Raw genomic sequence first — 113,849 nt, forward strand, 5'->3', positions numbered from 1 at the left:
TTTTTGCAGCCCTGTCCCGAGCACCCCAATTGTGCCGCCCCCGGCCTGCAACGCTGCCCGATGAGCGGCACCATCGATACCCAGTGCCAGGCCGCTAGTAATGGTAAAACCCGTCTGCGCCAAGTAGCGGGAAAATGCTCGGGCAGTGTCGAGCGCGGGCGGTGAAGCACGCCTGCTGCCCACAATTGCCAACTGTGGCCTTTCCAGTAATGCGGGGTCGCCAGCGACGAAAAGCAACGGCGGCGGGTCGTCGGTTTCGGCCAGCAGAGCAGGGTAGCCAGGGCTGTCCCACATCAGTAAATGCTGGCCCGGGCGCTCTAACCAGGCCATTGCAGCCAGCGCACCGTCACGCACTTCGGCGCTTCTTCGGGCTTCGATGCTGGCTTGCGGAATGCCCAGTGCGCGCCAGGCTGCGGCCGGCGCACTCAGCGCCGAAGAAGCGCTGCCAAAAGCTTTCAGCAGGCTGTGAAAGCGGCGTAACCCTGTGTCCGGCAGGCGGTGCAGGCGCAACCTCGCCTCCAGTTCGGCAGGCGCGCAAGGCGACGAATGGTGGGTCAACATGAGGATCATCCTTGATCGAAACGGGGCCATCGACGTGGCACAACCTGTGGATAACTGTGTTGATAACGCTTTGACAACCTGTCCATCAAATGGGTGATAAGCCGTCCGTTTAAACCCTAGCCGAGCTTTGCCAGGTGCCGAATCCCCCGATTACCTTTATTATGTGTGCTCAGTTTTCAACCGAACGCACAGTGACTGCCCGACCTTATGGCCATCTTGAACATTCTCGAATTCCCGGACCCGCGCCTGCGCACCCTCGCCAAACCGGTGACGGTGTTCGACGACGCCCTGAGCCAGCTGATCGACGACATGTTTGAAACCATGTATGAAGCGCCTGGCATCGGCCTGGCTGCGACCCAGGTCAACGTCCACAAGCAAGTGGTGGTGATGGACTTGAGCGAAGACCGCAGCGAGCCGCGGGTCTTCATCAACCCCGTCGTCGAAGAACTGACCCACGACATGGGCCAGTACCAGGAAGGTTGCCTGTCGGTGCCTGGCTTCTACGAAAACGTCGACCGCCCCCTGCGGGTGCGCGTCAAAGCCCAGGACCGCGACGGCAAGCCGTTCGAGCTCGAAGCCGAAGGCCTGCTGGCCGTGTGCGTGCAGCACGAGTTCGATCACCTCAACGGCAAGCTGTTCGTCGACTACCTGTCCACGCTCAAACGCGACCGGATCAAGAAGAAGCTGGAAAAGCAGCACCGCCAGCAAGCCTGATCCCCACCTTCCAGAAGGCTTGCTCCGGCAAGCCTTTTTCTTTTTTGCAGCGAGAACTCCATGCGCATCGTCTTCGCAGGCACTCCAGAGTTTGCCGCCGAACACCTCAAGGCACTGCTCGACAGCCCCTATGAGATCGTGGCCGTCTACACCCAGCCGGACCGCCCAGCCGGGCGTGGCCAGAAGCTCATGCCGAGCGCGGTCAAAGCACTGGCCGTGGCCCACGACATCCCGGTGCTGCAGCCGCCAACCCTGCGCAATGCCGATGCCCAGGCGGAACTCGCCGCGCTCAAGCCCGACCTGATGGTGGTGGTCGCCTACGGCCTGATCCTGCCCCAGGCCGTGCTGGATATTCCGCGCCTTGGTTGCATCAACAGCCACGCCTCCCTGCTGCCACGCTGGCGCGGTGCGGCGCCGATCCAGCGCGCCGTGGAAGCCGGCGATGCTGAGAGCGGCGTGACCGTGATGCGCATGGAAGCGGGCCTGGACACCGGCCCGATGCTGCTCAAAGTGGTCACCCCGATCAGCGCCGAAGACACCGGCGGCACGCTGCATGACCGCCTCGCCGAAATGGGCCCGCCTGCGGTGATTAAAGCCATTGCTGGCCTTGCCGACGGCTCGCTGCAGGGTGAAGCCCAGGATGACGCCCTGGCCACCTATGCCCACAAGCTGAACAAAGACGAAGCACGCATTGACTGGAGCCGCCCGGCCGTGGAGCTGGAGCGCCTGGTGCGTGCTTTCAACCCGTGGCCGGTGTGCCACAGCACCCTGGACGGCGAAAGCGTGAAGGTGCTGGCTGCCACGTTGTCCACAGGCGACGGCGCCCCTGGCGAGATCCTGTCTGCCAGCAAGGACGGCCTGGTAGTCGCCTGCGGTGACCAGGCACTGAGCCTGACCCGCCTGCAACTGCCCGGCGGCAAGGCGCTGAACTTCAGCGACCTGTTCAACAGCCGCCGCGAGAAATTCGCCAACGGCAAGGTGCTCGGCCAATGAACCCTCGCCTGGCCGCCGCCCGTGCCTTGGCCGCTGTGCTCAGCGGCAAGGCTTCGCTGAACAGCTCGTTGCCGGCACAACTGGACAAGGTCGACGAGCGCGACCGGGGCCTGACCCAAGACCTGGCCTTCGGCACCGCCCGCTGGCAGCCGCGCCTCGACCTGCTCGCTGCGCAGTTGCTGCAGAAGCCGTTCAAAGCTGCCGATGCCGATGTGCAGGCCTTGATGCTGGTCGGCCTGTACCAGCTGTTCTACACGCGCATTCCGGCGCACGCCGCCATCGGCGAAACCGTGGGTTGCGCCGACAAGCTGAAAAAGCCGTGGGCCAAAGGCCTGCTCAACGCCGTGCTGCGCCGCGCGCAGCGTGAGGGCGAAGCGCTGCTCGCGGGCATGGAGCGCGACCCGGTGGTGCGCACTGCCCACCCGCGCTGGCTGCAGAAATCGCTGAAGGCCTTCTGGCCCGAGCAATGGGAAGCCATCTGCGCCGCCAACAACGCCCACCCGCCGATGATTTTGCGGGTCAACCGCCGCCACCATAGCCGCGATGCCTACCTGGCCTTGCTGGCTGAGGCCGGCGTGGGCGCCAGCGCCTGCCAGTACAGCCGTGACGGCATCGTGCTGAATGAGCCCTGCGATGTGCGCAGCCTGCCTGGCTTTGCCGAAGGCTGGGTAAGCGTGCAGGACGAAGCCGCCCAGCTGTCCGCCGACCTGCTCGAACTGGCCCCCGGCCAACGCGTGCTCGACGCCTGCTGCGCCCCGGGCGGCAAGACTTGCCACTTGCTCGAAGCCGAAGCTGGCCTGGCGCAGGTGGTGGCCATCGACCTGGAAGCCAAGCGCCTGACCCGCGTGCGCGAGAACCTCGATCGCCTGCAACTGGACGCCGAGCTGATCGCCTGCGATGCCCGCGACACCGCCAGTTGGTGGGACGGCAAAACGTTCCAGCGCATCCTGCTCGACGCCCCGTGCTCGGCCACCGGCGTAATCCGCCGCCACCCGGACATCAAGCTGACCCGTCAGGCCGACGACATTCCGGCCCTGGCCACGTTGCAAGGCGAGCTGCTCGATGCCCTGTGGCCGACCCTGGAAGTGGGCGGCATGCTGCTTTACGCCACCTGCTCGAGCTTGCCGACCGAGAACACCGAGGTGATCGACGCCTTCCTCGCCCGCACCCCGGGCGCCCGTGAGTTGGACCTGGCCACCGAGGCCGGCCTGCGCCAGCCACATGGCCGCCAGTTGCTGGCCCAGGAAGGCGGCCACGACGGGTTCTACTATGCCAAGCTGATCAAGATCGCCGCGTCACGCGGATAAGCACAACGGTTAGGGAGTAGCGGATGAAGATCATCATCCTCGGCGCGGGGCAGGTGGGCGGTACGCTGGCAGAACACCTGGCCAGCGAGGCCAACGACATTACCGTGGTCGACACCGACGGCGAGCGCCTGCGCGACCTCGGCGACCGCCTGGACATCCGCACGGTGCAAGGCCGCGGCTCGCTGCCGACTGTGCTGCGCCAGGCCGGCGCCGACGACGCCGACATGCTGGTGGCGGTGACCAACAGCGACGAGACCAACATGGTGGCCTGCCAGGTCGCCTACTCGTTGTTCCACACCCCGACCAAGATCGCCCGGGTACGGGAATCGGCCTACCTCACCCGCGAAGAGCTGTTCCACAACGACCACATTCCGGTCGACGTGCTGATCAGTCCCGAGCAGGTGGTAACCAACTACATCAAGCGCCTGATCGAGCACCCGGGTTCACTGCAGGTAATCGACTTCGCCGAAGGCAAGGCGCAACTGGTGGCGGTCAAGGCGTACTACGGCGGCCCGCTGGTGGGCCAGCAGTTGCGCCAGATCCGTGCGCACATGCCCAACGTCGACACCCGTGTGGCGGCGATCTTCCGCCGTGACCGGCCGATCACCCCACGCGGCGACACCGTGATCGAGGCCGATGACGAAGTGTTCTTCATCGCGGCGAAAAAAGATATCCGCGCCGTGATGGGCGAGCTGCGACGCATCGACGAGACCAACAAGCGCGTGGTCATCGCCGGTGGCGGGCAGATTGGCGAGCGCTTGGCCGAGGCCATCGAAAGCCGCTATCAGGTGAAGATCATCGAGATGAACCCGGCCCGCTGCCGTCACCTCTCCGATAGCCTTGAAAGCACCGTGGTGCTGCAGGGCAGTGCGTCGGACAAGGACCTGATGCTCGAAGAGAACATCGCCGACGCCGACATCTTCCTGGCCCTGACCAACGACGACGAGGCCAACATCATGTCGTCGCTGCTGGCCAAGCGCCTGGGTGCGCGCAAGGTGATGACCATCATCAACAACCCGGCCTATGTGGACCTGGTGCAGGGCGGCGAGATTGACATCGCCATCAGCCCGCAGTTGGCCACCATCGGCACCTTGCTGGCCCACGTGCGGCGTGGCGATATCGTCAGCGTGCACTCCCTGCGCCGCGGCGCGGCCGAGGCCATCGAAGCCGTGGCGCATGGCGATTCGAAGTCGAGCAAAGTGGTCGGCAAGGCCATCGAAGACATCGCCCTGCCGCCAGGCACCACCATCGGCGCGATCATTCGTGACGAGGAGGTGATGATTGCCCACGACGACACGGTGATCGAATCGGGTGACCATGTGATTCTGTTCGTTGTGGATAAAAAGCATATTCGGGATGTGGAAAAGCTGTTCCACGTCGGCTTGAGTTTCTTCTAGGAGAAGAGGGCATGCGCGAATCGCTGGAGAAGATGCTGGCCAAGGGTGTGGATAACCCGCTGTTGAGGTTCGGCCTTGGCAAGGCCTGGCTGGACGAGGGCAATGGCGCTGAGGCGGCGGTGCACCTGGCGCGTTGCGTGGAACAGGACCCGAAGTATTCGGCGGCGTGGAAGTTGCTGGGTAAGGCGTATCAGTTGCAGGGGGATTTGGCGGCGGCGCGCAAGGCCTGGGAGGACGGGATCGTGGCGGCGCAGGCCCATGGGGATAAGCAGGCCGAGAAAGAGATGGCGGTGTTCCTGAAGAAACTCAACAAAACTTCAAGCTGACGCCGCCCCTGTGGGAGCGGGCTTGCCCGCGAACACCGGCAAAGCCGGTGCCATGTTCCGCGGTGCCTTCTTCGCGGGCAAGCCCGCTCCCACAGGGAAATGGTGAAAGACTCAATACCAGCGCGCTTCGCCAGCCGGGCGCTTCTTGAAGCGCTTCATGCTCCACATGTACTGGCTCGGATACTCGCGCACATACCGCTCGACCACCTGGCTCATGGCCGCCGCCGACTCGGTCACATCCGTGCTGTACATCGCCTCCGGCGCCGCTTCCAGAATCACCCGGAACCCAGACCCATCCGGCAGCCGCAACGCATGCAGGAACACACCCACCGCCTTGCCACCGGCCAGCATGTTCGGCACGAACTTGCTGGTCAGCGCCTGCGTGCCCAGGAACGGCACGAACACACCCGCCGACTCAGCAGGTTCCGGGTCGGCAGGAATGCCCACCTGGCCCCCGCGGCGCACTTCCTTGATCACGCTGAGGATGCCTTCCTTGGTCGAAGGCGCCACACGGTTACCCATCTGCACCCGCTGTTCACGCAACAAATCATCCACAGCTTTGAGCTTTGGCGGGCGGTAGAAGATGATCGGTTTGCACTGGTTGCAATAGAAGTGGTTCAACACTTCCCAGTTACCCAGGTGGCTGGTGATGCCCACCACGCCCTTGCCCGAGGCCAGGGCCTGCTCCAGCACTTCCAGGCCGTGCACTTCCTTGACCAGTTCCAGCGAACGCTGCGGTGGCCAGATCCAGGCACAAGCGCTTTCGACAAAGGATTTGCCGATGTCTCTCAGCGCGCGGCCGACCAGTTGCTCACGTTCGGCCGGGTCCATCTCCGGGAAACACTTGGCGAGGTTGATACGCACCACGTTGCGCGACCCGTTCGGGACCTTCCACATCAGCCAGCCGATACCGGCGCCGACGCGCTGCACAGCGCCCCAGGGCAACTTGGCGAACAGTCGAAGCACCCCGACCATCAGGGCGCCCTTGAACTTTTCCACAGGCGAATTCCTTATTTCAGCAAGGCGCGCATTGTACCCCGTCAGCGCGCCAAGGCGGCGTAGCGATCACAATCGGTGGTGTGGTCCATGACCATACCGGTGGCCTGCATGAAGGCATAACAGATGGTTGGGCCGACAAACGTGAAGCCGGCTTTTTGCAGGGCCTTGCTCATTGCCTTCGCTTCATCGGTAACGGCAGGCATTTCGCTTCGGTCCTTGAAATGGTTGACCTTGGGCGTGCCGCCCACAAACGACCAGAGCCACTCGGCTGGGTTATCCACAGCCAGCCAGGCCTGGGCGTTGCGCCGGGCGGCCTTGAGCTTGAGGCGGTTGCGGATGATGCCGGCGTCGAGCATCAGTGCTTCGATCCGTTCATCGCTCATCTGCGCCAACTTCACCGGGTCGAAGCCATGCATCACCTCGCGATAACGCTCGCGTTTACGTAAAACCGTGATCCATGACAGCCCCGCCTGGAACCCTTCGAGCAAAAGCATCTCGAACAGCAACGCCGGATCACGCTGCGGTGTTCCCCATTCCTGGTCGTGGTAGGCCTGGTACAACGGATCGTCGGTACACCAAAAGCAGCGTGGCATAAGGCTCCAATGAGTAGAGGGCGAGGCGAATCAGGTTATACTCCCGCTCTTTACATCCGCATCCCCAGATACAGGTGAATTTCGTGAGCCAGCCTACGCCAGCCGTGCGTACCTTCCAAGACCTGATCCTCGCCCTGCAGAACTACTGGGCAGCTCAAGGTTGTGTGGTGCTTCAGCCCTACGATATGGAAGTAGGCGCCGGCACTTTCCATACCGCCACGTTCCTGCGCGCCGTCGGCCCAGAGACCTGGAACGCCGCCTACGTGCAGCCTAGCCGTCGCCCTGCCGACGGGCGGTATGGCGAAAACCCAAACCGCCTGCAGCACTACTACCAGTTCCAGGTGGTGCTCAAGCCGAACCCGGCCAACTTCCAGGAGCTGTACCTCGGCTCGCTGAAAGCCATTGGCCTGGATCCGCTGGTCCACGATATCCGTTTCGTCGAAGACAACTGGGAATCGCCAACCCTCGGCGCCTGGGGCCTGGGCTGGGAAATCTGGCTCAACGGCATGGAGGTGACCCAGTTCACCTACTTCCAGCAAGTGGGCGGCATCGAGTGCTACCCGGTCACCGGTGAAATCACCTACGGCCTCGAACGCCTGGCCATGTACATCCAGGGTGTCGATTCGGTCTACGACCTGGTATGGGCCGATGGCCCGTTCGGCAAGGTTACCTACGGCGACGTGTTCCACCAGAACGAAGTCGAGCAGTCGACCTACAACTTCGAACACGCCAACGTCGAGAAACTGTTCGAGCTGTTCGACTTCTACGAAAGCGAAGCCAACCGCCTGATCAAGCTGGACCTGCCGCTGCCGACCTACGAAATGGTCCTGAAGGCTTCGCACACCTTCAACCTGCTCGACGCCCGCCGCGCCATCTCGGTGACCGAGCGCCAGCGTTACATCCTGCGCGTACGTACCCTGGCCCGGGACGTGGCGCAAAGCTATCTGCAAGCCCGCGCACGCCTGGGCTTCCCGATGGCCACCCCTGAATTGCGTGACGAAGTGTTGGCTAAGCTGGAGGCTGCACAATGAGTGCTCAAGATTTCCTGGTAGAACTGGGCACCGAAGAGCTGCCACCCAAGGCCCTCGCCAGCCTGGGCGACGCCTTCCTGGCCGGTATCGAGAAAGGCCTGCAGGCCGCTGGCCTGAACTACGCCAGCAAATCGGTATACGCCGCGCCGCGCCGCCTGGCCGTACTGATCCGCCAACTCGACGTGCAGCAGCCTGACCGCAGCATCAACATCGACGGCCCGCCCCTGCAGGCTGCTTTCAAAGACGGCGAGCCGACCCAAGCGGCCCTGGGCTTTGCCAAGAAGTGCGGTGTAGAGCTGTCGGAAATCGACCAGAGCGGCGCCAAGCTGCGTTTCTCCCAGCACATCCCGGGCAAGGCCACTACCAGCCTGCTGCCGACCATCGTCGAAGACTCGCTCAACGACCTGCCGATCCCCAAGCGCATGCGCTGGGGCGCCAGCCGCGAAGAGTTCGTGCGCCCAACCCAGTGGCTGGTGATGCTGCTTGGCGACCAGGTCGTCGACTGCACCATCCTCGCCCAGCAGGCCGGCCGTGAGTCTCGTGGCCACCGCTTCCACCACCCGGAAAACGTGGTTATCACCACCCCGGCCAACTACGTCGAAGACCTGCGCAAAGCCTACGTGCTGGCCGACTTCGCCGAGCGCCGCGAGCTGATTGCCAGGCGCACTGCCGAACTGGCCCTGCAGCAGGAAGGCAGCGCCATCGTGCCGCCGGCGCTGCTGGACGAAGTGACCGCGCTGGTCGAGTGGCCAGTGCCGCTGGTGTGCTCGTTCGAGGAGCGTTTCCTCGACGTGCCGCAAGAAGCCCTGATCACCACCATGCAGGACAACCAGAAGTACTTCTGCCTGCTGGACAGCGAAGGCAAGCTGCTGCCGCGCTTCATCACCGTGGCCAACGTCGAAAGCCGTGACCCGAAGCAGATCATCGAAGGCAACGAAAAGGTCGTGCGCCCACGCCTGACCGATGCCGAGTTCTTCTTCAAGCAAGACAAGAAGCAGCCGCTGGAAACCTTCAACGAGCGCCTCAAGAACGTGGTGTTCCAGGCTCAACTGGGCACCGTGTACGACAAGGCCGAGCGTGTTTCCAAGCTGGCCGCGTTCATTGCCCCGCTGATTGGCGGCGACGCCCAGCGCGCCGCGCGTGCCGGCCTGCTGTCCAAATGCGACCTGGCCACCGAGATGGTTGGCGAGTTCCCTGAGATGCAGGGCGTTGCCGGTTACTACTACGCGCTCAACGATGGCGAGCCGCAAGACGTCGCCCTGGCCCTGAACGAGCAGTACATGCCGCGCGGTGCTGGCGCCGAGCTGCCAGAGACCGTCACCGGTGCTGCCGTGGCGATCGCTGACAAGCTCGACACCCTGGTCGGTATCTTCGGCATCGGCATGCTGCCAACCGGCAGCAAAGACCCGTACGCACTGCGCCGCGCTGCGCTGGGCGTGCTGCGCATCCTGATCGAGAAGCAGCTGGACCTGGACCTGACCGGTGCGGCCGAGTTCGCGGTCAAGCAGTTCGGTGCCAAGGTCAAGGCTGCCGGCCTGGCTGAGCAAGTGCTGGAGTTCATCTTCGATCGCTTGCGTGCACGCTACGAAGACGAAGGTATCGACGTGGCCACCTACCTGTCGGTACGTGCCCTGAAGCCGGGTTCTGCCCTGGACTTCGACCAGCGTGTGCAGGCCGTGCAGGCGTTCCGCAAACTGCCGGAAGCCGAAGCCCTGGCCGCGGTGAACAAGCGCGTGTCGAACCTGCTGAGCAAGGCCGAAGGCGCCATCGCCGAACAGGTCGAGCCGAAGTACTTCGACAACGCCAACGAGTTCTCCCTGTACTCGGCCATTCAGCAGGCCGACCAGGCCGTGCAACCGATGGCCGCTGCGCGTCAGTACAGCGAGTCGCTGGCCCGCCTGGCAGCCCTGCGTGACCCGGTCGACGCCTTCTTCGAGGCGGTGATGGTCAACGCCGAGGACGCCAAGGTCCGCGCCAACCGTTATGCCCTGCTCAGCCGCCTGCGCGGTCTGTTCCTGGGTGTGGCCGACATCTCGCTGCTGGGGTAAGCCTTGAAACTGCTGATTCTCGATCGAGACGGGGTGATCAACTATGACTCCGACGCTTACATCAAGTCGCTGGAGGAGTGGATCCCCATCCCCGGCTCGGTCGAGGCCATCGCGCAGTTGAGCAAAGCGGGCTGGACGGTGGCCGTGGCCACCAACCAGTCCGGCATTGCCCGCGGCTATTACCCGGTGCAAACCCTCGAGGCCATGCACGCGCGCCTGCGTGCGTTGGTGGCCGAGCAGGGCGGCGAAGTGGGCCATATCGTCTATTGCCCACATGGCCCGGATGAAGGCTGCGATTGCCGCAAGCCTAAGCCGGGCATGCTGCGGGCAATTGCCGAGCACTACCAGGCCGACCTTGGCGGCGTGTGGTTTGTCGGCGACAGCCAAGGTGACCTTCAGGCCGCCCTGGCCGTCGGTGCACAACCCGTGTTGGTGAAAACCGGCAAGGGCGAGCGGACCCTGGAAAAAGGTGTCCCTGAAACTACACTGATTTTCGACGATCTGGCAGCTATCGCCAGAGAACTAATTTAAACAGTGCGCCTTAGGGCGCATTTTCTCAGGCGGGCACGCCCCGCAACGGTACATGCCACTATGTCGATCCTGCAGGCGATCAGAATCTTTCTTTTTTACCTGCTGCTGGGCACCAGCTCGTTGCTGTGGTGCTCCCTGAGCTTTTTTGTCGCGCCATTCTTGTCGTTCCCCAAGCGTTACACGTTCATCAACGTGTACTGGTGCCGTTGCGCGTTATTTTTGACCCGCACCATCCTTGGCATCGATTACAAGATCACCGGCGCCGAGAATGTGCCGAATGAGCCGTGTGTGATCCTGTCCAACCATCAGAGCACCTGGGAGACCTTCTTCCTTTCCCAGTACTTCTCGCCGCTCAGCCAAGTGCTCAAGCGCGAGCTGCTGTACGTGCCGTTCTTCGGCTGGGCCATGGCCATGCTGCGGCCCATCGCGATCAACCGCGACAACCCTAAAGAAGCCCTGCGTCAGGTCGCCAGCCAAGGTGATGAACTGCTCAAGCAGGGTGTGTGGGTGCTGATCTTCCCAGAGGGGACCCGCGTGCCGTTTGGCACCGTCGGCAAGTTCTCCCGTGGCGGTACTGCGCTGGCGGTCAATGCCGGCCTGCCGGTGCTGCCCATTGCGCACAACGCGGGCAAGTTCTGGCCTAAGGCTGGCTGGGGCAAGCGTGCGGGCACCATTGAGGTGGTGATCGGTGAGCCGATGTACGCCAACGGCACCGGCCCTCGTGCAATTGCCGAGCTCAATGACCGCGCCGCCGCCTGGAACGAGGCCACGCAAAGGGCCCTGGGTTCGCTGCCACCCGCGGCTGAAAAGCCACAGGAGCAGACTGCTTGAGTTTCTGTGGATAACTTGTGAGCAGTTTTTCTGCGATCTGTTCTATGTATGCAGTAAGTGATTGAATTAGCTGTTTATTTCTTCACATGACAGATTTGCGAAAAACGTGCATAAGTTTTTTCGCGGCATAAAAAAACCGGCTTTTAAAGCCGGTTTTTTTAAGGGTGAACCTGAGGTATGTCAGACCTTGTCGATGTCCACGTCCTTGGTTTCTTTCAGGCAGAAAATCCCCACCACCAGGCTGATGCCGGTCACCAGCACCGGGTACCACAGCCCGTAGAAGATATCCCCGGTATACACCACCAGCGCGAACGACACCGTCGGCAGGAAGCCACCAAACCAGCCGTTGCCGATATGGTAGGGCAGGGACATCGAGGTATAGCGGATACGGGTCGGGAACAGCTCGACCATCACCGCCGCCAGTGGGCCATAGGTCATGGTCGCGATCAGGATCATCGCCACGATCAGCACCACCACCATCACCTCGTTGACCTGCCCCGGATCAGCCTTGGCTGGGTACCCCGCCTGCTCGATCGCCGAGCGCATGGCGGCGTCGTCGAAACCATTGATGGTCTTGTCGCCAATGTTGACCACCACCTCGCTGCCAGCCACGCTCACCGAGCTGTACGGCAGGCCCTGCTTGACCAGGAACGTCTTGACCTTGTCGCAGGGGCTGTCGAAGCGCGCCTTGCCAACCGGGTCGAACTGGAAGGTGCAGCCCTGCGGGTCGGCGGTCACGACGATCGGTGCCTGTCGGCTGGCGGCGTCGATCTGCGGGTTGGCGTAATGGCTGAGCGCCTTGAACAGCGGGAAGTACAGCACCGTCGCCAGCAGCAGGCCGAGCATCAGAATCGGCTTACGCCCGATACGGTCCGACAGCCAACCGAAGAACACGAAGAACGGCGCGCCGATCACCACACTGATGATCAGCAGCGTGTTGGCCTGGGCGGGGTCCATCTTGAGCATCTGGGTCATGAAGAACAGCACGTAGAACTGCGCGGTGTAGAACGTCACCGCCTGGCCAGCATTGATGCTGAACAGGGCAGTGAGCACCACCTTGAGGTTCGGCCAGGAGGTGAACGACTCGCGGATCGGCGATTTGCTGATCTTGCCCTGGGCCTTCATTTTCACGAAGGCAGGCGACTCATGCATGCTCATGCGAATCCAGGTGGAAATCGCCAGCAGGAAAATCGACAGCAGGAACGGCAGGCGCCAGCCCCAGGTTTCGAACTGGTCACCACTGATGTAACGGCTGCCCAGTACGACCAGCAACGACAGCAGCAGGCCCAGGGTGGCGGTGGACTGAATGAAACCGGTATGGAAGCCGCGTTTACCCGGCGGGGCATGCTCGGCCACGTAGGTGGCCGCGCCACCGTACTCGCCCCCAAGCGCCAGGCCCTGCAGCATGCGCAGGATTACCAGGATGATCGGTGCCGCAATACCAATGCTGGCATAGGTGGGCAGCAGGCCGACGGCAAAGGTCGACAGGCCCATCAGCACGATGGTCACCAGGAAGGTGTACTTGCGCCCGATCATGTCGCCCAGCCGGCCAAACACCAGCGCACCGAAGGGGCGAACCAGGAAGCCGGCGGCGAAGGCCATCAAGGCAAAGATGAAGGCCGTGGTGTCGTTGACCCCAGCAAAGAACTGCTTGCTGATGACCGCCGCCAGCGCGCCATAGAGAAAAAAGTCATACCACTCGAAAACCGTCCCGAGGGATGACGCGAAAATGATCTTTCTTTCTTCACGACGGCTGGCGCTGCTGGCCGTCGCACCCTGCTCTTGGATGTAATCCGACATCGTTGCTGTCCTCGGCCCACAGGCCACAGTGATTATTCTTTTTGTTCCACTGTCGGCAGCCTCCGACCGCGAGCTGCCGGTGTTGCACGCACCCGGGTCAGGGCGTCGGTATTGCGTCTTCGTTTAGGTAGGTCTGGGTCGCAGCTCCTTTGAGAATAAGTTGCGCCGCCTTTTCGGCGATCATCAGCGTGGGTGAACAGGTATTGCCGGAGGTGATCTGCGGCATGATCGAGGCATCCGCCACCCGCAAGCCGGGGATGCCATGCACCCGCAGCTGGTTATCCACAACATCCTCTGGGCCACTCCCCATGCGGCAGGTGCCCACGGGATGGAAGATGGTGGTGCCAATCTTGCCAGCGGCCTCGAACAACTCGTCTTCGCTTTGCAGGGCAGGGCCCGGCAGGTATTCCTGGGGGTCGAAGGCCGCGAGGGCAGGGGCCTGGACGATGCGCCGCGTCATGCGGATGGCGTCTGCGGCGACCCGCAAGTCCTGTGGGTCACTGAGGTAGTTGGGGTCGATCAGTGGCGCGCTGTGCATATCGGCGGCGCGGATGTCGATGCGCCCGCGGCTGAGCGGGCGCAGGTTGCACACCGAAGCGGTGAAGGCCGGGAAGCGGTGCAATGGTTCGCCGAACCGCTCCAGCGACAAGGGCTGCACGTGGTACTGCAAGTTGGCCGTGGCATGTTCGGGGCTGGAGCGCACGAACGCCCCCAACTGGCTAGGCGCCATGGCCAGCGGGCCGCTGCGGTCATAGAGATAACGCAGGCCCATGCCCATCTTGCCCCACAGGCTGTTGGCCATCTGGTTCAGGGTACGGGTGTTGCGGATCTGGTAGATCAGGCGCAATTGCAGGTGGTCCTGCAGGTTGCCGCCGACACCGGGCATGTCATGCCGCACGCCAATGCCCAAGTCTTCGAGCAGCTTGCGCGGGCCGATGCCAGACCGTTGCAGGATCCCCGGCGAGCCTACGGCGCCGGCGCACAGAATGATCTCGCGACGGGCAGCGAACTCGTGCCAGGCACCTTCCCAGCGGGCTTTTACCGCACGGGCACGGGTGTTGTTGAGCAGTACCTGATCGACTTCTACACCGGTCAGCACCGTCAGGTTGGGCCGGCTGAGCACGGGCCGAAGAAACGCCTTTGACGCGTTCCAGCGCACGCCACTGCGCTGGTTGACCTGAAAGTATCCACAGCCCTGGTTGTCCCCGGTGTTGAAGTCGTCGACCTTGGCGATGCCACTTTGCTCGGCCGCCTCGCGGAACGCATCGAGGATCGGCCAGCTGTAACGCTGGCGCTCGACCCGCCATTCGCCGGCGGCGCCATGGTGCTCGCTGTCACCGGCAAAATGGTTTTCACTGGCCTTGAACAGTGGCAGTACGTCCTTCCAGGCCCAGCCTGGGTTGCCTTGCTCGGCCCAGTGGTCATAGTCAGCCGCCTGGCCGCGCATGTAGATCATGCCGTTGATCGATGAACAACCGCCCAGCACCTTGCCCCGTGGATAACCCAGGCTGCGACCACCCAGGCCGCTTTGTGCTTCGGTCTTGAAGCACCAGTCAGTGCGGGGGTTGCCGATGCAGTAGAGGTAGCCGACGGGGATGTGGATCCAGGGATAGTTGTCACGGCCACCCGCTTCCAGCAGCAGCACGCGGCAGGAAGGGTCGGCGGACAATCGATTGGCCAGCAGGCACCCGGCTGGACCGGCGCCCACGACCACGTAGTCGAAGACAGAATCGGCTGATGGCATGTGCAACCTCGCGCCTGATTATTGTTCTTGTCCCGAACCATCTTATTGATTAATTTCGCTGTGGAAACACGAGATTTCGCGCAGCCGCTGTGCGTTTTAGCACAGTGACATGTCTGCTTTGGCCATCGCCGGCCAGAGTGAACAGCCCAAAAGGATCAGCATGTTCGACTGGAACGATCTGCGGTTTTTCCTCGAGTTGCAGCGCAGCGGCCGTTTGCTCACTGCCGCCAAACGCCTCAATACCACCCACAGCACCGTCGCCCGGCATATCGAGAGCATCGAGAAAAGCCTGGGCACGCCACTGTTCGTGCAGCATGCCCAAGGCTACGACTTGACCCCGTCCGGGCAGGCCCTGCTCAAGCACGCCGAAGCCATGGAAAACGTCGCCTTGCTGGCGCAGGAAGAAATCACCCAAGCCATCACCCCGCTGGGCAAGATCCGCCTGGGGGTGACCGAAGGCATTGGCATCATGTTCTTCACCCCGCGCATGAACGCGCTGTTCGAGCGCTACCCAGGCCTTGAGGTGGAACTGGTGGCGGTGCCGCGCTTCGTCAGCATCCTCAACCGCGAGGCGGAAATCAGCATCCACCTGGAGCGGCCCAACGCCGACCTGCTGATCACCCGCAAGCTCACCGACTACCGCCTGGCGCTCTACGCCAGCCAAGCGTACCTCGACCGCGCACCGCCGCTGCGCAACCGCGAAGACCTGGCTCGGCACAGCTGGATCGGCTACGTCGATGACCTGCTGTTCAGCCAAGAGCTGCTGTTTCTCAACAGTTTCTGCCGCGCGCCCAACGTGGCGTTTCGCAGCACCAGCGTGATCGCCCAGCAACACGCGGCGCGCGCGGGCCTTGGCATTGCCGTGCTGCCCAACTTCATGGCGCGCCATGACCCGACGCTGGTCCGGGTGCTGCCCAGCGAAACCATCCAGCGCAGCTATTGGATCTGCACCCGTCGCGAACTGCACAAGTCGGTGCGCCTGCGGGTAGTGTGGGACTACCTGCTGGCGCTGTGTGCCGCCGAACAGGGCGAGCTGCTAGCCCAGTAGCGCCTTGCCGGCCAACAGCAGGGCGGCCGCCCAACCGGCCACGGCAAACATCTGCTGCAAGCGCGGCCCGGCGAGTTTGGCTGCCAATGGCCGCGCCAGCAGCAAACCGACCACCGCACCGAGCGCAAACGGTGCGCCGACCTGCCAGTGCATCACCCCCGCCAAGCTGGCGCTGACCACGCTCCCCGTGGACACCAGCGCAATCACCGCCAGCGAGGTCGAAACGATGCTGGCCATGCGCAAATTGGTGTAGCGGTTCAAGGCGGGGATGATCACAAACCCACCGCCCACGCCCAGCAACCCCGACAGCAACCCCGACAGCGCGCCGGTAAAGGCCAGGGCGCGTGCGCAGGGCAACGTCCAGCGTAAACGGCCCTGCAGCGGGTTGAGCACGCAGGGTTCGATGTAGCGATGAGCATCGTTGGCTTCACCGCGCAGCTCCCTGGCCGCCTTGCGCCAAATGCGCAGGCAGGCGTAGACCAGCACGCCGGCGAATACCAATGCCAGCGGCGTGTTGGGCACACGGTGCGCCAGCATGAGGCCGAAGGGCGCGACCGCGATGCCGATCAGGGCGATGAACAACGCCGCTCGGTAGCGCACCAACCCCTGACGCAAACCCAGCACTGCCCCCACGGCGGCAGCAAGGCCCACCGCCAACAGGCCGACTGGCGCCGCCTCGGCCATCGACAGGCCAAGGCCAAACACCAGCAATGGCACCGCAAGAATACCGCCGCCCGCGCCGGTCAAGGCCAGCACGGCACCGATGACCGCCCCCAAGCCTGCGCCCAACAGTTGGTGTTCGATCACTGTTTGGCCTCAGCTACCAATGGCTGCGGCCGCGCCAACCATTCACGCCCCTTGAGCATGCCTTTCCAGTACAACGGCGGCAGTACCCGCGCCTTCAGCAACCAGGCCAGGCGCGTCGGCCGTCGGCCATCGAGCAACCAGCGTGGGAAGCTCGGCGCCACTTTGCCGCCGTAGGTGAACTCGGCCAGCACGATCTTGCCGCGCTCGACAGTCAGCGGGCACGAGCCATAACCGTCGTACATGGCGAGGGTAGGGAGCCTGCCCAACGCCACCAGCACGTTATTGGCCACTACCGGCGCCTGCTTGCGCGCTGCCGCAGCAGTCTTGGCATTACTGGTGTTGGCCACGTCGCCCAGGGCATGGATATTGGTGAACTTTCGATGGCGCAAGGTCTGCGGGTCGACGTCGACCCAGCCCGCGCTGTCTGCTAACGGGCTCTCGCGAATGAAGTCTGGCGCCACCTGCGGCGGCACCACGTGCAGCATGTCGAAGGCCTCGATTCGGGTTTCAGTGCTGCCGTCGGCCAAGGTACGCACGAACGTCGCGCGCTTGCCGGGGCCATCCACCGCCACCAGTCGATGGGCGTAGTTAAGGTCCACGGCGTACTTGTCGATGTAAGCCATCAGTGCGGGCACGTAGTCGGCCACGCCAAACAGCACGGCACCGGCGTTGAAGAAACTGGCTTTCACATCCCCCAAATGCCCGTGGCGCAGCCAGTGGTCGCAAGACAGGTACAGCGCTTTCTGTGGCGCACCAGCGCACTTGATCGGCATCGGCGGTTGGGTGAACACGGCGCGGCCCTGCTTGAGCTGCTGCACCAGTTGCCAGGTGTACGAGGCCAGGTCGTAGCGGTAGTTGGAGGTCACGCCGTTACGGCCCAGTGTCTCGCTCAGGCCGTCGATGGCCTGCCAATCGAGTTTCAGGCCTGGGCAAACCACCAACTGTTCATAGCTGATAGCGCGGCCATCTTCGAGTACGACCAACTGGCCCAAGGGGTCGAAGCCCTGCACGCGCGCCTTGATCCAATGCACGCCACGGGGAAGGGTCGAGGCCATGGTGCGCGCCGTGTCTGGCGCCTTGAACACGCCGGCACCGACCAGGGTCCAGCCGGGCTGGTAGTAATGCACGTCGGCGGGGTCGATCAGGGCGATATCCAGTGACGGATCACGGCTGATCAGGCTGGACGCGGTGGCGATACCGGCAGCACCGGCACCGACGATCACCACTTTGTGGTGGTCGGTATTGAGCGTTTTGGCAGGGTGGAGCAAGGCAGGCATGGCGGTATTTCCTGGAAATCTCGTTATGGGTAAAAGCGGTTAAAGCGTGTTCAAAGGAATCTTCAGGTAGCTCACGCCATTGGCCTCGGGCTCAGGGAAGTGGCCGCTGCGCATATTGACCTGCACCGATGGCAGGATCAGCACGGGCATGTCGAGGGTCTTGTCGCGGGCTTCGCGCATGGCCACGAAGCTGTCTTCGTCGATGCCGTGGTGAATGTGGATGTTGCTGCCACGTTGCTCGGCAACAGTCGTGACGTATTGCATGTCGCGCCCGCCCGGCAGGTAGTCGTGGCACATGAACAACCGGGTCTGGTCGGGGAAGGCCAGCAGGCGGCGGATCGAGCGATACAGGGTGCGGGCATCGGCGCCGGGGAAGTCGCAACGGGCCGTGCCATAGTCGGGCATGAACAGCGTGTCACCGACGAACACCGCCGTTTCACCGCCATCGACCACCACATAACTCATGCAGGCGGGGGTGTGCCCCGGCGTGTGCAAAGCACGGGCATGCAAGTTGCCGATACGGAAACCTTCCTCATCCTCCAGCAGGACATCGAACTGGCTGCCATCCCGGGCAAAGCCGGGTTCGGCATTGAACAGCGCGCCAAACACTTTTTGCACCTGGGTGATCTGCGCACCGATGGCGGTGCTGCCGCCGAGCTTATCCTTCAGATAGGCCGCGGCCGACAGGTGGTCTGCATGCACATGGGTTTCCAGTACCCACTGCACCTCGGCATCGAGCGCCTGCACCCGGGTGATCAACCGGTCTGCCGAGGCGGTGCAGGTGCGCCCCGACTTGGGGTCGTAATCCAAAACGCTGTCGATCAACGCGCATTTGCGCGTCTCGCCGTCCATGAGCAGGTAGCTGATGGTCGAGGTCGCCTCGTCGAAGAAGGCTTCCACGTGAAGGTTGTTACCGATGATCATCACGTTCTCCAAAGTTTCCTACGCCCCCTATAGAGGCGTAGGCAGTGACCGGAGGTTTATCAAGATGCATGCCAGGGTTTTTCACAGGCCTTGGCCAATGAATACGGGCCGGGCTGGCGCTTGCCTGGCAACATGGCAGCCACGTTGGCAGTCGACTGTCAGTCAATGGCAGTGTTTGGCAGTCCTTGCTACCCTCCGCCGGGTTATCACATCGGTGCCGTCATGCCTGAGCCTCATCACATCATCCTAGCGTTGGTTTCCTACCTCGAACACGATGCCCTGCCCACCATCGTGTTGGACACGGACTACAACATTCTCGCGGCCAACGCGGCCTACCGCCGCCAGTTCGGCCGAGACCAGCAGGCGCCGCTGGGTGAAAAATGCCACAAGGTCTCGCATCACTATGCCGTGCCGTGCGACCAGGCCGGCGAGCATTGCCCCATGCGCAAGGCATGGGACAGCAAGGTGCCGGAACGTGTGCTGCACATTCATCACACGCCACGCGGCCCTGAGCATGTGGACGTCGAGCTGCGGCCAATCCTGGATGAGCAGGGCAGGGTGGTCGCCTTTGTCGAGCGCCTCACCACCATCACGCTCGCCGCGGCGCAACCTCAGCAGCAGGGCTTGGTAGGGCGGGCGCCAGCGTTCAAGGCAGCATTGGCCAGCCTGCAGCGCGCGGCGCCCGCGCAAATCCCAGTGTTGCTCCAGGGCGAATCGGGTACCGGCAAGGAGCTGTTCGCCCGCGCCCTGCACATGGGCAGCCCGCGCGCAAACGGGCCGTTGGTCGTGGTCGACTGCACCGGCTTGACCGAGTCGCTGTTCGAGAGCGAGCTGTTCGGCTACGAGAAAGGAGCATTCACCGGCGCCAACCAACGCAAGATTGGCCTGGCCGAAGCCGCACATGGCGGCACGTTGTTCCTCGACGAAATTGGCGAAGTACCGATGGCCATGCAGGTCAAGCTGCTGCGCCTGATCGAGTCCGGCAGCTTCCGCCCGGTGGGCAGCCTGCGGACCGTGCACTCGGATTTCCGTTTGGTCTCGGCCACGCACAAGCCGCTCAAGAAAATGGTCGCCGAAGGTACGTTCCGTGAGGATCTGTATTACCGCATCAGTGGCTTTCCTATACGGCTGCCTGCCCTGCGTGAGCGCGTGGAGGACCTGCCATTGCTGGTCGAGAGCCTGCTCCAGCGTATGGCTGGGCAGCCCGCGCCCAGGTTGGCCGATGACGCATTGAAGCACCTCGGGCTGCATCCGTTCCCGGGCAATATCCGCGAGTTGCGTAACATCCTTGAACGGGCACGGCTGTTTGCCGATGACGGGCTGATCCGTCCCGAGCACCTGCCTGACGACATCGGCCCACCGATTGCAGCCGGCGTGACCAGGGGCCGAGGCCAAAGCGACCTGAGTGAGCTGGCGCAGGCGCTGGAGCAGTTTCAGGGCCCACGCAGTGAGCTGGCGCGCCACCTGGGCATGAGTGAGCGCACCCTCTATCGACGCCTGAAGGCACTGGGCCTGGGCACGTAGGCAGTCTAGGCCTTGCCCACCTTTACCTGACCTTTACCTCAAGCCAAGGAGTAGCTTGGCAAAACCGCTGTCTGATCCGTTAACCGCACCAGGCGAACAGAACTTGCGCCGGGCATTAACATGCAGAGGATCAGCAACACATGAAAAAAACCCTGACCGTGCTGTGCGCCGCGCTGATGTTCAGCGCGCCGCTGGCCAGCTTTGCTCAACCGGGCCCACCCCAGGGGCATGACAACGGCCCCTCCCATCAGGGCAACACACCGCATGGCAACGGCCAGCACGGTAAACAGCCGCAGGGTCGGCCGGGTAACGGCCATGCGCCAGCCCCTTACCAAAACCCGAACTTCCGTCCACAGCCGGGTATGCCGATACCCCATCAACAATGGCAACGCGGGCATGCCGTTGACCCCCATTACCGCGGCGACCGCTACTGGGTAACCGACTGGCGTGCACGTCACCTCTATGCGCCACCGCGTGACCACCGTTGGTTGGCTGTGAATGGCGACTACGTGCTGGTGGCGATTGCCAGTGGGGTGATCGTGAACATTCTCAGCGGCTACTGACCCACCGTATCGCACGCATAAAAAAGCCCGCTTTCGCGGGCTTTTTCATGTCGTTCAACCTACACCTGATCAGAAGTCCAGGTTCGATACCGACAGCGCGTTGCTTTCGATGAACTCGCGGCGAGGTTCCACTGCGTCGCCCATCAAGGTGTTGAAGATCTGATCGGCAGCGATCGCGTCTTCGATGGTGACCTTGAGCATGCGGCGCACGGTTGGGTCCATGGTGGTTTCCCACAGCTGGTCCGGGTTCATCTCACCCAGCCCTTTGTATCGCTGGATGGTGTGGCGCTTGGTGCTTTCGTTCATCAGCCAGTCCAGGCCTTCCTTGAACTCGACGATTGCCTTGCGGCGCTCGCCACGCTGCACATAAGCACCTTCGCCCAGCAGGCTGGCCAGCTTGGAACCGATGTTGACCACGGTACGGTAGTCGTTGCTGCCGAAGAAATCGCGGTTGAAGGTGATGTAGCTGGCCAGGCCGTGCGAGGTGATTTCCACTTCCGGCAGCCAGACATTGCGCTCCTTGTCTTCGCGCAGGCTGGCTTGATACGCCAGGCCCGACTTCTGGGTGCTGCTCAGACGCTCCTGGAACTTGGCCAGCCAGGCCTGCATCACAGCGTGGTCACCCAGTTGCTCCAGGGTAACTTCCGGCAGGTAGATGAAGTGCTCTGTCAGCTCCTGTGGGTACAGGCGCGACAAACGCTTGAGGGTCTTCATCACGCCACGGAACTCGTTTACCAGGCTTTCCAGCTGAACGCCGGAAACCGCTGGCGCCGACTCGTCCAGGTGCAGGCTGGCATCTTCCAGGGCCGATTGGGTCATGTATTCTTCCATGGCCTCGTCGTCTTTGATGTACTGCTCCTGCTTGCCTTTCTTCACCTTGTACAGCGGTGGCTGGGCAATGTAGATGTAGCCACGCTCGACCAGCTCTGGCAGCTGACGGAAGAAGAATGTCAGCAGCAGGGTACGGATGTGCGAACCGTCAACGTCAGCATCGGTCATGATGATGATGTTGTGATAACGCAGTTTGTCGATGTTGTACTCTTCGCGACCGATACCACAGCCCAGTGCGGTGATCAGCGTACCGACCTCCTGGGACGAGATCATCTTGTCGAAGCGAGCCTTCTCGACGTTGAGGATCTTACCCTTCAACGGCAGGATCGCCTGAGTGCGACGGTTACGACCTTGCTTGGCCGAACCACCGGCGGAGTCACCCTCCACCAGGTACAGTTCGGAAAGGGCAGGGTCCTTCTCCTGGCAGTCGGCCAACTTGCCTGGCAAGCCCGCGATGTCCAGTGCACCTTTGCGGCGAGTCATTTCACGCGCCTTGCGCGCGGCTTCGCGGGCACGGGCGGCGTCGATCATCTTGCCGACAACAGCTTTGGCTTCGTTCGGGTTCTCGAGCAGGAAGTCCGAGAAGTACTTGTTCATCTCCTGTTCCACGGCGGTTTTCACCTCCGAGGAAACCAGCTTGTCTTTGGTCTGGGAGCTGAACTTGGGGTCAGGGACCTTGACCGAGATGATCGCGGTCAGGCCTTCACGGGCGTCATCGCCCGTGGTCGCCACCTTGTTCTTCTTGGCCAGGCCTTCCTGCTCGATGTAGCTGTTCAGGCTGCGGGTCAGCGAAGAACGGAAACCCACCAAGTGAGTACCGCCATCGCGCTGCGGAATGTTGTTGGTGAAGCACAGCAGGTTTTCGTTGAAGCTGTCGTTCCACTGCAGGGCAACTTCAACACCCACACCATCGTCACGCTGGACGTTGAAGTGGAACACCTGGTTGTTCACCGGCGTCTTGTTGGTGTTCAGGTACTCGACGAACGCACGCAGGCCGCCTTCGTATTTGAAGAACTCTTCCTTACCGCTGCGTTCATCCTTGAGCAGAATGCCGACGCCCGAGTTGAGGAACGACAGTTCACGGATCCGCTTGGCCAGGATGTCCCAGCTGAAGTGGATGTTCTTGAACGTCTCAGCCGAAGGCTTGAAATGGATGTGGGTACCGGTCGTTTCGCTGTCACCTACAATCGCCATCGGCGCTTGAGGGACACCATGAACGTAGGTTTGCTCCCAGATCTTGCCGCTGCGACGCACAGTCAGCACCAGCTTCTCGGACAGGGCGTTAACCACGGAAACACCCACACCGTGCAGGCCGCCCGAAACTTTGTACGAGTTGTCGTCGAACTTACCGCCGGCGTGCAGCACGGTCATGATGACCTCGGCTGCGGATACGCCTTCTTCTTTATGCACGTCAACCGGAATGCCGCGACCGTTGTCGCGCACGCTGATGGATTCATCCGTGTGGATGATGACGGTGATGTCATCGCAATGACCGGCGAGGGCTTCGTCGATCGAGTTGTCGACCACTTCGAAGACCATGTGGTGCAGGCCGCTACCATCATCGGTGTCGCCAATGTACATGCCGGGACGCTTGCGTACGGCATCCAAACCTTTCAGCACTTTAATGCTGGAGGAGTCGTACGTTTGATTTTCGCTCATGCCTTCACTCCCGATGGTCGTGGGTCTGGGTGATACGGCCCTGTTCCACGTGGAACAAAGCAACTGGCGTTTCCGTCTGCCAGCCTTCCCTCAGTAATTCGTGATCTACACAGGTGATGAACACCTGGCAGCGTAATTCTTCTAGCAAGCGGCACAATGCGCGGCGGTGTTGCTCGTCCAGTTCTGACGGCAAGTCATCCACGAGATAAATACAGTGACCGCGGCGAGCCTGGCTGACGAGGTGCCCTTGGGCAATGCGTAGCGCACACACCACAAGTTTCTGCTGCCCTCGCGACAGAATGTCGGCTGCGTTATTGGCAGCCAAACGAAGACGCAGATCAGCACGCTGCGGACCGGCCTGGGTGTGGCCCATTTGCTGGTCACGAAGAAGAGAGGAGGCGAGTACTTCGTTGAGTTCCCGGTCCTTGTCCCAGCCTCGGTAATAGCTCAGGGTCAACCCGTCAAGCTCGACCAGTTCGCTCAGGGTTCGCTCGAAGACGGGCTTCAAGGCCTTGATGTAGTTGCGACGGTATTCATCTATTTCCGCGCTGGCCAGGCACAATTCCCGGTCCCAGGCGGCTTGCGAAGCTGGGTCAAGTGTACCATGCCGCAACCACGAGTTCCGCTGCCGGAGCGCCTTCTGCAGACGTTGCCAGGCAGGCAGAAAACGAGGTTCCACGTGGAACACTCCCCAATCCAGGAATTGGCGGCGAATTTTCGGGGCGCCTTCCAACAGCCTGAAACTGTCCGGGTTAATCAGCTGCAGGGGTAGCAGCTCGGCCAACTGCGCCGCGCTTTTGGCATTCTGCCCGTCGATACGGATGGTGAAATCACCTTGCCGCTCACGAGATACGCCCAGGTTGCTGGTGCCCCCCGACGTCAACTCAACCTCGCCAAACACGGTGCAAGCTGGCTGCTCGTACTGGATGACCGGGTTCAGGCGCGTGCTGCGGAACGAGCGCGCCAGTCCCAGCAGGTGCACAGCTTCGAGCACACTGGTTTTGCCGCTGCCGTTAGCACCGTAGAGGATGTTGATGCGGGGGGAGGGTGAGAGGGTCACCGGGTGCAGGTTGCGCACCGCGGTGACCATGATACGTCGAAGGGACATTCAGTCTGCTACAGGTTACAGACGCATCGGCATGACAACGTAGGAAGAGTCATCATTGCCAGCCTCCTGCAGCAGCGCACTGCTGTTGGAGTCGGACAGAATCAGACGCACCTGCTCGGTCGTCATCACGCCCAGCACGTCCAGCAAGTAGCTGACGTTGAAGCCGATCTCCAGCGCGCTGCCGTTGTAGTCGACGCTGATCTCTTCTTCCGCTTCTTCCTGCTCAGGGTTGTTGGCCTGAATCTTCAGCTGGCCAGCGGCCAGTTGCAGGCGAATGCCGCGGTACTTTTCGTTGGACAGGATCGCGGTACGGCTGAATGCCTCACGCAGCGCCTGACGATCACCGACCACCAGCTTGTCGCCACCCTTAGGCAGTACACGCTCGTAGTCCGGGAACTTGCCGTCCACCAGCTTGGAGGTGAAGGTGAACTCGCCGGTGGTTGCGCGAATATGGTGTTGCCCCAGGACGATGCTGACCATGCCTTCCGGATCAGTCAGCAGGCGCGCGAGCTCCAGGATACCTTTGCGCGGCACGATCACCTGGTGGCGATCATCCTGCTCGATGGGCGCGCTCATGGAGCACAGCGCCAGGCGGTGGCCATCGGTAGAGACGGCGCGCAGGGTGTTACGCGACACCTCCAGCAACATGCCGTTGAGGTAATAGCGCACATCCTGCTGAGCCATGGCAAAGCTGGTGCGCTCGATCAGGCGGCGCAGCTTGCTCTGTTCCAGGTTGCAGGTCAGCGAGCCTGGGCCTTCTTCCACCGTCGGGAAGTCATTGGCGGGCAGGGTCGACAGGGTGAAGCGGCTGCGGCCGGCCTTGACCAACAGTTTTTGCTCGTCGACTTTGATATCGATCAGGACGTCGTTTGGCAGGCTTTTGCAGATGTCCATCAGCTTACGGGCCGGGACAGTGATTTCGCCAGGCTCGGCTGGCTCTTCCAGTTGCACGCGGCCTACCAGTTCGACTTCCAGGTCGGTACCGGTCAACGACAGCTGCTGGCCTTGCACAACCAGCAATACGTTAGACAGGACCGGCAAGGTCTGACGGCGCTCGACGACACCGGCGACCAGTTGCAGGGGTTTCAACAGGGCTTCGCGTTGAATGGTGAAATGCATGGTCTAGTCCCTTGCCTTCAATTAGCTGCGCAGACGGCCATCAGGTCGTCAGCGTCCGCAGCAGGTTCTTGTAGTCCTCGCGGATGTCCGCGTCGGATTCCTTCAGTTCGTTGATTTTGCGGCAGGCATGCAGCACGGTCGTGTGGTCGCGACCACCAAACATGTCGCCGATCTCCGGCAGACTGTGGTTGGTCAGCTCCTTCGACAGGGCCATGGCTACCTGGCGCGGGCGCGCGACAGAACGCGAGCGACGCTTGGACAACAGATCGGAGATCTTGATCTTGTAGTACTCGGCCACTGTGCGCTGAATGTTATCCACACTGACCAGCTTGTCTTGCAGCGCCAGCAAGTCTTTGAGCGATTCGCGAATCAGTTCGATGGTGATGTCGCGGCCCATGAAGTGCGAGTGAGCGATCACCCGCTTCAGGGCACCTTCCAGTTCGCGGACGTTAGAGCGGATGCGCTGGGCAATAAAGAAGGCAGCGTCATGCGGCAGCTCGACTTTGGCCTGGTCGGCCTTCTTCATCAGAATCGCGACACGCGTTTCCAGCTCGGGAGGCTCTACCGCAACGGTCAGGCCCCAGCCGAAGCGGGATTTCAGACGTTCTTCCAGGCCTTCGATTTCCTTCGGGTAGCGGTCGGAGGTGAGGATCACCTGCTGGCCGCCCTCGAGCAGGGCGTTGAAGGTGTGGAAAAACTCTTCCTGGGAACGCTCTTTGCGGGCGAAGAACTGGATGTCGTCGATCAGCAACGCATCGACCGAGCGGTAGAAGCGCTTGAATTCGTTGATGGCATTGAGCTGCAGCGCCTTGACCATGTCCGCGACGAAACGCTCCGAATGCAAGTAGACCACCTTGGCATTCGGATTTTTCTTCAGCAGGTGGTTACCCACAGCATGCATCAAGTGGGTTTTACCCAAGCCCACACCCCCATAAAGGAAGAGCGGGTTGTAGCCATGCTTCGGGTTGTCGGCGACCTGCCAGGCAGCGGCCCGCGCCAGCTGGTTCGACTTACCTTCGACGAAGGTGTCGAAAGTGAACGTGCGGTTCAGGTAACTGGTGTGCTTGAGGGCACCTTCAACCTGAACAGTGCGCTGTTCGGTGCGGGTGTTGGTAGCCGGTGCCGGCGCAGGCTCGGCCATGGCATCAAAGCTGTCACGCGACGAAGGCTCGGCAACCTCATTGACCTGCGCAGCTTCCACAGGCGCAGCGGCAGGCTCTACCGACATCGCAGCAGGCGCGGCTTTTTGTACCTGGGTCTGCGCCAGCGAAGCGGCCACAGCGGCACTGACCGGCGCATTGGGCGCGGCCCGCGGCGCCGAGCTGCGACGGCTGCCTATTAATAAGGAAAGGGCAGGCGCAATGCCGCTGCCGTTCTCACCCAACAGCTCGAGCAGACGACCCAGGTACTTTTCATTGACCCAATCGAGAACGAAACGGTTAGGCGCATAGACGCGCAACTCGTCGCCTTCGGCTTCGACCTGTAGCGGACGGATCCAGGTGTTGAATTGCTGGGCAGGCAGTTCATCGCGCAGAAGCTCCACGCACTGCTGCCAAAGTTCCACTGACACGGATATCCCCTGAGTTTGAAAGCCGGATGAGGCAAAAACAAACCGCCATTGTACCGGTCGAGCGATCAGTTATCCACATGTGGATACGTTAGGAGCCATGACAAAACAGCCATTTATCGACCAAAAAGGCTTTATTGCGCTGTGCATAAGCTCTGTGGATAACCGCACCTAAGGGCTATGCACAACCCTGGGTTGAGATCTGTGGATAATTCACCTGTGGATAATGAGCACTTTAATCCACAGCTTCTGCGCATGCGGAGCACAAGCGCAGCACCGGATACCGACAGGGTTTCAAAACTCTGTACAGCCCGCGATTTCTGGGCTGTAGAACGTTATCCACAGAAAGTTATCCACTTAAGATTTATAAGTTCTTTAAGAAAGCTTTTTAAATGTCTCTTCTTTTTTTTCATGTTATCCCCCGATGTGCGTTCACGCTAAGGCCGTGTCTGGGCAGCGTCTGATCGACCGAGCCCGTCACGCCTTCTATAAGGAATGACTGGTTGGAAATTGACCTATTGGCTTGCTTTCTCTAGAATCGCCGGTCTCTTAAAAAGGGGGCCATCCCGGCCGTCGTCGACAAACCCAGGTAACACGCCATGAAACGTACTTTCCAACCAAGCACCATCAAGCGCGCGCGCACTCACGGTTTCCGTGCTCGTATGGCTACCAAGAACGGCCGCGCTGTTCTGTCGCGTCGTCGTGCCAAAGGCCGTAAGCGTCTGGCCATTTGATTTTTCGGCACAGGTGGTGAGTCAGGACTTCAGTCGGGAAAAGCGACTGCTTACACCCCGACATTTCAAAGCGGTCTTCGACTCCCCAACCGGCAAGGTTCCAGGGAAAAACCTGCTGATCCTTGCTCGCGAGAACGGCCTCGATCATCCGCGCCTTGGCCTGGTGATCGGCAAGAAGAGCGTCAAGCTCGCCGTTCAACGCAATCGCCTCAAGCGCTTGATGCGCGATTCCTTTCGTCTGAACCAGCAGATACTCGCTGGCCTGGACATCGTGATCGTCGCGCGCAAGGGATTGGGTGAGGTAGAAAACCCGGAATTGCATCAACACTTTGGCAAGCTCTGGAAACGCCTGGCGCGCAGCCGGCCTTCTCCAGCGGTTAGCGCCGATTCCGCAGGGGTAGACAGCCAAGATGCGTAAACTGGCACTCGTTCCGATCCAGTTTTACCGTTATGCCATCAGTCCTCTGATGGCCAGTCACTGTCGTTTCTTCCCCAGCTGCTCCTGTTACGCTTACGAAGCCATCGAAAACCATGGCTTATGGCGTGGTGGGTGGCTGGCCGTTCGTCGCCTGGGGCGTTGTCATCCGTGGAACGACGGCGGTTTCGATCCCGTTCCACCCGCTCCTTCCTCCCGAACTTCTTCGATAGCCGAGTAATCATGGATATTAAACGCACGATCCTGATCGCCGCGCTGGCAGTCGTGTCCTACGTCATGGTCCTGAAGTGGAACGATGACTACGGCCAAGCTGCCCTGCCGACTCAGAATACTGCTGCCAGCACTGTTGCTCCGGGCTTGCCCGATGGCGTGCCGGCCGGTAACAACGGTGCCAGCGCCGATGTACCGAGCGCCAACGCCGAATCGAGCCCTGCCGAACTGGCACCGGTCGCACTCAGCAAGGATCTGGTCCGCGTCAAGACCGATGTTCTGGAACTGGCTATCGACCCGGTGGGTGGTGACATCGTCCAGCTGAACCTGCCGAAGTACCCACGCCGTCAGGACCACCCGAACATTCCGTTCCAGCTGTTCGACAACGGTGGCGAGCGTGTTTACCTGGCCCAGAGCGGCCTGACCGGCGCCAATGGCCCGGACGCCCGTTCCACGGGTCGCCCGCTGTACGCGGCTGAACAGCGCAACTACCAGCTGGCCGATGGCCAGGAACAACTGGTGGTGGACCTGAAGTTCAGCGACAACGGTGTGAACTACATCAAGCGCTTCAGCTTCAAGCGCGGTGAGTACGACCTGACCGTCAGCTACCTGATCGACAACCAGAGCAGCCAGGCTTGGAGCGGCAACATGTTTGCCCAGCTCAAGCGTGACGCCAGTGGCGATCCGTCTTCGAGCACGGCCACCGGCACCGCTACCTACCTGGGCGCCGCCCTGTGGACAGCTGCCGAGCCGTACAAGAAAGTGTCGATGAAAGACATCGACAAAGGTAGTTTGAAAGAAAATGTGTCCGGCGGCTGGGTCGCCTGGCTGCAGCACTACTTCGTCACTGCCTGGATCCCGGCCAAGTCGGACAACAACGTTGTCCAGACCCGCAAGGACAGCCAAGGCAACTACATCATCGGCTACACCGGCCCAGCCATCAGCGTTCCTGCTGGCGGCAAGGTCGAAACCAGCGCCATGCTGTACGCCGGTCCGAAGATCCAGTCCAAGCTCAAAGAGTTGTCCCCAGGCCTGGAACTGACCGTCGACTACGGCTTCCTGTGGTTCATTGCCCAGCCGATCTTCTGGCTGCTGCAACATATCCACAGCCTGCTGGGTAACTGGGGCTGGTCGATCATCGTCCTGACCATGCTGATCAAAGGCCTGTTCTTCCCGCTGTCGGCTGCCAGCTACCGCTCGATGGCGCGCATGCGTGCCGTGGCGCCGAAGCTCGCTGCGCTGAAGGAACGCTTCGGTGATGATCGCCAGAAGATGTCCCAGGCGATGATGGAGCTGTACAAGAAAGAGAAGATCAACCCGCTGGGTGGCTGCCTGCCGATCCTGGTTCAGATGCCGGTATTCCTGGCCCTGTACTGGGTACTGCTGGAAAGCGTAGAAATGCGCCAGGCCCCATGGATGCTGTGGATCACTGACCTGTCGATCAAGGATCCGTTCTTCATCCTGCCGATCATCATGGGCGCCACCATGTTCATTCAGCAGCGTCTGAACCCGACGCCGCCGGATCCGATGCAGGCCAAGGTAATGAAAATGATGCCAATCATCTTCACCTTCTTCTTCCTGTGGTTCCCGGCTGGCCTGGTGCTGTACTGGGTTGTGAACAACTGCCTGTCGATTTCGCAGCAGTGGTACATCACCCGCCGTATCGAAGCAGCGACTAAAAAAGCTGCTGCTTGACGGGCTGCTAGTCTGTGAATAAAAACGCCCCCTAGTGGGGCGTTTTTGCTATCTGTCGTTTTTGTCGTAGAGGCTTTCGAGCATGAACACTGTGCGTGAGACCATCGCTGCCATCGCTACCGCCCAAGGCCGCGGTGGCGTGGGCATTGTCCGCTTGTCTGGCCCTCTGGCGGCCAAGGCAGGCCAGCTCATCACCGGCCGCACCCTAACGCCTCGCCATGCGCATTACGGGCCCTTCCGTGATGACCAGGGCCTGGTCCTGGACGAAGGCATCGCGTTGTACTTCCCGGGGCCGAACTCGTTCACCGGTGAGGATGTGCTCGAGCTGCAGGGGCATGGTGGGCCGGTGGTCCTCGACATGCTGCTGCAACGCTGTGTACAACTTGGTTGCCGCCTGGCCCGGCCCGGTGAGTTCAGCGAGCGTGCGTTTCTCAACGACAAGCTCGACCTGGCGCAAGCCGAGGCGATCGCCGACCTTATCGAGGCCAGCTCCAGCCAGGCCGCGCGCAATGCCTTGCGTTCGCTACAAGGTGAGTTCTCTAAGCGTGTGCACAGCCTTACCGAGGCGCTGATCGCCTTGCGGATCTATGTCGAAGCGGCGATCGACTTCCCTGAGGAGGAGATCGACTTCCTCGCCGATGGCCACGTGCTGTCGATGCTGGACGCGGTGCGTGGCGAGTTGTCCACAGTGCAACGCGAAGCCGGGCAGGGCGCTTTGCTGCGTGATGGCATGACCGTAGTGATTGCCGGCCGTCCGAATGCGGGTAAATCCAGCCTGCTGAATCGGCTGGCTGGCCGCGAAGCCGCCATCGTTACCGACATCGCCGGCACCACCCGCGACATCCTGCGTGAACATATCCACATCGATGGCATGCCGTTGCATGTGGTCGACACTGCAGGCCTGCGTGATACCGATGACCATGTGGAAAAGATCGGCGTCGAGCGGGCGCTCAAGGCCATTGGCGAAGCGGATCGTGTCTTGCTGGTGGTGGATTCCACAGCCCCGGAAGCCGCAGACCCATTTGCCCTCTGGCCTGAGTTCCTCGATCAGCGGCCGGACCCAGGCAAAGTCACCCTGATCCGCAACAAGGCTGACCTCAGTGGTGAGGCCGTGGGCCTGGAACAGTGTGACGACGGCCATGTGACCATCACCCTCAGCGCCAAGGACGACGACAGTGGCTTGCAGTTGCTGCGCGACCACCTCAAGGCCTGCATGGGTTATGAACAGACCGCCGAGAGCGGTTTCAGCGCCCGCCGGCGCCACCTCGATGCCCTGCGCCAGGCCAGTGATCACCTGGAGCATGGCCGCGCTCAATTGACCCTGGCGGGGGCCGGAGAGCTGCTGGCCGAGGACTTGCGACAGGCTCAGCAGGCCCTGGGAGAGATCACAGGGGCGTTCAGCTCGGATGACCTGTTGGGGCGCATCTTCTCCAGTTTCTGCATCGGTAAGTAATCCACAGGCCTTCAAAGGCACTCGCAACACCAGGCCGCTCCTCCGGGAGCGGCTTTTTTTTGGGTGTTTGCCGGTGGAGTTTTTACGCCCTTGAGATCGAGCGCCGCCCGCGCGGCGCTTCGCAGCGCAAGGCTGCTCCTACATTTTTATCGGGCCAGTCAATCCTGAGACTGAGGCGCGCGGCCCCTTGGTGCCTAGCTCAATATCGTGTGGAACAAACAAGGCGGTCGCGCGCGCTGGGACAGGCGTTACTGGCCCGAAACCGATGTAGGAGCAGCCTTGTGCTGCGAAGCGCCGCGCGGGCGGCGCTCGATTTACGCCGTCCCTCATAACCCAAGACAAGCACCTGGCTGCTTTCACCCTATCTCGCGGCAAGCAATCGCACCTCTCACCCCAACTTGCTGAACAACCTTTTCGGCCCACCGACCCGCTGGGACGGTCTGTGGATTGCCGAACGGCTACGGCAATCCGGTTTTTTCATCAAAAGGTACAAAAAAGGCCCAGCTGTACCCTGTGGAAAACCCTCCATCAGCTCTCTTGATAACCCCCTCTTTTTCTTGAGGAAAAAACCGCTTGTGCATAAGTAGCACTTTAATCCACAGGCTAAAGGACGTTATCCAGAGGCTTTATGGCACTTGGATAACAGGGTTTAATTTCTCTGTACACAGCGCCACATAAGGGATCTAGAACCTTATCCACAGAAAGGTGTGTGCATAAGAATAAACATAAAAACAAAGCTTTTTTAAATCTCTCTTCGTTGTTTTTGTTATCTGCCACTCATCCACAGCCTGATCAAATTTTGCGCAAGCGGTTCCTTTGCAAGGGGGTAAGTCCCTATACTTGTCCGCTTACCTTCTCTATTCGCAAAAACAGGCACGAGGTGCGTGGTGGATTTCCCTTCCCGTTTTGAAGTGATCGTCATCGGCGGCGGCCATGCCGGTACCGAGGCTGCGCTTGCGTCTGCACGCATGGGTGTGAAAACCCTGCTGCTGACCCATAACGTGGAAACCCTCGGTCACATGAGCTGCAACCCCGCGATTGGCGGTATTGGCAAAAGCCATCTGGTCAAAGAGATCGATGCGCTCGGCGGTGCCATGGCATTGGCCACCGACAAGAGCGGCATCCAGTTCCGCGTTTTGAACAACCGCAAAGGCCCGGCCGTACGCGCCACCCGAGCGCAAGCTGACCGCGCCATTTACAAGGCTGTGGTTCGCGAAATCCTGGAAAACCAGCCAAACCTGTGGATATTCCAGCAGTCCTGCGACGACCTGATCGTCGAACAGGACCAAGTCAAAGGCGTGGTGACCCAGATGGGCCTGCGCTTCTTCGCCGACTCCGTGGTGCTGACGACCGGGACCTTCCTCGGTGGCCTTATCCACATCGGTTTGCAAAACCATTCCGGCGGTCGCGCCGGCGATCCGCCTTCGATTGCCCTGGCGCACCGCATGCGTGAACTGCCGCTGCGCGTTGGCCGTTTGAAAACCGGTACCCCGCCGCGCATCGATGGCCGGTCGGTAGACTTCTCGGTCATGACCGAGCAACCGGGCGATACGCCGATCCCGGTCATGTCGTTCATGGGCAACGCGCAGATGCATCCGCGCCAGGTGAGCTGCTGGATTACCCACACCAACGCCCGCACCCACGAAATCATCGCGTCGAACCTCGACCGTTCGCCGATGTACTCGGGTGTGATCGAAGGTGTTGGCCCGCGCTACTGCCCATCGATCGAAGACAAGATTCACCGTTTTGCCGACAAGGAAAGCCACCAGGTATTCATCGAGCCGGAAGGCCTGAACACCCATGAGCTGTACCCCAACGGCATCTCGACGTCGCTGCCGTTCGACGTGCAGCTGGAGCTGGTGCGCTCGATTCGCGGCATGGAAAACGCCCACATCGTGCGCCCGGGCTACGCTATCGAGTACGACTACTTCGACCCGCGTGACCTGAAGTACAGCCTCGAGACCAAAGTCATCGGCGGCCTGTTCTTCGCTGGCCAGATCAACGGCACCACCGGTTACGAAGAAGCCGGTGCACAAGGCCTGTTGGCCGGTACCAACGCTGCGCTGCGTGCGCAAGGCCGCGAAAGCTGGTGCCCGCGGCGCGACGAGGCGTACATCGGCGTACTGGTCGACGACCTGATCACCCTGGGTACCCAGGAGCCGTACCGCATGTTCACCTCGCGTGCCGAGTACCGGCTGATCCTGCGCGAAGACAACGCCGACCTGCGCCTGACCGAAAAAGGCCGCGAACTGGGCCTGATCGATGACCAGCGTTGGGCCGCGTTCTGCGCCAAGCGTGATGGCATCGAGCGTGAGGAACAGCGCCTGAAGTCGACTTGGGTTCGCCCGAATACGCCGCAGGGCCAGGCAGTTGTGGATAAGTTCGGCACGCCGCTGAGTCACGAATACAGCCTGCTCAACCTGTTGGCGCGGCCGGAAATCGACTACGCCGGCCTGATCGAGGCCACCGGTGGTGATGAAATTGATCCACAGGTTGCCGAGCAGGTCGAGATCAAGACCAAGTACGCGGGCTACATCGACCGCCAGCAGGACGAAATCGCTCGGCTGCGCGCCAGCGAAGACACCCGCCTGCCTGTGGATATCGACTACACCACGATTTCTGGCCTGTCGAAGGAAATCCAGGGCAAGCTTGGCCAGACCCGTCCCGAGACGTTGGGCCAGGCTTCGCGTATTCCTGGTGTGACACCAGCGGCCATTTCGCTGCTGCTGATTCATCTGAAAAAACGCGGCGCAGGCCGCGAATTGGAGCAAAGCGCTTGAGTTCCCTGGTCACCCCGCAACACGCCGAAGAATTGTCCACAGGCGCGCGCCAGCTCGGCATCGAGCTGAGCGCGCAGCAGCACGAGATGCTGCTGGGCTACCTGGCCCTGTTGATCAAATGGAACAAGGCCTACAACCTGACTGCCGTGCGCGATCCGGACGAGATGGTTTCGCGGCATCTGCTCGATAGCCTCAGCGTCATGTCGTTTATCCACAGCGAGCGCGATAACTGGCTGGATGTCGGCAGTGGGGGTGGCATGCCAGGCATACCCTTGGCTATCCTGCACCCGCACAAGCAAGTGACGGTTCTGGACAGCAATGGCAAGAAGACCCGCTTCCTGACCCAAGTCAAAATGGAACTCAAGCTGGACAACCTGCAGGTTATCCACAGCCGGGTCGAGGAGTTCAAACCGGCGCAACCGTTCAGCGGAATCATCTCTCGTGCCTTCAGCAGCATGGAGAACTTCACCAACTGGACCCGCCATCTGGGCGACACCGGGACGCAATGGCTTGCAATGAAGGGGCTGCATCCTGCCGATGAACTGGTAGCATTGCCCGCAGACTTCACAGTGGAAAGCGAGCAGGCCCTGACCGTTCCGGGTTGCCAGGGCCAGCGCCATCTGCTGATACTGCGCCGCAAGGCATGACTGGGAACACGCGCATCAATGGCTAAGGTATTCGCAATCGCGAACCAGAAAGGTGGTGTGGGCAAGACCACCACCTGTATCAATCTCGCCGCTTCGCTGGCCGCGACCAAACGTCGTGTGCTGCTGATCGACCTCGATCCGCAAGGCAACGCCACCATGGGCAGCGGTGTCGACAAGCACGAGCTCGAGCACTCGGTATACGACCTGCTGATCGGGGAATGCGACCTGGCTCAGGCCATGCATTACTCCGAGCACGGTGGTTTCCAGCTGTTGCCGGCCAACCGTGACCTGACCGCCGCCGAAGTGGTGCTGCTGGAAATGCAGGTCAAGGAAAGCCGCCTGCGCAACGCCCTGGCGCCGATCCGCGAGAACTACGACTTCATTCTCATCGACTGTCCGCCGTCGTTGTCGATGCTGACGCTGAACGCGTTGGTGGCCTCCGATGGCGTCATTATCCCCATGCAGTGCGAGTACTACGCACTGGAAGGTCTCAGTGACCTTGTGGATAACATCAAGCGCATCGCCGCCCGGTTGAACCCGGAGCTGAAGATCGAAGGCCTGTTGCGGACCATGTTCGACCCGCGCCTGAGCCTGAACAACGATGTTTCGGCCCAGCTCAAGGAACACTTCGGCGAGCAGCTGTACGACACGGTCATCCCGCGCAACATTCGCCTGGCCGAGGCCCCAAGCTTTGGCATGCCGGCCCTGGCCTACGACAAGCAATCGCGTGGCGCGCTGGCTTATCTGGCCCTGGCTGGGGAACTGGTACGCCGTCAGCGCCGTCCATCCCGCACTGCACAAACAACTTAAGGAATCCGTATGGCCGTTAAGAAACGGGGTCTCGGACGTGGGTTGGATGCACTGCTCAGTGGTCCTTCCGTCAGCGCGCTCGAAGAGCAGGCTGTCAAGATCGACCAGAAAGAACTGCAACACCTGCCGGTCGAGCTGATTCAACGTGGCAAGTACCAGCCGCGTCGCGACATGGACCCGGTGGCGCTGGAAGAACTCGCGCACTCGATTCGCACCCATGGCGTGATGCAGCCGATCGTGGTTCGCCCGATTGCCGACAACCGCTACGAGATCATCGCCGGTGAGCGCCGTTGGCGCGCCACCCAGCAGGCTGGCCTGGACACCGTGCCGGCCATGGTCCGCGAAGTGCCGGACGAAACGGCCATCGCCATGGCGCTGATCGAAAACATCCAGCGCGAAGACCTCAACCCCCTGGAAGAGGCCCTCGCGCTGCAGCGCCTGCAGCAGGAGTTCGAACTGACCCAGCAGCAGGTAGCGGATGCCGTGGGCAAGTCGCGGGTTACCGTGGCCAACCTGCTGCGCCTGATCACCCTGCCTGAAGCGATCAAGACCATGCTCGCCCATGGTGACCTGGAGATGGGTCATGCGCGCGCTTTGCTCGGTCTTGAAGAGCATCGTCAGGAAGAGGGGGCGCGTCATGTTGTCGCACGTGGCCTCACCGTGCGCCAAACTGAGGCACTGGTGCGTCAGTGGCTCAGCGACAAGCCTGATCCGGTCGAACCGAGCAAACCTGATCCGGATATCGCACGCCTTGAACAGCGGCTCGCAGAGCGCCTGGGCTCTGCCGTACAGATCCGTCATGGCAACAAGGGCAAGGGCCAGTTGGTTATTCGCTATAACTCGCTTGACGAGTTGCAAGGCGTCCTTGCTCACATCCGCTGAAACAATTCCTGTTGTAGCGCGCAGTCGGAAATCACTACGAAGAGTTGAATAGGGGTTAATCCACCCCTATACTCTGCGCGCATTTTGTCGGCACAAATTATGCCAAGTCATAGCTGACTTGTTGGTCGACTTCCGAGGAGCAGTTGTGATGGAAATACGCACGCCAAACCGCTTGCCTTTCCATCGCTGGGCGGTTTTTCCGGTACTGCTGACTCAATGTGTTGTACTGCTGTTGGCAACGTTGGTGTTGTGGCAGTGGAAAGGGGCGGTCAGTGGATATTCAGGTCTCTGCGGAGGTTTGATTGCCTGGCTACCCAATGTGTATTTCGCCTGGAAGGCATTTCGCTTCAGCGGAGCCCGGGCAGCGCAGGCCATCGTCAAGTCGTTCTACGCTGGCGAGGCAGGCAAAATGATTTTGACGGCAGTGCTGTTTGCACTGACCTTCGCAGGAGTGAAGCCATTGGCGCCGTTAGCAGTATTCGGCGTCTTCCTGCTGACCCTAATGGTCAGCTGGTTCGCGCCACTGCTAATGAATAAAAGACTTTCGAGACCTTAGGGCGTTTGAGGCAACCATGGCAGCAGAAACCGCTTCGGGCTATATCCAGCACCACTTGCAGAACCTGACCTACGGTCAACTACCAGACGGCAGCTGGGGCTTCGCCCATTCGGCTGCAGAAGCCAAGGCAATGGGCTTCTGGGCGTTCCACCTGGACACCCTGGGCTGGTCCGTTGCGCTGGGTCTGATCTTCCTGTTCATCTTCCGCATGGCGGCGAAGAAGGCGACCTCCGGCCAACCTGGCGGTCTGCAGAACTTCGTCGAAGTGATGGTCGACTTCGTCAACGGCAGCGTGAAGGACTCCTTCCACGGCCGTAGCCCGGTGATCGCACCGCTGGCGCTGACCATCTTCGTCTGGGTATTCCTGATGAACGCCGTCGACCTGGTACCGGTCGACTGGATTCCTCAGCTGGCCATCCTGATCTCCGGTGATCCGCACATTCCGTTCCGCGCTGTGTCGACCACCGACCCGAACGCGACCCTGGCCATGGCCTTCAGCGTATTCGCCCTGATCATCTTCTACAGCATCAAGGTCAAGGGCCTGGGCGGCTTCATCGGTGAGCTGACCCTGCACCCGTTCGGCAGCAAGAACATCTTTGTTCAGATCCTGCTGATCCCGGTGAACTTCCTGCTCGAATTCGTCACCCTGATCGCCAAGCCGATCTCGCTGGCCCTGCGTCTGTTCGGCAACATGTACGCCGGTGAGCTGGTGTTCATCCTGATCGCCGTCATGTTCGGCTCCGGCCTGCTCTGGCTGAGCGGCCTGGGTGTGGTGCTGCAATGGGCGTGGGCTGTGTTCCACATCCTGATCATCACCCTGCAAGCTTTCATCTTCATGATGCTGACCATCGTCTACCTGTCGATGGCGCACGAAGATAACCATTAAGACCGCCTGGCGTGTCTGATAGCCTTCCTCGCCGGTACGGGGGGAGGGCTTAAAAAGTCCGCAAGGGCAGCTGTACTCACGATTTGTTTTACCGCTTCAAACTAAAAACCTAACCAATACGACGTAAAAGTCGGGAGGAAAGATGGAAACTGTAGTTGGTCTGACCGCTATCGCTGTTGCTCTGCTGATCGGCCTGGGTGCTCTGGGTACCGCCATTGGTTTCGGCCTGCTGGGCGGCAAATTCCTGGAAGGCGCTGCTCGTCAACCAGAAATGGTTCCGATGCTGCAGGTTAAAATGTTCATCGTTGCCGGTCTGCTCGACGCCGTAACCATGATCGGTGTTGGTATCGCTCTGTTCTTCACCTTCGCGAATCCGTTCGTTGGTCAGATCGCCGGCTAATCACTCGTCACCACGAGTTGATTTGCTGTATGAATTAAGACCGAGCGAGGTGTTGGCGTGAACATTAATGCAACCCTGATTGGCCAATCCGTTGCTTTCCTGATTTTTGTACTCTTCTGCATGAAGTACGTATGGCCTCCGGTCATCACTGCTCTGCAAGAGCGCCAAAAGAAGATTGCCGATGGCTTGGACGCTGCCAACCGCGCAGCTCGCGACCTGGAGCTGGCCCAAGAGAAAGCGGGTCAGCAACTGCGTGAAGCTAAAGCACAGGCAGCCGAAATCATTGAGCAAAGCAAGAAACGCGCTGCTCAGCTTGTCGAGGAAGCCCGTGAACAGGCCCGCGTCGAAGCTGACCGTGTGAAGGCTCAGGCTCTGGCCGAGATCGAACAGGAACTGAACAGCGCTAAAGACGCCCTGCGTGCCCAAGTGGGTGCTCTGGCCGTTGGCGGTGCTGAAAAGATCCTTGGCGCCACAATCGATCAAAACGCGCATGCGGAGCTGGTTAACAAACTGGCCGCTGAAATTTAAGCGAGGGCGATCATGGCAGAACTGACCACGTTGGCCCGACCTTACGCTAAGGCTGCCTTTGAGCATGCCCAGGCCCATCAGCAACTGGCCAATTGGTCAGCCATGCTCGGCCTGGCTGCTGCGGTGTCGCAAGACGACACCATGCAGCGCCTGCTCAAGGCCCCGCGACTGACGAGCGCAGAAAAGGCCGCCACGTTCATTGACGTGTGCGGTGACAAGTTCAATGCACAGGCACAGAATTTCATTCATGTTGCCGCGGAAAACGACCGTCTCCTGCTTCTGCCGGAGATTGCCGCTCTGTTCGACCTGTACAAGGCCGAGCAAGAGAAATCCGTGGACGTGGAAGTCACCAGTGCCTTCGCGTTGAACCAAGAACAGCAAGACAAACTCGCCAAGGTTCTCAGTGCACGGTTAGGCCAGGAAGTGCGCCTGCACGCGTCGGAGGATGCCAGCCTGATTGGCGGCGTCGTCATCCGCGCTGGTGACCTGGTAATCGATGGCTCTGTTCGCGGCAAAATCGCGAAACTGGCCGAAGCATTGAAATCTTGAGTTTGAAGGGGCAGCAGAGCAATGCAGCAACTCAATCCTTCCGAAATTAGTGAAATCATCAAGGGCCGCATCGACAACCTCGATGTGAGCTCCCAAGCCCGTAACGAAGGTACCGTCGTTTCGGTTTCCGACGGTATCGTGCGGATCCACGGTCTGGCCGACGTCATGTACGGCGAAATGATCGAGTTCCCTGGCGGCGTCTACGGCATGGCACTGAACCTGGAGCAAGACTCCGTAGGTGCAGTGATCCTGGGTGCATACGACACCCTCGCCGAAGGCATGAGCGCCAAGTGCACCGGCCGCATCCTGGAAGTTCCGGTTGGTAAGGAACTGCTGGGTCGCGTCGTCGACGCACTGGGCAACCCGATCGACGGCAAAGGCCCGCTGGGCAACACCGAGACCGACGCGGTCGAGAAAGTTGCTCCAGGCGTGATCTGGCGTAAGTCGGTAGACCAGCCTGTACAGACTGGCTACAAGTCCGTTGACGCCATGATCCCTGTCGGCCGTGGCCAGCGTGAGCTGATCATCGGTGACCGTCAGATCGGCAAGACCGCCATGGCCATCGACGCCATCATCAACCAGAAAGACTCCGGTATTTTCTGTGTGTATGTTGCTGTCGGCCAGAAGCGTTCCACCGTTGCCAACATCGTTCGCAAGCTGGAAGAAAACGACGCACTGAAGAACACCATCGTGGTGGTTGCCAGTGCTTCGGAATCCGCCGCACTGCAATTCCTGGCGCCATACGCCGGTTGCACCATGGGCGAGTTCTTCCGTGACCGCGGTGAAGACGCACTGATCGTTTACGATGACCTGTCCAAGCAGGCCGTTGCCTACCGTCAGATCTCCCTGCTGCTGCGCCGTCCACCAGGACGTGAAGCGTACCCAGGCGACGTGTTCTATCTCCACTCCCGTCTGCTGGAGCGTGCATCGCGCGTTTCGGAAGAGTACGTCGAGAAGTTCACCAACGGTGCTGTGACTGGCAAAACCGGTTCCCTGACCGCGCTGCCGATCATCGAAACCCAGGCTGGCGACGTTTCCGCGTTCGTTCCGACCAACGTGATCTCGATCACCGACGGTCAGATCTTCCTGGAATCGGCCATGTTCAACTCGGGCATCCGCCCTGCAGTGAACGCCGGTGTTTCGGTATCCCGCGTAGGTGGTGCCGCTCAGACCAAGATCATCAAGAAGCTGTCCGGTGGTATTCGTACCGCTCTGGCTCAGTACCGTGAACTGGCTGCATTCGCCCAGTTCGCTTCCGATCTGGACGAAGCGACCCGCAAGCAGCTGGAGCATGGTCAGCGCGTTACCGAGCTGATGAAGCAGAAGCAGTACGCGCCAATGTCCATCGCGGACATGGCCCTGTCGCTGTACGCCGCTGAGCGTGGTTTCCTGACTGACGTAGAAGTCTCCAAGATCGGTAGCTTCGAGCAAGCACTGATCGCCTTCTTCAACCGTGATCACGCTGAACTGATGGCGAAGATCAACGTGAAGGGTGACTTCAACGACGAAATCGACGCTGGCCTGAAAGCCGGTATCGAGAAGTTCAAGGCCACCCAGACCTGGTAAGCCGCAGCGGGGGCCCAGGCCCCCGCTTGCTAACCTGATAGGTGATACATGGCAGGCGCAAAAGAGATTCGCAGTAAGATTGCGAGCATCAAAAGCACGCAAAAAATTACCAGCGCCATGGAGAAAGTGGCGGTCAGCAAAATGCGCAAGGCACAAATGCGCATGGCTGCTAGCCGTCCTTACGCGGAGCGTATCCGCCAGGTGATCGGTCATCTGGCCAACGCCAACCCGGAATACCGCCACCCTTTCATGATCGAGCGCCCTGTTAAGCGCACCGGTTATATCGTGGTGAGCAGTGACCGTGGTCTGTGCGGTGGCTTGAACACCAACCTGTTCAAGGCCCTGGTCAAGGACATGAACGCAAACCGCGAACAGGGCGTGGAAATCGACCTGTGCGTGATCGGCAGCAAGGGTGCGACTTTCTTCCGCATCTTTGGCGGCAACGTCGTAGCCGCGATCAGCCACCTGGGCGAAGAGCCATCGATCAACGATCTGATCGGCTCCGTCAAAGTGATGCTGGACGCCTACCTGGACGGCCGTATCGATCGCCTCTCCGTGGTTTCGAACAAGTTCATCAATACCATGACCCAGAAGCCAACGGTCGAGCAATTGGTACCGTTGGTGGCAACCCCGGATCAGGATCTCAAGCATCACTGGGATTACCTGTACGAACCCGACGCAAAAGAGCTGCTGGACGGCTTGATGGTGCGTTATGTGGAGTCGCAGGTATACCAGGCGGTGGTCGAGAACAACGCTGCTGAACAAGCGGCCCGGATGATCGCCATGAAGAACGCCACAGACAACGCCGGTGATTTGATCAAAGAGCTTCAGTTGATCTACAACAAGGCGCGTCAGGCTGCGATCACCCAGGAGATCTCGGAAATCGTCGGCGGCGCTGCCGCGGTTTAACGGTTCACATATTCAGAGGATCCAGCTATGAGTAGCGGACGTATCGTTCAAATCATCGGCGCCGTCATCGACGTGGAATTCCCACGTGACGTCGTGCCGAGTGTATACAACGCGCTGAAAGTACAAGGCGCGGAAACCACCCTCGAAGTTCAGCAGCAGCTGGGCGACGGCGTGGTTCGTACTATTGCGATGGGCTCGACCGAAGGCTTGAAGCGCGGTCTGGATGTCGTCGACACCGGCGCTGCCATTTCCGTTCCTGTTGGTAAGGCCACCCTGGGCCGTATCATGGACGTACTGGGCAACCCGATCGACGAAGCCGGCCCGATCGGTGAAGAAGAGCGTCGCGGTATCCACCAGCCAGCGCCTTCGTTCGCTGACCAGGCAGGCGGCAACGACCTGCTGGAAACCGGCATCAAGGTTATCGACCTGGTTTGCCCGTTCGCCAAGGGTGGTAAAGTTGGTCTGTTCGGTGGTGCCGGTGTCGGCAAGACCGTAAACATGATGGAACTGATCCGTAACATCGCCATGGAACACAGCGGTTACTCCGTGTTCGCTGGTGTGGGTGAGCGTACTCGTGAGGGTAACGACTTCTACCACGAGATGAAGGACTCCAACGTTCTCGACAAAGTAGCGCTGGTCTACGGTCAGATGAACGAGCCACCAGGAAACCGTCTGCGCGTAGCGCTGACCGGCCTGACCATGGCTGAGAAGTTCCGTGACGAAGGTAACGACGTTCTGCTGTTCGTCGACAACATCTATCGTTACACCCTGGCCGGTACTGAAGTATCCGCACTGCTGGGCCGTATGCCTTCGGCAGTAGGTTACCAGCCGACCCTGGCTGAAGAGATGGGCGTTCTGCAAGAGCGCATCACCTCCACCAAGGAAGGTTCGATCACCTCCGTTCAGGCCGTATACGTACCTGCGGACGACTTGACCGACCCGTCGCCAGCGACCACCTTCGCCCACTTGGACGCCACCGTCGTTCTGTCCCGTGACATCGCCTCCCTGGGTATCTACCCAGCGGTCGACCCACTGGACTCGACTTCGCGTCAGCTGGACCCGAACGTGATCGGCAACGAGCACTACGACACCGCGCGTGGCGTTCAGTATGTTCTGCAGCGCTACAAAGAGCTGAAAGACATCATCGCCATCCTGGGTATGGACGAACTGTCCGAGACCGACAAGCAACTGGTAGCCCGCGCTCGTAAGATCCAGCGCTTCCTGTCGCAGCCGTTCTTCGTGGCCGAAGTCTTCACCGGTTCGCCAGGCAAGTACGTTTCCCTGAAAGACACCATCGCTGGCTTCAGCGGCATCCTCAAAGGTGACTACGACCACCTGCCAGAACAAGCGTTCTACATGGTCGGCAGCATCGACGAAGCGATCGAGAAAGCCAAGAAACTGTAATTCCTGCGCCCCGCAAGGGGCGCTATCAGGTTGAGGCAAGCAGATGGCTATGACAGTCCATTGCGATATCGTCAGCGCGGAAGGAGAGATTTTCTCCGGTCTGGTCGAGATGGTGGTTGCGCACGGTAACCTGGGTGATCTTGGTATCGCTCCGGGCCACGCGCCGCTGATCACCAATCTGAAGCCAGGTCCGATCACGCTGACCAAGCAGGGTGGCGCCCAAGAGGTGTTTTACATCTCTGGTGGTTTCCTCGAGGTTCAGCCGAACATGGTCAAGGTGCTTGCCGATACCGTGCAACGTGCTGCAGACCTGGATGAAGCTCAGGCTCAGGAAGCCCTCAAGGCTGCCGAGAACGCCCTGAATCTGAAAGGCGCGGACTTCGACTACGGCGCCGCCGCCGCACGTCTGGCCGAGGCCGCAGCTCAGCTGCGTACCGTCCAGCAAATGCGCAAAGGCAAGTAATCGGCCCTGGGCTGATCACTTCTGTTGCGATTGAGTAAAAGGGTAGCCTCGGCTACCCTTTTTCTTTTTCCGAATTTCTCCCCCCGGTCATTTCACTGACCGCCCAGGATTGGTAGCCAGTAATGTCACTCGATATCGTTATTCTCGCCGCCGGCCAAGGTACCCGCATGCGCTCGGCGCTGCCCAAGGTGCTGCACCCGGTTGCCGGCAACTCCATGCTTGGCCATGTTATACACAGCGCGCGTCAACTCCAGCCGCAAGGTATCCACGTGGTCATTGGCCATGGTGCCGAGCAGGTGCGTGAGCGCCTGGCAGCTGACGATCTGAACTTTGTCATGCAAGACAAGCAGCTGGGTACAGGCCATGCCCTGGCCCAGGCGCTGCCAGCATTGACCGCTGACACCGTACTGGTGCTGTACGGTGATGTGCCGTTGATCGAAGTGGAGACCTTGCAGCGCCTGTTGGCCAAGGCCAATGATCAACAGCTGGGCTTGCTCACGGTCACCCTCGAAGACCCGACCGGCTATGGCCGCATCGTGCGTGACGAGCAAGGTAAGGTGACGGCCATCGTTGAGCACAAGGATGCCAGCGACGCGCAGAAAGCGATCAAGGAAGGCAACACCGGCATTCTGGCCCTGCCTGCGGCGCGCCTGGCGGACTGGATGAGCCGCTTGTCGAATAACAATGCCCAAGGCGAGTACTACCTGACCGACGTCATCGCCATGGCGGTGTCCGATGGCCTGGTGGTTGCCACCGAGCAACCCGAAGACCCGATGGAAGTGCAGGGCGCCAACGATCGTCGCCAGCTGTCCGAGCTCGAGCGCCACTATCAGCTGCGCGCAGGCCGCCGCCTGATGGCCCAGGGCGTCACCCTGCGTGACCCGGCGCGGTTCGATGTACGGGGTGAAGTGACCGTTGGTCGCGATGTGCTGATCGACATCAACGTGATCCTCGAAGGCCAGGTGGTCATCGAAGATGGCGTAGAGATCGGCCCCAACTGCGTGATCAAGAACAGCACCCTGCGCAAGGGTGTGGTGGTCAAGGCAAACAGCCACATCGAAGGTGCGGTGATGGGTGAGGGCAGCGATGCCGGCCCGTTCGCTCGCCTGCGCCCAGGCAGTGTGCTGGATGCCAAGGCCCATGTGGGTAACTTCGTCGAGCTGAAAAACGCTCACTTGGGCGAAGGCGCCAAGGCAGGCCACCTGAGCTACCTGGGCGACGCCGAAATCGGCGCGCGCACCAACATCGGCGCTGGCACCATCACCTGCAACTATGATGGCGCCAACAAGTTCAAGACCGTGATGGGTGAGGACGTGTTCATCGGTTCGAACAACTCACTGGTGGCGCCTGTGGAAATCAAGGCCGGCGCGACCACGGCAGCCGGTTCGACTATCACGCAGACCGTCGAAGCCGCCGACCTGGCTGTGGGCCGCGCGCGCCAGCGAAACATCTCGGGCTGGAAGCGGCCGGAGAAGATCAAGAAGAGCTGAGTTATACACAGCTGTTCGATCGAAAGCCGACTTATGTGAATAAGTCGGCTTTTTTTTGCGGCGTGAGTTTGCGCTCCTACAGGGGACGAAACTATCCACAGCGCAGCAACTGCTTGACGAAACGAGCGTCTTAGGTTTTGATTGCAACCATTATCTTTCGAAACGAAACTTAAGCGCTCATGTCGAAACGTAACACGCCTCAACGCCGCCACAACATCCTGGCCATGCTCAGTGAGCAAGGGGAGGTGAGTGTGGATGCATTGGCCAAGCGCTTCGAAACCTCGGAAGTGACCATTCGCAAAGACCTCGCCGCCCTGGAAACCAACGGCCTGTTGCTACGCCGCTATGGCGGTGCGGTACCGGTGCCGCAAGAGCTGCTCGGTGAGCCGGCCCAGCCCGTGTCTGCCTACAAGAAGGCCATTGCCCGCGCGGCGGTAGGGCGTATCCGCGAACATGCGCGGATCATCATCGACAGTGGCAGCACCACTGCCGCGATGATTCCCGAGCTGGGCCGACAGCCTGGCCTGGTGGTGATGACCAATTCCTTGAACGTGGCCCGCGCCATCAGCGATCTCGAGCATGAGCCTGTATTGCTGATGACCGGTGGTACTTGGGACCCGCACTCCGAGTCGTTCCAGGGGCAGGTTGCCGAGCAGGTGCTGCGCTCCTACGATTTCGATCAGCTGTTCATCGGTGCCGATGGCATCGACCTCAACCGGGGCACCACCACCTTCAATGAGCTGCTGGGCCTGAGCCGAGTCATGGCCGAGGTCGCCCGTGAGGTGATCGTGATGGTCGAGTCCGACAAGGTGGGGCGCAAAATCCCCAACCTTGAGCTGCCGTGGGGCAGCGTGAATACCCTCATTACTGACGAACGCCTGCCCGCAGCGGCACGCGAACAAATTCAAGCCCGCGGCATCAACCTGATTTGCGCCGCGATCAGCCAGGAGCAATGAACATGTGTGGAATCGTTGGTGCCGTAGCCGAACGTAATATCACCGCCATCCTGATCGAAGGCCTCAAGCGCCTTGAGTACCGCGGGTACGACAGTGCCGGCCTGGCGGTCTACAGCCAGCAAGGTGGGCTGGAGCGTCGCCGCCGGATTGGCAAGGTCAGCGAACTGGAAGCTGCCGTGGCCGCCGAGCCGCTCGTCGGCCAGCTGGGGATCGCACACACGCGTTGGGCTACCCACGGCGCGCCAACCGAAGGCAATGCCCACCCACACTTCTCGGGCAGTGAATTGGCGGTCGTGCACAACGGCATCATCGAGAACCACGAAGAACTGCGTGAAGAGCTCAAAGGCCTCGGCTACGTGTTCACCTCGCAGACCGATACCGAAGTCATCGTCCACCTGATCCACCACACGCTCAAGACCGTTGCAGACCTGACCGACGCGCTGAAGGCTGCGGTGAAGCGCCTGCACGGTGCTTATGGCCTGGCCCTGATCAGCGCTAAACAGCCAGACCGCCTGGTAGCTGCCCGCAGCGGCAGCCCGCTGGTGATCGGCCTGGGCCTTGGCGAGAACTTCCTGGCCTCGGACCAGCTGGCCCTGCGCCAGGTCACCGACCGTTTCATGTACCTGGAAGAAGGCGATATCGCTGAAATCCGCCGTGACCAGGTCAGCATCTGGGACCAGGCTGGCAACAAGGTCCAGCGTGAAACCGTGCAGTATCACGAAGGTGCAGAAGCGGCGGACAAAGGTAACTACCGTCACTTCATGCTCAAGGAAATCCACGAGCAGCCAAGCGTGGTCCAACGCACCCTGGAAGGCCGTCTGGGCAAAGACCACGTGCTGGTACAGGCCTTTGGCCCGAAAGCCGCCGACCTGTTCGCCAAAGTGCGCAACGTACAGATCGTTGCCTGCGGCACCAGCTACCACGCCGGCATGGTCGCCCGTTACTGGCTGGAAAGCCTGGCCGGCATCCCTTGCCAGGTCGAAGTCGCCAGCGAGTTCCGCTACCGCAAGGTGGTGGTGCAGCCCGACACCCTGTTCGTCTCGATCTCGCAATCCGGTGAGACTGCCGACACCCTGGCTGCCCTGCGCAACGCCAAGGAGCTGGGCTTCCTCGGCAGCCTGGCGATCTGCAACGTCGGCATCAGCTCGCTGGTGCGTGAATCCGACCTGACCCTGCTGACCCTGGCTGGCCCGGAAATCGGCGTTGCTTCGACCAAGGCGTTCACCACCCAGCTGGTCTCGCTGATGATGCTGACCCTGGCCCTGGGCCAGGTACGCGGCACCCTCGAAGCCGGTGTCGAAGCCGAGCTGGTTGAAGAATTGCGTCGCCTGCCGGCCCGCCTGGGCGAGGCACTGGCCATGGACGCAACTGTCGAGAAGATCGCCGAGCTGTTCGCCGACAAGCACCACACCCTGTTCCTGGGCCGCGGCGCCCAGTACCCGGTAGCGATGGAAGGCGCGCTCAAGCTCAAGGAAATCTCCTACATCCACGCCGAAGCCTACCCGGCAGGTGAGCTGAAGCACGGCCCGCTGGCACTTGTGGATAACGACATGCCAGTCGTGACTGTGGCGCCGAACAACGAACTGCTGGAGAAGCTCAAGTCCAACCTGCAGGAAGTGCGTGCCCGTGGCGGTGAGCTGGTGGTGTTTGCCGACGAGCACGCTGGCATGACCAACGGTGAAGGCACCCACGTGATCAAGGTGCCGCACATCGCTGACGCCCTCGCGCCGATCCTGTACACCATCCCGCTGCAGTTGCTGTCGTACTACGTGGCGGTGCTCAAGGGCACCGACGTTGACCAGCCGCGCAACCTGGCGAAGTCGGTGACGGTGGAATAAACCGACGGGCAACCGTTAAAAAGCACCGGCCCCGCTGTGATCAACAGCAGGAGCTGGTGCTTTTTTGCGCAGTAAAACGGTTTTTGGTATAACTTTCGGCCGGTTCAAGGGATTGAACACATTCAAACGCGCCTCAAAGGAATGACTGATGCCTGCTGTCCCCCCTTCTTACCTCGCTGCCGCCGTCGTCCTGACCGGTAGTGCCCGATTTTCCGCAAGTCAGCCCAACGCCTAGCCATCGCCTATCGGCCACGCCTGCATTAGCCCGCGAGGTTCGTATGGAACTGTCTGAAATTTCTCCAGTCAGGGTGTGCTCAAGGCCAAAGCACTTCTTCAATCATCTGTAAGGTTGTCCACATGAAAGCTCTTCGTAATTGCCTCTTCGCCGCGCTGCCTTTCGTAGCCCTTTCGGGTTGCGCGAATTTTGAGCAAACAATGCAGGAAATTCAGAAGGCGACCGCGCCAGTAGCCATCGATCAAAGCCTTGCAGAAATCTGCCGTGTCACGAAAGAAAACAAGGTTCGCGCAAACAGCCTGTACCGCGGCAAGACATTCTCCACTAACGGTGAAGTCGCCATGATCAATCAAGGGCTCGAGGCGTATCGGGTAGTGCTGAGCGTTGGCGACGTGGATATCCACGCTGAATCGACCAACACCAGCATGGTCAATGCGCTTTCCGTTGGGAAAAAATCGAATGTTTCCGGTGTCGTGACACTGGTCGACTACGACTACAAGAACTGCCACATCTCGCTCAAGAACGCGACGTTCTGAAGGTGATGCCAGGCTGCGGCGCTCTTGTTTGCAGGGCGCTGCGGCATAGCCTGCGTAGCATCCGGGCGTGCCTGTCACCATCAGTCGGCGTACCGGCAAGCCTTAGCAACCTGCTCTATAGTCACTAGCGCGGCACAGGCAATGAGCCAGGCCGTCTAGCCGATGACAGGGAGGTCGTCTGATGGCGCGCCAGGCTAATGCGCCCCTGCCAGCATGGGTGCGCGACACCTGCAGTGATCCGCTCAAATGTGCGTTATGGGCTGCCAGCCTCGTTGCTTTTATCTGGATGGCGCTCAATAACGACAGCCACCACGATCTTGAATCGTTCTGTATTTCCGGCTCGCCCTCGATGCTGACCGAGGGATGGCTGAACCTGCGCCTCTATTATTCCAGCATGGACATCGCCGTTTTCACCGGTGCGGTGGGGCTGATGCTGGTCGCGATGATGCTGCCCGCGCTGCAGGGGCCATTGGCGCATCTGTGGAGTCAATCAAGGCCCTACCATCGAGCGCCCGCTGTCGCGGCATTTCTGCTGGGGTATTTTGGCGTGTGGCTGGCGGGCAGTGCACTGCTGTTGATGATTGCGCTGTTGCTGGTTTCTTTCACCGGCTCGCAACTCGCAGCAGGATTGCTGGCGCTGATAGGGGCAGGGGGGTGGCAGTTGTGCGCGTTCAGGGCGCGTTGCCTTGTGCGCTGCCATCTGCCCGCCAGCGTCGCCAACCCATTGGCCAAGGGGGCGCTGCATGGGGTGTGGTGCTACGCCACCTGCTGGCCGTTGATGCTGATCGCATTTTGCCTGCCGTCTGTTCATCTGCCCGTGATGATTGTCGGTGCAATCATCATTGCCTATGAGCGTAGGGACCGACAGCGTTCAAGCGCCTGAGCGCAACACCCGAAGCCAGGCTTAGGATGCTGCGCCGGGGGTGGCTCAGTAGGTTTCCAGTTTGAATGGCACGTCAGCGGCTACAGCGTTGCTGCTATTGAGCAGATTGGCCCCCTCTGGCCGTTTGAGCACCGTGTCACGGGTCTGTACTTCCACTTCGATTGTGCCTTCATCAATCGCCGAGTTGTCGGCGTTGAGTGGCAGCTTGAAGGTAGCGGTGGCTTCCAGGTGGGTCTGGCAGTTCATGCAGCCTTCGACATGCCAGCGGCTGAGTATCGGCCGGGTACCCAGGTATTCGCGCTTGCCATCGACCTTGGCGTAGGCGCTGATCAGGAACGAACCGCGGATCTTGCCCCGGTTGATGCGGCTGACCCGCAAGGTCTTGCCAGCGGGTTGCACGGCCTCGGCCTTGAACAGCAACGGCTTGTTGGGTTGGGCGTAGGCGTCCAGCGAGCCTTTGCCATAGCCATAGCCCAGCTGGGTTTCGATGTTGAAGCAGTCACGGGTGGTGAAGGGGCTGCCGTCGGCCTTCACGAACGGGTCAAGCGTGGTGTCCAGGCTCAGGATGGCATTCGGGTCCAGGCCTGCTGCCCCTGCTGGCGGTTGCACGCCATCGGGCTTGTAGTAGCTGGCGCCGGGATCGGTGGCATCGATGCTGAATTCATCAGTCGCGCCTTGCCGACGCTGCCAGGTCCAGAACACATAGTCGATGAAGCAGTGGTGGAAGAAGAAGATCGGGTCCAGGCCGGCGGTCTCGTTCTCGCCCATGTCGCCGTTGGCACCCGGGATCGCCGAATTGTTGCCTTGCCCCGGGTAGTCGAAGCCGCCGACGGCCAGGTGCATGAAGTTATGCGGCTCTTCCAGGGAGACATGGTGAGTGCCCGCTGGGTCAGCCTTGTTTTTCGCGGCGGCCGACGTGGTATTGGAGAACAGGGTGTAGGTGGGCGCGTCCAGGCAGTTTTCGAAGCGGGTGAATACCTCGCCACGCCACCTGCCACCGATCTTGATCTTGCCGCTCAGCCAGGTACTGATGTTGCTATTGAGGTAGCCGATGTTCTGCTCTGGGTCTGGGAATTGCGCGTTATGGGCGTCGGTCTTCGCGCGGTCCTCATCAGTGCCCACCAAACCGGACAGCGGGTAACGCACCGTCTCGTAGCCTTCCGGCTTACTGTAGATGATCGGCGTATCCTCGACCTCGTCGGTGATGGCTTTCGGGAACACGAAGGAGCGCAGAGGGTTGTCGATCTTCTGGCCATCGAGCACGAAATATTCTTGGGTCAGCGCCGACGGGATACCGTTTTCCCGTGATGCATCGCTGCATTCATCCCAGAACGGCAAGGTCACGTCTTTGCAGCCGGGGATGCTGCGCAGCGCCTCTTCCAGGCGCCAGAGGTAGGCGCGGTGCCAGCTTGGGAACAGCACCGTCCCGTGCTGGCAGTAGCCGCCCCACCAGTTGGGGTCGGTCTTGCCCTTGTCACGGAATGGCTCGCCATGCAGGCCGCCGAGGGTGAAGAAGGAGTTTGGGTCGTTAGCGGGAAGATCCTTGATGCCCTTCCAGGCGCGGATCAGGTTCTCAAGTTCTGCTTTTTTGCCTTGGTCGTAGTCGGCCTGGATATCGCTGAGCGAACGACGTACACGCGGGGTGGATGACATGGTGAACCTCCTTGTTGCCACTGGTCCCGAAAACTCGGGGGTTTACTGCTCCATCGTCCAGCATATCCGGGTTGTAAAAATCTGCCTGGGAGGGCGCCAGACGGTTGATCTCCGTATCAACCGTGCGAGCACCGGCCCCTGTGGCCGAGGTTTTGTCAGATCTGCATCGCCATCCCTTCCACATTCATCGCCGCCTGGCGCAACGCCTCGGAGCGGGTCGGGTGCGGGTGGCAGGTGAGGGCGATGTCCTCTGCCGACGCCGAGAACTCCATGGCGACGCAGAATTCACCGATCATCTCACTGACACTCGGGCCCACCAGGTGCACGCCCAGTACCTCGTCGGTGTTGGCATCGGCGAGCACCTTGGCGAACCCTTCGGTCTCGTGGTTGATCTTGGCGCGGCTGTTGGCGGTGAAGGGGAACTTGCCCACCTTGTAGGCGCGGCCTTCGGCCTTGAGCTGTTCTTCGGTCTTGCCGACGCTGGCCAGCTCGGGGCGGGTATAAATGACACCGGGGATCAGGTTGTAGTTGACCTCATGGGCCTTGCCGGCGATGCGCTCGATGCACGACACCGCTTCATCTTCAGCCTTGTGCGCCAGCATCGGGCCTGAGGTGACATCGCCGATCACCCAGATGCCAGGCACCGAGCTGCGGTGATGATCGTTGCTCAGCATGCCGCGCTTGTCGGTCGCCAGGCCTACGCTTTCCAGGTTCAGGCCCTGGGTGTAGGGGCGGCGACCGATGGCCACCAGCACGTAGTCGGCCTGCAAAGTTTGTGCGTCGCCACCGGCGGCGGGCTCCAACGTCAGGCTGACGCCGTCGGCCGACGAGGTGGCCTGGGTGACCTTGCTGCCGAGCTTGAAGCTCATGCCTTGCTTGGCCAAGGCCTTCTGCAGGGTCTTGGCGGTTTCTTCATCGGTGCCCGGGCAGATGCGGTCGAGGTATTCGATGACAGTCACTTCGCTGCCCAGGCGGCGCCATACCGAACCCAGCTCGAGGCCGATGACGCCGGCGCCGATGACGATCAGGTGCTTGGGCACCTGGGGCAGGGACAGGGCACCGGTCGAATCGATGATGCGCTGATTGTCGATGGTCACGCCTGGCAGGGGCGTGGGCTCGGAGCCGGTGGCAATGACGATGTCCTTGGCGTGAAGGGTGCTTTCGCTGCCGTCCTCGGCCTTGACCACGACTTTGCCAACGCCATCCAGACGCCCCCAACCCTTGACCCAGTCGACCTTGTTCTTGCGGAACAGGTACTCGATGCCCTTGGTCAGGCCGGTAACGCTCTCGTCCTTCTGCTTCATCATCTGGGCGAGGTTCAAGGTGGGCTTCACTTCGATACCGAGGTGGGCGAACTCCTCGCCGCTGGCGGCCTCGTACAGCTCGGATGCATGCAGCAGGGCCTTGGACGGCATGCAGCCGACATTGAGGCAGGTGCCGCCCAAGGTCGAGCGGCCTTCCACACAGGCAACAGTCAGGCCCAGCTGGCCTGCACGGATTGCCGCGTTGTAGCCGCCAGGGCCACCGCCGATGATCACCACGTCATAGGATTTCATGGGTTCAACTCCAGGATGAAGAAGCGCGAGAGGGCACAAGGTTAGTCTGTGCGTTTAAAGTTGTATACAATCCGCGTGTCTTTCATGTCTGTTTGTTCTAGACCATCGTCGTGTAAAGCCCAAAATCGGCACCAATGAACTACCCTGATCCGGAGGCGTCCGAAATTATGAGGCGTGACGCCCCGTTACCTGAAGGGAGGGTCATTGATGCTTGCGCAACTTCCACCTGCGTTGCAGAGCCTGCACTTACCTTTGCGTCTGAAGTTGTGGGACGGCAACCAGTTCGATCTTGGGCCCAGCCCGCAAGTCACGATCCTGATCAAGGAGCCTCAACTGATCAGCCAGCTGACCCACCCGAGCTTGAACGAGCTGGGTGAGGCTTTCGTTGAAGGCAAGCTGGAGCTTGAAGGCGATATCGGCGAGGTCATTCGGGTATGCGACGAACTCAGCGAGGCGCTGCTGAGTGACGACGAGGACGCTGTTCCACAGCGTACCGCCCATGACAAACACACCGATGCCGAAGCCATTTCCTACCACTACGACCTGTCCAACGCGTTCTACCAGCTGTGGCTGGACCCGGACATGGCTTACTCCTGTGGCTACTTCCGTGAGCCAGACAACACCCTGGCCCAGGCCCAACAGGACAAGTTCGATCACCTGTGCCGCAAGTTGCGCTTGCAGGCCGGCGACTACCTGCTGGACGTCGGCTGTGGCTGGGGCGGCCTGTCACGCTTCGCCGCGCGCGAATACGGTGCCAAGGTATTCGGCATTACCTTGAGCAAGGAGCAACTCAAGCTGGGCCGTCAGCGGGTGAAGGAGGAAGGGCTGGCCGAGCAGGTCGACCTGCAGATCCTCGACTACCGTGACCTTCCCCAGGATGGGCGTTTCGACAAGGTGGTCAGTGTCGGCATGTTCGAGCACGTGGGGCATGCCAACCTGTCGTTGTATTGCCAGAAGCTGTTCGGTGCTGTGCGCGAAGGTGGCCTGGTGATGAACCATGGCATCACCGCCAAGCATGTGGATGGCCGGCCGGTAGGGCGGGGGGCAGGGGAGTTCATCGACCGTTATGTGTTCCCCCATGGCGAGCTGCCCCACCTGTCGATGATCAGTGCGAGCATCTGTGAAACAGGGCTCGAGGTGGTCGATGTAGAAAGCCTTCGCCTGCATTACGCCAAGACCTTGCACCACTGGAGCGAAAACCTGGAGAACCAACTGCACCGCGCCGCGGCCATGGTGCCCGAAAAGACCTTGCGTATCTGGCGGCTGTACCTGGCCGGCTGTGCCTATGCCTTCGAGAAGGGCTGGATCAACCTGCACCAGATTTTGGCTGTGAAGCCCTATGCCGATGGTCACCATGACCTACCTTGGACCCGCGAGGATCTTTACCGCTGAACATCCAACCTTTGTAGGAGCAGCCTTGCGCTGCGAATAGGTCGGTGCAAACACCATCGATTGAGGGTGCCTGCACCGGCCTCTTCGCAGCACAAGGCTGCTCCTACAAAGAATTGAGCTGCGCCCCAGATCTTGGGCACCCTTCCATTATCTGCCGTGATTTCCCGGGCTTGATCAAAGTCACGCAGCACCACGTTCTGGTGCACAAAGCCCGTGCACCAGATCCTGGCTGTGAAGCCCTACGCCGATGGTCACCATGACCTGCCTTGGACCCGCGAGGATCTTTACCGCTGAACATCCAACCTTTGTAGGAGCAGCCTTGCGCTGCGAAGAGGGCGGTGCAAGCACCATCGATTGCGGGTGCCTGCACCGGCCTCTTCGCAGCGTAAGGTGCTCCTACAAAGAATGAGTAAGCTTGAAACTCAACTCAAAGAATCGGCGAGATCAACCGGGCTATTGGCATCCCGAGCTGTTGCAACCGATGGGTGCTTTTGGTGCAGAAATCCCGTGCACCAGATCCTGGCTGTGAAGCCCTACGCCGATGGTCGCCATGTGACCTGCCTTGGACCCGCGAGGATCTTCACCGCTGATCGTCCAACCTTTGTAGGAGCAGCCTTGTGCTGCGAAGAGGCCGGTGCAAGCACCATCGATTGCGGGTGCCTTCACCGGCCTCTTCGCAGCGCAAGGCTGCTCCTACAAAGAATGAGTAAGCTTGAAACTCAACTCAAAGAATCGGCGAGATCAACCGGGCTATTGGCATCCCGAGCTGTTGCAACCGATGGGTGCTTTTGGTGCAGAAATCCCGTGCACCAGATCCTGGCTGTGAAGCCCTACGCCGTTGGTCGCCATGTGACCTGCCTTGGACCCGCGAGGATCTTTACCGCTGAACATCCAACCTTTGTAGGAGCAGCCTTGTGCTGCGAAGAGGCCGGTGCAAGCACCATCGATTGAGGGTGCCTGCACCGGCCTCTTCGCAGCGCAAGGCTGCTCCTACAAAGAATGAGTAAGCTTGAAACTCAACTCAAAGAATCGGCGAGATCAACCGGGCTATTCGCATCCCAAGCTGTTGCAGCCGATGGGTATCGAGGCTGTCTTCTGGGGTGATTTCCCGGGCTTGATCAAAGTCACGCAGCAGCATCTGTTCGACCTGGTCGGCGAACACGCGATCGACGGTCAGCAAGGTGATTTCGAAGTTCAGGCGGAACGAACGGTTATCCAGGTTCGCACTGCCGATCGCGCTGACCTCGTCATCCACCAGTACCACCTTCTGGTGCAGAAAGCCCGGCAAGTAACGGAACATGCGCACACCGGCACGTACCGCTTCGAAGGCAAACAGGCTGGAGGCGGCGTAGACAATCCGGTGGTCGGGCCGTGACGGAATGAGGATGCGCACATCCACACCGCGCAGAACCGCCAGGCGCAACGCGGCAAAAACGGCCTCGTCCGGGATGAAGTAGGGGCTGGTGATCCACACCCGGCGTGTCGCCGAATGGATCGCTTCGAGGAAGAACAGCGAGCAGGTTTCCTGCGGGTCTGCCGGGCCGCTGGCGAGGGCTTGGCACAGTACGCCGTTCTCCGGGTAGGTGTCGGGCAGGATCAACGGCGGCAGCTGGCGCGTCGCCCAGTACCAGTCTTCGGCGAACGACTCCTGCAAACAGGCCAGTACCGGGCCACCGATCTGCACATGGGTATCGCGCCAGGGCGACAGTTGCGGGTGCTCACCCAAGTACTCGTCACCCACGTTGTGCCCGCCGACGAAACCCGTCAGGCCATCCACCACGACGATCTTGCGGTGGTTGCGGAAGTTGACCTGAAAGCGGTTGAACCAACCGCGGCGTGTAGCGAAGGCATGAATCTCCACGCCACCGTCACGCAGTACCTGGCTGTAGCTGGCTGGCAAGGCATGGCTGCCGACGCGGTCATACAGCACGAAAACCTTCACGCCTTCAGCCGCTTTGCGCAACAGCAACTGCTGCAGTGCCTTGCCCAAGGTGTCGTCGTGGATGATGAAGAACTGTACCAGCACCACGTCGCGGGCTTGATGGATGGCGGCGAAGATGGCATCGAAAGTCGCCTTGCCGTCGATCAACAGCTTTACCTGGTTGTTCGCAAGGCAAGGCATGCGCCCAAGTTTGGGCATGGCGCGCAGGGCGGCATAGCTTTCCGACTCGCGGGCGGTGAGGGCCTCTTCTACCCAGGGGCGCCAGTTCAGGTTGGCCATGGCCACATGCATTTCCTGGTTGGCCTGGCGCCGTGCCTTGATGTAGGCGTAGAAGGAGCGGGCACCGAAGATCAGGTAGGGGATGAGCGTCAGGTAGGGAATGAAGACCAGGGGCATGGCCCAGGCAATCGCACCTTGTGCGGTGCGCACGGTGAACACTGCATGCAGTGCGGCGACGATGCCCAACAGGTGAATCAGGCCGAGCACATAACCGAAGAAGTAGGGGCTGTGGTAATCCATATGCATCCTGCTTGCCGAGTACACTGTGGGTAACAGAACACGTTCCAGGTGCGGCTTGCAACCTGCAGCTGGATTTGGCGTCTAAGCCTCAGCCCGGCCCGTTGGCCGGTTTTTTCCAGGAGCGTTCGTCCATGAAGATTCGTCTGCCACTGTTGGCGTTGGCCCTTGGCCTGAGCAGCCCATTGGTGCATGCACAGATGTTGCAGCCCGGCTTGTGGGAGCTGACCACCAGCAACATGCAGGTCGATGGCAAGCCGTTACCCGACATGGAGTTCATGCTCGGCCAGTTGAAAAACCTGCCGCCAGAGCAGCGCGCCATGATGGAAGGGGTGCTGGCAAAACAGGGTGTGACAGTGGGGGGCAAGGGCGTGCGCTCGTGCCTGACGCAAGAGCAGGTGGCAACCAACGATATCCCGCTGCAAGACCCGAAGTCGGGTTGCACGCAGAAGATTACCGACCGCACCGGTAATGTCTGGAAGTTCCAGTTCAGCTGCCCCAAGGCTCAGGGCACTGGGCAGGCTACCTTCCTCAGTGACAAGGAATTCACCACCCAGGTCAGTGGTACGTTCAACGCATCGGGCGTGCAGCAGCAAGGCAGCATGAACACCCGAGCCGTCTGGTTGGGCAATGATTGTGGCGCGGTCAAACCGCGCACGTGAGGTCCCATTGCCATTGGCTGGTGGCGACTGCGTCGTGAGCATGCAGGCTCTCTGCATGTTCCACGCGCAGCTTGAAGGCCGTGGCCCATTCTATTTGTCGCAACGATTGATGCAGTCGCCGAGCGGCGTCTTCGCAGAACATGAGGTTCTGCCCGTTGGCCAACGCGAACGCCTGTTCGTCCGCGCGCTTAACCGCCGTTTGCACAGCCGTACCCAAACTGGCCTCGACACGGTCGATCAACTCGGTAATCGGCAGCGCTAGCAAATTACGCTTCAGGCGCACGTGAATTTTTGCGCTACTGCGTTGGCTATGGGGCGTCGCAACGATGCCCTGGCTGCTGCCCAGCCACTCCAGCACGCTGTCTTTATCCAACTGCCCCTGTGCAAAGTCCGCCTGAAACTGCTGCTGAATCAGCTGCCTTGCGAGTGCTGCCGAGCACGGGCACGTCGATGAGTAAGGCACAGAAACAAATAGTTCCACGTGGAACACTTCACTTTCGATGCGGGCATCGAGGGTAATCGGATAGCTTTTCCAACCGGCCAATGGGCTGATCAGAGCTGGCCGTTTCAACAGGTGCTCGAAGGTTAGGCGCAGATAGGCAGCGGAAGAGAGCCCTTCATGGCTGCTCAGAAAATCTGCCAGTAGCTGACGAATCGCTAAGGGAGTGAGTGGTTGATGCTCCAGTGATTCCAATGCCAAGTACAGGCGCGACATGTGGATACCACGTGTGCTGCCGTCCACCAGGCTCACGCCCGCGTCGACAGTGGCAGCGGCTATGCGACCTTCGAATTGCACAGGCACAGCGATCCCGCACATACCTACCCAGTCGAGGGGCAATGCGTACTGTTGAGCTTGTGCGGCGATGTCGGGAAGCGTGAGCTGGGTCATGTGTCATTCCAAATGAAAAGATTTCAGCGGCAACCGCCGATCAAACTGCAGTGCAGGTTGAAGCGCTGCCCACTGGAGCTGGACACCCGGTTCAACGTGGTCCAGCCGATACGGCGGCTATAGCCCACCCAAGCCTCACCGTCGCTGGCCAGGCCGGTGTAGAAGGTCAACCCACCATAGCGGCTGTTGGTTTGCGCCCATGAACGGCGGCTCACGTGCTCATAGCCACGCAGATAGAACGTGCTGCCTTCAGTGCGCACACTGTAGTAACTGCCCTTGCCATCCTGGCAGGCCAACAAGGTCGCGCTGCGGGTACACAGTGCCAACGGGTTGCTCTGTGGCATGGCTAGCAACGTTGCGGGCATGGCCAGCAACAGCATCAGCACAGCGCGTGGAGGCTTCATTTTTCATCTCCGGCGATCACTCTTCCGACGAGAACAGCTTGGCGAAATTGTATTGTTACTTTATAACATTATGCAATGCATCGTTTCGAATGCGTCTGCCTGAAGAGGTTTCGCCATGCCCAACCGTCTCCCCGTTACCGTGCTGTCCGGCTTTCTTGGCGCCGGCAAGAGCACCTTGCTCAACCATGTACTGCGTAACCGCGACAACCTGCGCGTCGCGGTGATCGTCAATGACATGAGTGAAATCAACATCGATGCCAGCGAGGTGCAACGCAACGTCAGCCTGAACCGCGCAGAAGAAAAACTCGTCGAGATGAGCAACGGATGCATCTGCTGCACGCTGCGCGAAGACCTGCTTGAGGAAGTGGCGCGGTTAGCCGAAGAAGGGCGCTTCGATTACTTGCTTATTGAGTCCACCGGCATATCCGAGCCGCTACCGGTGGCCGAGACGTTCACCTTTCGCGATGAGCAGGGCCGCAGCCTGTCCGACATGGCCCGGCTGGACACCATGGTCACGGTGGTCGATGGCCTCAACTTCATGCGCGACTACCAGGCAGCGGACAGCCTGGCCAGCCGTGGCGAGACCCTGGGTGATGACGATGAGCGTTCGATCAGCGACCTGCTGATCGAGCAGGTCGAGTTCGCCGACGTGTTGCTGTTGAGCAAGATCGACTTGATCAGCCAGCACGAACGTGAAGAGCTCACGGCCATTTTGCGCAGCCTCAACGCCAGGGCGCAGATTGTGCCCATGGTGATGGGGGAGGTACCGCTAGCGCGCATCCTCGACACGGGCCTGTTCGACTTCGACCAGGCCGCACAAGCCCCCGGCTGGCTGCAGGAGTTGCGTGGCGAGCATGTGCCGGAAACCGAAGAGTACGGCATCGCCGCCAGCACCTGGCAGGCGAGGCGACCACTTCATCCACAGCGCTTTTTCGACTTTATCCACAAGCCCTGGAGCAACGGCAGGCTGCTGCGTTCGAAGGGTTTTTTCTGGCTGGCCAGCAAGTATCAGGAGGCCGGTAGCTGGTCTCAGGCAGGGGGCATGATGCGCCATGGCATGGCCGGTCGCTGGTGGCGATTCGTACCGCGTGAACAGTGGCCGCAGGATGTGGATAACGCCGAGGCGATACTGAAATACTGGACTGAGGAGGCGGGTGACTGCCGCCAGGAGTTGGTGTTCATCGGGCAGAATATCGACTTCGAAAAGTTATCCACAGAGCTTGAAAGCTGCCTGTTGACGGATGCAGAAATGGAATTGGGCCCGATGGGTTGGTTGCGTCTGCCCGATCCATTCGGCCCTTGGCATGAAGAGGCAGCAGCATGAACCTCGCGCGTAGCCCTGTGGATATCTTTCAGGTGTTCGGTGATTCGCCCCAGGTGCTGACCGAGGTTCTGCAGGACGGCGTGAACCTGGCGGTATGGCGTCGGCGCTTGCCGGCCCAGCTGGAGGATTTTGCACAGCTGGTTATCAGCCTCGGCCAACCCTTGGCTGACCAGCGCGTAATCGATGTGGACGAGCAGCAGATGCCGGCGTTGACCGGCCTGTTGCGCGAAGCTGCCGACCTGCAAGGCTATGAAAGCTTCGTCGCCGATGTCAGCTGGCTGGTGGCTGCCTATACCTGCCTGCTCGGCGCGCGCCGAGTGGGCCTGCGCCTGCGTGTGCTGCAAGGGCCGATGTGCCCGCGCTTCCATGTGGACCACGTGCCGGTGCGCTTGCTTACCAGCTATGCAGGCGCCGGTAGCGAGTGGCTGAAAGAAGGCGCTGTGGATCGGCGCGAACTACACCAGGCCGTGCCACCTGTGGATAACATTCAGTGCCTGCAGGCAGGCGAAGTGGCCGTGCTGAAAGGCGAAAAGTGGCAGGGCGACGAGGGCGCTGGGTTGGTTCATCGCTCCCCCTCCGGGCGCCAAGGGCGCTTGTTGCTCAGCCTTGACTGGCTGGCGTGACGGCGCATAGTGAGGCGAACCTCCAGCCTGAAGCCATGCCATGTTGCAGAACATCCCTACCCACGTGATTGCCGGCCCACTGGGCGCCGGCAAGACCACGCTCATCCGTCATTTGCTGGCCCAACGCCCCGCCGGTGAGCGTTGGGCCGTGTTGATCAATGAGTTCGGCCTGGTGGGGCTCGATGCCGCCTTGCTAAGCCGCGACGAGGACGGCATCGCCATCGGTGAAGTCGCTGGGGGCTGCCTGTGCTGCGTCAATGGCATGCCGTTCCAGGTGGGTTTGGGCCGGCTGCTGCGCAAGGCCCGACCTGATCGATTGTTCATCGAGCCCTCCGGCCTAGGCCATCCGTTGCAGTTGCTCGCTCAACTTCAGCAAGCACCTTGGGTTGGAGTGCTGACAATCCAGCCACTTCTCATGGTTGTGGATGCTCAGAAAATGCTCCGCGACGAGCCGCTTCCAGAGGCTCAACTGCACGCTTTCGAGGCCTGCAAGACAGTGGTTTTCAACAAATCCGAGGCTGTGGATGAATATCATAGGTTGTTGATAACTAAGAAATTTCCACAAAAAGATATGCTTTGGACAAGCCAGGGGATGCTGCCCATTTCGCGGCTTCCGATTTCATCCACAGGGGCTATTTCGCCGCCAGATGTGGATAACAGGATTGTCGACAATCTGGGAAATACGCCTGCAACCCTATGGAATAAGCCCAATGAGCCAATCTGCAGTGCGCAGCAAGGGGAAGGAGGTTGGAGTATTGGCTGGCGCTGGCATCCCAGCCAGCAATTTTATCCACAACGCGTATTAGCGTTTTTGCACGCCTGGCCGTGGCGCCGTGCCAAGGGAGTTATCCACACAGGGCAAGGCTGGCAGTCTTTCAATGGGCTGGATGGGGTGCTGCCGGACTGGCAGCCGAGCGACTGGCGCAGGGATACGCGCATCGAGCTGATTTTTGATCACGCTCAACCGCAGCCGGCCCTGGTGGCCGGCTTGAAGGAATGCCTTATGCGTTGATCAGCGCCAGCGGTTGTGCTCTTGGCGCCACTGCTGCATCTCGATCACATTGTCAGTGCGCGGTGGCGTCTTGATTTCGAACGGGTAGGGCGCCAGTTCGATCTGCACGCTGTGGGCGCCGAACTGGGTGACGGTGCCGGGGTGACGCTGCTCACCCGTCACGGTGAACTCGAAGGCATAGATGCGCGCCAGGCGCTTTTTGCCGTTGGCGTCACGGACAAAGGCGATACGCTTGAGCGCAACGGCATCGTCGAGCAGTTCGAGGTCGAGCTTGGCGCAATGCTGCTTGACCCGCTCCAAGGCTTTCTCGCGCAACCCATGGTTGTGCCACAACCAAGCGCCTGCCGTGGCGACCAGCATCAGGACGAAGAGATTCTCCAGGGTCAACATTTGCGTATGCTCCAAACAGGTCGAACCAGCTTAACTGCGTCCCTGGCCTGTCGTACAGGTGGCAATCGAGTTCATACTGCGCTGCGCACAATCCTTGAAACAGCTTTGGAAATCTCCCGCATGAAACGTACCCCGCACCTGCTCGCCATCCAGTCACATGTGGTGTTCGGCCACGCCGGCAACAGCGCCGCGGTGTTTCCCATGCAGCGTATTGGGGTCAATGTCTGGCCGCTCAATACCGTGCAGTTTTCCAATCATACTCAGTATGGCCAGTGGGCAGGCGACGTGCTTGCTCCAGCGCAAATTCCTGCGTTGGTGGAAGGCATTTCCAACATCGGCGAGCTGGGCCACTGCGATGCGGTGCTTTCTGGCTACCTGGGCAGTGCCGAACAGGGGCGGGCGATCCTGGCGGGGGTCGAGCGCATCAAGGGCGTGAACCCCAAAGCGCTGTACCTGTGCGACCCGGTCATGGGCCACCCCGAGAAAGACTGCATCGTGCCGCAGGAAGTGAGCGAGTTTCTGCTTGAAGAAGCGGCCGCCCGGGCCGACATCCTTTGCCCTAATCAGCTGGAGCTGGACAGTTTTTGTGGCCGCCGTGCGCAGTCGCTGGAAGATTGCGTGCAGATGGCGCGCAGCCTGCTCGCGCGTGGGCCGAAAGTAGTGCTGGTGAAGCACCTGGCGTATCCCGGGCGCGCCGAGGACCAGTTCGAGATGCTGTTGGTGACCGCCGAAGACAGCTGGCACCTGCGCCGCCCGCTGCTGGCTTTCCCGCGTCAGCCGGTGGGCGTGGGCGACCTGACGTCCGGCCTGTTCCTGGCCCGTGTGCTGCTTGGCGACACGTGGCTGCAGGCATTCGAGTTCACGGCCTCGGCAGTGCATGAAGTGCTGCTCGAAACCCAAGCCTGTGCCAGCTACGAACTGCAGCTGGTGCGGGCCCAGGATCGTATCGCCCACCCGCGCGTGCGCTTCGAGGCGCAGCGCCTGGCGCTTTAAACGGCGTCGGTCTTGAGGTCCTGGTAGCGTTTTTCCAGCTCCTGGCGGATTTGCCGGCGTTGTTGGCCCTGCAGGAACCGGCGCTTCTCCTCGCTGCTGTGCGGTTGGCGCGGCGGCACCGCTACCGGGCGGCGGTTGTCATCGACCGCCACCATGGTGAAGAAGCAGCTGTTGGAGTGGCGCACCGAGCGTTCCCGGATGTTTTCGGTCACCACCTTGATGCCCACCTCCATCGAGGTGTTGCCGGTGTAGTTGACCGATGCGAGGAACGTCACCAGTTCACCCACGTGCACGGGTTCACGGAAGATCACCTGGTCGACCGACAGGGTCACCACGTAGCTGCCGGCGTAGCGGCTTGCACAGGCATAGGCGACTTCGTCCAGGTATTTGAGCAAGGTGCCGCCATGCACGTTGCCGGAGAAGTTGGCCATGTCCGGGGTCATCAGGACGGTCATGCTCAGCTGGGCGTTTCCAGGTTCCATAGTGTGCTCACGGTGAGGTTGCGCTGAATCGGGGCGGGTATCTGCTGACACGTTCTGTTTCCCCTCTTTGAGTTTGCCTGCCTGGTACGGGACGTTGGCTGATGCGCCATGGTCACGCTGATCACGCCATCGGCGGCGGTTTACCTGCCGATCTGTTTCTACATATTGCACCGGCGTTATGCGGCGGGGTGCGATGTTAACCTGAGTACGCCCATGCAACATGGGCTTTCCTGCATTCAATACAGTATGTACTTGCTGCTCGCTCGGTTTGCCTTGGCAGAGGAGCGGTCTGCCCGGGCATTCGATAAAAGGAGTATCGCGCCATGCATGCCATCAGCTTCATCCAGGACCTGGCAGTGATCATGCTGGTTGCCGGGGTGGTCACGATTCTCTTCCACCGCCTCAAGCAACCCGTCGTGTTGGGCTATATCGTCGCCGGCTTCATCATCGGCCCACACACACCGCCGTTTGGCCTGATCCACGATGAAGACACCATCAAGACCCTCGCCGAGCTCGGGGTGATCTTCCTGATGTTCTGCTTGGGGCTCGAGTTCAGCCTGCGCAAGCTGTTCAAGGTCGGCGCCACAGCGTTTATCGCGGCGTTCCTGGAAATCGTGCTGATGATCTGGATCGGGTTCGAGATCGGTCGCTGGTTCGGTTGGAACACCATGGATTCGTTGTTCCTCGGCGCAATCCTGGCGATCTCCTCGACCACCATCATCGTCAAGGCGCTCAACGACCTGAAGATGAAGAACGAGCGCTTCGCTCAACTGATATTCGGCGTGCTGATCGTCGAGGATATCCTCGGTATCGGCATCATCGCCTTGCTCTCGGGCATCGCCGTCAGCGGCACGGTCAGCTCTGGCGAGGTGTTTTCCACGGTCGGCAAGCTGTCGCTGTTCATGATTGTCGCGCTGGTCATCGGCATCTTGCTGGTGCCACGGCTGTTGGCCTATGTGGCGAAATTCGAAAGCAACGAGATGTTGCTGATTACCGTGTTGGGCCTGTGTTTCGGGTTCTGCCTGCTGGTGGTGAAGCTGGAATACAGCATGGTCCTGGGCGCCTTCCTGATTGGCGCGATCATGGCCGAGTCGCGCCAGCTGCTGAAGATCGAGCAATTGATCGAGCCGGTACGTGATCTGTTCAGCGCCATTTTCTTTGTCGCCATCGGCCTGATGATCGACCCTCAGGTACTGATCGACTACGCCTGGCCGATCGTGGTCATCACCTTGGCGGTAGTACTTGGCAAGATGCTGTCCTGTGGCATGGGGGCGTTTATCGCGGGCAATGATGGCCGCACTTCGTTGCGTGTCGGCATGGGGCTTTCGCAGATCGGCGAGTTCTCGTTCATCATCGCCGCGCTGGGCATGACCCTGCAGGTCACCAGCGATTTCCTTTATCCGGTGGCGGTTGCTGTTTCGGCCATTACCACACTGCTGACGCCTTATCTGATCCGTGCGGCCGACCCCCTGTCATTGAAGCTGGGTAAGGTGGTGCCGAGCCGTCTGGCGCGTGTGCTGTCGCTGTATGGCGAATGGTTGCGCAACATTCAGCCGCAAGGTGAGGGTGCCATGTTGGCAGCCATGATCCGCCGCATCCTGTTGCAGGTTGGCGTTAACCTGGCGCTGGTGATTGCCATCTTCTTCAGCGGTGGTTACTTCGCTGGGCGCATTGGCAACTGGCTCAGTGAGTGGTTCACCGATGTCAGCCAGCAAAAGGCGATGATCTGGGGGGCGGCATTGCTGCTGTCGCTGCCGTTCCTGATTGCGGCCTATCGCAAGCTCAAGGCGCTGTCGATGCTACTGGCGGAAATGGGCGTTAAGCCTGAAATGGCGGGGCGTCACACCCAGCGTGTGCGGCGTGTGATTGCCGAGGTGATCCCGCTGCTGTCGCTGCTGGTGATCTTCCTGCTGTTGTCGGCGCTGTCGGCGAGCATCCTGCCTACCAGTGAACTGCTATTGGTCATTGCGGTGGTGGCGGCAGTGGTGGTGGCTTTGCTGTGGCGTTGGTTTATCCGCGTGCACACGCGCATGCAGATTGCCTTGCTGGAGACGCTGGAGAACAGCCGCGAGAATTCGCACTGAGGAGGTAATGCTCCCTGCGCAAGATTTCACCGTCGTCCGAGGGGATGGAGCGGTAGCGATGTCGCCAGGCGCAGAAAGCCTGGCGATTTTAATCGCATTAATGGCTATGAGCCATTGTTTTTCCTGGCGATATTTCTGATGCTTTTGTAGGAATAATCAGCTTTCCAGCCAGACGTCTCGCGCCCAGTGCCAGACCGACTCCCAGCTTTCCTCGGTGACGATTTCTTCTTCACCGGACCACAGCACTACGGTGCCGTCCTCTTCCACGCAGTAGTAGTTTTCACCGTCCTGGCAGATCGGGATCAGTTCACGCGGAACGCCCACATCCCAGGCATTGGCTGCAATTTCAGGGAGGTATGTGTGCGATTGCGGGTCAGTGACGGTCACTGGTTCCAGCGAGCCGTAGACCACATCACTGACGGTCAGCAGGAACTCCTTGAACACGAAGGGAATGTTGATGAACAGCTGCTCTTCGATTTCTACCAGCTGATCTTCATCGGGAAGCTCCAAAGGTACCGGTACCGGTTCATTGGCTTCACGGAGTTGTTCGATCACTTCTTCCACGGTTCACTTCCTCTTACCTGATGACAACGCTGCGCGTTATACCCTAGTAGCCCACTGTGGCAAAAGCAAAAACCCCGGGACAAGGCCCGGGGTTTTTGTAGTGCGCCTGTCGGTTAGCCGTTTTGACGGATACCGGCGACCAGCCAAGGCTGGTTCTCGCCCTGGGCGCGAACCATGTGCCAGCTTTCGCTGAACACTTCGCCCTGGTCGAAGCGCGAGGTCTTCGACACGCCACGGAAGGTCAGGGTGGCGTCGGTACGGTCGGCGCGGTCGTCTACACCGTCCAGCTGCACTTCGAGGTTGTCGATGTAGGTGGCCTGGAAGCCATCACCCAACTCGGCACGTTCGCGCTTGAGGAACTCGAGCATCTGCGGCGTGACGAACTCGGCGATCTTGTCCATCTCGTTGGCATCCCAGTGCTGCTGCAGCGACTGGAAGTGGCTTTGCGCGGCAGCCAGGAAGCTCTGCTCGTTGAACCAGGCCGGTGCGTTGATCACCGGAGCGGCTGCAGCGGCAGGTGCGGCCGAACCACCGAAGACCGACGGCTGGGCAGGCTGTGCGTGGGCTTCACGCTGGAACGGCGCATGGCCCGGTGCGGCCATTTGCGGCTGCTGCTGGCGGCGACGCGCGGCAATGAAGCGGAACACCAGGAAGGCGATCAGGCCCATGATCAGGAAGTCCATGATCTGCATGCCCTGGAAGCCGTCACCCATGAACATGGAGGCCAACAGGCCACCGGCGGCGAGGCCGGCCAGTGGGCCCAGCCAGCGCGAAGCACCGCTGGCGGCAGCCGGTGCACGGCCTGGCGCGGTCGGCGCGGCGGCAGGCGTGGTTGGCGTGGCCTGACGGGTCTGGTGAATAGGCGCGGAGCCCGAGCTCTTGCCGCCGCCGAACCGCTTGGCGTTGGCGTCCAGGCTCAGCGTCAAGCCGACGCAGAGCGCCAGAGCGATGCTAAGAAAACGTTGCATAAGTGGGATATCCCCTGTTGTGGATTGCACGCGCGTCATGGTGCACAGGTTCCCGGGCACATGACCAGCGACATAATGTTTCGAGCTTTTGCCTGAATGTTACAAGGCGGTGCCTACACCGCCTCGAGCTTGGCGTACCCCAGCATCAGCCACTTGCTGCCTTCGGCAAAATTCACCTGCACACGTGCTTGGGCGCCAGAGCCTTCGAAGTTGAGGATAACCCCTTCGCCGAACACCGCATGCTGCACCCGCTGCCCGAGATTGAAGGCGGTCTGCGGAATGTTGGCATTGGCGAACAGGTTGCTGGTGGTGGCCTTCGCCCCGCCGAACGGGCGGCTGACGCTGTTGGACAGGCGCACTTCCTGGACCAGGCCTGCCGGAATCTCGCGTACGAAACGCGACACCTTGTTGTAGGTCTCGCTGCCATACAGGCGACGTGTCTCGGCGTAGGTCATGACCAGCTGGCGCATGGCGCGGGTAATGCCCACGTAGGCCAGGCGACGTTCCTCTTCAAGGCGGCCAGGCTCTTCCAGGCTCATCTTGTGCGGGAACAGGCCTTCTTCCATGCCCACCAGGAACACGTAGGGGAATTCCAGGCCTTTGGCGCTGTGCAAGGTCATCAGCTGAATGCTGTCTTCATGCTCGTCGGCCTGGGTATCGCCCGCTTCGAGCGACGCGTGGCCAAGGAAGGCGGAGAGCGGCGAGAGGTCGGCGTCTTCGTCGCTGGACTCGAAGTTGCGCGCAGCGCTGACCAGTTCCTCAAGGTTTTCTACCCGTGCCTGGCCCTTTTCACCCTTTTCTTCCTGGTGATAGAGGATCAGGCCGGACTGTTCGATGGTGACCTGGGTCATGGTATGTAGTGGCATGTCCACAACCTTGGCGGCCAAGCCCTCGATCAACTCGATGAACGCCCCCAGGGCGCTGGCGGCGCGGCCCTTGAGGGCTTTGGCGGCGATCAATTGGCACATCGCCTCCCACATCGACAGCTGGCTGTGGCGGGCGTGGTCGCGGATGGCTTCGACGGTTTTTTCGCCGATACCGCGCGGTGGCACGTTGATGACCCGCTCCAGCGCTGCATCATTGCCACGGCCTTCGAGCAGACGCAGGTAGGCCATGGCGTTCTTGATTTCGGCACGTTCGAAGAAGCGCTGGCCGCCGTAGATGCGGTACGGAATGCGTTCGCGCAGCAGGGCTTCTTCCAGCACGCGCGACTGGGCGTTGGAGCGGTACAGAATGGCGATTTCGTTGCGCGCATTGCCTTGCTTGATCAGGCTCTCGATGGTTTCCACCACGTAGCGCGCTTCATCGTGTTCGTTGTAGGCCGCGTACAGGGTCAGCGGTTCGCCTTCGCCCATGTCGGTCCACAGCTCTTTGCCCAGGCGCCCGCTGTTGTTGGCGATCAAGGCGTTGGCTGCCTTGAGGATGCCGCCGGTGGAGCGGTAGTTCTGCTCCAGGCGGATCATCTCGGCGTCGGGGAAGTCGGCTGTGTACTGGTGAATGTTTTCGATCTTGGCACCGCGCCAGCCGTAGATCGACTGGTCGTCGTCACCCACCGCCATCAGGCTGTCGCCACCGCGCGCGAGCAGGCGCAACCAGGCGTACTGCACGGCGTTGGTGTCTTGGAACTCGTCCACCAGCACATGGCGGAAGCGCCGCTGGTAATGCTCCAGCAGGCCAGGGTGATCGCGCCACAGGTCCAGGGCACGTAGCAGCAGCTCGGAGAAGTCGATGACCCCGGCGCGCTCACAGGCCTGTTCGTAGGCGGTGTAGACGTCGCGCATGGTCGACAGGAACAGGTCACCGCCGGGCTGGATATGCTGGGGGCGCAGGCCTTCGTCTTTCTGCCCGTTGATGAACCACTGCGCCTGGCGTGCTGGCCACTTCTGCTCATCGAGGCCAAGCTCGCGCATCACCCGCTTGACCAGGCGCTGCTGGTCATCGCTGTCGAGAATCTGGAAGTTCTGCACCAGCCGGGCTTCCTGCCAGTGCGCGCGCAGCAGGCGATGGGCCAGGCCGTGGAAGGTGCCGACCCACATGCCCGCCGGGTTTATCCCCAGCAACTGCTCGATCCGCTGGCGCATTTCTGCCGCGGCCTTGTTGGTGAAGGTCACCGACAAGATCGAGTGCGGCGAGGCCTGCTCGACCTGGATCAGCCAGGCGATGCGGTGCACCAGCACGCGGGTTTTACCGGAACCGGCGCCGGCAAGCACCAGTTGACGCCCGAGCGAGGCGGCTACGGCCTGGCGTTGGGCGTCATTGAGGGAGTTCAGCAGGAGGGAGAGGTCATCTGTGCGCATCGGGCCATTCTAGGGCGAGGCAAGGGATGGGGCAAACGTCTACTGTATAAATGTTCACCCTGCAGGCCCACCGTTCATCCGAGCGCCCGAGCAAGGGCCTGCCTTAAAGGCAGGCCGGGTGCTCAGTAGGTCACCATGATCTCGCTGATGCTGGTGATCAGGGCGCCATCGTGAAAGATGTCTACCTTGGGGATGTTGCTGTGGTCGCCTGGCATGTTGAAGCTCACCGGCTTTTGCGTGACCACCTGTGGATAAATGCCTTGGTCGGTTTCGAGCGTCAATTCAAGTGCCAGCGCGAAGGACTTGTCTTGCATCTTGCGCAGGCTCAGGGTCGGGTGGATACCGGGGTGGCCAACCATGACGCTGCCGGATACGCGAAATGCGGTAGCGCCAGGCATGTTGTCCATTTGGGCTACCCAGCCTTTGGTGTCGAGGGTCATGTTTCTGTTCTCCGAAGTTGCGCGACGACGTGCCGCGTGAGCACAGGGTCATGCACCCACGAACATCATCGCAGCCAGAAACAGTTCAGCTGTGCCAATGCCTGCCCTGGTGCGCCAGCAGGCTGTTGGCCTGCTCAGGCCCGTTACTGCCTGCTGCGTAGGGGCGTGGGGCCTGGAAGTGCTCCTCCCAGCCCTTGATGATCGGGTCGATCCAGGCCCAGGCCGCTTCGACCTCATCGCGGCGCATGAACAGCGTCGAATCACCCTCCAAAATGTCCAGCAACAGGCGTTCATAGGCGTCCCAGCGGCGCGTCTGGCCAAATACCTGAGCCAGGTTCAGGTCCAGGTCGACCGGCTCCAGGCGCATGCCCTTGCCAGGGCTCTTGGTCATCATGCGCAAGCTGATACGTTCTTCAGGCTGCAGCTGGATCAGCAGCTGGTTGACCTGGCCGCCGTTGAACAGCTCGTGGGGCACTGGCTTGAACTGGATGACGATCTGCGACGAGCGCCGCGCCATGCGTTTGCCGGTGCGCAGGTAAAAGGGCACGCCGGCCCAGCGCCAGTTGTCGATGTGGGCCTGCACGGCAACGAAGGTCTCGGTGTCGCTGTCGTTGTCCACGTCTTTTTCGAAGTAGTACGCCGGCACTTCCTGCCCGCCGATGCGCCCGGCGCCATATTGGCCGCGTACGGTGGTGTCCTGTACGTCCTGGCCGGTGATCGGCTTCAGGGCACGTAGAATCTTCACTTTCTCGTCCCGCACCGCCTCGGCCTCGAACTGCGCCGGCGGCTCCATGGCCACCAGGCACAGCAACTGCAGCAGGTGGTTTTGCAGCATGTCGCGGGTTGCGCCGGCGCGGTCGTAGTAGCCGCCGCGGTTCTCTACACCCAGGGTTTCACAGACGCTGATCTGCACATGGTCGACCTGGCTGTTGCGCCAGACCGGCTCCAGCAGGGCGTTGGCGAAACGCAGGGCCATCAGGTTCTGCACGGTCTCCTTGCCCAGGTAGTGGTCGATGCGGAACACCTGGGCTTCCTCGAACACCGCGCCAATCGCTTCATTGATGGCCGTGGCGGACGCGTGTGAATGGCCGATCGGTTTTTCCAGCACGATACGGGCCTCGGGGTCGGCCAGGCCGGCGATGCGCAGGTGGTTGGCGATGGGCACGAACAGGTTGGGGGCGGTGGCCAGGTAGAAGATCCGCGTCAGCCCGCCGGGCTCGCCGAGGTAGCGTGCCAGGCGGCCGAAGTCGGCGCTTTGCGCAGCGTCCATGGCGAAGTAGTCGAGCCGGGCGGAGAACCGCTGCCAGACCTCCTCGTCGAAGTCATTACGGGCAATCTGCGCCCGGCAATGGCGCTCGGCGAGTTTCAGGTAGTCGTTACGTGGCAGGTTGCGCCGCGCCAGGGCGATGATCCGCACGGCGTTGTTCAGGCGAGCCTCGCGAAACAGGTGATAGAGCGCTGGAAGCAGTTTGTGCAGGGCCAGATCGCCGGTACCACCGAAGACCAGAATGTCGCAAGGAATAGTCAAACCACCACTCTCCACGTTCGTTTAACTGGGCGGGTTGGCGCCCATGTAGTATAACTACAAGAAAGCTACATCCCGGCCAGCCGATCATAACCGAGTCCAGCCCGTGAATCTGTTGCAACATATCGCCCAATCGCGCCACCTGCTGCGCAAATCGGAACTGAAAGTGGCCGACCACGTGCTGCTAGACCCGGCTGCCGTCATGCACAGCTCGATGGCCGATTTGGCGCACAACGTGGGTATCAGTGAACCGACCATCGTGCGTTTCTGCCGGGCGATAGGTTGTTCAGGTTTCCAGGACCTCAAGTTGAAGCTGGCGCAGAGCCTGGCCGCCGGGGCCAGTTTTGGCCAGTTCGCGATCCATGAAGATGATTCGGTCGCCGATTACAGCCTGAAGATCTTCGACACTACCTTGCACACGCTGATGGAAGTGCGCGAGCACCTCGACCCGCAGGCGCTGCAGCAGGCCGTGAGCGCGATGGCGCAGGCGCAGCGTGTGGAGTTCTACGGTTTTGGCGCGTCCGGCGCGGTGGCTGCCGATGCCCAGCACAAATTCTTCCGCCTGCTGCTCAGTGCCGCCGCCTATTCCGACCCGCACATGCAGGCCATGTCGGCGGTCACCTTGAAGCCAGGCGATGTAGCAGTGTGCATTTCCCAGTCGGGCCGTTCCAAAGACCTGCTGATCACCGCCAACCTGGTGCGTGAAAGTGGCGCCAACCTGATCACCCTGTGCCCGAGCGCAACCCCGTTGGCGGAGCTTTCCACCGTTAACTTGGCGATCGACGTGCATGAAGACACCGAGATCTACACCCCGCTGACCTCCCGCATTGCGCACCTGGTGGTGATCGATGTGCTGGCCATGGGCGTTGCCATGGCGCGTGGGCCGAGCCTGGTCAACCACCTCAAGAGCGTGAAGCGCAGTTTGCGCAGCCTGCGGTTGTCGCCCAAGTCGATCAAGGCTACCGACGACTGACCCTCGCGATCATCTGCACGGCCCTTTGTAGGAGCAGCCTTGCGCTGCGAAGAGGCCGGTGTAAACGCCATGAATCTTCGCTGCTATCAATGGCCTCTTCGCAGCACAAGGCTGCTCCTACAGCGGGCGCAAGGCCCAGCGATGAAGCCCGCGAAAATTCATGGTTTTGTAACCTCCCCACCGCAAAACCGTAAACCGCCAGCGCCAGTCTGAAACTCCCGCATCCTAACTGGGAGACAGGCAATGGCTCGTGACTTCGACGGTACGTACCAACCCAACGCCAAGGCTCGCAAGCAGCAGGAAAAGGATCAGCGCCGCATGGAGTATCGCCGCGCGATCGAAAGCTACTGCGACCAGCGTCAATTGCTTCGTGACTTGGCCGACTACCCTGAGCTACAAGCGCTCACGGTGTGGCAGGCGTCGGCAGCGACTTCCCCGAAAAACGCTCCACAATTGCGCTGATAAGCACGCGTTCGCTGCGGATGAACGCTAAAAATGCCAGGGCCACCGGTGACTGCCGCTTGGCCTTGGCCTGTACCACGCACCAGCTTCGGTACAGCGGCAGTTCCTCCACCGGTAATTCTTTCAGCACCCCCGTTGCCAGCTCCATGTTCAACGCATGGCGGGTCAGCAGGGCGATGCCCAAGCCTGCAATCACACACTCGCGCTGGGCATCGGCCGAGGCCACTTCGAGGGTCTGGGTGAAGTGCACACGCTTGTCCTTGAAGTACTCCTCGCACGCCTTGCGGGTGCCCGAGCCTTGTTCGCGGACCAGCAGGGTATGAGGCTCAAGGTCTTGCAGGCGCAGGTGCTCGAGCTTGCACAGCGGATGGTCCGGCGGGGCCACGGCGACGATCGGGTTGTTCAAGAACGGCAGAAACTCCAGGCCCATGTCCTGCGGCACCATGGACATGATGATCAGGTCGTCACGGTTGTCCGAAAGGCGCCGGATCGCCTGGGCGCGGTTGACCACCGTGAGCGTCAGGTTGACCTCCGGGTGTCGTTGCTTGAAGGCGGCGAACAGGTGTGGCACGAAGTACTTGGCACTGGACTCGATCGCCAGCTTCAGCTGCCCTTGCAGTGAGCCCTGCATGTCAGACAGTTGCATGTCGAGGCTCTCTAGCCTGCCGAAGATGTCGCGGCTGGCGCGCTGCAACGCTTCGGCCGCTTCAGTCAGGTAGAGCTTCTTGCCGACGTACTCGAATAGGGGCTGGCCGATCAGTTCTTCAAGCTGGCGGATCTGTAGACTAACGGCGGGTTGTGTGAGCGCCATCTCCTCGGCCGCGCGGCTGTACGAGCGCAAATCGCACACTTCGTTGAAGATCTGTAACTGACGTAAAGTCATACGCATCAAGGACTTACGCATTTTTCTCCAGGCTCCGGCAAAACCTTGTTACGGCACTATAAGCTTTTGCTAATACTGCCCCTAACAAATATTGATTTTTGTTTATCGACCTACAGCGCTAGGGTGAATGTGCGACTGGCCAGCAACGTCTGGTCACGCGCCGACCGGTAGAACCGGCTCGACTGTTCCTACGGCTTTGGGAAGACTCCAGTGATAAAAAAAATCCTGATCGCCAACCGAGGTGAAATCGCAGTTCGGATCGTGCGTGCCTGCGCCGAGATGGGCATTCGCTCGGTAGCGATCTATTCCGACGCCGACCGTCATGCGCTGCACGTGAAGCGCGCTGACGAGGCCCACAGCATCGGTGCCGAGCCGCTGGCCGGTTACCTGAACCCGCGCAAGCTGGTGAACCTCGCTGTCGAAACCGGTTGTGATGCCCTGCACCCGGGTTACGGTTTCTTGTCGGAAAACGCTGAACTGGCAGAGATCTGCGCCGAGCGCGGGATCAAGTTCATCGGCCCGGCTGCCGAAGTCATTCGCCGCATGGGCGACAAGACCGAAGCGCGCCGCACCATGATCAAGGCCGGCGTCCCGGTCACACCGGGCACCGAAGGCAACGTTGCCGATATCCATGAAGCCCTGAGCGAAGGTGACCGCATCGGTTATCCGGTGATGCTCAAGGCCACCTCCGGCGGTGGCGGCCGCGGTATTCGCCGTTGCAACAGCCGTGAAGAGCTGGAGCAGAACTTCCCCCGGGTGATTTCCGAGGCTACCAAGGCCTTCGGTTCGGCGGAAGTGTTCCTGGAAAAGTGCATCGTCAACCCCAAGCACATCGAGGCGCAGATTCTCGGTGACAGCTTCGGCAACGTGGTGCACCTGTTCGAGCGCGACTGCTCCATCCAGCGCCGCAACCAGAAGCTCATCGAGATCGCCCCAAGCCCACAGCTCACCCCCGAGCAGCGCGCCTACATCGGCGACCTGGCGGTGCGTGCAGCCAAGGCTGTGAATTACGAAAACGCCGGTACCGTGGAGTTCTTGCTCGCCGATGGCGAGGTGTACTTCATGGAAATGAACACCCGGGTGCAGGTGGAGCACACCATCACCGAGGAAATCACCGGCATCGACGTCGTGCGTGAGCAGATCCGCATCGCGTCGGGCCTGCCGCTGTCGGTCAAGCAGGAAGACATCCAGCACCGCGGCTACGCGCTGCAGTTCCGGATCAACGCCGAAGACCCGAAAAACAACTTCCTGCCCAGCTTTGGCAAGATCACTCGTTACTACGCACCCGGCGGCCCAGGCGTGCGCACCGACACGGCCATCTACACCGGCTACACCATTCCGCCGTTCTACGACTCCATGTGCCTGAAACTGGTGGTCTGGGCATTGACCTGGGAAGAAGCCATGGACCGCGGCCTGCGGGCCCTGGACGACATGCGCGTGCAAGGGGTGAAAACCACTGCGGCGTATTACCAGGAAATCCTGCGCAACCCGGAATTCCGTAGCGGCCAGTTCAACACCAGCTTCGTCGAAAGCCACCCTGAACTGACCAACTACTCGATCAAGCGCAAACCCGAAGAGCTGGCCCTGGCCATCGCCGCCGCCATCGCCGCCCACGCAGGCCTGTGAGGAACCTAATAATGTCCAAGAAAATCCACGTAACCGACACGATCCTGCGCGACGCCCACCAGTCCCTGCTGGCCACCCGCATGCGTACCGAAGACATGCTGCCGATCTGCGAAAAGCTCGATAAAGTCGGCTACTGGTCGCTGGAAGTCTGGGGCGGTGCCACTTTCGACGCCTGTGTGCGCTTCCTCAAGGAAGACCCGTGGGAGCGCCTGCGCAAGCTGCGCGCCGCGCTGCCCAACACCCGCCTGCAAATGCTGCTGCGCGGCCAGAACCTGCTGGGCTACCGCCACTACAGCGATGACGTGGTCAAAGCCTTTGTCGCCAAGGCCGCCGTCAACGGCATCGATGTGTTTCGCATCTTCGACGCCATGAACGATGTGCGTAACCTGCGCGTGGCCATCGAAGCGGTCAAGGCCGCCGGCAAGCACGCCCAGGGCACCATCGCCTACACCACCAGCCCGGTGCACACCATCGAAGCCTTCGTGAACCAGGCCAAGCAGATGGAAGCCATGGGTTGCGACTCGGTGGCGATCAAGGACATGGCCGGCCTGCTGACCCCGTTTGCCACGGGCGAGCTGGTCAAGGCACTGAAGGCCGAGCAGTCGCTGCCGGTGTTCATCCACTCCCACGACACCGCTGGCCTGGCTGCCATGTGCCAGCTCAAGGCTGTGGAAAACGGTGCCGACCACATCGACACCGCAATCTCCAGCTTCGCCTGGGGCACCAGCCACCCAGGCACCGAGTCGATGGTCGCGGCGCTCAAGGGCAGCGAGTTCGACACAGGCCTGGACCTGGAGCTGCTGCAGGAAATCGGCCTGTACTTCTACGCCGTGCGCAAGAAGTACCACCAGTTCGAAAGCGAGTTCACCGCGGTGGACACCCGCGTGCAGGTCAACCAGGTGCCGGGCGGCATGATTTCCAACTTGGCCAACCAGCTCAAGGAGCAGGGCGCCCTCAACCGCATGAACGAAGTGCTGGCGGAAATCCCGCGGGTGCGTGAAGACCTCGGCTTCCCTCCGCTGGTGACCCCGACTTCGCAGATTGTCGGTACCCAGGCGTTCTTCAACGTGCTGGCCGGCGAGCGCTACAAGACCATCACCAACGAGGTGAAGCTGTACCTGCAAGGCGGTTACGGCAAGGCCCCGGGCGTGGTCAACGAGCAACTGCGCCGCCAGGCCATTGGCAGCGAAGAAGTGATCGACGTGCGCCCGGCCGACCTGCTCAAGCCAGAAATGACCAAGCTGCGTAACGACATCGGCGCCCTGGCGCGTTGCGAAGAAGACGTGCTGACCTTCGCCATGTTCCCGGACATCGGCCGCAAGTTCCTCGAAGAGCGTGAAGCCGGCACCCTGACCCCAGAAGCCCTGTTGCCGATCCCGGAAGCCGGCGCCATTGCCGCACCTGGCGGCGAAGGCGTGCCGACCGAGTTCGTCATCGACGTGCACGGCGAAACCTACCGTGTGGACATCACCGGTGTGGGCGTCAAGGCAGAGGGCAAGCGTCACTTCTACCTGTCGATCGACGGCATGCCGGAAGAAGTGGTGTTCGAGCCGCTCAACGAGTTCGTCGGCGGCGGCGGCAGCAAGCGCAAGCAGGCCACCGACCCCGGCCATGTCAGCACCACCATGCCTGGCAACATCGTCGATGTACTGGTCAAGGAAGGCGACATGGTCAAGGCCGGCCAGGCGGTGCTGATCACCGAAGCCATGAAGATGGAGACCGAAGTGCAGGCTGCGATCGCCGGCAAAGTCGTGGCCATCCACGTGGCCAAGGGCGACCGCGTGACCCCGGGCGAGATCCTGATCGAGATCGAAGGTTGATAGAAACCTTTATCTAAAAAGCGGTTTACCTCTGGGGAGCGGATGCTCCCCTTTTTTATGCATTAAATTGCATATTTTGGACGGTAGTCGTCGAAAATATGCATTTTAATGCATAAATAATGGGTTTCTGGCCGTCAAATATGCACTATATTGCAGGTGTTGCTGCCTGTCGGCCTTGGTCATGTACTCGATAACGCTACAAATCTACGCTGATTGCGCTTGGCAAGATGCGATGACGCTCTCTTTCGCTCAGCCGGAACAGGGCTTCGTCGGCCCTTGCTCAATTGCCTATGAATCGTCCTACATCAGGGCCAACCTTGATGCTTACCAGAGCCAGTTCGCGAAAGCGGTAAGTGCTCGCTTGCCTGTGGATTTCGATAGTTTTTCGCTCTCCGAAGCCCCTGCATTCATCCATGACATCGCGCCTTCGGGGGCTGCGAAGCGATTTCTGCTGGCGCATATGGGGCGAGAGAAACCGGAGGGCCTGAGTGACGACATGTTCCTGCTAGCCAGAAGCACACCAGCTCCAATAGGTAACCTGCGGGTCAAGGAGTCGATGGCGCACCTCGACACGCGTGAGCCGATGGGGTTCAGCAGGCAGGATGTAGTCAGTCGTGACCAGCAATTTCTCGAGTACGCGTATGAGCAGGGCGCGGCAATAGGCGGAGCGACCGGCGCGGGGGGAGAGGCGCCCAAACTGTTGATGACAGAAGGCCAAGACGGTCTGCTGTACCCAGATGCTGCCCTTGAGGATGCACAGGCCAGACGACATTGGTTCATCAAATTCGCTCGCAACCAAGCCCTTAAAAATGATCAGGAAATACTCAGGGCCGAGTACCTGTATTACCGGGCATTGCACACGCTGGGTATCGAGACGGTGGCCACCGACGAAATGGCCTTGGAAGAGGGTGAGAAACCCAGCCTCTGGATGCGCAGGTTCGACCGCAAAGTGGCTGAACATGGCGTAGAGCGACTTGCCGTGGAGTCTATCTATTCGTTGGCCGGCATCACCCTGCCCGGTAGCCGGCTGGACCACCGGGACGTGCTGATGGGCTTGGTACGGCTCTGGAAAGAGGCCGGTCAAGAGCAGCAGGTAAATGACCTGATTGCCGAGTACCTGCGCCGAGACCTGATCAACAAGATACTGGGCAACTCGGACAATCATGGGCGCAACATGGCCGTCATTCGCGATGATGACAGGTTGCGGTTGGCGCCGATCTACGATTTGGCGCCCATGGTGTTGGATGCCGAAGGTGTCACCCGCACGACCAAATGGTCATCCGATATTGAGCGTGCTGGAGAGGTCGACTGGCGCAGGGCGTGTGAGAGCCTGTCGCCATTGATCAGTCCTGAGCAGGCGTTCGAACAATTGCGTCAGGATGCTGCTCTGCTGTTGGCACTTCCGGATCTGCTCCGCGACTCTGGCTTGCCGGAGGTGGTGATGAATCATCCTGCTGTTGCGCTAAGACAACTCGAGCAGCGTTTTAGAGGGTGGGGCCTGCTATGACACTGACACCCGAGCAACGGGCCAAAGTCATTGATGATGTTCAGCAATGGATCGCCGACGGTACGTGGGACATGGGTACGGCGGTACGTCATTTGCGCGTGACAGTGGCAGGCCTTCAACAGTCCCAGTTTGCTCGCATGTGCAAGGTATCGTTGCGCACCCTTATCCAGATCGAGGGGGGCGAGGGCAACCCTACTCTCAAATCAATGAATGCCGTACTACGCCCGTTTGGTCTTCAGGTAGGCGTGGTCAGACGCCAGCGTCAGGTCATCTGACGCCGGCTTTCAGTGCTGATAGCCCTTGCCAAAATGCCGCTCCAGCTTGGCCTGCACCAGTTCCAGCAAAATCGACAGCACCCAGTAGATCACCGCTGCGGTCGTCAGCATCTCCAGGTAGCGGTAGCTGGAACGGCCATAGGACTGGGCCAGGAACATCACTTCCCACACGCCCATCACCGAAATCAGCGACGAGTCCTTGAGCATCGAAATGAACTGGTTGGCGCTTGGCGGGATGATGGTGCGCATGGCCTGGGGCAGGGTGACGTGCCAGAAGATCTGCGCAGGGCCGAGGCCTAGCGCCATCGCCGCCTGGCGTTGCCCGGGGGCCACGCCAAGAATGCCGGCTCGGAAGATTTCGCTGAGGTAGGCGCCATAGTTCAGCGACAGGGCGATGATGCCGGCACTGATAGCCCCAGGCACCACACCGAGCTGCGGCAAGCCCAGGTAGATCAGCAGGATCTGGATCAGCAGCGGTGTGCCACGGAAAAACGACGTGTAGAAGCTGGCGATGCCCAGCAGCACTGCGCTGCTCGACAGGCGTGCCAGCGCTGCAGCGAAGCCCAGTGCCACGGAAACGACGATGGAGCACACGCACAGGAACAGGGTCAGCGCCGCGCCCTGCAAGAAGCCGTTCGGCCCCAGCTTGAACCCCGCCAGATACGGGAATTTCTCGACAATGATCGAAAACTTGAGGTCAAAGCTCAGGAAAAACGCGGCAAACAGCACAAACAGCCCAACCCAGGTCAGGTATAGGCGTGTGCGGAATCCGAACAGTCCAGCGCCCGAGGCTTTGGCAGTCGGGCGAGGGGCAGGTTGATGAGCACTCATTTACTGATATCGGCGCCGATCCATTTCTGGGACAGCTTGGCCAAGGTACCGTCGGCCTTGAGCTCGGCGAAAACTTGGCGCAGCTTGGCATCCCACTCCGGGTCGCCTTTTTCGATGGCCACCGAGTTGGGTTCTTCATAAAGCGGCGCGCCGGCCAGTTTGAAGCGTTTGTCCTGGTCGAGGCGGGGCTGGGCGGTGACCAGGTTGGTCAGGATCGCGTCCAAGCGCACGCCGGCACCCAGGCCCAGGTCCTGGAAGGCGACGTTGTCGGTGTCGTAGGGGGCGATTTGCACCATTTCGAAGGGGTAATCGATTTTTTTGTCTTCGTTGCCTTCGATGACCAGGTTCTTGTTCAGGTAGCTCTCGTAGCTGGATGCGCTGGTCAAGCCGACCTTGCGGCCATCCAGGTCCTTGGCCGAATGAATGCGATCGTCCTTGGCGTTGACCACGATCACGGCGGGCGAGGCGTAGTACTCGACCGGGAAATCAAACACCTCGGCGCGCGCCTTGCTTGGCGTCATGGAGCAGATGCAAAGGTCGTAGCGGCCACTCCAGCGGCCCGCGGCAATCACATCCCAGGACGGCGTTTCCAGGCGCAGCTTGACGCCCAGTTTTTCGGCGACGGCCTTGGCCACATCCACGTCAAAACCATCGAGCTGGTTCTGCGCGTTCAGGAACGAGAACGGCGGATAGCTTTCCATCAGCACGTTGACCATTTCCTTGCGCGATTCCACTCGCTCCAACGTGGCGCCTGCGAAGGCTTGAGTGGTGGCACACAGGGCGATGAGGCCGGTGCCGAGCAAGGTAAGCAAGCGCATGGAAGTACCTGAAAAAGTTGTTGGACAATCGGTGCTGGGTATTTAATAGTTATAACAAGTTGCACACTAATGAATTTTATTCATAAACATATAAGTGATAGTCATATGGGCGAACGATCGCTGGTAATTCTGGATGGCGGTATGGGGCGAGAGCTGCAGCGTCGTGGTGCGCCGTTTCGGCAGCCCGAGTGGTCAGCGCTGGCCTTGAGCGAAGCACCTGAGGCGGTGCTGGCGGTGCATGCGGCGTATATCGAGGCCGGGGCTCAGGTCATCACCAGCAACAGCTATGCGGTAGTGCCCTTCCATATTGGTGAAGAGCGGTTCGCCCAGGAAGGGCGCACATTGGCTGCAACGGCGGGGCAATTGGCCCGTGCGGCAGCCGATGCGGCTGCCGCGCCGGTACGCGTTGCCGGTTCGCTGCCGCCGTTGTTCGGCTCTTATCGCCCGGACCTGTATCAGCCCGAGCGCGTCGCCGAAGTGCTGACCCCCCTGCTGGCCGGCCTGTCGCCCTACGTGGACCTGTGGCTGGCAGAAACCCAGAGCTCGATCGAAGAAGTTCGGGCCATCGGCGCGCAATTGCCACAGGACGGCAGGCCGTTCTGGGTATCGTTCACGCTGCAGGACGAAGGTGACATCGACGTGCCGCGGCTGCGTTCCGGACAAACGGTCGCCGACGCGGCCGAAGCGATTGCCGGGCTGGGTGTCAGTACGCTGTTGTTCAACTGCAGCCAGCCTGAGGTGATTGGCGCGGCGCTGGACGTGGCGCGCGAGACCTTCGAGCGCCTGGGCGTGGACATCGCCATCGGCGCCTACGCCAATGCCTTCCCGCCACAGCCCAAGGACGCCACCGCCAACGATGGCCTCGATGAGCTGCGTGAAGACCTTGACCCACCGGGCTACCTGAGCTGGGCCAGCAACTGGCGGCAACGCGGCGCGAGCCTGCTCGGCGGTTGCTGTGGGATTGGCCCGGAGCACATTTCGGCGCTCAAGGCCAACCTGGCCTGATCACCCGTTGCGGCAGGCTTCCAGCGTCCTGGCTTGCCCCTCAGGGCGCTGGTTGTCGGCACTCAACCAGCGCTCGAACCCTGCCGCCACCTGTGGCCATTCATCATCGGTAATCGAGTACCACGCGGTGTCGCGGTTGTGGTCTTTGACCACCAGGTGCTTGCGGAAAACCCCTTCGTAGACAAAGCCAAACCGTTCTGCCGCGCGCTTGGAGCGGGCATTGGCGTTGTTGCACTTCCACTCAAGCCTGCGGTTGCCCAGCTCGAACGCCCGCTTGCCCAACAGGTACACCGCTTCGGTGCCCTTGGGCGTGCGCTGCATGGCGGCGCCGAAGGCGATGTGGCCGATCTCAATGCGGCCATGGTCGGGCACGATCGACATCAGGCTGAGAATGCCCTGAGCCTGGCCGGTGGGGCGGTCGATGACGGTATAGAACAACGGGTCGGTGCTGGCGGCATGGCCCTGCAGCCAGCGGTCGAAGGCGCTGCGTTCCGGGAATGGGCCATAGGGCAGGTAATCCCACAGGACCGGGTCGGCATTCGGGCCTTGCAGTACGTCCCAGAGGTCGTCGCCGTGGCGCGCCGAGTCGAGTTTTTCCAGGCGGATGAAGCGGCCCTCGATGGGCCCTGCCGTGGGCGCGGTGGCGGGTTTCCAGTTCAGTGCGTCAGTCATGTCGTGCCTACAGCCCTTTGCGGAATTGAATGAAGCCCGGCCGCTCGGCGACCTGTTGGTACAGGCTGATGGCGGTGGCGTTGGTCTCGTGGGTCAGCCAGTGCACCTTAGCGCAGCCGGCAGCCTTGGCAGTGGCATAGACATGCTCGATCAGTTGGCGGCCGATGCCCAGGCCGCGCTGCGTGTTATCCACATAAAGGTCCTGCAGGTAGCACGAATTTTCGATGCTCCAGTTGGAACGATGATAGATCCAGTTGACCATTCCTACGGCGTTGCCATCGACCCAGGCCAGGGCCGAGTGGGTGGGCTCGTTGGGGTCGAGCAGGCGCTGCCAGGTGTTGGCGCTGACCGCTTCGGCCAATTCGGTCTCATAGAAGCGCAAGTAAGCCTGCCACAGGGCAAGCCAGGCTGCATGGTCGTTGGCGCTGACGGGGCGCAGAGTGACGCTGGGCATGGGCTTTTCCTTCAGAGTTGGCGCATGTGCGCCGCCAGTTGGTTGTCAGGGTAGTCGGCACTGCCGCTCAGGCCTTCACGCACGCCTGCGATGTCCTCGGCCGAACGGTTTTGGCTGAGCTTGCGGGCGCCTTGCAGGCGGGCGATCGGCAGGCGTATGCCGACAATGGCGCGCAGCATGCCGTTGAGGTAGTCGCTGGGGGCGTCGGAGACCTTCCAGGGTTCACTGCGGCCCTGCTCGTGACGGTCGGTCAGGCGGCTGACGATTTGCAGCAGGGGCGCGGCTTCGTGGATCAATTCAACAGGGCCGTAGGCGTGCACCGCCAGGTAGTTCCAGGTCGGTACCACCTTGGGGTTCTCGGCCTTGCTGGGGTAGTAGCTGGGGCTGACATATGCGTCAGCGCCGGGGAACACCAGCAGCGCTTCAGTGCCTTGCTCCAGGTCTTTCCACTGAGCGTTGGCCCGCGCCAGGTGCGCGTAGACCGTGCCGAACTCGCCTTGCTCGGGGTCGATCAACACCGGCAGGTGGGTGGCCAGCAGCCCGTGTTCGCCGTGGCTGATAAGCACGGCAAGGCGAGTATCGGCCATATGCTGGTGCAGGCGCTCGAGGTCGTGTTCCTGGTGGGGCTTGCTGTTGTACATGGTGGGTTCCTTGTCGAATGGCTCCATCCTAGGCAGGCTATTGGTTCTGTGTAAGATCCATTTATGGCTGATTTGACAGGTCCAATACGGTGAACAAGCGTCCCCTCATCTTGCCCTTCGACCCCGCTGGCATCGTGCTGGACCGCCAGCGAGGGCTCAGCCAGCAGCTTTACCAGGCCTTGCGTGCACGGGTGCTGGATGGGCGCTTGAGCAGCGGTACGCGGTTACCGGCCAGCCGTGACTTGGCAGCAATCCTCGCGCTGTCGCGCAACAGTGTGGTGCGTGCCTACGACCAGTTGTATGCCGAAGGGTATATCGAGAGCCGGGTGGGGGACGGCACCTATGTCACCCAGCTCGATAAACTATCCACACAACTATCCACAGGGTTATCCCTAGGGTTATCAACAGGTTTATCCACATTTTCCTCAGAAAAGACTGAGGATTTATCCAGCTGTGAGCGCACCAGCGAGCCTTTGGAGCGTCTGAAAAGTAACCATTTGCCGCCTCCCAGAAGTGGCGCGCCGCGCGCATTCCGGGTGGGGATTCCGGCCTTCGATCTGTTCCCGTTTGACGTCTGGGCCAAGCTGCAAGCGGGTTTCTGGCGTAACCCGGACCCTGCGCAGCTGGGCTACGGTGAACCGGCAGGCGAGCTGCAGCTGCGTGAGCTGATTGCTACCTATCTGCGTCGTTCGCGCGGCTTATCGTGCACGGCTGAACAAATTGTGATCACCAGTGGTGCACAGCAGGCCATCAGCCTTTGTGCACAGTTGCTGTTGCAGCCTGGCGAGGGGGTGGCTGTGGAAAACCCGGGCTACCGGGCCGCCGGGCATACTTTCGCCGTGGCGGGTGGCAGGGTGATGGGCGTGCCAGTGGATGACGAGGGTATGGATTGCCAGCGGCTGATGCAGCTGGCGGACTGCCGCCTGGCCTATGTGACGCCAGCCCACCAGTACCCGACCGGGGTGACCATGAGCCTGGCACGGCGCCTGGCATTGCTGGCCTGGGCCGAGCGCAGCGATGGCTGGATCATCGAAGACGATTACGACGGCGAGTACCGCTACAGCGGTGCGCCATTGGCACCGCTGGCGGCATTGGACCGGCAGGGGCGGGTGCTGTACATCGGCACGTTCGGCAAGATTGCCTTCCCCGCGCTACGCCTGGGCTACCTGGTGCTGCCTGGGCGCCTGGTGCAGGCCTTCAGCCAGGGGCGGGCGTTGGCCATGCGGCATTCGGAGGTCAGTAGCCAGTGCGTGATGGCCGAGTTCATGGCCCAAGGGCATTTCCAGCGGCACATCCGGCGTATGCGCCGGGCGGCGCTGAGCCGGCGCAACGTGCTCAAGGCGGGTTGGCCTGTGGATGTTCCAGGCTTGGGCGCCATGCCGGAAGTGGCGGCGGGGCTGCACGTAAAGGTGGATGTGGATAACTTTGCGCGGGAACAAGCGTTGGTCGCCAAGGCTGAAGGGGTTGGCGTTGAGGTGAATCCGCTGAGTAGTTACTGGTTGGATGACAGCGAGGTGCCTGTGGATAAGCGGGCAGGGTTGGTGCTGGGGTTTGCGGCTGTGCCGGAAGGCGACATCGCCAATGCACTGATGCGATTGCGCAGTGCCTGGCGAAAGTGAACGGGGCCGCTGTGCGGCCCAATCGACACCCTTTGCGCCAAGCCATACCCCGGTAGGAGCAGCCTTGTGCTGCGAAGAGGCCGGTAAAGGCAGCGAAGATGCTGCTGGGTTTACTGGCCTCTTCGCAGCGCAAGGCTGCTCCTACAGCGATGTGGGCTGTGGCCTACATACCATCTAGGTGCCGGACTTGATGCGCGTCCAGGCCCTGGTGCGCGCGCGCTCGGCGTCGCGTGGCAACGGCTTGAGGGTGTACAGCTTGGCCATCGCTTCCGCCGTCGGGTAAAGGTTGGGGTTATTGCGAATCGCCGGGTTCACCTTCTCGGTGGCGTCCTTGTTCGGGTTCGGATAGCCGACAAAATCACTGATCGGCGCAATCACCTCCGGGCGCAGCAGGTAGTTGATGAAGGTGTGGGCGTCTTCGGCGTTGGCGGCATTTTTCGGAATGGCCAGCATATCGAACCAGATCGGCGCACCTTCCTTGGGCAGGCGCATGTCGACCACCACGCCATTCTTCGCATCGCGGGCCCGGTTGGCGGCCTGCGAGAAGCTGCCGCTGTAGCCCACCGCCACGCAGATGTCGCCGTTGGCGATGTCGGCCATGTACTTGGAGGAATGGAAGTACGTGACGTGCGGGCGAATCTTCAGCAGCAGCTCTTCGGCCTTCTTGTAGTCGGCCGGCTTGTCGCTGTTGGGCGGCAAGCCCAGGTATTGCAAGGCCAGTGGCAAGATCTCCGAGGGCGAATCGAGCAAGGCAACGCCGCACTGCTTGAGCTTGGCGATGTTCTCTTCCTTGAAGATCAGGTCCCAGCTGTCCACAGGCGCGTTCTCACCCAGCGCAGCCTTGACCTTGGCCGGGTTGAAGCCGATCAGCACGGTGCCGTACATGTAGGGCACGGCAAACTTGTTGCCGGGGTCGTTGGCCTCGATCAGCTTCATCAGTGCCGGGTCCAGGTGTTGCCAGTTCGGCAGCTTGCTGCGGTCCAGTGGCTGGAACACGCCAGCCTCGATCTGCTTGGCAAGGAACACGTTGGACGGCACCACCACGTCATACCCGGAGTTGCCGGTCAGCAGCTTGGCTTCCAGTGCCTCGTTGGTGTCGAAAATGTCGTAGATCAGCTTTACGCCGCTGTCTTTCTGGAAGTCGACCAAGGTCTGCGGGGTGATGTAATCGAACCAGTTGTAGACCCGCAGGGTGCGCTGTTCGGCCTGGGCCTGCAGGGCGCCGGTGAACAGGGTGGCAGCGATGATTGGGGCGAGCAGACGCTTGAGTCGGGCCATTATCGGGCTCCTGGCTGGGCGCGCTGGAAACCTTCCAGCACATTGACCGCGTTGATGCCGATTTCTTCCACAGCGTAGCCGCCTTCCATCACGAACAGGGTCGGCTTGCCGAGCTGGGCGATGCGTTTGCCCATTTCCAGGTAGTCAGGGCTGTCCAGCTTGAACTGGGAGATTGGGTCGTCCTTGAAGGTGTCCACCCCGAGCGAGATCACCAGCACATCGGCGTCGTAGGCAGCGATGCGCTGGCACGCGTCTTCCAGCGCTGCGCTCCAGGCGGCCCAGTCACTGCCGGCCGGCAACGGGTAGTTGATGTTGCAGCCTTCACCTGCGCCTTCGCCCGTTTCGTCGGCATAGCCGAGGAAGAACGGGAATTCGTCCTGCGGGTCGCCGTGGATCGAGGCGAAGAACACATCGCTGCGGCTGTAGAAGATGTCTTGGGTGCCATTGCCGTGGTGATAGTCGACGTCGAGGATGGCGACTTTGGCACGGCCTTGGTCCAGGAAGGCCTGGGCAGCGATGGCAGCGTTGTTCAGGTAGCAGTAACCGCCCATGACTTCGCCGGCGGCATGGTGCCCCGGTGGGCGGCACAGGGCGAACGCCGCATGGGCGCCTTGCTGGATGGCGGCCTGGGCCGTGAGCGCGACCTGGGCGGCACTGTAGGCGGCTTGCCAGGTACCGGCGGTAATCGGCGCGCCGGCGTCGAAGCTGTAGTAGCCAAGCTCGCCATGCAGGCCGGTGGGTTTAACCTGGCGCAGGGTGCGGGCTGGCCAGGTGAAAGGCAGCAGGTCGCCTTCGTGGCCCAACGCGGCCCAGCGCGCCCAAGCGCCTTCGAAAAAGTCCAGGTAGTCGGCGCTGTGGACGCGCAGTAGCGGCGCGCGGCCGAAGTCGTCCGGCCCCTGCACGTCGCCCAGCTGGCGCTTGTTCACTTGATCGAGCACATGGTCGGCGCGCGAAGGCATTTCGAAGCAGGGCATCAGCTTGCCGTCGATCAGCTCGCAGCGGCCGTGGTGCAGGCGGTGGTCATCGGAATAGATCGTCAGCATTGTTGTTCTCCGGTTGGACTGGCGTGGGCCCATTTTCAGGGGCAGCCCGGTAGCGGAGAACGACGCAAACGGCCAAAAGGGGATCGATGTGGCCAAGGTCGCTGGCCGGGTTAATGTGCCGGCCTTTTCGCGGGCAAGCCCGCTCCCACAGGATTGGGGGAACCCTTGATGCTTTACAGTACCTGTGGGAGCGGGCTTGCCCGCGAAGAGGCCCGCCCAGGTCAACCGCGAAAGTGGCTGGGCGCCACGCCACTCCAGCGCTGGAACGCATGGCGGAAGCTGGCCGTTTCGCTGAACCCCAAGGTTTCGGCAATCCGGTAGATCGGCATCTGTTCATCGGCCAACAACTGCTTGGCCCGCTCGAAACGCAGCTCATCGAGCAGCTGTTGATAACTGCTGCCCAGCGCCTGCAGGTGCCGACGCAAGGTCCGCGATGAGCAGTTCATCTGCCGCGCCAAACCCTCAAGCCCGGGCGCTGCGTCCAGTTGTTGGGCCAGCAGCTGGCGTATCTTGCCCAGCCAGGCCTGACGCCCTGTGAACTCGAGGTTCAGGCGTCGGCAGCGCTCGCTCATGGCTTTGTGGGTAATGGGGTCGGCCAACGGTAGCGGCGTATCCAGCCAGCGCCGCTCGAAGGCAAACGCGTTGTCCTCGGCTGCGAAGCCGATCGGGCATTGGAAGGCACGGGTATAAAGGCTGTGGTAGCCCGGCCGGGCATGCTCGAAGCGGCTGCCGAGCAGTGGCAGGGGCCGGCCCAGCAAGTCGTCGCAGATCACTTTCAGCGAGACCAGGCAGAACTCTGCATTGAAAGCGGTCAGCGCCGGGCTGTCGCGGTAATCGCTGGCGCTGAGCCAGACACGCTGGCCGTCGTCGATCAGGCGCAGCTGGAAGACTGTTCCCAGCAGTGCCGGAAAGCGCAGCGCCAGGCGCAAGGCGTCACCCAAAGTGGCACTGGAGAGCAGGGCGTAACCGAGCATGCCATAGCACGACACGTGCATGCGCTGGCCCAGCTCCAGGCCGATGTCTTCGCGCCGGGCGACGGCATTGGCACACACCTGCAGCTCTTGCTGGGTGGTGATGCGCGCGTCTGCATGCCCCAGGTCCGCCGGGCCGATGCCGCTGCCGGCGAGCAAGGCCGAAGCCTCGCAACCCTCAGCCTGAAAGACGTTGAGGATCAGCGAAACCGCGTTGAGGGTGGTCAGGTGGCTGTGCAGCATGCTCGGTATCCCGTTGGTTGGGATGCATTATGGAGCAAGTTGTGTGCCGCAAACCTGGGGCAGCGCAACCGCGCCAGACCATGCAGGCAAAAAAAAAGGCCCGATGCATGCGCTCGGGCCTTTGAAAGGTTGAGAGGTGTCTAGTCCCTCGACCTGGTGAGACAGTTGAAGCGGTCGGTTACGCCTTCAGCGGAACCAGACGCGGTGCAATCATGTTTTCTGGGCGCAGGATGTCGTTGAGCATCTCTTCGTCCAGCAGCTTCTCTTCGCGCACCAGTTCCAGCACACCGCGGCCTGTTTCCAGGGCAACACGGGCGATACGGGTGGCGTTTTCGTAGCCGATGTAAGGGTTCAGGGCGGTGACCAGGCCGATCGAGTGCTCGACCAGTTCACGGCAGCGCTGTTCGTTGGCAGTGATGCCGACGATGCAGTGCTCGCGCAGCATGTCCATGGCGCGCTGGAGCAGGCGGATCGAGTCGAAGATCTTGTAGGCGATCAGCGGCTCCATCACGTTCAGCTGCAGCTGGCCACCTTCGGCGGCGACGGTCAGGGCCAGGTCGTTGCCCATGATGGCGAAGGCCACTTGGTTGACGGCTTCCGGGATAACCGGGTTGACCTTGCCTGGCATGATCGAGCTGCCTGGCTGACGCGCTGGCAGGTTGATCTCGTTGATGCCGGTACGCGGGCCGCTGGACAGCAGGCGCAGGTCGTTGCAGATCTTCGACAGCTTGACCGCGGTACGCTTGAGCATGCCGGAGAACAGCACGAAGGCGCCCATGTCGGAGGTGGCTTCGATCAGGTCGGCAGCCGGGACCAGCGGCTGGCCGCTGATGGTTGCCAGGCGCTGTACGGCGAGCATCTGGTAGCCCGGGTCGGCGTTGATGCCGGTACCGATGGCAGTACCACCCAGGTTGATTTCGGTCAGCAGCTCCGGCGCCAGCGAACGCAGACGGTTGAGGTCTTCGGTCATGGTGGTGGCGAAGGCGCGGAATTCCTGGCCCAGGGTCATCGGCACGGCGTCCTGCAGCTGGGTACGGCCCATCTTCAGTACGTGGTCGAACTCTTTACCTTTGGCGGCGAAGGCCTGGATCAGGCTGTCGAGGCTGGCGAGCAGGGCGTCATGACCCAGCAGCAGACCCAGACGGATCGCAGTCGGGTAGGCGTCGTTGGTCGACTGCGCCATGTTCACGTCGTTGTTCGGGTGCAGGTACTGGTACTCACCCTTCTGGTGGCCCATGGCCTCCAGCGCGATGTTGGCGATGACTTCGTTGGCGTTCATGTTGGTAGAAGTACCAGCACCGCCTTGAATCATGTCCACCACGAACTGCTCGTGGTAGTCGCCTTTGATCAGCCGGCCGCAGGCGGCGCTGATGGCGGCGTGCTTGGCATCGCTCAAGTGCCCCAGCTCTCGGTTGGCGTCAGCAGCAGCCTGCTTGACCATCGCCAGGCCCACTACCAGTTTCGGGTAGTGCGACAGCGGAACACCGGAGAGGTGGAAGTTGTTGGCAGCGCGCAGGGTCTGGATGCCGTAGTAGGCATCAGCAGGAACTTCAAGGGTACCCAGCAGATCTTTTTCGACGCGGAACGATGCAGCGGCAGACATGATGTATATCATCTCGAATTTGACCCGGCACATGCCGGAATGGCGCTAATCCTAGGCCCGAAGAGGATTTTGCGGCCAATGCTGTTGCACGCTAACCTATGCACAAACGGCATAGTGTTTCATGTGACGCCAATTGACATTCGAGCGTGTTCCATTTTGGTGCATGCCGGGAGATGTGCTTCGTGAACCTGGAAAGCAAATGGCTGGAAGACTTCAGCGCCCTGGCTGCCACGCGCAGTTTTTCGCAAGCGGCAGAGCGGCGTTTCGTCACTCAACCGGCCTTCAGTCGACGTATTCGCAGCCTCGAAGCAGCCTTGGGCCTGCAGCTGGTGAATCGTTCCCGCACGCCGATTGAACTGACCGAGGCCGGGCAGCTGTTTCTGGTCACGGCGCGCACCGTTGTCGACCAGTTGAGCGAAATTCTGCGCCACTTGCACCACCTCGAAGGTGGCCAGGGCGAGGTTATCCAAGTGGCGGCGGCGCACTCCCTGGCGTCGGGGTTTTTCCCACGTTGGGTGGCCCAGTTGCGCAACGACGGGTTGAACATCGCCACCCGTCTGGTGGCGACCAACGTGGGTGATGCGGTGCATGCCCTGCGCGAAGGCGGTTGCGACCTGATGCTGGCCTTCTATGACCCCGATGCCGCGCTGCAGATGGATGCCGAGATCTTCCCGTCGCTGCACATGGGCACCACCGAAATGTTGCCGGTGTGTGCCGTGGATGCCGACGGCCAGCCTTTGTTCGACCTGGAAGGCGAGGGCAGCGTGCCACTTTTGGCCTACACCGCCGGTGCCTTTCTCGGCCGTTCGGTGAACCTGTTGCTACGCCAGCGCAACCTGCGCTACACCACTGTTTATGAAACCGCCATGGCCGACAGCCTCAAGAGCATGGCGCTGGAGGGCATGGGCATTGCCTGGGTGCCACGCCTGTCGATGCGCGGCGAGTTGGAGCGGGGTGAGCTGGCCATCTGCGGTGGCAGCCAATGGCACGTGCCCCTGGAAATCCGCCTGTACCGCTGCGCCCTGGTGCGCAAGGCCAACGTGCGCTTGTTGTGGCGCAAGCTGGAAGGGGCGGCGGCGGTTGACCCAAAAGTCAGCCAAAGCCCCGAAAAATAAGGCCGACAGTTGGTCGCCGGGGGTGCCAGCATCGCCCAGGGTTACGGTATACTGCGCGGCCTTTAGACCGGATAGCTCCGGTCCTGATCAGCAAACAAGCCACGCCGGTCGTCCCGCGTGGCTTGTTGTTTTTTGACGCGCCCAAGGGCGCACAAGCGAAGAGGCTCGACGATGAGTGCACTGGTTGGCGTGATCATGGGCTCCAAGTCCGATTGGTCCACCCTTAGCCACACCGCCGATATGCTGGAAAAACTCGGCATTCCCTACGAAGTGAAGGTGGTTTCCGCCCACCGCACCCCGGATCTGCTGTTCCAGTATGCCGAAGAGGCCGAAGGCCGTGGCATCGAGGTGATCATCGCCGGTGCCGGTGGCGCAGCCCACCTGCCAGGCATGTGCGCCGCCAAGACCCACCTGCCGGTGCTGGGCGTGCCGGTGCAGTCGTCGATGCTGTCGGGTGTCGATTCGCTGCTGTCGATCGTGCAGATGCCGGCGGGCGTTCCGGTCGCGACCCTGGCCATCGGCCGCGCGGGCGCGATCAACGCTGCATTGCTGTCGGCGAGCATCCTGGGCGCCAAGTACCCGCAGTACCACGCGGCGCTCAAGCAGTTCCGCACGGAACAGACCGACACCGTGCTGGACAATCCAGACCCGCGCCAGGCTTGAGGCTGACCCCATGAAGATCGGTGTAATCGGTGGTGGCCAGCTCGGCCGCATGCTGGCCCTGGCGGGTACTCCGCTGGGCATGAACTTCGCGTTCCTCGACCCGGCTGCAGATGCCTGCGCCGCCCCTCTGGGCGAGCACCTGCGCGCCGACTACGGTGACCAGGACCCTCTGCGCCAGCTGGCCGACGAAGTCGACCTGGTGACCTTCGAGTTCGAAAGCGTCCCGGCCGAAACCGTGGCCTTCCTCTCGCAGTTCGTCCCGGTCTACCCAAGCGCCGAAGCGCTGCGTATTGCCCGCGACCGCCTGTTCGAGAAGAGCATGTTCCGCGACCTGGGTATTCCGACCCCGGCCTTCGCCGACATTCTCTCCCAGGCAGACCTGGATGCCGCGGTCGCCAGCATCGGCCTGCCAGCCGTGCTCAAGACCCGCACCTTGGGCTACGACGGCAAGGGCCAGAAGGTCCTGCGCAGTGCTGAAGACGTGGTCGACACCTTCGCCGAGCTGGGCAGCGTGCCGTGCCTGCTGGAAGGCTTCGTGCCGTTCACCGGCGAAGTCTCGCTGGTGGCCGTCCGTGCCCGCGATGGCGAAACCCGCTTCTATCCGCTGGTGCACAACACCCACGAGAGCGGCATCCTGCGCCTGTCGGTGGCCAGCGAAGCGCACCCGCTGCAAGGCCTGGCCGAAGACTACGTCGGCCGTGTGCTGAAGCAGCTGGACTATGTCGGCGTGATGGCGTTCGAGTTCTTCGAAGTCGACGGCGGCCTGAAGGCCAACGAAATCGCCCCGCGTGTGCACAACTCCGGGCACTGGACCATCGAAGGCGCCGAGTGCAGCCAGTTCGAGAACCACCTGCGCGCCGTTGCCGGCCTGCCGCTGGGCTCGACCGCCAAGGTCGGTGAAAGCGCCATGCTCAACTTCATCGGCGAAGTACCCGCGGTGGACAAAGTGGTTGCCATCGAAGACTGCCACCTGCACCACTATGGCAAGGCCTTCAAGGTCGGGCGCAAGGTTGGCCATGCCACCCTGCGTTGCCAGGACATGGCCACCCTCGAGCGCAAGATTGCCGAAGTAGAGGCGCTGATCAGCAACTGATCGGGCTGTAAATCGAACTTCTGCAAGCGGCTTGCCCTCTGAACATGGCAACAAGCCAAAGCCCGTCTAGGCTTTGGCTTGTTCCATCTTCACTGCAGAGGGATTGCCATGGGCATCATTGGAACCATCTTCATCGGCCTCATCGTTGGCCTGCTGGCCCGCTTCATCAAGCCGGGCGACGACAGCATGGGCTGGATCATGACCATCCTGCTGGGTATTGCCGGCTCCTTGCTCGCCACCTACGGCGGCCAGGCACTGGGCATTTATCAGGCGGGGCAGGCCGCAGGGTTCTTCGGCGCGCTGGTCGGTGCCGTCGTCCTTCTGGTGATCTACGGATTAATCAAGAAACGCTGAATACCGTTTAGAATGCTCGGCAATTCATCCGAGTTGCCGAGCATTTTCATGCGTGCCTTATTTCTCATCCCCTTGCTTCTGGCCAGCACCCTGGCCCGTGCCGAGCTGCCCGAAACCGACTGGCTGGAGCTGATGCCCAAGTCGGACCAGAAGGCCCTTGAGCAGATGCCCGAAATCGACCACAACTCGCCGGAGGCCATGGGCACCTTCACCGACAAGGGCGGCCTCAAGCAGAGCAAAGGATTGCCGGCGGTGATGTATTCGACCAAGACCGTGGCCGCCATGAACGGCAAGCAGATTCGCCTGGGCGGTTACCCGGTGCCGCTGGAGAGCGATGCCAAGGGCAACAGCACGCTGTTTTTCCTGGTGCCGTACCCGGGCGCCTGCATCCACGTGCCGCCACCGCCACCGAACCAGTTGGTGCTGGTGCGCTACCCGAAGGGGCTGAAAATCGACGACATCTACACGCCGCTGTGGGTTAGCGGGGCGTTGAAGGTGGAGAAGGTCAGCAACGACCTGGCGGATGCGGCCTATGCGCTGGATGCGCAGAAGGTGAGGGTGGTGGAGGACGCTGACCTCTGATTGCCTGCACCGGCCTCTTCGCGGGTAAACCCGCTCCCACAGGTACTGCACCGCATTCGAAATGGGTGAAGTACCTGTGGGAGCGGGTTTACCCGCGAAGAGGCCCGCAAAACCACTGCGAAACTCAGATCATTTCACAACCAATCTGCACGCCCAGCGAATGGCTCGCGCCAGGCTTCAATTCCACCACGTCATCCCACACATTCGCCGTCTCGATGCACAGCATCCGCTGCCAGCCATCATCCGCCATGTCCGGCAGCTCCCGCGCCCGCTCGGTCCACGGGTTCCAGATCACCGCCGAGCGCGAGCCACTGTTGGTCAGGGTAATCCGCCGCGCCCAGTGCGGGTCGACAATGCTCAGGGTTTGCGGGGTAGCCAGGTAGATCCGGTCAGTCTCCCCGGCAAATGCCAGCGCACCTTGCTGCTGGCGCTGCTCCCAGTCGGCCAAGGTCTCGATGTAGCTCAACCCGTCCACACCCTCGACCCGCGCCTGGCGCACGTCGCTGACGGCAAAGTAGCTGTGCAGGGCCTGGCTGATGGTCACACTGTCGCTGCCGAGGTTATAGCTGGTCAGCGTCACGTTCAGCTGTTCGCCCAGCTCGATCAGCAGCTTCAGCTCGACCTCATGCGGCCAGCCGGGCAAGTCACCTTGAGCCGCAGGCAGCTCGAATTCGATCTGAATCGTGTCGCCGACCTGCTCGGCCCTGTTCAACTGCCAGTCGCGACCCCGCACCAGCCCATGCGCGGGGGCTTGTTCGCCCTTGTACATATTTTGTACAGACGCGGGGTTGCGCTGCAGGTTGCCAAACCACGGCCAGCACACCGGTACCCCGGCGCGCACGGATTTGCCCTGGCGGAAAATGGCCTGGTCGCTCAGCCACAGCAGCGGCGGTTCGCCCACACGCTGGTAGCTGAGGATCTGCGCGCCCTGCTGGGCGATCAGTAGTTCGGCATGCTCGCTGGTGATGCGCCAGCAATTGAGTTCGCCGTGTTGCTCGGTGTCGACCTTGAAAGTAGCCATTGCACTCGTCTCATTGATTGCCCTGTGGGCCTTGGACCCGGGCACGTGCAATGAGTTTACCGCCGGCGTGGCTCAGCGACGAGGCACAGAGCGGGTGCGGCCACTGCCGTCGATGGCGACGAAGACGAATACCGCTTCGGTCACCTTGCGCCATTCGCTGGACAGCGGGTCGTCGCTCCACACTTCGACCATCATCTGGATCGAGCTGCGGCCGATTTCCAGGGTCTGGGTATAGAACGACAGCTGGGCGCCCACGGCGACCGGGACCAGGAAGGCCATGCGATCGATGGCCACCGTGGCCACACGGCCACCCGCGACACGGCTGGCCATGGCAGTGCCGGCCAAATCCATCTGAGCGACCAGCCAGCCGCCAAAGATGTCACCAAAGCCGTTGGTCTCACGAGGGAGTGCGGTGATTTGCAAGGCCAGGTCGCCTTGCGGGATTGGATCTTCTTGTTCGAGCTCAATCATGCGATGGGGCCTCTGACCCGTGACGCTTTCGTTGGTGTGGCGCAAAGGCCGGGTAAACGATTCAGCTGGAAACATACTACGCCGATTTCGTTTCACTGGGCGGCCGTAGGGAAACTCTGCGAAACCGCCTGACATGCAGACCGGCGTTTTCGCACAACATCCCACGCTAGGAGCAACCTTTTCCTACGAGCGGCCAGTATATAGAGCATAACGGCCAGCGACGACCGCGCATTCATGAATATCTGTATGGTTTTTGTATCGCTTTCGGCGCGCCTCGGCAATTTGCTATCTTCGCTCGTCTACCAATCCAGAAGTCGCGCGCCAAGCGGCCTGCATGACCTACAAGAGAAAGATCGATGACCTCCGTGCCGAGCAGTATCGAGCAGCCTTCACGGCCGCTGACCCGCAGCGACTACAAGACCCTTTCACTGTCCGCCCTGGGCGGTGCACTGGAGTTCTACGACTTCATCATCTTCGTGTTCTTCGCCACGGTGGTCGGCAAGCTGTTCTTCCCTGCCGACATGCCGGAATGGCTGCGCTTGATGCAGACTTTCGGCATCTTCGCCGCCGGCTACCTGGCGCGGCCACTGGGCGGCATCGTCATGGCGCACTTCGGTGACCTGCTCGGGCGCAAGAAGATGTTCACCCTGAGCATCTTCATGATGGCGCTGCCCACCCTGATCATGGGCCTGCTGCCGACCTACGCGCAGATTGGCCTGTGGGCACCGGTTTTGCTGCTGCTGATGCGCGTGATTCAGGGCGCGGCGATTGGTGGCGAGGTGCCGGGCGCCTGGGTGTTCGTCTCTGAGCACGTACCAGCGCGCAATACCGGCTACGCCTGCGGCACGCTGACCGCCGGGCTGACCTCGGGCATTTTGCTCGGCTCGCTGGTCGCGACCCTGATCAACAGCATTTACACCCCAGGTGAAGTTGCCGATTACGCCTGGCGTATACCGTTCTTGCTGGGGGGTGTGTTCGGCCTGTTCTCGGTGTACCTGCGCCGCTGGCTGCACGAAACCCCAGTGTTCGCCGAGATGCAGCAGCGCAAGGCCCTGGCCGAAGAGCTGCCGCTGCGTGCCGTGCTGCGTGATCACCGTGGCGCGATCATCTTGTCGATGCTGCTGACCTGGTTGCTGTCGGCTGGCATCGTGGTGGTGATCCTGATGACCCCGGCGCTGCTGCAGAGCTTCTACCAAATCAGCCCAACCGACTCGCTCAAGGCCAACAGCCTGGCCATTGTGCTGCTCAGCCTCGGCTGCATCGGTGCCGGTAGCCTGGCCGACCGCATCGGCGCTGGGCGTGTGTTCATCGTCGGCAGCCTGCTGTTGCTGGCCAGCTCCTGGACCTTCTACCACAGCCTGCCGACCCGCCCCGACCTGCTGTTCCCGCTGTATGCGCTGACCGGCCTGTGCGTCGGTATCGTCGGCGCCGTGCCCTATGTGATGGTCAAGGCCTTCCCACCGGTGGTGCGTTTCAGCGGCTTGTCGTTCTCTTACAACGTCGCCTACGCCATCTTCGGCGGGCTGACGCCGATGGTGGTGACCGCGCTGTTGAAGGTCAGCCCAATGGCGCCGGCCTATTACGTGGCGGGGCTGTGTGCTGTCGGGCTGGCCGTAGGCGTTTATCTGTTCGCCAATAAGCGCTGACCACGCCCGATAGCGCCGGTGTGTTGCCCTACTGGTGAAGAGATAGGGCAACATTCCCTTCCTGTCAGGCGATTTTGCCTACATGTTCATTCGGCTCCCTTAAGCTGCTGTTGGCCCTGTATTCATGTACAGTAAGGCCTTGGCTACTTGATCCTTCATGGAGGTGCCCATGGCCTATTCAGCATTAGCTGTGGCAAACGCCTTCATTGAGCGTGCGCGAAAAGGTGAAATCCGAAATCTCACGCCGATGAAGCTTCAGAAGCTTCTCTTCTACACGCAGTCATGGCATCTGCGTCTGAACGGGGAGAGATCTCCTCTAATCGATGATAATTTTGCCCGTTGGAAGTTTGGCCCGGTCATCCCGTCGCTTTACCATGAGCTCAAATCCTATGGCGCCCAAGAGGTGACATCGCTGATCAAGAATATAAATTTTGATAGCGATGGTGATGCGATCCTCATCACGCCAACCGTTCCAAAGTCTGATCAGGCCACCCACAACCTGATCGATAAAATCATCAGCAAGTACGGCAAGTTGACGGGCACCGAACTCTCCAATCTGACGCATGAGGCGGGGACCGCCTGGGCAGAAGGTGATGCAGACGGCTCGCCGATCACCTGGGGCGAGATGGCTCACAAAATTCACCCTGAGAGCCGTTTCAGTGGCAAAGAATGATCTCGATCTGGGTGATTTGAACCTTGAGGTTTCCGGCGAAGGTCCGGTAGAAGATGTTCAGCCAGTCAATGACGCGGCTGAAAAGGACGCTGACCGCGAAAAGGTAGAAAACCTCAAGGACCAGAAGGCTGAGCGCCAACTGCGCAAAAAGTATGCAGGCCGCGCGTTCTGGTTTGCGGTCGCCGGTGTTTCGTTTTGGTGTGCGCTTTTAGTCTGGAACGGCTGGGCGACTTACTACACCGGAAAGTCGCCGTTCTCCGACAATCTGCTGATTGCTGTAACAACCGCTACGTCGATTAACTTGTTTGCCGCCTTCCTCGGCGTCATTCGCGGCCTCTTTCCTGCCGGCGGCAAGCGATCAGGCGGCTAGCCCTCCGTTTAAAAGCCTCCTTGCAACATCTTGAAAAGGCCATCCCCGGCACCCGGTGATGGCCTTTCATCCAATTGTCACATTGAAGTCATATCGTATTCATGCGGCCTGCAGATACTTGGGCCCGATCCATCCAACACCCCCAATATTCCTGCTAGGAGCAAGGCATGAAACTGAAGCGTTTGATGGCGGCCCTTACCTTCGCCGCCGCTGGCGTTGCAACCGCCAATGCGGTAGCCGCTGTCGACCCAGCAATCCCGACCTACACCAAGACCACCGGTGTTTCGGGCAACCTCTCCAGCGTCGGTTCGGACACCCTCGCCAACCTGATGACCCTGTGGGCCGAGGCCTACAAGAAGGAATATCCGAACGTAAACATTCAGATCCAGGCCGCCGGCTCCTCCACCGCGCCACCCGCGCTGACCGAAGGCACCGCCAACCTGGGCCCGATGAGCCGCAAGATGAAGGACGTCGAGCTGCAGGCCTTCGAGCAGAAGTACGGCTACAAGCCGACCGCCATCCCGGTCGCCGTTGACGCCCTGGCTGTATTCGTTCACAAGGACAACCCGATCAAGGGCCTGACCATGGCTCAGGTCGATGCGATCTTCTCGTCCACTCGCCTGTGTGGCGCCAAGGCCGATGTCAAAACCTGGGGCGACCTGGGCGTGACCGGCGACCTCGCCAACAAGCCAGTGCAGCTGTTCGGCCGTAACTCGGTATCGGGCACCTACGGCTACTTCAAGGAAGAAGCCCTGTGCAAAGGCGACTTCAAGCCTAACGTCAACGAACAGCCTGGCTCGGCTTCGGTCGTGCAGTCGATCAGCTCCTCGCTGAACGGCATTGGCTACTCGGGCATCGGCTACAAGACCGCTAGCGTCAAGACCGTAGCCCTGGCCAAGAAAGAAGGCGGCGAGTTCATCGAAGACAACGAAGAAAACGCCCTGAACGGCAAGTACCCGCTGTCCCGCTTCCTGTACGTCTACGTCAACAAGGCCCCGAACAAGCCTCTGGCCCCGCTGGACGCCGAGTTCATCAAGCTGGTGCTGTCGCAAGCTGGCCAGCAGGTCGTGGTGAAGGATGGCTACATCCCGCTGCCGGCCAAAGTGGTCGACAAGACCCTGGCTGACCTGGGCCTGTCCCACGCTGGTAACGTCGCAAAGAAGTAAGTAACTGAGGAAGCGGCCGGCGCCTAAGCCCGGCCGCTTCCACGAATTCTCAGTCCGAAGCCAGAACCCCTGAGCGTCGGGCTTTCTTGCGTCACTGCATTGTCATGTTTTTGTCATACGGGACCGCTAGGGTGTGCGCATGAATGATCTGGCCAACTCCACCATGACCCAAAATTCCCAACCCGTGCGGATTGACTTCAATACGCCCGAGTTGCAACGCAAGCGCCGCATGCGTGCGCTCAAGGACCGCCTGACCCGCTGGTATGTACTGGTGGGCGGGCTTGCCGTATTGGCGGCTATTACCCTGATTTTCTTCTACCTGGCCTACGTGGTGCTGCCGCTGTTCCAGGGCGCCGAGCTGACCAGCAAGAAGGCCCTGGAGCCGACCTGGCTGCAACAGGATGCCGGCAAGCCGCTGATGATCGCGCTTGAAGAGCAAAACCTGGTGGGCATGCGGGTTTCCGACAAGGGGCAGGCACTGTTCTTCGACACCAAGACCGGTGCCGAGCTGCAGCGCGTCGACCTGCCGGTGCCGGCCGGTACCCAGGTGAGCTCTATCAGCACCGATCAGCCGGGTAGCCCGCTGGTTGTGCTGGGTCTGTCCAATGGTCAGGCGTTGGTGTTCCACCACACCTACAAGATCACCTACCCGGACAACAAGAAGACCATCACCCCAGGCATCGACTACCCCTACGGCAAGGACGCGTTCGTGCTTGACGACCAGGGCCGCCCTCTGGAGCACGTGAGCGTCAACGTCAACGGCGAAACCCTGCTGCTGGCAGGTTCCACCGGTTCGCACCTGCAGGTCACCCAGCTGACCCGCGAAGAGAACATGATGACCGGCGAGGTCACCAGCGAGCAGAACCGTATCGACCTGCCGCAGATGACCGAACCGGTCAAGGCCATCTACGTCGACCCGCGCCAGCAATGGCTGTACGTGGTCAACGGCCGTGCCACCGCCGACGTCTTCAGCCTGCGTGACAAGAGCCTCAACGGCCGCTACAAGCTGCTGGAAGATGGCAATGCCGAGATCACGGCCAGTGGCCAGTTGGTGGGCGGTATCTCGCTGATCTTCGGTGACTCCAAAGGTGGCTTGAACCAGTGGTTCATGGCCCGCGATCCCGATGGCGAGTCACGCTTCAAGTTGATCCGCAGCTTCCAGATGGGCACTGCACCGATCGTCCAGATCGATGCCGAAGAGCGCCGCAAGGGCTTCATCGCCCTGGACGCCGAAGGCAAGCTTGGTGTGTTCCACAGCACCGCGCACCGCACCCTGCTGGTCGAGCCGGCTGCAGAAGGCGCTGGCATCCTGGCCCTGTCGCCGCGTGCCAACCGCATCATCATCGAGGAAGGCGGCAAGCTGCTGCCGCTGAGCCTGAAGAACCCGCACCCGGAAGTCTCCTTCAGCGCGCTGTGGGGCAAGGTCTGGTACGAGAACTATGACGAGCCCAAGTACGTCTGGCAGTCGACTGCGTCGAACACCGACTTCGAGCCCAAGCTGAGCCTGTCGCCGCTGACCTTCGGTACCCTGAAGGCTGCGTTCTACGCGATGATCCTGGCCGCCCCGCTGGCCATTGCCGCCGCCATCTACACCGCCTACTTCATGGCCCCTGGCATGCGCCGCAAGGTCAAGCCGGTGATCGAGCTGATGGAAGCGATGCCGACGGTGATCCTCGGCTTCTTCGCCGGCCTGTTCCTCGCGCCGTACCTCGAAGGCCACTTGCCGGGTGTGTTCAGCCTGTTCGTACTGATGCCGTTCGGCATCCTGCTGGCCGGTTTCGTCTGGAGCCGCCTGCCGGAGTCGATCCGCCTGCGCGTGCCGGATGGTTGGGAAGCGGCGATCCTGATCCCCGTGATTCTGTTCACCGGCTGGTTCGCCCTGACCATGAGCCCTTACCTGGAGACCTGGTTCTTCGGCGGCGACATGCGCCTGTGGATCACCAACGACCTGGGCATCACCTACGACCAGCGCAACGCCCTGGTAGTCGGCATCGCCATGGGCTTCGCGGTCATCCCGAACATCTACTCGATTGCCGAAGACGCCGTGTTCAGCGTGCCGCGCAGCCTGACCCTGGGCTCCCTGGCCCTGGGTGCGACGCCGTGGCAGACCCTGACCCGCGTGGTCATCCTCACCGCCAGCCCGGGTATCTTCTCGGCGCTGATGATCGGCATGGGCCGTGCGGTGGGCGAGACCATGATCGTGCTCATGGCCACCGGCAACACCCCGGTGATGGAGATGAACCTGTTCGAAGGCATGCGCACCCTGGCCGCCAACGTGGCGGTAGAAATGCCGGAGTCGGAAGTCGGTGGCAGCCACTATCGCGTGCTGTTCCTGGCGGCCCTCGTGCTGCTGATGTTCACCTTCATCATGAACACCTTGGCCGAGCTGATTCGCCAGCGTCTGCGCAAGAAATACTCGTCGCTTTGATAGAAAGGTAGAGATCCGTGAAAAAGGATTCCCTCAAAGGCTGGTTCAAGAGCGGCGCCCCAGGCGTCTGGATCAGCGGTGGCGCGGTTGCCATGGCGGTGATCATGACCATCGGCCTGCTGTCGGTCATCGCCGTGCGAGGCCTGGGCCACTTCTGGCCGGCCGACCTGGTCCAGGCCACCTACAAGGTGCCTGGCCAGGCTGATCACATCGTCGTCGGCGAAGTGGTGCAAAAAGAAGAAGTGCCCCGTGCACGCCTGAAGGGTGCCGGCTTGCCGGTACCTGAGCAGGGCCCGGAGTTCATGACCCGTGAGCTGATCAAGGTCGGTAACCGCGACCTCAACGGCAGCGACTTCACTTGGGTGGTGGGCGACTGGCTGGTCGATGAGCAACGCCCGGTCGACCTGATGGCGTTGGAACGCCGCGAGTGGGGCAACTTCTACGGCTACCTGGTCAGCGTCAAGGAAGAAGGCCGCGTGGTCGCCGAAGGCCCTGCTGCCTGGAACGAACTGCAGGCCCGCCTCAAGCGCGCCAACCAGCTCAATGGCGAATTGCAGCAACTCGAGAAAAAAGACATCGGCGCCATCAACCATGGCCTCGAACGCCTGCGTTTGCATAGCCGCAAGCTGGAGCTGGAGGGCAAGCTCGATGCCGCTGCCCAGGCCGACATGGACGCCGAGCGTGCCGAGCTGAACAGCCGCTACAAGGCCATCGAAGACCGCCTCAGCGGCCTGCACCAGGCCTTCTCCCGTGACAGCCTGGTGGCACGTGATGCCAACGGCCGCGAAGTGGAGATCAACCTGAGCAAGGTGGTGCACGCCATCCAGCCGAACGGCATGTCCGGTCTGACCAAGATGGGCACTTACTTCGCCAAGGTCTGGGAGTTCCTCAGCGACGACCCGCGTGAAGCCAACACCGAGGGCGGCATCTTCCCGGCCATCTTCGGTACCGTGATGATGACCCTGATCATGGCCGTGATCGTGACCCCGTTCGGCGTGCTGGCTGCAGTCTACCTGCGCGAATACGCCAAGCAGGGCCCGGTGACGCGCCTGATCCGCATCGCGGTGAACAACCTGGCGGGTGTACCGGCGATCGTCTACGGCGTGTTCGGCCTGGGCTTCTTCGTCTATGTACTGGGTGGCTCGATCGACCGGCTGTTCTTCCCCGAGTCGCTGCCGGCACCCACCCTGGGTACCCCGGGCCTGCTGTGGGCCTCGCTGACCTTGGCGCTGCTGGCGGTACCGGTGGTGATCGTGGCCACCGAAGAAGGCCTGGCGCGGATTCCACGCACCGTGCGCGAGGGCTCGCTGGCCCTGGGCGCGACCAAGGCCGAGACCCTGTGGAAAATCGTCCTGCCGATGGCCAGCCCGGCCATGATGACCGGCATGATCCTCGCCGTGGCCCGCGCCGCGGGTGAAGTGGCGCCACTGATGCTGGTGGGTGTGGTGAAGCTGGCGCCGTCGTTGCCACTGGATGGCAACTACCCGTACCTGCACCTGGACCAGAAGATCATGCACCTGGGCTTCCACATCTATGACGTCGGCTTCCAGAGCCCTAACGTCGAGGCCGCGCGCCCGCTGGTGTACGCCACCGCGCTGCTGCTGGTGCTGGTGATCGCCACCCTCAACCTCTCGGCGGTGTGGATCCGTAACCACCTGCGCGAGAAGTACAAGGCGCTGGACCACTGATCCTGATTACAAGCGTGCCGCCTGCAAGCCGGGCGGCCCTTTGAAACGAATTGATAGCGTATGGAGTTGACCATGCAGCACGAATCCCATACCCACGGCATCGACATGTCTGCCCTGGGCCGCGACAAGCAGAGCCTGCGCCTGGCCGAAGAGACCGTGGCCATCGAAGTACCTGGCCTGAGCCTGTTCTACGGCGACAAGCAAGCCTTGTTCGACGTCAGCATGAATATCCCCAAGCAGCGCGTGACCGCCTTCATCGGCCCGTCCGGCTGCGGCAAGTCGACCCTCCTGCGTACCTTCAACCGCATGAACGACCTGGTTGACGGTTGCCGCGTGGAGGGCGCCATCAACCTGTATGGCACCAATATCTACCGCAAGGGCGAGGACGTGGCCGAGCTGCGCCGCCGTGTGGGCATGGTGTTCCAGAAGCCGAACCCGTTCCCCAAGACCATCTACGAGAACGTCGTCTACGGCCTGCGCATCCAGGGTATCAACAAGAAGCGCACCCTCGACGAAGCCGTCGAATGGGCACTGAAGGGCGCCGCCCTGTGGGATGAGGTCAAAGACCGCCTGCACGATTCGGCCCTGGGCCTGTCGGGTGGCCAGCAGCAACGTCTGGTCATTGCCCGCACCATCGCCGTGGAGCCAGAAGTATTGCTGCTCGACGAACCGTGCTCGGCACTGGACCCGATCTCGACGCTGAAGGTCGAAGAGCTGATCTACGAATTGAAATCCAAGTACACCATCGTCATCGTGACCCACAACATGCAACAGGCGGCGCGCGTCTCGGACTACACCGCCTTCATGTACATGGGCAAACTGGTCGAATTCGGGGACACCGACACCCTGTTCACCAACCCGGCGAAGAAGCAGACCGAAGATTACATCACCGGTCGTTATGGCTAGTCGGTCTGCCAGCCGCAGGCCTGGGGCCAAGGGATAACACGAACGACTTGAAGCTTGCGGCTTGAGGCTTGCAGCTTTTTCGCGGAGCGAAACGATGATCAACAAAGAAAGCCTTACGCATCACATCTCCCAGCAGTTCAACGCCGAGCTCGAAGAGGTGCGCAGCCACCTCCTGGCCATGGGCGGCCTGGTCGAGAAACAGGTCAACGACGCGGTAACCGCGCTGATCGAGGCCGATTCGGGCCTGGCTCAGCAGGTGCGCGAGGTCGATGAGCAGATCAACCAGATGGAGCGCAACATCGACGAGGAGTGCGTCCGCATCCTCGCCCGCCGCCAGCCAGCGGCGTCCGACCTGCGCCTGATCATCAGCATCTCCAAGTCGGTGATCGACCTGGAACGCATCGGTGACGAGTCGACCAAAATCGCCCGCCGCGCCATCCAGCTGTGCGAAGAAGGCGAGTCGCCACGCGGCTACGTTGAGGTGCGCCACATCGGCGACCAGGTGCGCAACATGGTGCGCGATGCGTTGGACGCCTTTGCCCGCTTCGATGCCGACCTGGCGTTGTCGGTGGCGCAGTACGACAAGACCATCGACCGCGAGTACAAGACCGCACTGCGTGAGCTGGTGACCTACATGATGGAAGACCCGCGTTCGATTTCGCGGGTGCTGAGCGTCATCTGGGCCTTGCGTTCGCTGGAGCGTATCGGCGACCACGCCCGCAACATTTCCGAGCTGGTGATTTACCTGGTACGCGGCACCGACGTCCGCCACATGGGCCTCAAGCGCATGAAGGCGGAAGTGCAGGGCACCAGCGGCGATGAGGCCGAAAGCGCTAATGTTCCGGGCCAAGCGGACGATAAATAGTATTGCTCCCGAGCCTCAACGCCCGGCTTAGGCCGGGCGTTTTCGTTTGCGGTCGAGCAGCCATCAGGCACCCGCGAACGGTGTGAAGAAGTCCCGCTCCACGCGCAGTTGTGGCAAGTAGCCATCACTTGCCGGTAGGCTAGTCGGGATTCAAGAGGAGTATCGATGAGTAAAGTCAATGTGCTGGTCGTGGATGACGCCCCGTTCATCCGCGATCTGGTCAGGAAGTGCCTGCGCAATGCCTTTCCGGGCATGGTCATCGACGATGCGGTCAACGGTCGCAAGGCCATGGCCATGTTGGGCAAGGAGCCGTTCGACCTGGTCCTGTGCGACTGGGAAATGCCCGAGATGTCGGGCCTGGAGCTGCTCAGCTGGTGCCGTCAGCAGCCCGCGTTGAAGAGCTTGCAGTTCATCATGGTGACCAGCCGTGGTGACAAGGAGAACGTGATCCAGGCCATTCAGGCCGGTGTGTCCGATTTCGTCGGCAAGCCGTTCACCAACGAGCAGTTGCTGACCAAGGTAAAGAAAGCCCTGACCAAGATCGGCAAACTCGACAGCCTGATGGCTACTGGGCCTGCGCGGGCGAATTCGGCGTTTGCCAACGATTCGCTGAGCGCGCTGACGGGCGGCAAGCCTGAAGCCGTCAAGGTCGCGACGCCTGCTGCCGCGCCGGCCAAGCCGCTGCTCAACGCACCGGCACCGCCTGCGGCTGCACCCAGTGGCCGTGGCCAAGGCCAGTTGCGCCTGTCTAGCGGCACACAGCCGTGCGTGATCAAGGCGTTGAGCCTGAAAGAGGCGCTGCTGGTGGTGCGCCGCAGCGAAGCGCTGCCGCAGGTGCTGGAGGGCGCGGTACTGGACCTGGAGCAAGGCGAAAACGCCGAAGTCGCGCGCCTGAACGGTTACCTGCATGCCGTCGCGGCGCTGGAGCCCAAGCCAGACAGTGACTGGCTGCAGCTGACCTTCAAGTTCGTCGATCAGGATGCGCAGAAGCTCGACTACCTGTCGCGGCTGATTGCCCGCGGCACGGCGCAGAAGCACTTCACGCCCGGCGCCTGATCCACAGTCAGGCCTACGCGGTTCTTGTAGGAGCAGCCTTGTGCTGCGAAGAGGCCGGTGATAACACAGTGATATTGGCTGTTATCACCGGCCTCTTCGCAGCACAAGGCTGCTGCTACAGGGTACGTGTTCGCCATCCGACCAACTGTCATATCCCCCGCCAAACCGGCTGCTAGGCTTCGACAGATCACAACTGTCAAAAAGCCACTATCATGCCCGCCCGCCTGCTGCTGTTCTGTGCATTGCTCATGGCCTCGGCGTCGAGCCTGGGCGTGACCCTCTACCCGATTACCGATGCCAACGGTGTGGGTGCCTATACCGACCGGCCAGGCCCCGGGGCCAAGCCGATCGAGCTGCATGAATCCATGGTCGAGCGCCAGGAAAGCCAGGTGCGGCTTAACGCAATCGTATTCCAGGGCGGCGTGAGCTTTTCTGCGCGCAATGAATCGCATGTGCCGGTGCAGGTCGAATTGCACCTGGACAAGCTGATCAACGCCCAAGGCGGCAATGCGCCGCGGATCGTGCGCAGGGTGCTGCCAGGGCGTTCAACTCAGTTGCTCAGCGTGCTGCGGGGCCGCCCTGGGACGTTGCTGGGCTATCGCTCGACGCTGCTGCAGGCAATGGGCGACCCGGGGCTGCGCCCTCAGGGTTATCGGTACGCCTTCCCCTGGCTGGGCGGGCCGTTTCGGGTGACGCAGGGGCCCAACGGCCGCTTCAGCCATTTTGGCCCCAAGGGGCGCTATGCCATGGATATCGCCATGCCTGAGGGCACGACCATCATTGCGGCCCGGGAAGGGGTGGTGGTGAATGTCGAGAACAGCCAGACCGGGCGTGGCAGCAACCCGTCGGGCAATTTTGTCAGGGTCTTGCACGCCGACGGCACCATGGGCGTGTACCTGCACCTGATGCGCGGTTCGGTGGTGGTGGCTGAGGGGCAGCGGGTGAAGCAGGGGCAGATGCTGGCCAAGTCCGGCAACACCGGCAACAGCACCGGCCCGCACCTGCATTTTGTGGTGCAGCGCAACGTGGGGTTGGCGCTGGAGTCGATACCCTATCAGTTCGACAGGCCGATCAGTGGGCTGCCCGACTTTACGGCGGGCAACCCCTGAACGAGGGACCGTAAGGTCAATCCAGCTTCAGCACCTTGGCCAGCACGATCTTCGGCCCTTTCATCTTCTTGATGATGATGCGCAGGCCTTCAACCTCAAGCACTTCTTCCTCTTCAGGGACGCGTTTGAGCGTTTCATACACCAGCCCAGCCAGGGTCTCCGCCTCGATGTGGTCCAGGTCGATGCCCAGCAGGCGCTCGACCTTGAACAGCGGCGTATCACCGCGCACCAGCAGCTTGCCCGGCTGGTAGGCGAGGATGCCGCGCTCAGTCTTGCGGTGTTCATCCTGGATATCGCCGACCAGTACTTCCAGCACGTCTTCCATGGTCAGGTAGCCGATTACCTTGCCATCGGCTTCCTCGACCAGCACGAAATGCGCGCCGCCCTTGCGGAACTGCTCCAGCAACTGCGACAGCGGCATATGCCGGGAAACCCGCTCCAGCGGCCGGGCTAGGTCTTCGAGGTCGATGGTTTCGGGCAGGTGGTCGAGTTCGGCCAACTCCAGCAACAGGTCCTTGATGTGCAGCAACCCGGTGAACTCTTCGCGCTCGGCGTCGTAGACCGGGTAACGGCTGAACTTGTGGCGGCGCAGCAGGGCCAGGATCTGCTTGAGCGGCGCGTGCGCGTCGATGCTGACCATGTCCTCGCGGGAGTTAGCCCAGTCGACCACTTCCAGCTCGCCCATTTCCACTGCCGAGGCCAGCACGCGCATGCCCTGGTCGCTCGGGTCTTGGCCACGGCTGGAGTGCAGGATCAGCTTGAGCTCTTCGCGGCTGTAATGATGCTCGTGGTGTGGGCCAGGCTCACCTTGGCCAGCAATGCGCAGGATGGTGTTGGCGCTGGCATTGAGCAGGTAGATGGCCGGGTACATCGCCCAGTAGAACAGGTACAGCGGCACCGCGGTCCACAGCGACAGCAGCTCGGGCTTGCGGATTGCCCAGGACTTGGGCGCCAGCTCACCGACCACGATGTGCAGGTAAGAGATGACGAAGAAGGCGACGAAGAACGAAATGCCCTTGATCAGCTCTGGCGTGTCCACGCCCATGTAGGCCAGCAGCGGCTCCAGCAGGTGGGCGAACGCCGGCTCGCCGACCCAGCCCAGGCCCAGGGAGGCGAGGGTGATGCCCAGCTGGCAGGCGGACAGGTAGGCGTCGAGCTGGTTGTGCACCTTGCGCAGGATGCTGCCACGCCAGCCGTGCAGTTCGGCGATGGAATCGACGCGGGTTGAGCGCAGCTTGACCATGGCGAACTCGGCGGCAACGAAAAAGCCGTTGAGCAGCACCAGGAGCAAGGCAAAGATGATCATGCCGAAATCGGCGAATAACGAGGTGAGGCTGATACCAGGGGAAGGGTCCATGATGGAGTTTTTACGGGGTCCGTCTTTGAGGAATGGAGAAAAAAAGTGCCAGCACAGGCTGGCACAGGGGATCCAATGTAGCGGTTGAAGCCGCAAAAGCAAAGGGTGATGGTCTTGATGGGGTTGCGGTGCAGCCTTCTCAACCCTTGCCGTTGGCCAATTGTGCCGGCGCAAAGTGACAGGTAAAGGTGCTGCCATGCCCCGGCACGCTGCTGATCTCCAAGCGCCCGCGATGGCGCAGCAGCACATGCTTGACGATCGCCAGGCCCAACCCCGTGCCCCCGGTATTGGACGCCCGGCTGGAGTCGACGCGGTAGAATCGCTCGGTCAGCCGTGGCAAATGCTTGGCATCGATGCCGATACCCGAATCCTGCACGCTGAGGTGCGCACCCTGGGCATCGGCCCACCAGCGGATGCGAATGCTGCCCTCGTCCGGGGTGTACTTGACCGCGTTGAACACCAGGTTTGAGAACGCACTGCGCAGCTCTGCCTCGCTGCCCTTGAGGCTGACGCCGGGTGCGGCTTCCAGGCTGATGCGCTGGTTACGTGGGCCGGACAGTGCCTGGGCATCGCCCTTGATCGACTGCAGCAGGGCATCGACGGGTACGGGCAGGTTGTCGGAGGGGTAGTCGGTGGCCTCCAGCTTGGCCAGCAACAGCAAGTCATTGAGCAGGGTCTGCATGCGTGAACCTTGCTGGCTCATCTGCTGCAGGGCTCGGGTCCAGCGCGGGTTCACGTCCTCGACGTTGTCGAGCAAGGTTTCCAGGTAGCCGGTAATCACCGTCAGCGGCGTACGCAACTCATGGGAAACGTTGGCGACGAAGTCCTTGCGCATCTGTTCGAGCTGATGGATGCGGGTGACATCGCGCACCAGCATCAGGTGCTCGTTATTGCCGTAGCGGGTGATGTGCAGCTGCACACGCATCCGGTCATTGATCGGCGAAGGGATTTCCAGCGGTTCGACGTAGTTCTCCGCTTCGAAGTATTCCTTGAAGCGAGGGTGGCGCACCAGGTTGGTCACCTGCTGGCCGCCGTCCTGCGGGGTCTTGAAGCCCAGCAGGGTTTCGGCGGCGCGGTTCCACCATTCCAGGTTGCCGTCGCTGTCGAGCATGATCACCGCGTCGCGCAGTGCGGCAGTGGACTCCTGCACCCGGTCGATCACCGCCTGCAGGCGGCCGCGTACGCGTTGGTCGCGACGTTGCAGGTGGTAGATGCTGTCGAACACTTCGCCCCACAGGCCGTAGCCGTCTGGCGGGGCCTCGTCGGGTTGATGGTTGCGCAGCCAGTCATGCAGGCGCAGCAGCTGCTTGAGGGTCCAACCCAGGTACAGGGCCAGGCCGATGGCCAGGCTCCAGCCGTAATAACCGCTGACCAGCCCGCCGAGCAGGCAGACAGAGATCAGCAGCAGCAGGTGGCGAATCAGGGTCGCGTGCCAGTTCTGGTTCAATTGACGGTCCTTGTACAACGTCGTGCAGCCAGGCGTGCAGGCGTATCAGCTCTTGGTCGAGAAACGGTAGCCAGTGCCGCGGACGGTTTGTACCAGATTTTCGTAGGCTTCACCCAGCGCCTTGCGCAAGCGGCGGATGTGCACGTCGACGGTACGCTCCTCGACATAAACGTTGCCGCCCCAGACCTGGTCCAACAACTGGCCACGGGTGTAGGCGCGCTCCTGGTGGGTCATGAAGAACTGCAGCAGGCGGTATTCGGTGGGGCCCATCTCGGCCGGTTTGCCGTCGATGGTCACGCGGTGGCTGATCGGGTCAAGCAGCAGGCCACCGACTTCGATCGGCGCCTCGCTGTCGCTCGGGCCGGTGCGACGCAGCACGGCTTTCAGGCGGGCGACCAGCTCGCGGGGCGAGAAGGGTTTGGTGATGTAGTCATCGGCGCCCACTTCCAGGCCTTGGATCTTGTTGTCCTCTTCACCTTTGGCGGTGAGCATGATGATCGGGATGTCCCCGGTCAGCTCGTCACGCTTCAGGCGGCGGGCCAGTTCGATGCCCGAGGTGCCCGGCAGCATCCAGTCGAGCAGGATCAGGTCAGGCTTGCGGTCGACGATGATCGCGTGGGCCTGTTGCGAGTTCTCCGCTTCCAGGCAGTCGTAGCCGGCCATTTCCAATGCAACGGCGATCATCTCGCGAATAGGCGCTTCGTCGTCGACGATCAGAATGTTCCTGCCAACCATGCTCAAAACCTCTCCTGGAAAATCGTGTCTGGCCCGCATTAGATAACGGAATTATTGCAGCTGTGTGACAGAGCATTGGCTGTTCTGGCGACATTCCATGACTGGACTAGGCTTGAAAGGGCCGCTGCGGCGGCTATCAGAACTCATTTCCCCGGAAACAATGGTGAATCCAATGACACGACATACGCTGAGCTGGATGGCCCTTCTTGCTGCGCTGGCACTCCCGGGGGTGGCCTCAGCCCACCATGCGATGGAGAAGGATGGCATGTGGGTCAATCATGCCGGCATGACGCTGTACACCTTTGACAAGGACGCTGGGGGCAAGTCGATGTGCAATGGCGATTGCGCAACGAATTGGCCGCCGTTGATGGTGAAGGACGGTGAGAAGGCAGAGGGCAAGTGGACACAGATCAAGCGTGACGATGGCACGATGCAATGGGCCTATGACGGCAAGCCGCTGTACACCTTCGTCAAGGACAAGAAGGCTGGCGATACCACTGGTGACGGCATGAAAGACGTCTGGCACGTGGCCAAGCCGTGAGATAGCCGGGGCCGCTGTGCGGCCCTTCGCGGCACAAGGCCGCTCCCACATTGATCGGCGTATGGGGGACCATGTGTGGGCTTGCCAGCGATGCGGCCGGAACAAGCACCACAAGACAGTTGCTCCCACACTGATCGGCGTATGGGGGACCATGTGTGGGCTTGCCAGCGATGCGGCCGGAACAAGCACCACAAGACAGTTGCTCCCACATTGATCGGCGTATGGAGGACCCTGTGGGAGCGGCCTTGTGCCGCGATGGGCTGCAAAGCAGCCCCAGAAGAGTCAGCGCAATGCGTAATCCAGCACGACCCCAATGAACACCAGCAACCCCGCCCAGTGATTGTGCAGAAACGCCTTGAAGCACGACTCGCGGTCCAGCTTGCGCGTCGACCAGAACTCCCAGGCAAAGCACAACGCCGCCCCCAACAGCCCCAGGTGGAACCAGCCGCCCAGCTCGAAGCGGCTTCCGGCCAACAGCAGGCAAGCCAACGACAGCAACTGCAAGGTCAGGATGATCACCCGGTCGGCCTCGCCGAACAGGATGGCCGTCGATTTCACGCCGATCTTAAGGTCATCGTCGCGGTCGACCATGGCGTAGTAGGTGTCATAACCCACGGTCCACAGCAGGTTGGCGATGTACAGCAGCCAGGCACTGGCCGGCAGCTCGCCCCCGGCAGCGGTGAACGCCATGGGGATACCCCAGGAATATGCGGCGCCCAGCACCACCTGCGGGTAATAGGTATAGCGCTTCATGAACGGGTAGCAGAACGCCAAGGCCACGGCGCCGAACGACAGCCAGACGGTCCGGCTGTTGGTGCACAGCACCAGCAGGAAACTCACCCCGACCAGGATCGCGAACAGTGCCAGCGCCTCGCGGGGCTTGACCCGGCCGCTGGCCAAGGGGCGGTCGGCGGTGCGTTTGACGTGGCCATCGACCTTGCGGTCGGCAAAGTCATTGATGCAGCAGCCTGCAGCGCGCATCAGTACCACGCCAAGGCCGAAGATCAGCACGTTGGCCAGGGTCGGCGAACCTTGCCCTGCAATCCATACAGCTGACAGGGTCGGCCACAGCAGCAGGTAAATGCCGATGGGGCGGTCCATGCGGCTGAGCTGGACAAAGTCCCAGGCGCGCGGGTGCACGCGGTTGAGCGACTTGAGCAGTTGCAGGTACATCAGCGGTTTTCCTCCTTGGCCGCTTGCCACAGGGCTGGCAGGAACACCTCGGCTACCAGCAGGTCCAGGCCGTCCCGTTCAAAGCGTGAGCGTCGGCCCCAAAGCGCATCATGGCGGGCCTCGGTCGGTAACCAGGCCTGTGGATAACTGCACACTTGCAGGGGGTGGCGAATGAACGCCTGGTCACAGAACAGCAACTCGCCCAGCGAGCGGCTGCCCAGGGTCTCGAGGTCCAGGCCACCGCGCTCCAGGGCACTGCGGCTGGCCACGCTGCGGGCGAACACCCAGGGCTGGCCGTGGCCACGCAGGTACACCTCGCGCACCCAGCCTTGCGCCCCGGGCGCGATGCCCAGGGCCAGGCATTCGTCATCACGCAGTGGCTGCCAGCCTTCCAGCAGCGGGGTGACGGAGAAATGATCGTGGGACAGGCGGGTCAGGCGGCGGGTCAGCGAGCCCTCGTCGAACAGCCAGTCCAGGGTCGGCTGGTCGATCTCGGTCGCCAGCTGTGAATACGGCAGCCACGCGACAGCGGCTGCTTGCGGGGATTCGTACGACACGTCGGTATGCTTGTTACAGCCAGAGAGGCGGCGAGCTTAGCATGATTGCCCCGACTGCTTGCATACTGCTGGCAGGGCCAGTAAAAAGCCCCCAAAGATTGCGCGGCGGCCCCCTGGGGGGCCATCAGCAGCGACACAAGCCCGAGCCTGAAACGAGGAATCCGTACCGATGAAAAAATGGCAATGTATTGTCTGTGGCCTGATCTACGACGAAGCCGAAGGCTGGCCCGACGACGGCATCGCCC

108 protein-coding genes (2 of these 108 only partly in view) are annotated in these 113,849 nt (G+C 61.2%); 67 read left to right on the forward strand and 41 right to left on the reverse strand.

Translation table 11 applies throughout. The features are described 5' to 3' along the window. On the reverse strand, positions 1-561 hold the 5' portion of the coding sequence (dprA, locus tag GIB19_RS06520) for a DNA-processing protein DprA (protein WP_085272127.1). The gene continues 537 nt to the left of window position 1, outside the view; only the first 561 of its 1,098 coding nucleotides appear in the window; the start codon lies at positions 559-561; its stop codon lies beyond the left edge, outside the window. 207 nt (positions 562-768) lie between these two features. On the opposite strand from dprA, the gene def reads away from it, so the two are divergent. Genes def through GIB19_RS06545 form a run of 5 tightly spaced genes read left to right on the forward strand, consistent with a single transcriptional unit; the run spans position 769 to position 5,298 of the window. Next, a complete protein-coding gene (def, locus tag GIB19_RS06525; RefSeq protein ID WP_027592047.1) occupies positions 769-1,275 on the forward strand; it encodes a peptide deformylase in 507 nt (168 codons plus the stop codon). Positions 1,276-1,335: 60 nt separating this feature from the next. Further along, complete coding sequence (gene fmt / locus GIB19_RS06530; protein ID WP_274884426.1) at positions 1,336-2,268, forward strand: methionyl-tRNA formyltransferase; 933 nt, start codon at positions 1,336-1,338, stop codon at positions 2,266-2,268. After that, positions 2,265-3,575: a 16S rRNA (cytosine(967)-C(5))-methyltransferase RsmB gene (gene rsmB, locus GIB19_RS06535; protein ID WP_027592049.1), complete on the forward strand. Its 1,311-nt coding sequence runs from the start codon at positions 2,265-2,267 to the stop codon at positions 3,573-3,575. The genes fmt and rsmB overlap by 4 nt, the downstream gene beginning before the upstream one ends. A 23-nt stretch (positions 3,576-3,598) precedes the next feature. Further along, positions 3,599-4,972 (forward strand): Trk system potassium transporter TrkA, encoded by a 1,374-nt coding sequence (trkA, locus tag GIB19_RS06540; protein ID WP_085272130.1) that lies wholly within the window; start codon positions 3,599-3,601, stop codon positions 4,970-4,972. Between the two features lie 11 nt (positions 4,973-4,983). Further along, positions 4,984-5,298, forward strand: a complete 315-nt coding sequence (locus GIB19_RS06545) for a tetratricopeptide repeat protein (protein WP_274884428.1) — start codon at positions 4,984-4,986, stop codon at positions 5,296-5,298. A 111-nt stretch (positions 5,299-5,409) separates the two neighbouring features. On the opposite strand, the gene GIB19_RS06550 is transcribed toward GIB19_RS06545, so the two are convergent. Both GIB19_RS06550 and GIB19_RS06555 read right to left on the reverse strand, forming a co-directional pair. After that, positions 5,410-6,297, reverse strand: a complete 888-nt coding sequence (locus GIB19_RS06550) for a lysophospholipid acyltransferase (protein ID WP_274884430.1) — start codon at positions 6,295-6,297, stop codon at positions 5,410-5,412. Between the two features lie 41 nt (positions 6,298-6,338). Beyond that, positions 6,339-6,890: a DNA-3-methyladenine glycosylase I gene (locus GIB19_RS06555; protein ID WP_027592053.1), complete on the reverse strand. Its 552-nt coding sequence runs from the start codon at positions 6,888-6,890 to the stop codon at positions 6,339-6,341. 83 nt (positions 6,891-6,973) lie between these two features. Between GIB19_RS06555 and glyQ the strand changes: the two genes are divergently transcribed. The 4 genes from glyQ to GIB19_RS06575 are packed head-to-tail and all read left to right on the forward strand — an operon-like array spanning position 6,974 to position 11,331. After that, positions 6,974-7,921 carry a glycine--tRNA ligase subunit alpha gene (glyQ, locus tag GIB19_RS06560; protein WP_012312032.1) on the forward strand — a complete coding sequence of 316 codons (948 nt, stop codon included), beginning with the start codon at positions 6,974-6,976 and terminating at the stop codon, positions 7,919-7,921. Continuing rightward, positions 7,918-9,969, forward strand: a complete 2,052-nt coding sequence (glyS, locus tag GIB19_RS06565) for a glycine--tRNA ligase subunit beta (protein ID WP_274884436.1) — start codon at positions 7,918-7,920, stop codon at positions 9,967-9,969. Before glyQ ends, glyS begins: the two co-directional genes overlap by 4 nt. Positions 9,970-9,972: 3 nt before the next feature. Next, positions 9,973-10,500 carry a D-glycero-beta-D-manno-heptose 1,7-bisphosphate 7-phosphatase gene (gene gmhB, locus GIB19_RS06570; RefSeq protein ID WP_027592056.1) on the forward strand — a complete coding sequence of 176 codons (528 nt, stop codon included), beginning with the start codon at positions 9,973-9,975 and terminating at the stop codon, positions 10,498-10,500. A gap of 60 nt (positions 10,501-10,560) precedes the next feature. Further along, positions 10,561-11,331 carry a lysophospholipid acyltransferase family protein gene (locus GIB19_RS06575; RefSeq protein WP_027592057.1) on the forward strand — a complete coding sequence of 257 codons (771 nt, stop codon included), beginning with the start codon at positions 10,561-10,563 and terminating at the stop codon, positions 11,329-11,331. 180 nt (positions 11,332-11,511) lie between these two features. Here the strand turns inward: GIB19_RS06575 and GIB19_RS06580 are convergent, their stop codons facing one another. Together GIB19_RS06580 and GIB19_RS06585 are read right to left on the reverse strand one after the other, a co-directional pair. Further along, the gene (locus GIB19_RS06580; RefSeq protein WP_027592058.1) at positions 11,512-13,131 is read right to left on the reverse strand and encodes an MFS transporter; all 1,620 of its coding nucleotides are present in this window, start codon (positions 13,129-13,131) and stop codon (positions 11,512-11,514) included. A 97-nt stretch (positions 13,132-13,228) separates the two neighbouring features. Further along, the gene (locus tag GIB19_RS06585) at positions 13,229-14,875 is read right to left on the reverse strand and encodes a GMC family oxidoreductase (RefSeq protein ID WP_274884441.1); all 1,647 of its coding nucleotides are present in this window, start codon (positions 14,873-14,875) and stop codon (positions 13,229-13,231) included. Positions 14,876-15,035: 160 nt separating this feature from the next. On the opposite strand from GIB19_RS06585, the gene GIB19_RS06590 reads away from it, so the two are divergent. After that, positions 15,036-15,923 carry a LysR family transcriptional regulator gene (locus GIB19_RS06590; RefSeq protein WP_027592060.1) on the forward strand — a complete coding sequence of 296 codons (888 nt, stop codon included), beginning with the start codon at positions 15,036-15,038 and terminating at the stop codon, positions 15,921-15,923. Here the strand turns inward: GIB19_RS06590 and GIB19_RS06595 are convergent. From GIB19_RS06595 to GIB19_RS06605, 3 genes are read right to left on the reverse strand one after another with little or no spacing between them, the layout of a single operon-like run. After that, a complete protein-coding gene (locus GIB19_RS06595; protein ID WP_027592061.1) occupies positions 15,912-16,730 on the reverse strand; it encodes a sulfite exporter TauE/SafE family protein in 819 nt (272 codons plus the stop codon). The genes GIB19_RS06590 and GIB19_RS06595 overlap by 12 nt on opposite strands. Beyond that, positions 16,727-18,007 (reverse strand): NAD(P)/FAD-dependent oxidoreductase, encoded by a 1,281-nt coding sequence (locus tag GIB19_RS06600; protein WP_274884442.1) that lies wholly within the window; start codon positions 18,005-18,007, stop codon positions 16,727-16,729. The genes GIB19_RS06595 and GIB19_RS06600 overlap by 4 nt, the downstream gene beginning before the upstream one ends. 39 nt (positions 18,008-18,046) lie before the next feature. After that, positions 18,047-18,931, reverse strand: a complete 885-nt coding sequence (locus tag GIB19_RS06605; RefSeq protein ID WP_274884444.1) for an MBL fold metallo-hydrolase — start codon at positions 18,929-18,931, stop codon at positions 18,047-18,049. Positions 18,932-19,153: 222 nt separating this feature from the next. Between GIB19_RS06605 and GIB19_RS06610 the strand changes: the two genes are divergently transcribed. Next, positions 19,154-20,455, forward strand: coding sequence for a sigma-54 interaction domain-containing protein (locus GIB19_RS06610; protein WP_274884445.1), 1,302 nt, complete (start codon positions 19,154-19,156; stop codon positions 20,453-20,455). Positions 20,456-20,595: 140 nt separating this feature from the next. After that, entirely contained in the window at positions 20,596-21,018 is a 423-nt protein-coding gene (locus tag GIB19_RS06615; protein ID WP_027592065.1) for an RcnB family protein, read from the forward strand. Positions 21,019-21,087: 69 nt separating this feature from the next. Here GIB19_RS06615 and gyrB read toward each other — a convergent pair whose 3' ends face one another. From gyrB to dnaA, 4 genes are read right to left on the reverse strand one after another with little or no spacing between them, the layout of a single operon-like run. Beyond that, a complete protein-coding gene (gene gyrB, locus GIB19_RS06620; RefSeq protein WP_027592066.1) occupies positions 21,088-23,508 on the reverse strand; it encodes a DNA topoisomerase (ATP-hydrolyzing) subunit B in 2,421 nt (806 codons plus the stop codon). A 4-nt stretch (positions 23,509-23,512) separates the two neighbouring features. Continuing rightward, on the reverse strand, positions 23,513-24,616 hold the full coding sequence (recF, locus tag GIB19_RS06625; RefSeq protein ID WP_027592067.1) for a DNA replication/repair protein RecF: 1,104 nt from the start codon (positions 24,614-24,616) through the stop codon (positions 23,513-23,515). 15 nt (positions 24,617-24,631) lie between these two features. Further along, entirely contained in the window at positions 24,632-25,735 is a 1,104-nt protein-coding gene (gene dnaN, locus GIB19_RS06630; RefSeq protein WP_027592068.1) for a DNA polymerase III subunit beta, read from the reverse strand. A 40-nt stretch (positions 25,736-25,775) separates the two neighbouring features. Further along, complete coding sequence (gene dnaA, locus GIB19_RS06635) at positions 25,776-27,305, reverse strand: chromosomal replication initiator protein DnaA (RefSeq protein ID WP_027592069.1); 1,530 nt, start codon at positions 27,303-27,305, stop codon at positions 25,776-25,778. 596 nt (positions 27,306-27,901) lie between these two features. Between dnaA and rpmH the strand changes: the two genes are divergently transcribed. The 23 genes from rpmH to GIB19_RS06750 all read left to right on the forward strand — a co-directional run bounded on the left by rpmH (position 27,902) and on the right by GIB19_RS06750 (position 50,148). Further along, positions 27,902-28,036, forward strand: coding sequence for a 50S ribosomal protein L34 (rpmH, locus tag GIB19_RS06640; protein WP_003253163.1), 135 nt, complete (start codon positions 27,902-27,904; stop codon positions 28,034-28,036). 13 nt (positions 28,037-28,049) lie between these two features. Continuing rightward, on the forward strand, positions 28,050-28,454 hold the full coding sequence (gene rnpA, locus GIB19_RS06645) for a ribonuclease P protein component (protein ID WP_077068714.1): 405 nt from the start codon (positions 28,050-28,052) through the stop codon (positions 28,452-28,454). After that, complete coding sequence (gene yidD, locus GIB19_RS06650) at positions 28,447-28,692, forward strand: membrane protein insertion efficiency factor YidD (RefSeq protein WP_075046823.1); 246 nt, start codon at positions 28,447-28,449, stop codon at positions 28,690-28,692. The genes rnpA and yidD overlap by 8 nt, the downstream gene beginning before the upstream one ends. Positions 28,693-28,694: 2 nt before the next feature. After that, a complete protein-coding gene (gene yidC / locus GIB19_RS06655; protein ID WP_027592071.1) occupies positions 28,695-30,377 on the forward strand; it encodes a membrane protein insertase YidC in 1,683 nt (560 codons plus the stop codon). Positions 30,378-30,459: 82 nt separating this feature from the next. Beyond that, positions 30,460-31,830, forward strand: coding sequence for a tRNA uridine-5-carboxymethylaminomethyl(34) synthesis GTPase MnmE (gene mnmE, locus GIB19_RS06660; protein ID WP_027592072.1), 1,371 nt, complete (start codon positions 30,460-30,462; stop codon positions 31,828-31,830). 887 nt (positions 31,831-32,717) lie between these two features. Beyond that, positions 32,718-34,610 carry a tRNA uridine-5-carboxymethylaminomethyl(34) synthesis enzyme MnmG gene (mnmG, locus tag GIB19_RS06665; protein WP_085272138.1) on the forward strand — a complete coding sequence of 631 codons (1,893 nt, stop codon included), beginning with the start codon at positions 32,718-32,720 and terminating at the stop codon, positions 34,608-34,610. Further along, positions 34,607-35,257 carry a 16S rRNA (guanine(527)-N(7))-methyltransferase RsmG gene (gene rsmG / locus GIB19_RS06670; RefSeq protein ID WP_099430842.1) on the forward strand — a complete coding sequence of 217 codons (651 nt, stop codon included), beginning with the start codon at positions 34,607-34,609 and terminating at the stop codon, positions 35,255-35,257. The genes mnmG and rsmG overlap by 4 nt, the downstream gene beginning before the upstream one ends. Before the next feature lie 18 nt (positions 35,258-35,275). Continuing rightward, the gene (locus GIB19_RS06675) at positions 35,276-36,067 is read left to right on the forward strand and encodes a ParA family protein (RefSeq protein ID WP_027592075.1); all 792 of its coding nucleotides are present in this window, start codon (positions 35,276-35,278) and stop codon (positions 36,065-36,067) included. A 9-nt stretch (positions 36,068-36,076) separates the two neighbouring features. Further along, complete coding sequence (locus GIB19_RS06680) at positions 36,077-36,949, forward strand: ParB/RepB/Spo0J family partition protein (protein ID WP_027592076.1); 873 nt, start codon at positions 36,077-36,079, stop codon at positions 36,947-36,949. 148 nt (positions 36,950-37,097) lie between these two features. After that, a complete protein-coding gene (locus tag GIB19_RS06685; RefSeq protein WP_027592077.1) occupies positions 37,098-37,505 on the forward strand; it encodes a F0F1 ATP synthase subunit I in 408 nt (135 codons plus the stop codon). A gap of 16 nt (positions 37,506-37,521) precedes the next feature. Continuing rightward, entirely contained in the window at positions 37,522-38,391 is an 870-nt protein-coding gene (gene atpB / locus GIB19_RS06690; RefSeq protein WP_016489912.1) for a F0F1 ATP synthase subunit A, read from the forward strand. Between the two features lie 142 nt (positions 38,392-38,533). After that, the gene (gene atpE / locus GIB19_RS06695; protein ID WP_003097235.1) at positions 38,534-38,791 is read left to right on the forward strand and encodes a F0F1 ATP synthase subunit C; all 258 of its coding nucleotides are present in this window, start codon (positions 38,534-38,536) and stop codon (positions 38,789-38,791) included. Between the two features lie 57 nt (positions 38,792-38,848). Beyond that, on the forward strand, positions 38,849-39,319 hold the full coding sequence (locus GIB19_RS06700; protein ID WP_003253189.1) for a F0F1 ATP synthase subunit B: 471 nt from the start codon (positions 38,849-38,851) through the stop codon (positions 39,317-39,319). A 12-nt stretch (positions 39,320-39,331) separates the two neighbouring features. Further along, a complete protein-coding gene (locus tag GIB19_RS06705; RefSeq protein WP_003253191.1) occupies positions 39,332-39,868 on the forward strand; it encodes a F0F1 ATP synthase subunit delta in 537 nt (178 codons plus the stop codon). A 21-nt stretch (positions 39,869-39,889) separates the two neighbouring features. After that, a complete protein-coding gene (atpA, locus tag GIB19_RS06710; protein WP_099430841.1) occupies positions 39,890-41,434 on the forward strand; it encodes a F0F1 ATP synthase subunit alpha in 1,545 nt (514 codons plus the stop codon). 48 nt (positions 41,435-41,482) lie between these two features. Next, entirely contained in the window at positions 41,483-42,343 is an 861-nt protein-coding gene (atpG, locus tag GIB19_RS06715) for a F0F1 ATP synthase subunit gamma (protein ID WP_016489911.1), read from the forward strand. Between the two features lie 27 nt (positions 42,344-42,370). Next, positions 42,371-43,747, forward strand: coding sequence for a F0F1 ATP synthase subunit beta (atpD, locus tag GIB19_RS06720; RefSeq protein ID WP_016489910.1), 1,377 nt, complete (start codon positions 42,371-42,373; stop codon positions 43,745-43,747). Positions 43,748-43,790: 43 nt separating this feature from the next. Further along, entirely contained in the window at positions 43,791-44,210 is a 420-nt protein-coding gene (locus GIB19_RS06725; RefSeq protein WP_016489909.1) for a F0F1 ATP synthase subunit epsilon, read from the forward strand. Between the two features lie 122 nt (positions 44,211-44,332). After that, positions 44,333-45,700 carry a bifunctional UDP-N-acetylglucosamine diphosphorylase/glucosamine-1-phosphate N-acetyltransferase GlmU gene (glmU, locus tag GIB19_RS06730; RefSeq protein ID WP_099430840.1) on the forward strand — a complete coding sequence of 456 codons (1,368 nt, stop codon included), beginning with the start codon at positions 44,333-44,335 and terminating at the stop codon, positions 45,698-45,700. Between the two features lie 179 nt (positions 45,701-45,879). Next, positions 45,880-46,656, forward strand: a complete 777-nt coding sequence (locus tag GIB19_RS06735; RefSeq protein ID WP_027592080.1) for a DeoR/GlpR family DNA-binding transcription regulator — start codon at positions 45,880-45,882, stop codon at positions 46,654-46,656. A gap of 2 nt (positions 46,657-46,658) precedes the next feature. Further along, complete coding sequence (glmS, locus tag GIB19_RS06740; protein ID WP_085272141.1) at positions 46,659-48,494, forward strand: glutamine--fructose-6-phosphate transaminase (isomerizing); 1,836 nt, start codon at positions 46,659-46,661, stop codon at positions 48,492-48,494. A 357-nt stretch (positions 48,495-48,851) separates the two neighbouring features. Beyond that, the gene (locus GIB19_RS06745; protein ID WP_081717437.1) at positions 48,852-49,265 is read left to right on the forward strand and encodes a hypothetical protein; all 414 of its coding nucleotides are present in this window, start codon (positions 48,852-48,854) and stop codon (positions 49,263-49,265) included. 181 nt (positions 49,266-49,446) lie between these two features. Then, positions 49,447-50,148, forward strand: a complete 702-nt coding sequence (locus GIB19_RS06750; protein WP_274884814.1) for a copper chaperone — start codon at positions 49,447-49,449, stop codon at positions 50,146-50,148. Between the two features lie 45 nt (positions 50,149-50,193). Here the strand turns inward: GIB19_RS06750 and GIB19_RS06755 are convergent, their stop codons facing one another. After that, on the reverse strand, positions 50,194-51,801 hold the full coding sequence (locus tag GIB19_RS06755; RefSeq protein WP_027592083.1) for a tyrosinase family protein: 1,608 nt from the start codon (positions 51,799-51,801) through the stop codon (positions 50,194-50,196). 155 nt (positions 51,802-51,956) lie between these two features. After that, positions 51,957-53,357, reverse strand: coding sequence for a dihydrolipoyl dehydrogenase (lpdA, locus tag GIB19_RS06760; RefSeq protein ID WP_085272144.1), 1,401 nt, complete (start codon positions 53,355-53,357; stop codon positions 51,957-51,959). A gap of 207 nt (positions 53,358-53,564) precedes the next feature. Between lpdA and cfaB the strand changes: the two genes are divergently transcribed. Continuing rightward, on the forward strand, positions 53,565-54,749 hold the full coding sequence (gene cfaB, locus GIB19_RS06765) for a C17 cyclopropane fatty acid synthase CfaB (protein WP_274884815.1): 1,185 nt from the start codon (positions 53,565-53,567) through the stop codon (positions 54,747-54,749). Positions 54,750-55,770: 1,021 nt separating this feature from the next. Here the strand turns inward: cfaB and cls are convergent. Next, positions 55,771-57,210, reverse strand: a complete 1,440-nt coding sequence (gene cls, locus GIB19_RS06770) for a cardiolipin synthase (RefSeq protein ID WP_274884816.1) — start codon at positions 57,208-57,210, stop codon at positions 55,771-55,773. Positions 57,211-57,341: 131 nt separating this feature from the next. Here cls and GIB19_RS06775 point away from each other — a divergent pair, with 131 nt between their 5' ends. Next, positions 57,342-57,869, forward strand: coding sequence for a DUF3617 domain-containing protein (locus GIB19_RS06775; RefSeq protein ID WP_099430837.1), 528 nt, complete (start codon positions 57,342-57,344; stop codon positions 57,867-57,869). Here GIB19_RS06775 and folE2 read toward each other — a convergent pair. Together folE2 and GIB19_RS06785 are read right to left on the reverse strand one after the other, a co-directional pair. After that, entirely contained in the window at positions 57,853-58,758 is a 906-nt protein-coding gene (gene folE2, locus GIB19_RS06780; protein ID WP_274884817.1) for a GTP cyclohydrolase FolE2, read from the reverse strand. The genes GIB19_RS06775 and folE2 overlap by 17 nt on opposite strands. A gap of 23 nt (positions 58,759-58,781) precedes the next feature. Continuing rightward, entirely contained in the window at positions 58,782-59,162 is a 381-nt protein-coding gene (locus GIB19_RS06785; RefSeq protein WP_186679328.1) for a glutamine synthetase, read from the reverse strand. A gap of 115 nt (positions 59,163-59,277) precedes the next feature. Between GIB19_RS06785 and zigA the strand changes: the two genes are divergently transcribed. From zigA to GIB19_RS06800, 3 genes are read left to right on the forward strand one after another with little or no spacing between them, the layout of a single operon-like run. Beyond that, positions 59,278-60,486 carry a zinc metallochaperone GTPase ZigA gene (gene zigA, locus GIB19_RS06790; RefSeq protein WP_274884818.1) on the forward strand — a complete coding sequence of 403 codons (1,209 nt, stop codon included), beginning with the start codon at positions 59,278-59,280 and terminating at the stop codon, positions 60,484-60,486. Next, positions 60,483-61,109 (forward strand): DUF1826 domain-containing protein, encoded by a 627-nt coding sequence (locus GIB19_RS06795; protein WP_274884819.1) that lies wholly within the window; start codon positions 60,483-60,485, stop codon positions 61,107-61,109. The genes zigA and GIB19_RS06795 overlap by 4 nt, the downstream gene beginning before the upstream one ends. Positions 61,110-61,149: 40 nt before the next feature. Then, complete coding sequence (locus GIB19_RS06800; protein ID WP_099430832.1) at positions 61,150-62,121, forward strand: CobW family GTP-binding protein; 972 nt, start codon at positions 61,150-61,152, stop codon at positions 62,119-62,121. Here GIB19_RS06800 and GIB19_RS06805 read toward each other — a convergent pair whose 3' ends face one another. After that, a complete protein-coding gene (locus GIB19_RS06805) occupies positions 62,122-62,511 on the reverse strand; it encodes a DUF3301 domain-containing protein (protein WP_027592093.1) in 390 nt (129 codons plus the stop codon). A 120-nt stretch (positions 62,512-62,631) separates the two neighbouring features. On the opposite strand from GIB19_RS06805, the gene pdxY reads away from it, so the two are divergent. Beyond that, positions 62,632-63,504, forward strand: a complete 873-nt coding sequence (gene pdxY / locus GIB19_RS06810; RefSeq protein WP_274884820.1) for a pyridoxal kinase PdxY — start codon at positions 62,632-62,634, stop codon at positions 63,502-63,504. Here pdxY and GIB19_RS06815 read toward each other — a convergent pair. Further along, positions 63,501-63,986, reverse strand: a complete 486-nt coding sequence (locus GIB19_RS06815) for an acyl-CoA thioesterase (RefSeq protein ID WP_027592095.1) — start codon at positions 63,984-63,986, stop codon at positions 63,501-63,503. The two genes, pdxY and GIB19_RS06815, sit on opposite strands and share 4 nt — an antisense overlap. Before the next feature lie 323 nt (positions 63,987-64,309). On the opposite strand from GIB19_RS06815, the gene GIB19_RS06820 reads away from it, so the two are divergent. Beyond that, the gene (locus GIB19_RS06820) at positions 64,310-66,070 is read left to right on the forward strand and encodes a cation:proton antiporter (RefSeq protein ID WP_099430831.1); all 1,761 of its coding nucleotides are present in this window, start codon (positions 64,310-64,312) and stop codon (positions 66,068-66,070) included. A gap of 156 nt (positions 66,071-66,226) precedes the next feature. Here the strand turns inward: GIB19_RS06820 and GIB19_RS06825 are convergent, their stop codons facing one another. The 5 genes from GIB19_RS06825 to zwf form a co-directional block, all read right to left on the reverse strand. After that, entirely contained in the window at positions 66,227-66,634 is a 408-nt protein-coding gene (locus tag GIB19_RS06825; RefSeq protein WP_099430830.1) for an SMI1/KNR4 family protein, read from the reverse strand. Positions 66,635-66,747: 113 nt separating this feature from the next. Then, positions 66,748-67,602 (reverse strand): Tim44 domain-containing protein, encoded by an 855-nt coding sequence (locus tag GIB19_RS06830; RefSeq protein WP_027592098.1) that lies wholly within the window; start codon positions 67,600-67,602, stop codon positions 66,748-66,750. 113 nt (positions 67,603-67,715) lie between these two features. Then, positions 67,716-69,899 (reverse strand): DNA helicase II, encoded by a 2,184-nt coding sequence (gene uvrD / locus GIB19_RS06835; protein ID WP_099430829.1) that lies wholly within the window; start codon positions 69,897-69,899, stop codon positions 67,716-67,718. Between the two features lie 122 nt (positions 69,900-70,021). Then, positions 70,022-70,339: a hypothetical protein gene (locus GIB19_RS06840; RefSeq protein ID WP_186679338.1), complete on the reverse strand. Its 318-nt coding sequence runs from the start codon at positions 70,337-70,339 to the stop codon at positions 70,022-70,024. Between the two features lie 85 nt (positions 70,340-70,424). After that, positions 70,425-71,867 carry a glucose-6-phosphate dehydrogenase gene (gene zwf / locus GIB19_RS06845; RefSeq protein WP_027592101.1) on the reverse strand — a complete coding sequence of 481 codons (1,443 nt, stop codon included), beginning with the start codon at positions 71,865-71,867 and terminating at the stop codon, positions 70,425-70,427. A gap of 103 nt (positions 71,868-71,970) precedes the next feature. On the opposite strand from zwf, the gene hexR reads away from it, so the two are divergent. Together hexR and GIB19_RS06855 are read left to right on the forward strand one after the other, a co-directional pair. Further along, positions 71,971-72,837, forward strand: coding sequence for a transcriptional regulator HexR (gene hexR / locus GIB19_RS06850; RefSeq protein ID WP_027592102.1), 867 nt, complete (start codon positions 71,971-71,973; stop codon positions 72,835-72,837). Between the two features lie 243 nt (positions 72,838-73,080). After that, entirely contained in the window at positions 73,081-73,299 is a 219-nt protein-coding gene (locus GIB19_RS06855; RefSeq protein WP_081717438.1) for a PA3496 family putative envelope integrity protein, read from the forward strand. Here GIB19_RS06855 and GIB19_RS06860 read toward each other — a convergent pair. Continuing rightward, positions 73,241-74,203, reverse strand: coding sequence for a LysR family transcriptional regulator (locus tag GIB19_RS06860; RefSeq protein ID WP_027592103.1), 963 nt, complete (start codon positions 74,201-74,203; stop codon positions 73,241-73,243). The genes GIB19_RS06855 and GIB19_RS06860 overlap by 59 nt on opposite strands. A 189-nt stretch (positions 74,204-74,392) precedes the next feature. On the opposite strand from GIB19_RS06860, the gene GIB19_RS06865 reads away from it, so the two are divergent. From GIB19_RS06865 to GIB19_RS06880, 4 genes are all read left to right on the forward strand, one after another. Next, positions 74,393-75,808 (forward strand): acetyl-CoA carboxylase biotin carboxylase subunit, encoded by a 1,416-nt coding sequence (locus tag GIB19_RS06865; protein WP_099430828.1) that lies wholly within the window; start codon positions 74,393-74,395, stop codon positions 75,806-75,808. A gap of 11 nt (positions 75,809-75,819) precedes the next feature. Continuing rightward, positions 75,820-77,628, forward strand: a complete 1,809-nt coding sequence (oadA, locus tag GIB19_RS06870) for a sodium-extruding oxaloacetate decarboxylase subunit alpha (protein WP_027592105.1) — start codon at positions 75,820-75,822, stop codon at positions 77,626-77,628. A gap of 181 nt (positions 77,629-77,809) precedes the next feature. Continuing rightward, a complete protein-coding gene (locus GIB19_RS06875) occupies positions 77,810-79,135 on the forward strand; it encodes a type II toxin-antitoxin system HipA family toxin (RefSeq protein WP_274884821.1) in 1,326 nt (441 codons plus the stop codon). Continuing rightward, positions 79,132-79,410 carry a helix-turn-helix transcriptional regulator gene (locus GIB19_RS06880; RefSeq protein WP_027592107.1) on the forward strand — a complete coding sequence of 93 codons (279 nt, stop codon included), beginning with the start codon at positions 79,132-79,134 and terminating at the stop codon, positions 79,408-79,410. Before GIB19_RS06875 ends, GIB19_RS06880 begins: the two co-directional genes overlap by 4 nt. Before the next feature lie 9 nt (positions 79,411-79,419). Here the strand turns inward: GIB19_RS06880 and GIB19_RS06885 are convergent, their stop codons facing one another. After that, entirely contained in the window at positions 79,420-80,241 is an 822-nt protein-coding gene (locus GIB19_RS06885; protein WP_027592108.1) for an amino acid ABC transporter permease, read from the reverse strand. After that, the gene (locus GIB19_RS06890) at positions 80,238-81,059 is read right to left on the reverse strand and encodes an ABC transporter substrate-binding protein (RefSeq protein WP_265969812.1); all 822 of its coding nucleotides are present in this window, start codon (positions 81,057-81,059) and stop codon (positions 80,238-80,240) included. The genes GIB19_RS06885 and GIB19_RS06890 overlap by 4 nt, the downstream gene beginning before the upstream one ends. A 105-nt stretch (positions 81,060-81,164) precedes the next feature. Here GIB19_RS06890 and GIB19_RS06895 point away from each other — a divergent pair, with 105 nt between their 5' ends. Then, positions 81,165-82,064: a homocysteine S-methyltransferase family protein gene (locus GIB19_RS06895; RefSeq protein WP_172960397.1), complete on the forward strand. Its 900-nt coding sequence runs from the start codon at positions 81,165-81,167 to the stop codon at positions 82,062-82,064. On the opposite strand, the gene GIB19_RS06900 is transcribed toward GIB19_RS06895, so the two are convergent. Genes GIB19_RS06900 through GIB19_RS06910 form a run of 3 tightly spaced genes read right to left on the reverse strand, consistent with a single transcriptional unit; the run spans position 82,065 to position 83,831 of the window. Then, complete coding sequence (locus GIB19_RS06900) at positions 82,065-82,736, reverse strand: GNAT family N-acetyltransferase (RefSeq protein WP_099430824.1); 672 nt, start codon at positions 82,734-82,736, stop codon at positions 82,065-82,067. A gap of 7 nt (positions 82,737-82,743) precedes the next feature. Beyond that, a complete protein-coding gene (locus tag GIB19_RS06905; protein ID WP_099430823.1) occupies positions 82,744-83,190 on the reverse strand; it encodes a GNAT family N-acetyltransferase in 447 nt (148 codons plus the stop codon). An 11-nt stretch (positions 83,191-83,201) separates the two neighbouring features. After that, on the reverse strand, positions 83,202-83,831 hold the full coding sequence (locus GIB19_RS06910) for an FMN-binding negative transcriptional regulator (RefSeq protein ID WP_099430822.1): 630 nt from the start codon (positions 83,829-83,831) through the stop codon (positions 83,202-83,204). A gap of 89 nt (positions 83,832-83,920) precedes the next feature. Between GIB19_RS06910 and pdxR the strand changes: the two genes are divergently transcribed. Then, complete coding sequence (gene pdxR / locus GIB19_RS06915) at positions 83,921-85,450, forward strand: MocR-like pyridoxine biosynthesis transcription factor PdxR (RefSeq protein WP_099430821.1); 1,530 nt, start codon at positions 83,921-83,923, stop codon at positions 85,448-85,450. A 174-nt stretch (positions 85,451-85,624) separates the two neighbouring features. On the opposite strand, the gene GIB19_RS06920 is transcribed toward pdxR, so the two are convergent. The 4 genes from GIB19_RS06920 to aspA all read right to left on the reverse strand — a co-directional run bounded on the left by GIB19_RS06920 (position 85,625) and on the right by aspA (position 90,588). Beyond that, on the reverse strand, positions 85,625-86,728 hold the full coding sequence (locus GIB19_RS06920) for an extracellular solute-binding protein (protein ID WP_099430820.1): 1,104 nt from the start codon (positions 86,726-86,728) through the stop codon (positions 85,625-85,627). Next, the gene (locus tag GIB19_RS06925) at positions 86,728-87,771 is read right to left on the reverse strand and encodes a histone deacetylase family protein (protein ID WP_099430819.1); all 1,044 of its coding nucleotides are present in this window, start codon (positions 87,769-87,771) and stop codon (positions 86,728-86,730) included. Before GIB19_RS06925 ends, GIB19_RS06920 begins: the two co-directional genes overlap by 1 nt. 221 nt (positions 87,772-87,992) lie before the next feature. Further along, the gene (locus GIB19_RS06930; protein WP_099430818.1) at positions 87,993-88,985 is read right to left on the reverse strand and encodes an AraC family transcriptional regulator; all 993 of its coding nucleotides are present in this window, start codon (positions 88,983-88,985) and stop codon (positions 87,993-87,995) included. Positions 88,986-89,163: 178 nt separating this feature from the next. Beyond that, on the reverse strand, positions 89,164-90,588 hold the full coding sequence (gene aspA / locus GIB19_RS06935; protein WP_027592118.1) for an aspartate ammonia-lyase: 1,425 nt from the start codon (positions 90,586-90,588) through the stop codon (positions 89,164-89,166). Positions 90,589-90,770: 182 nt separating this feature from the next. Between aspA and GIB19_RS06940 the strand changes: the two genes are divergently transcribed. The 5 genes from GIB19_RS06940 (at position 90,771) to GIB19_RS06960 (ending at position 94,395) form a co-directional block, all read left to right on the forward strand. Continuing rightward, positions 90,771-91,703 (forward strand): LysR substrate-binding domain-containing protein, encoded by a 933-nt coding sequence (locus GIB19_RS06940; protein WP_172960396.1) that lies wholly within the window; start codon positions 90,771-90,773, stop codon positions 91,701-91,703. 171 nt (positions 91,704-91,874) lie between these two features. Next, the gene (gene purE, locus GIB19_RS06945) at positions 91,875-92,366 is read left to right on the forward strand and encodes a 5-(carboxyamino)imidazole ribonucleotide mutase (protein ID WP_016489856.1); all 492 of its coding nucleotides are present in this window, start codon (positions 91,875-91,877) and stop codon (positions 92,364-92,366) included. Between the two features lie 10 nt (positions 92,367-92,376). After that, positions 92,377-93,459, forward strand: coding sequence for a 5-(carboxyamino)imidazole ribonucleotide synthase (locus GIB19_RS06950; protein ID WP_238210087.1), 1,083 nt, complete (start codon positions 92,377-92,379; stop codon positions 93,457-93,459). A gap of 108 nt (positions 93,460-93,567) precedes the next feature. Next, positions 93,568-93,813, forward strand: coding sequence for a GlsB/YeaQ/YmgE family stress response membrane protein (locus tag GIB19_RS06955; RefSeq protein ID WP_027592121.1), 246 nt, complete (start codon positions 93,568-93,570; stop codon positions 93,811-93,813). 48 nt (positions 93,814-93,861) lie between these two features. Continuing rightward, the gene (locus GIB19_RS06960) at positions 93,862-94,395 is read left to right on the forward strand and encodes a DUF3299 domain-containing protein (protein WP_420832917.1); all 534 of its coding nucleotides are present in this window, start codon (positions 93,862-93,864) and stop codon (positions 94,393-94,395) included. A 124-nt stretch (positions 94,396-94,519) separates the two neighbouring features. Here the strand turns inward: GIB19_RS06960 and GIB19_RS06965 are convergent, their stop codons facing one another. Continuing rightward, positions 94,520-95,416: a D-hexose-6-phosphate mutarotase gene (locus tag GIB19_RS06965; RefSeq protein WP_274884822.1), complete on the reverse strand. Its 897-nt coding sequence runs from the start codon at positions 95,414-95,416 to the stop codon at positions 94,520-94,522. Positions 95,417-95,488: 72 nt separating this feature from the next. After that, the gene (locus tag GIB19_RS06970; RefSeq protein ID WP_003253317.1) at positions 95,489-95,887 is read right to left on the reverse strand and encodes an acyl-CoA thioesterase; all 399 of its coding nucleotides are present in this window, start codon (positions 95,885-95,887) and stop codon (positions 95,489-95,491) included. A gap of 356 nt (positions 95,888-96,243) precedes the next feature. On the opposite strand from GIB19_RS06970, the gene GIB19_RS06975 reads away from it, so the two are divergent. From GIB19_RS06975 to GIB19_RS07020, 10 genes are all read left to right on the forward strand, one after another. Then, positions 96,244-97,533, forward strand: coding sequence for an MFS transporter (locus GIB19_RS06975; RefSeq protein ID WP_027592124.1), 1,290 nt, complete (start codon positions 96,244-96,246; stop codon positions 97,531-97,533). A gap of 169 nt (positions 97,534-97,702) precedes the next feature. Further along, positions 97,703-98,206: a Panacea domain-containing protein gene (locus GIB19_RS06980; RefSeq protein WP_274884823.1), complete on the forward strand. Its 504-nt coding sequence runs from the start codon at positions 97,703-97,705 to the stop codon at positions 98,204-98,206. Continuing rightward, positions 98,193-98,576 (forward strand): hypothetical protein, encoded by a 384-nt coding sequence (locus GIB19_RS06985; RefSeq protein WP_225874404.1) that lies wholly within the window; start codon positions 98,193-98,195, stop codon positions 98,574-98,576. The genes GIB19_RS06980 and GIB19_RS06985 overlap by 14 nt, the downstream gene beginning before the upstream one ends. A 167-nt stretch (positions 98,577-98,743) precedes the next feature. Further along, positions 98,744-99,742: a phosphate ABC transporter substrate-binding protein PstS gene (locus GIB19_RS06990; RefSeq protein ID WP_027592125.1), complete on the forward strand. Its 999-nt coding sequence runs from the start codon at positions 98,744-98,746 to the stop codon at positions 99,740-99,742. Positions 99,743-99,881: 139 nt separating this feature from the next. After that, positions 99,882-102,170: an ABC transporter permease subunit gene (locus tag GIB19_RS06995; RefSeq protein WP_274884824.1), complete on the forward strand. Its 2,289-nt coding sequence runs from the start codon at positions 99,882-99,884 to the stop codon at positions 102,168-102,170. A gap of 17 nt (positions 102,171-102,187) precedes the next feature. Beyond that, positions 102,188-103,858 (forward strand): phosphate ABC transporter permease PstA, encoded by a 1,671-nt coding sequence (pstA, locus tag GIB19_RS07000; RefSeq protein ID WP_027592127.1) that lies wholly within the window; start codon positions 102,188-102,190, stop codon positions 103,856-103,858. A gap of 72 nt (positions 103,859-103,930) precedes the next feature. Then, positions 103,931-104,764, forward strand: a complete 834-nt coding sequence (gene pstB, locus GIB19_RS07005) for a phosphate ABC transporter ATP-binding protein PstB (RefSeq protein ID WP_027592128.1) — start codon at positions 103,931-103,933, stop codon at positions 104,762-104,764. 94 nt (positions 104,765-104,858) lie between these two features. Further along, positions 104,859-105,629 carry a phosphate signaling complex protein PhoU gene (phoU, locus tag GIB19_RS07010; protein ID WP_027592129.1) on the forward strand — a complete coding sequence of 257 codons (771 nt, stop codon included), beginning with the start codon at positions 104,859-104,861 and terminating at the stop codon, positions 105,627-105,629. Between the two features lie 165 nt (positions 105,630-105,794). Then, complete coding sequence (locus GIB19_RS07015) at positions 105,795-106,685, forward strand: response regulator (protein WP_274884825.1); 891 nt, start codon at positions 105,795-105,797, stop codon at positions 106,683-106,685. 212 nt (positions 106,686-106,897) lie between these two features. Next, positions 106,898-107,794 carry a peptidoglycan DD-metalloendopeptidase family protein gene (locus tag GIB19_RS07020; protein WP_265969646.1) on the forward strand — a complete coding sequence of 299 codons (897 nt, stop codon included), beginning with the start codon at positions 106,898-106,900 and terminating at the stop codon, positions 107,792-107,794. Positions 107,795-107,810: 16 nt separating this feature from the next. On the opposite strand, the gene GIB19_RS07025 is transcribed toward GIB19_RS07020, so the two are convergent. From GIB19_RS07025 to phoB, 3 genes are all read right to left on the reverse strand, one after another. Continuing rightward, positions 107,811-109,151, reverse strand: coding sequence for a hemolysin family protein (locus GIB19_RS07025; RefSeq protein ID WP_027592132.1), 1,341 nt, complete (start codon positions 109,149-109,151; stop codon positions 107,811-107,813). Positions 109,152-109,290: 139 nt separating this feature from the next. After that, positions 109,291-110,598: a phosphate regulon sensor histidine kinase PhoR gene (phoR, locus tag GIB19_RS07030; protein WP_027592133.1), complete on the reverse strand. Its 1,308-nt coding sequence runs from the start codon at positions 110,596-110,598 to the stop codon at positions 109,291-109,293. 45 nt (positions 110,599-110,643) lie between these two features. After that, positions 110,644-111,333, reverse strand: coding sequence for a phosphate regulon transcriptional regulator PhoB (phoB, locus tag GIB19_RS07035; RefSeq protein WP_003253341.1), 690 nt, complete (start codon positions 111,331-111,333; stop codon positions 110,644-110,646). A 172-nt stretch (positions 111,334-111,505) separates the two neighbouring features. On the opposite strand from phoB, the gene GIB19_RS07040 reads away from it, so the two are divergent. Then, positions 111,506-111,874 carry a COG4315 family predicted lipoprotein gene (locus GIB19_RS07040; protein WP_274884826.1) on the forward strand — a complete coding sequence of 123 codons (369 nt, stop codon included), beginning with the start codon at positions 111,506-111,508 and terminating at the stop codon, positions 111,872-111,874. A 282-nt stretch (positions 111,875-112,156) separates the two neighbouring features. Here the strand turns inward: GIB19_RS07040 and ubiA are convergent, their stop codons facing one another. Continuing rightward, positions 112,157-113,047, reverse strand: a complete 891-nt coding sequence (ubiA, locus tag GIB19_RS07045) for a 4-hydroxybenzoate octaprenyltransferase (protein ID WP_027592135.1) — start codon at positions 113,045-113,047, stop codon at positions 112,157-112,159. After that, complete coding sequence (locus GIB19_RS07050; protein WP_027592136.1) at positions 113,047-113,604, reverse strand: chorismate--pyruvate lyase family protein; 558 nt, start codon at positions 113,602-113,604, stop codon at positions 113,047-113,049. The genes ubiA and GIB19_RS07050 overlap by 1 nt, the downstream gene beginning before the upstream one ends. A 169-nt stretch (positions 113,605-113,773) precedes the next feature. Here GIB19_RS07050 and GIB19_RS07055 point away from each other — a divergent pair, with 169 nt between their 5' ends. After that, positions 113,774-113,849: the 5' portion of a rubredoxin gene (locus GIB19_RS07055; protein WP_027592137.1), read on the forward strand. It continues 92 nt past the right edge of the window; 76 of the gene's 168 nt are visible here — the first part of the coding sequence; the start codon lies at positions 113,774-113,776; the stop codon falls past the right edge of the window.

Origin of the sequence: Pseudomonas sp. ITEM 17296 (assembly GCF_028895205.1) — a bacterium.
Lineage (GTDB): Bacteria > Pseudomonadota > Gammaproteobacteria > Pseudomonadales > Pseudomonadaceae > Aquipseudomonas > Aquipseudomonas kermanshahensis.

Coding starts and splice junctions, on each gene's coding strand:
- def (WP_027592047.1), top strand. CDS start 769: ATGGCCATCTTGAACATTCTCGAATTCCCGGACCCGCGCCTGCGCACC.
- fmt (WP_274884426.1), top strand. CDS start 1,336: ATGCGCATCGTCTTCGCAGGCACTCCAGAGTTTGCCGCCGAACACCTC.
- rsmB (WP_027592049.1), top strand. CDS start 2,265: ATGAACCCTCGCCTGGCCGCCGCCCGTGCCTTGGCCGCTGTGCTCAGC.
- trkA (WP_085272130.1), top strand. CDS start 3,599: ATGAAGATCATCATCCTCGGCGCGGGGCAGGTGGGCGGTACGCTGGCA.
- GIB19_RS06545 (WP_274884428.1), top strand. CDS start 4,984: ATGCGCGAATCGCTGGAGAAGATGCTGGCCAAGGGTGTGGATAACCCG.
- GIB19_RS06555 (WP_027592053.1), bottom strand. CDS start 6,890: ATGCCACGCTGCTTTTGGTGTACCGACGATCCGTTGTACCAGGCCTAC.
- glyS (WP_274884436.1), top strand. CDS start 7,918: ATGAGTGCTCAAGATTTCCTGGTAGAACTGGGCACCGAAGAGCTGCCA.
- GIB19_RS06575 (WP_027592057.1), top strand. CDS start 10,561: ATGTCGATCCTGCAGGCGATCAGAATCTTTCTTTTTTACCTGCTGCTG.
- GIB19_RS06580 (WP_027592058.1), bottom strand. CDS start 13,131: ATGTCGGATTACATCCAAGAGCAGGGTGCGACGGCCAGCAGCGCCAGC.
- GIB19_RS06585 (WP_274884441.1), bottom strand. CDS start 14,875: ATGCCATCAGCCGATTCTGTCTTCGACTACGTGGTCGTGGGCGCCGGT.
- GIB19_RS06590 (WP_027592060.1), top strand. CDS start 15,036: ATGTTCGACTGGAACGATCTGCGGTTTTTCCTCGAGTTGCAGCGCAGC.
- GIB19_RS06600 (WP_274884442.1), bottom strand. CDS start 18,007: ATGCCTGCCTTGCTCCACCCTGCCAAAACGCTCAATACCGACCACCAC.
- GIB19_RS06605 (WP_274884444.1), bottom strand. CDS start 18,931: ATGATCATCGGTAACAACCTTCACGTGGAAGCCTTCTTCGACGAGGCG.
- GIB19_RS06610 (WP_274884445.1), top strand. CDS start 19,154: ATGCCTGAGCCTCATCACATCATCCTAGCGTTGGTTTCCTACCTCGAA.
- GIB19_RS06615 (WP_027592065.1), top strand. CDS start 20,596: ATGAAAAAAACCCTGACCGTGCTGTGCGCCGCGCTGATGTTCAGCGCG.
- gyrB (WP_027592066.1), bottom strand. CDS start 23,508: ATGAGCGAAAATCAAACGTACGACTCCTCCAGCATTAAAGTGCTGAAA.
- recF (WP_027592067.1), bottom strand. CDS start 24,616: ATGTCCCTTCGACGTATCATGGTCACCGCGGTGCGCAACCTGCACCCG.
- dnaN (WP_027592068.1), bottom strand. CDS start 25,735: ATGCATTTCACCATTCAACGCGAAGCCCTGTTGAAACCCCTGCAACTG.
- rpmH (WP_003253163.1), top strand. CDS start 27,902: ATGAAACGTACTTTCCAACCAAGCACCATCAAGCGCGCGCGCACTCAC.
- yidD (WP_075046823.1), top strand. CDS start 28,447: ATGCGTAAACTGGCACTCGTTCCGATCCAGTTTTACCGTTATGCCATC.
- yidC (WP_027592071.1), top strand. CDS start 28,695: ATGGATATTAAACGCACGATCCTGATCGCCGCGCTGGCAGTCGTGTCC.
- mnmE (WP_027592072.1), top strand. CDS start 30,460: ATGAACACTGTGCGTGAGACCATCGCTGCCATCGCTACCGCCCAAGGC.
- GIB19_RS06675 (WP_027592075.1), top strand. CDS start 35,276: ATGGCTAAGGTATTCGCAATCGCGAACCAGAAAGGTGGTGTGGGCAAG.
- GIB19_RS06680 (WP_027592076.1), top strand. CDS start 36,077: ATGGCCGTTAAGAAACGGGGTCTCGGACGTGGGTTGGATGCACTGCTC.
- GIB19_RS06685 (WP_027592077.1), top strand. CDS start 37,098: ATGGAAATACGCACGCCAAACCGCTTGCCTTTCCATCGCTGGGCGGTT.
- atpB (WP_016489912.1), top strand. CDS start 37,522: ATGGCAGCAGAAACCGCTTCGGGCTATATCCAGCACCACTTGCAGAAC.
- atpE (WP_003097235.1), top strand. CDS start 38,534: ATGGAAACTGTAGTTGGTCTGACCGCTATCGCTGTTGCTCTGCTGATC.
- GIB19_RS06705 (WP_003253191.1), top strand. CDS start 39,332: ATGGCAGAACTGACCACGTTGGCCCGACCTTACGCTAAGGCTGCCTTT.
- atpA (WP_099430841.1), top strand. CDS start 39,890: ATGCAGCAACTCAATCCTTCCGAAATTAGTGAAATCATCAAGGGCCGC.
- atpG (WP_016489911.1), top strand. CDS start 41,483: ATGGCAGGCGCAAAAGAGATTCGCAGTAAGATTGCGAGCATCAAAAGC.
- atpD (WP_016489910.1), top strand. CDS start 42,371: ATGAGTAGCGGACGTATCGTTCAAATCATCGGCGCCGTCATCGACGTG.
- GIB19_RS06725 (WP_016489909.1), top strand. CDS start 43,791: ATGGCTATGACAGTCCATTGCGATATCGTCAGCGCGGAAGGAGAGATT.
- glmU (WP_099430840.1), top strand. CDS start 44,333: ATGTCACTCGATATCGTTATTCTCGCCGCCGGCCAAGGTACCCGCATG.
- GIB19_RS06735 (WP_027592080.1), top strand. CDS start 45,880: ATGTCGAAACGTAACACGCCTCAACGCCGCCACAACATCCTGGCCATG.
- glmS (WP_085272141.1), top strand. CDS start 46,659: ATGTGTGGAATCGTTGGTGCCGTAGCCGAACGTAATATCACCGCCATC.
- GIB19_RS06745 (WP_081717437.1), top strand. CDS start 48,852: ATGAAAGCTCTTCGTAATTGCCTCTTCGCCGCGCTGCCTTTCGTAGCC.
- GIB19_RS06750 (WP_274884814.1), top strand. CDS start 49,447: ATGGCGCGCCAGGCTAATGCGCCCCTGCCAGCATGGGTGCGCGACACC.
- GIB19_RS06755 (WP_027592083.1), bottom strand. CDS start 51,801: ATGTCATCCACCCCGCGTGTACGTCGTTCGCTCAGCGATATCCAGGCC.
- lpdA (WP_085272144.1), bottom strand. CDS start 53,357: ATGAAATCCTATGACGTGGTGATCATCGGCGGTGGCCCTGGCGGCTAC.
- cfaB (WP_274884815.1), top strand. CDS start 53,565: ATGCTTGCGCAACTTCCACCTGCGTTGCAGAGCCTGCACTTACCTTTG.
- cls (WP_274884816.1), bottom strand. CDS start 57,210: ATGGATTACCACAGCCCCTACTTCTTCGGTTATGTGCTCGGCCTGATT.
- GIB19_RS06775 (WP_099430837.1), top strand. CDS start 57,342: ATGAAGATTCGTCTGCCACTGTTGGCGTTGGCCCTTGGCCTGAGCAGC.
- folE2 (WP_274884817.1), bottom strand. CDS start 58,758: ATGACCCAGCTCACGCTTCCCGACATCGCCGCACAAGCTCAACAGTAC.
- GIB19_RS06785 (WP_186679328.1), bottom strand. CDS start 59,162: ATGAAGCCTCCACGCGCTGTGCTGATGCTGTTGCTGGCCATGCCCGCA.
- zigA (WP_274884818.1), top strand. CDS start 59,278: ATGCCCAACCGTCTCCCCGTTACCGTGCTGTCCGGCTTTCTTGGCGCC.
- GIB19_RS06795 (WP_274884819.1), top strand. CDS start 60,483: ATGAACCTCGCGCGTAGCCCTGTGGATATCTTTCAGGTGTTCGGTGAT.
- GIB19_RS06800 (WP_099430832.1), top strand. CDS start 61,150: ATGTTGCAGAACATCCCTACCCACGTGATTGCCGGCCCACTGGGCGCC.
- GIB19_RS06805 (WP_027592093.1), bottom strand. CDS start 62,511: ATGTTGACCCTGGAGAATCTCTTCGTCCTGATGCTGGTCGCCACGGCA.
- pdxY (WP_274884820.1), top strand. CDS start 62,632: ATGAAACGTACCCCGCACCTGCTCGCCATCCAGTCACATGTGGTGTTC.
- GIB19_RS06815 (WP_027592095.1), bottom strand. CDS start 63,986: ATGGAACCTGGAAACGCCCAGCTGAGCATGACCGTCCTGATGACCCCG.
- GIB19_RS06820 (WP_099430831.1), top strand. CDS start 64,310: ATGCATGCCATCAGCTTCATCCAGGACCTGGCAGTGATCATGCTGGTT.
- GIB19_RS06830 (WP_027592098.1), bottom strand. CDS start 67,602: ATGCAACGTTTTCTTAGCATCGCTCTGGCGCTCTGCGTCGGCTTGACG.
- uvrD (WP_099430829.1), bottom strand. CDS start 69,899: ATGCGCACAGATGACCTCTCCCTCCTGCTGAACTCCCTCAATGACGCC.
- GIB19_RS06840 (WP_186679338.1), bottom strand. CDS start 70,339: ATGACCCTCGACACCAAAGGCTGGGTAGCCCAAATGGACAACATGCCT.
- GIB19_RS06855 (WP_081717438.1), top strand. CDS start 73,081: ATGGCTCGTGACTTCGACGGTACGTACCAACCCAACGCCAAGGCTCGC.
- GIB19_RS06860 (WP_027592103.1), bottom strand. CDS start 74,203: ATGCGTAAGTCCTTGATGCGTATGACTTTACGTCAGTTACAGATCTTC.
- oadA (WP_027592105.1), top strand. CDS start 75,820: ATGTCCAAGAAAATCCACGTAACCGACACGATCCTGCGCGACGCCCAC.
- GIB19_RS06875 (WP_274884821.1), top strand. CDS start 77,810: ATGTACTCGATAACGCTACAAATCTACGCTGATTGCGCTTGGCAAGAT.
- GIB19_RS06880 (WP_027592107.1), top strand. CDS start 79,132: ATGACACTGACACCCGAGCAACGGGCCAAAGTCATTGATGATGTTCAG.
- GIB19_RS06885 (WP_027592108.1), bottom strand. CDS start 80,241: ATGAGTGCTCATCAACCTGCCCCTCGCCCGACTGCCAAAGCCTCGGGC.
- GIB19_RS06890 (WP_265969812.1), bottom strand. CDS start 81,059: ATGCGCTTGCTTACCTTGCTCGGCACCGGCCTCATCGCCCTGTGTGCC.
- GIB19_RS06895 (WP_172960397.1), top strand. CDS start 81,165: ATGGGCGAACGATCGCTGGTAATTCTGGATGGCGGTATGGGGCGAGAG.
- GIB19_RS06900 (WP_099430824.1), bottom strand. CDS start 82,736: ATGACTGACGCACTGAACTGGAAACCCGCCACCGCGCCCACGGCAGGG.
- GIB19_RS06905 (WP_099430823.1), bottom strand. CDS start 83,190: ATGCCCAGCGTCACTCTGCGCCCCGTCAGCGCCAACGACCATGCAGCC.
- GIB19_RS06910 (WP_099430822.1), bottom strand. CDS start 83,831: ATGTACAACAGCAAGCCCCACCAGGAACACGACCTCGAGCGCCTGCAC.
- GIB19_RS06920 (WP_099430820.1), bottom strand. CDS start 86,728: ATGGCCCGACTCAAGCGTCTGCTCGCCCCAATCATCGCTGCCACCCTG.
- GIB19_RS06925 (WP_099430819.1), bottom strand. CDS start 87,771: ATGCTGACGATCTATTCCGATGACCACCGCCTGCACCACGGCCGCTGC.
- GIB19_RS06930 (WP_099430818.1), bottom strand. CDS start 88,985: ATGCTGCACAGCCACCTGACCACCCTCAACGCGGTTTCGCTGATCCTC.
- aspA (WP_027592118.1), bottom strand. CDS start 90,588: ATGTCTGCCGCTGCATCGTTCCGCGTCGAAAAAGATCTGCTGGGTACC.
- purE (WP_016489856.1), top strand. CDS start 91,875: ATGAGTGCACTGGTTGGCGTGATCATGGGCTCCAAGTCCGATTGGTCC.
- GIB19_RS06950 (WP_238210087.1), top strand. CDS start 92,377: ATGAAGATCGGTGTAATCGGTGGTGGCCAGCTCGGCCGCATGCTGGCC.
- GIB19_RS06955 (WP_027592121.1), top strand. CDS start 93,568: ATGGGCATCATTGGAACCATCTTCATCGGCCTCATCGTTGGCCTGCTG.
- GIB19_RS06960 (WP_420832917.1), top strand. CDS start 93,862: ATGCGTGCCTTATTTCTCATCCCCTTGCTTCTGGCCAGCACCCTGGCC.
- GIB19_RS06965 (WP_274884822.1), bottom strand. CDS start 95,416: ATGGCTACTTTCAAGGTCGACACCGAGCAACACGGCGAACTCAATTGC.
- GIB19_RS06970 (WP_003253317.1), bottom strand. CDS start 95,887: ATGATTGAGCTCGAACAAGAAGATCCAATCCCGCAAGGCGACCTGGCC.
- GIB19_RS06975 (WP_027592124.1), top strand. CDS start 96,244: ATGACCTCCGTGCCGAGCAGTATCGAGCAGCCTTCACGGCCGCTGACC.
- GIB19_RS06980 (WP_274884823.1), top strand. CDS start 97,703: ATGGCCTATTCAGCATTAGCTGTGGCAAACGCCTTCATTGAGCGTGCG.
- GIB19_RS06990 (WP_027592125.1), top strand. CDS start 98,744: ATGAAACTGAAGCGTTTGATGGCGGCCCTTACCTTCGCCGCCGCTGGC.
- GIB19_RS06995 (WP_274884824.1), top strand. CDS start 99,882: ATGAATGATCTGGCCAACTCCACCATGACCCAAAATTCCCAACCCGTG.
- pstB (WP_027592128.1), top strand. CDS start 103,931: ATGCAGCACGAATCCCATACCCACGGCATCGACATGTCTGCCCTGGGC.
- phoU (WP_027592129.1), top strand. CDS start 104,859: ATGATCAACAAAGAAAGCCTTACGCATCACATCTCCCAGCAGTTCAAC.
- GIB19_RS07015 (WP_274884825.1), top strand. CDS start 105,795: ATGAGTAAAGTCAATGTGCTGGTCGTGGATGACGCCCCGTTCATCCGC.
- GIB19_RS07020 (WP_265969646.1), top strand. CDS start 106,898: ATGCCCGCCCGCCTGCTGCTGTTCTGTGCATTGCTCATGGCCTCGGCG.
- GIB19_RS07025 (WP_027592132.1), bottom strand. CDS start 109,151: ATGGACCCTTCCCCTGGTATCAGCCTCACCTCGTTATTCGCCGATTTC.
- phoB (WP_003253341.1), bottom strand. CDS start 111,333: ATGGTTGGCAGGAACATTCTGATCGTCGACGACGAAGCGCCTATTCGC.
- GIB19_RS07040 (WP_274884826.1), top strand. CDS start 111,506: ATGACACGACATACGCTGAGCTGGATGGCCCTTCTTGCTGCGCTGGCA.
- ubiA (WP_027592135.1), bottom strand. CDS start 113,047: ATGTACCTGCAACTGCTCAAGTCGCTCAACCGCGTGCACCCGCGCGCC.